This is a genomic window from Bradyrhizobium sp. C9 (genome assembly GCF_002532045.1).
In the GTDB taxonomy this organism is placed as follows: Bacteria; Pseudomonadota; Alphaproteobacteria; order Rhizobiales; family Xanthobacteraceae; genus Bradyrhizobium.
In genome coordinates, this window is record NZ_NWTG01000007.1 from 1 (window position 1) to 110,355 (window position 110,355).

120 protein-coding genes and 3 pseudogenes (1 of these 123 only partly in view) are annotated in these 110,355 nt (G+C 62.9%); 73 read left to right on the forward strand and 50 right to left on the reverse strand.

Annotated elements, in window-relative coordinates; translation table 11 throughout:
- From CO675_RS16745 to CO675_RS16770, 6 genes are all read left to right on the forward strand, one after another.
- A partial coding sequence (locus CO675_RS16745) for a hypothetical protein (RefSeq protein WP_143279026.1) occupies positions 1-198 on the forward strand: 198 nt, incomplete at its 5' end.
- Between the two features lie 59 nt (positions 199-257).
- Positions 258-836 (forward strand): adenylate kinase, encoded by a 579-nt coding sequence (locus CO675_RS16750; protein ID WP_097673018.1) that lies wholly within the window; start codon positions 258-260, stop codon positions 834-836.
- Between the two features lie 260 nt (positions 837-1,096).
- A complete protein-coding gene (locus CO675_RS16755; RefSeq protein ID WP_245452790.1) occupies positions 1,097-1,519 on the forward strand; it encodes a c-type cytochrome in 423 nt (140 codons plus the stop codon).
- A gap of 114 nt (positions 1,520-1,633) precedes the next feature.
- The gene (locus tag CO675_RS16760; RefSeq protein ID WP_245452791.1) at positions 1,634-2,200 is read left to right on the forward strand and encodes a hypothetical protein; all 567 of its coding nucleotides are present in this window, start codon (positions 1,634-1,636) and stop codon (positions 2,198-2,200) included.
- A gap of 78 nt (positions 2,201-2,278) precedes the next feature.
- A complete protein-coding gene (locus CO675_RS16765) occupies positions 2,279-2,977 on the forward strand; it encodes a S1C family serine protease (RefSeq protein ID WP_245452792.1) in 699 nt (232 codons plus the stop codon).
- A gap of 75 nt (positions 2,978-3,052) precedes the next feature.
- The gene (locus tag CO675_RS16770; protein WP_097673022.1) at positions 3,053-3,517 is read left to right on the forward strand and encodes a baeRF12 domain-containing protein; all 465 of its coding nucleotides are present in this window, start codon (positions 3,053-3,055) and stop codon (positions 3,515-3,517) included.
- A 34-nt stretch (positions 3,518-3,551) separates the two neighbouring features.
- Here the strand turns inward: CO675_RS16770 and CO675_RS16775 are convergent, their stop codons facing one another.
- Positions 3,552-4,178, reverse strand: coding sequence for a LysE family translocator (locus CO675_RS16775; protein WP_097673023.1), 627 nt, complete (start codon positions 4,176-4,178; stop codon positions 3,552-3,554).
- Between the two features lie 345 nt (positions 4,179-4,523).
- On the opposite strand from CO675_RS16775, the gene CO675_RS16780 reads away from it, so the two are divergent.
- The 3 genes from CO675_RS16780 to CO675_RS16795 all read left to right on the forward strand — a co-directional run bounded on the left by CO675_RS16780 (position 4,524) and on the right by CO675_RS16795 (position 7,771).
- Positions 4,524-4,985 carry a CBS domain-containing protein gene (locus tag CO675_RS16780; RefSeq protein WP_097673024.1) on the forward strand — a complete coding sequence of 154 codons (462 nt, stop codon included), beginning with the start codon at positions 4,524-4,526 and terminating at the stop codon, positions 4,983-4,985.
- Positions 4,986-5,366: 381 nt separating this feature from the next.
- Positions 5,367-6,386, forward strand: coding sequence for an LOG family protein (locus tag CO675_RS16790; RefSeq protein WP_097673026.1), 1,020 nt, complete (start codon positions 5,367-5,369; stop codon positions 6,384-6,386).
- Positions 6,383-7,771, forward strand: a complete 1,389-nt coding sequence (locus tag CO675_RS16795) for an MBL fold metallo-hydrolase (RefSeq protein WP_097673027.1) — start codon at positions 6,383-6,385, stop codon at positions 7,769-7,771. The genes CO675_RS16790 and CO675_RS16795 overlap by 4 nt, the downstream gene beginning before the upstream one ends.
- A gap of 36 nt (positions 7,772-7,807) precedes the next feature.
- On the opposite strand, the gene CO675_RS16800 is transcribed toward CO675_RS16795, so the two are convergent.
- From CO675_RS16800 to CO675_RS16805, 3 genes are all read right to left on the reverse strand, one after another.
- Positions 7,808-8,527: a CBS domain-containing protein gene (locus CO675_RS16800; protein WP_097673320.1), complete on the reverse strand. Its 720-nt coding sequence runs from the start codon at positions 8,525-8,527 to the stop codon at positions 7,808-7,810.
- A 229-nt stretch (positions 8,528-8,756) separates the two neighbouring features.
- Complete coding sequence (locus CO675_RS40970) at positions 8,757-8,900, reverse strand: hypothetical protein (RefSeq protein WP_198964629.1); 144 nt, start codon at positions 8,898-8,900, stop codon at positions 8,757-8,759.
- 155 nt (positions 8,901-9,055) lie between these two features.
- Positions 9,056-9,790 carry a CBS domain-containing protein gene (locus CO675_RS16805; RefSeq protein ID WP_097673028.1) on the reverse strand — a complete coding sequence of 245 codons (735 nt, stop codon included), beginning with the start codon at positions 9,788-9,790 and terminating at the stop codon, positions 9,056-9,058.
- 292 nt (positions 9,791-10,082) lie between these two features.
- Here CO675_RS16805 and CO675_RS16810 point away from each other — a divergent pair, with 292 nt between their 5' ends.
- The 3 genes from CO675_RS16810 (at position 10,083) to CO675_RS16820 (ending at position 12,095) form a co-directional block, all read left to right on the forward strand.
- A complete protein-coding gene (locus CO675_RS16810) occupies positions 10,083-10,454 on the forward strand; it encodes a carboxymuconolactone decarboxylase family protein (RefSeq protein ID WP_097673029.1) in 372 nt (123 codons plus the stop codon).
- A 484-nt stretch (positions 10,455-10,938) separates the two neighbouring features.
- The gene (locus CO675_RS16815; protein ID WP_097673030.1) at positions 10,939-11,760 is read left to right on the forward strand and encodes a universal stress protein; all 822 of its coding nucleotides are present in this window, start codon (positions 10,939-10,941) and stop codon (positions 11,758-11,760) included.
- Between the two features lie 122 nt (positions 11,761-11,882).
- A complete protein-coding gene (locus CO675_RS16820) occupies positions 11,883-12,095 on the forward strand; it encodes a YgaP family membrane protein (RefSeq protein ID WP_097673031.1) in 213 nt (70 codons plus the stop codon).
- A gap of 651 nt (positions 12,096-12,746) precedes the next feature.
- Here CO675_RS16820 and mgtA read toward each other — a convergent pair.
- The gene (gene mgtA / locus CO675_RS16830; RefSeq protein WP_097673033.1) at positions 12,747-15,353 is read right to left on the reverse strand and encodes a magnesium-translocating P-type ATPase; all 2,607 of its coding nucleotides are present in this window, start codon (positions 15,351-15,353) and stop codon (positions 12,747-12,749) included.
- 233 nt (positions 15,354-15,586) lie between these two features.
- Here mgtA and CO675_RS40975 point away from each other — a divergent pair, with 233 nt between their 5' ends.
- Positions 15,587-15,751 (forward strand): hypothetical protein, encoded by a 165-nt coding sequence (locus CO675_RS40975; protein ID WP_198964630.1) that lies wholly within the window; start codon positions 15,587-15,589, stop codon positions 15,749-15,751.
- Between the two features lie 268 nt (positions 15,752-16,019).
- A complete protein-coding gene (locus CO675_RS16835) occupies positions 16,020-16,232 on the forward strand; it encodes a DUF6894 family protein (protein WP_097673034.1) in 213 nt (70 codons plus the stop codon).
- A 65-nt stretch (positions 16,233-16,297) separates the two neighbouring features.
- Here the strand turns inward: CO675_RS16835 and CO675_RS16840 are convergent, their stop codons facing one another.
- The 6 genes from CO675_RS16840 to CO675_RS16860 all read right to left on the reverse strand — a co-directional run bounded on the left by CO675_RS16840 (position 16,298) and on the right by CO675_RS16860 (position 20,480).
- Positions 16,298-17,035: a CBS domain-containing protein gene (locus tag CO675_RS16840; RefSeq protein ID WP_097673035.1), complete on the reverse strand. Its 738-nt coding sequence runs from the start codon at positions 17,033-17,035 to the stop codon at positions 16,298-16,300.
- Between the two features lie 410 nt (positions 17,036-17,445).
- Positions 17,446-18,123 (reverse strand): helix-turn-helix domain-containing protein, encoded by a 678-nt coding sequence (locus CO675_RS16845; protein ID WP_198964631.1) that lies wholly within the window; start codon positions 18,121-18,123, stop codon positions 17,446-17,448.
- Between the two features lie 180 nt (positions 18,124-18,303).
- The gene (locus CO675_RS40575) at positions 18,304-18,468 is read right to left on the reverse strand and encodes a hypothetical protein (RefSeq protein ID WP_158231259.1); all 165 of its coding nucleotides are present in this window, start codon (positions 18,466-18,468) and stop codon (positions 18,304-18,306) included.
- Between the two features lie 18 nt (positions 18,469-18,486).
- Positions 18,487-19,209, reverse strand: a complete 723-nt coding sequence (locus CO675_RS16850; protein ID WP_097673036.1) for a CBS domain-containing protein — start codon at positions 19,207-19,209, stop codon at positions 18,487-18,489.
- 63 nt (positions 19,210-19,272) lie between these two features.
- Complete coding sequence (locus CO675_RS16855; RefSeq protein ID WP_502693387.1) at positions 19,273-19,629, reverse strand: c-type cytochrome; 357 nt, start codon at positions 19,627-19,629, stop codon at positions 19,273-19,275.
- A gap of 14 nt (positions 19,630-19,643) precedes the next feature.
- Positions 19,644-20,480, reverse strand: coding sequence for a universal stress protein (locus CO675_RS16860; protein ID WP_097673037.1), 837 nt, complete (start codon positions 20,478-20,480; stop codon positions 19,644-19,646).
- 162 nt (positions 20,481-20,642) lie between these two features.
- Here CO675_RS16860 and phbB point away from each other — a divergent pair, with 162 nt between their 5' ends.
- The 5 genes from phbB to CO675_RS40980 all read left to right on the forward strand — a co-directional run bounded on the left by phbB (position 20,643) and on the right by CO675_RS40980 (position 24,394).
- Complete coding sequence (gene phbB, locus CO675_RS16865) at positions 20,643-21,368, forward strand: acetoacetyl-CoA reductase (protein ID WP_097673038.1); 726 nt, start codon at positions 20,643-20,645, stop codon at positions 21,366-21,368.
- Positions 21,369-21,383: 15 nt separating this feature from the next.
- Complete coding sequence (locus CO675_RS16870; protein WP_245452793.1) at positions 21,384-21,863, forward strand: CBS domain-containing protein; 480 nt, start codon at positions 21,384-21,386, stop codon at positions 21,861-21,863.
- Positions 21,860-22,240, forward strand: a complete 381-nt coding sequence (locus CO675_RS16875) for a hypothetical protein (protein WP_097673039.1) — start codon at positions 21,860-21,862, stop codon at positions 22,238-22,240. The genes CO675_RS16870 and CO675_RS16875 overlap by 4 nt, the downstream gene beginning before the upstream one ends.
- A gap of 84 nt (positions 22,241-22,324) precedes the next feature.
- Complete coding sequence (locus CO675_RS16880) at positions 22,325-24,139, forward strand: PHA/PHB synthase family protein (protein ID WP_245452794.1); 1,815 nt, start codon at positions 22,325-22,327, stop codon at positions 24,137-24,139.
- 87 nt (positions 24,140-24,226) lie between these two features.
- The gene (locus tag CO675_RS40980) at positions 24,227-24,394 is read left to right on the forward strand and encodes a hypothetical protein (protein WP_198964632.1); all 168 of its coding nucleotides are present in this window, start codon (positions 24,227-24,229) and stop codon (positions 24,392-24,394) included.
- Positions 24,395-24,614: 220 nt separating this feature from the next.
- On the opposite strand, the gene CO675_RS16885 is transcribed toward CO675_RS40980, so the two are convergent.
- From CO675_RS16885 to CO675_RS16895, 3 genes are read right to left on the reverse strand one after another with little or no spacing between them, the layout of a single operon-like run.
- Complete coding sequence (locus tag CO675_RS16885) at positions 24,615-24,869, reverse strand: hypothetical protein (protein WP_097673041.1); 255 nt, start codon at positions 24,867-24,869, stop codon at positions 24,615-24,617.
- A 54-nt stretch (positions 24,870-24,923) separates the two neighbouring features.
- Positions 24,924-26,516, reverse strand: coding sequence for a bifunctional aminoglycoside phosphotransferase/ATP-binding protein (locus CO675_RS16890; protein ID WP_349644025.1), 1,593 nt, complete (start codon positions 26,514-26,516; stop codon positions 24,924-24,926).
- Entirely contained in the window at positions 26,516-27,499 is a 984-nt protein-coding gene (locus CO675_RS16895; RefSeq protein WP_097673043.1) for a zinc-dependent alcohol dehydrogenase family protein, read from the reverse strand. Before CO675_RS16895 ends, CO675_RS16890 begins: the two co-directional genes overlap by 1 nt.
- 131 nt (positions 27,500-27,630) lie before the next feature.
- On the opposite strand from CO675_RS16895, the gene CO675_RS16900 reads away from it, so the two are divergent.
- The 3 genes from CO675_RS16900 (at position 27,631) to CO675_RS16910 (ending at position 31,406) form a co-directional block, all read left to right on the forward strand.
- Positions 27,631-28,104 carry an Hsp20/alpha crystallin family protein gene (locus CO675_RS16900; RefSeq protein ID WP_097673324.1) on the forward strand — a complete coding sequence of 158 codons (474 nt, stop codon included), beginning with the start codon at positions 27,631-27,633 and terminating at the stop codon, positions 28,102-28,104.
- A gap of 72 nt (positions 28,105-28,176) precedes the next feature.
- Positions 28,177-28,653 (forward strand): CBS domain-containing protein, encoded by a 477-nt coding sequence (locus CO675_RS16905; RefSeq protein ID WP_097673044.1) that lies wholly within the window; start codon positions 28,177-28,179, stop codon positions 28,651-28,653.
- Positions 28,635-31,406 carry a bifunctional acetate--CoA ligase family protein/GNAT family N-acetyltransferase gene (locus tag CO675_RS16910; RefSeq protein WP_097673046.1) on the forward strand — a complete coding sequence of 924 codons (2,772 nt, stop codon included), beginning with the start codon at positions 28,635-28,637 and terminating at the stop codon, positions 31,404-31,406. The genes CO675_RS16905 and CO675_RS16910 overlap by 19 nt, the downstream gene beginning before the upstream one ends.
- Here the strand turns inward: CO675_RS16910 and CO675_RS16915 are convergent.
- Positions 31,376-31,786: a hypothetical protein gene (locus CO675_RS16915; RefSeq protein ID WP_097673047.1), complete on the reverse strand. Its 411-nt coding sequence runs from the start codon at positions 31,784-31,786 to the stop codon at positions 31,376-31,378. The two genes, CO675_RS16910 and CO675_RS16915, sit on opposite strands and share 31 nt — an antisense overlap.
- Before the next feature lie 182 nt (positions 31,787-31,968).
- Here CO675_RS16915 and CO675_RS16920 point away from each other — a divergent pair, with 182 nt between their 5' ends.
- The 3 genes from CO675_RS16920 to CO675_RS16930 are packed head-to-tail and all read left to right on the forward strand — an operon-like array spanning position 31,969 to position 34,944.
- Positions 31,969-33,081 carry an MlaE family ABC transporter permease gene (locus CO675_RS16920; RefSeq protein ID WP_502693388.1) on the forward strand — a complete coding sequence of 371 codons (1,113 nt, stop codon included), beginning with the start codon at positions 31,969-31,971 and terminating at the stop codon, positions 33,079-33,081.
- A 2-nt stretch (positions 33,082-33,083) separates the two neighbouring features.
- Positions 33,084-33,821 carry an ABC transporter ATP-binding protein gene (locus CO675_RS16925; protein WP_097673048.1) on the forward strand — a complete coding sequence of 246 codons (738 nt, stop codon included), beginning with the start codon at positions 33,084-33,086 and terminating at the stop codon, positions 33,819-33,821.
- A gap of 16 nt (positions 33,822-33,837) precedes the next feature.
- Positions 33,838-34,944: an ABC-type transport auxiliary lipoprotein family protein gene (locus CO675_RS16930; protein ID WP_097673049.1), complete on the forward strand. Its 1,107-nt coding sequence runs from the start codon at positions 33,838-33,840 to the stop codon at positions 34,942-34,944.
- Between the two features lie 76 nt (positions 34,945-35,020).
- On the opposite strand, the gene CO675_RS16935 is transcribed toward CO675_RS16930, so the two are convergent.
- The 4 genes from CO675_RS16935 to CO675_RS40580 all read right to left on the reverse strand — a co-directional run bounded on the left by CO675_RS16935 (position 35,021) and on the right by CO675_RS40580 (position 39,781).
- A complete protein-coding gene (locus tag CO675_RS16935; RefSeq protein ID WP_097673050.1) occupies positions 35,021-36,205 on the reverse strand; it encodes an acetate/propionate family kinase in 1,185 nt (394 codons plus the stop codon).
- A 28-nt stretch (positions 36,206-36,233) separates the two neighbouring features.
- Entirely contained in the window at positions 36,234-38,645 is a 2,412-nt protein-coding gene (locus tag CO675_RS16940; protein ID WP_097673326.1) for a phosphoketolase family protein, read from the reverse strand.
- Positions 38,646-39,105: 460 nt separating this feature from the next.
- Positions 39,106-39,363 (reverse strand): hypothetical protein, encoded by a 258-nt coding sequence (locus CO675_RS16945; RefSeq protein ID WP_097673051.1) that lies wholly within the window; start codon positions 39,361-39,363, stop codon positions 39,106-39,108.
- Between the two features lie 76 nt (positions 39,364-39,439).
- The gene (locus CO675_RS40580; protein ID WP_158231260.1) at positions 39,440-39,781 is read right to left on the reverse strand and encodes a hypothetical protein; all 342 of its coding nucleotides are present in this window, start codon (positions 39,779-39,781) and stop codon (positions 39,440-39,442) included.
- A 228-nt stretch (positions 39,782-40,009) separates the two neighbouring features.
- On the opposite strand from CO675_RS40580, the gene CO675_RS16955 reads away from it, so the two are divergent.
- Positions 40,010-42,004 carry a methyl-accepting chemotaxis protein gene (locus tag CO675_RS16955; protein ID WP_097673052.1) on the forward strand — a complete coding sequence of 665 codons (1,995 nt, stop codon included), beginning with the start codon at positions 40,010-40,012 and terminating at the stop codon, positions 42,002-42,004.
- Here CO675_RS16955 and CO675_RS16960 read toward each other — a convergent pair.
- The 4 genes from CO675_RS16960 to CO675_RS16980 form a co-directional block, all read right to left on the reverse strand.
- Positions 42,001-42,987 (reverse strand): helix-turn-helix domain-containing protein, encoded by a 987-nt coding sequence (locus tag CO675_RS16960; RefSeq protein ID WP_097673053.1) that lies wholly within the window; start codon positions 42,985-42,987, stop codon positions 42,001-42,003. The two genes, CO675_RS16955 and CO675_RS16960, sit on opposite strands and share 4 nt — an antisense overlap.
- Before the next feature lie 101 nt (positions 42,988-43,088).
- Positions 43,089-43,697, reverse strand: a complete 609-nt coding sequence (gene fixJ, locus CO675_RS16965) for a response regulator FixJ (RefSeq protein ID WP_198964633.1) — start codon at positions 43,695-43,697, stop codon at positions 43,089-43,091.
- 2 nt (positions 43,698-43,699) lie between these two features.
- On the reverse strand, positions 43,700-45,124 hold the full coding sequence (locus tag CO675_RS16970; RefSeq protein WP_097673054.1) for a PAS domain S-box protein: 1,425 nt from the start codon (positions 45,122-45,124) through the stop codon (positions 43,700-43,702).
- 323 nt (positions 45,125-45,447) lie between these two features.
- Complete coding sequence (locus CO675_RS16980) at positions 45,448-45,804, reverse strand: hypothetical protein (protein ID WP_097673328.1); 357 nt, start codon at positions 45,802-45,804, stop codon at positions 45,448-45,450.
- A 694-nt stretch (positions 45,805-46,498) separates the two neighbouring features.
- Here CO675_RS16980 and CO675_RS16990 point away from each other — a divergent pair.
- From CO675_RS16990 to ccoS, 12 genes are all read left to right on the forward strand, one after another.
- On the forward strand, positions 46,499-47,248 hold the full coding sequence (locus tag CO675_RS16990) for a CBS domain-containing protein (RefSeq protein ID WP_097673057.1): 750 nt from the start codon (positions 46,499-46,501) through the stop codon (positions 47,246-47,248).
- A complete protein-coding gene (locus CO675_RS39975; protein ID WP_143279027.1) occupies positions 47,245-47,454 on the forward strand; it encodes a hypothetical protein in 210 nt (69 codons plus the stop codon). The genes CO675_RS16990 and CO675_RS39975 overlap by 4 nt, the downstream gene beginning before the upstream one ends.
- A gap of 217 nt (positions 47,455-47,671) precedes the next feature.
- A complete protein-coding gene (locus CO675_RS16995) occupies positions 47,672-47,899 on the forward strand; it encodes a hypothetical protein (protein ID WP_097673058.1) in 228 nt (75 codons plus the stop codon).
- A gap of 108 nt (positions 47,900-48,007) precedes the next feature.
- On the forward strand, positions 48,008-48,505 hold the full coding sequence (locus CO675_RS40585) for a hypothetical protein (RefSeq protein WP_158231261.1): 498 nt from the start codon (positions 48,008-48,010) through the stop codon (positions 48,503-48,505).
- A gap of 26 nt (positions 48,506-48,531) precedes the next feature.
- Entirely contained in the window at positions 48,532-50,154 is a 1,623-nt protein-coding gene (gene ccoN, locus CO675_RS17005; protein ID WP_245452795.1) for a cytochrome-c oxidase, cbb3-type subunit I, read from the forward strand.
- An 8-nt stretch (positions 50,155-50,162) separates the two neighbouring features.
- Complete coding sequence (gene ccoO, locus CO675_RS17010) at positions 50,163-50,897, forward strand: cytochrome-c oxidase, cbb3-type subunit II (RefSeq protein WP_097673060.1); 735 nt, start codon at positions 50,163-50,165, stop codon at positions 50,895-50,897.
- A 10-nt stretch (positions 50,898-50,907) separates the two neighbouring features.
- Positions 50,908-51,072, forward strand: coding sequence for a cbb3-type cytochrome c oxidase subunit 3 (locus tag CO675_RS17015; RefSeq protein WP_097673061.1), 165 nt, complete (start codon positions 50,908-50,910; stop codon positions 51,070-51,072).
- 6 nt (positions 51,073-51,078) lie between these two features.
- Positions 51,079-51,951 (forward strand): cytochrome-c oxidase, cbb3-type subunit III, encoded by an 873-nt coding sequence (gene ccoP, locus CO675_RS17020; protein WP_097673062.1) that lies wholly within the window; start codon positions 51,079-51,081, stop codon positions 51,949-51,951.
- A gap of 95 nt (positions 51,952-52,046) precedes the next feature.
- Entirely contained in the window at positions 52,047-53,504 is a 1,458-nt protein-coding gene (gene ccoG, locus CO675_RS17025; RefSeq protein WP_097673063.1) for a cytochrome c oxidase accessory protein CcoG, read from the forward strand.
- A gap of 15 nt (positions 53,505-53,519) precedes the next feature.
- The gene (locus CO675_RS17030) at positions 53,520-54,020 is read left to right on the forward strand and encodes a FixH family protein (RefSeq protein ID WP_097673064.1); all 501 of its coding nucleotides are present in this window, start codon (positions 53,520-53,522) and stop codon (positions 54,018-54,020) included.
- A gap of 11 nt (positions 54,021-54,031) precedes the next feature.
- Entirely contained in the window at positions 54,032-56,218 is a 2,187-nt protein-coding gene (locus CO675_RS17035) for a heavy metal translocating P-type ATPase (protein WP_097673065.1), read from the forward strand.
- Complete coding sequence (gene ccoS, locus CO675_RS17040) at positions 56,218-56,385, forward strand: cbb3-type cytochrome oxidase assembly protein CcoS (protein ID WP_097673066.1); 168 nt, start codon at positions 56,218-56,220, stop codon at positions 56,383-56,385. Before CO675_RS17035 ends, ccoS begins: the two co-directional genes overlap by 1 nt.
- Here the strand turns inward: ccoS and CO675_RS17045 are convergent.
- Positions 56,367-56,552 (reverse strand): hypothetical protein, encoded by a 186-nt coding sequence (locus CO675_RS17045; RefSeq protein ID WP_097673067.1) that lies wholly within the window; start codon positions 56,550-56,552, stop codon positions 56,367-56,369. The genes ccoS and CO675_RS17045 overlap by 19 nt on opposite strands.
- Positions 56,553-57,659: 1,107 nt before the next feature.
- On the reverse strand, positions 57,660-57,944 hold the full coding sequence (locus CO675_RS17060; protein WP_097673070.1) for a hypothetical protein: 285 nt from the start codon (positions 57,942-57,944) through the stop codon (positions 57,660-57,662).
- Between the two features lie 185 nt (positions 57,945-58,129).
- Between CO675_RS17060 and CO675_RS17065 the strand changes: the two genes are divergently transcribed.
- Complete coding sequence (locus CO675_RS17065) at positions 58,130-58,609, forward strand: MarR family winged helix-turn-helix transcriptional regulator (protein WP_097673071.1); 480 nt, start codon at positions 58,130-58,132, stop codon at positions 58,607-58,609.
- A gap of 9 nt (positions 58,610-58,618) precedes the next feature.
- On the forward strand, positions 58,619-59,566 hold the full coding sequence (locus tag CO675_RS17070) for an AraC family transcriptional regulator (protein ID WP_097673072.1): 948 nt from the start codon (positions 58,619-58,621) through the stop codon (positions 59,564-59,566).
- Between the two features lie 126 nt (positions 59,567-59,692).
- Here the strand turns inward: CO675_RS17070 and CO675_RS17075 are convergent, their stop codons facing one another.
- Complete coding sequence (locus CO675_RS17075) at positions 59,693-60,418, reverse strand: helix-turn-helix domain-containing protein (protein WP_245452796.1); 726 nt, start codon at positions 60,416-60,418, stop codon at positions 59,693-59,695.
- 164 nt (positions 60,419-60,582) lie between these two features.
- On the opposite strand from CO675_RS17075, the gene CO675_RS17080 reads away from it, so the two are divergent.
- The 9 genes from CO675_RS17080 to CO675_RS17120 are packed head-to-tail and all read left to right on the forward strand — an operon-like array spanning position 60,583 to position 72,341.
- Positions 60,583-63,327, forward strand: a complete 2,745-nt coding sequence (locus tag CO675_RS17080) for a nitrate/nitrite transporter (RefSeq protein WP_097673073.1) — start codon at positions 60,583-60,585, stop codon at positions 63,325-63,327.
- An 11-nt stretch (positions 63,328-63,338) separates the two neighbouring features.
- A complete protein-coding gene (locus CO675_RS17085; RefSeq protein ID WP_097673074.1) occupies positions 63,339-67,091 on the forward strand; it encodes a nitrate reductase subunit alpha in 3,753 nt (1,250 codons plus the stop codon).
- Positions 67,088-68,608 (forward strand): nitrate reductase subunit beta, encoded by a 1,521-nt coding sequence (gene narH / locus CO675_RS17090; RefSeq protein ID WP_097673075.1) that lies wholly within the window; start codon positions 67,088-67,090, stop codon positions 68,606-68,608. Before CO675_RS17085 ends, narH begins: the two co-directional genes overlap by 4 nt.
- On the forward strand, positions 68,608-69,318 hold the full coding sequence (narJ, locus tag CO675_RS17095; protein ID WP_097673076.1) for a nitrate reductase molybdenum cofactor assembly chaperone: 711 nt from the start codon (positions 68,608-68,610) through the stop codon (positions 69,316-69,318). The genes narH and narJ overlap by 1 nt, the downstream gene beginning before the upstream one ends.
- A gap of 11 nt (positions 69,319-69,329) precedes the next feature.
- The gene (gene narI, locus CO675_RS17100; protein ID WP_502693389.1) at positions 69,330-70,055 is read left to right on the forward strand and encodes a respiratory nitrate reductase subunit gamma; all 726 of its coding nucleotides are present in this window, start codon (positions 69,330-69,332) and stop codon (positions 70,053-70,055) included.
- Positions 70,056-70,059: 4 nt separating this feature from the next.
- Positions 70,060-70,884, forward strand: coding sequence for a peptidylprolyl isomerase (locus tag CO675_RS17105; RefSeq protein WP_097673078.1), 825 nt, complete (start codon positions 70,060-70,062; stop codon positions 70,882-70,884).
- Between the two features lie 8 nt (positions 70,885-70,892).
- Positions 70,893-71,231: a hypothetical protein gene (locus CO675_RS17110; RefSeq protein WP_097673079.1), complete on the forward strand. Its 339-nt coding sequence runs from the start codon at positions 70,893-70,895 to the stop codon at positions 71,229-71,231.
- A complete protein-coding gene (mog, locus tag CO675_RS17115; RefSeq protein WP_097673080.1) occupies positions 71,228-71,797 on the forward strand; it encodes a molybdopterin adenylyltransferase in 570 nt (189 codons plus the stop codon). The genes CO675_RS17110 and mog overlap by 4 nt, the downstream gene beginning before the upstream one ends.
- The gene (locus CO675_RS17120) at positions 71,766-72,341 is read left to right on the forward strand and encodes a DUF2478 domain-containing protein (protein WP_097673081.1); all 576 of its coding nucleotides are present in this window, start codon (positions 71,766-71,768) and stop codon (positions 72,339-72,341) included. Before mog ends, CO675_RS17120 begins: the two co-directional genes overlap by 32 nt.
- Positions 72,342-72,393: 52 nt before the next feature.
- Here the strand turns inward: CO675_RS17120 and CO675_RS40985 are convergent, their stop codons facing one another.
- Positions 72,394-72,549, reverse strand: coding sequence for a hypothetical protein (locus CO675_RS40985; protein ID WP_097673082.1), 156 nt, complete (start codon positions 72,547-72,549; stop codon positions 72,394-72,396).
- A gap of 137 nt (positions 72,550-72,686) precedes the next feature.
- Between CO675_RS40985 and CO675_RS17130 the strand changes: the two genes are divergently transcribed.
- Both CO675_RS17130 and CO675_RS17135 read left to right on the forward strand, forming a co-directional pair.
- A complete protein-coding gene (locus tag CO675_RS17130) occupies positions 72,687-73,262 on the forward strand; it encodes a cytochrome c oxidase subunit 3 family protein (RefSeq protein WP_097673083.1) in 576 nt (191 codons plus the stop codon).
- Positions 73,263-73,322: 60 nt separating this feature from the next.
- Positions 73,323-74,897, forward strand: a pseudogene (locus CO675_RS17135) (nitric oxide reductase activation protein NorD); the annotation flags it as partial.
- A 581-nt stretch (positions 74,898-75,478) separates the two neighbouring features.
- On the opposite strand, the gene hemN reads toward CO675_RS17135, so the two are convergent.
- The 4 genes and pseudogenes from hemN to nirK all read right to left on the reverse strand — a co-directional run bounded on the left by hemN (position 75,479) and on the right by nirK (position 79,546).
- Positions 75,479-76,831, reverse strand: coding sequence for an oxygen-independent coproporphyrinogen III oxidase (hemN, locus tag CO675_RS17140; RefSeq protein ID WP_097673330.1), 1,353 nt, complete (start codon positions 76,829-76,831; stop codon positions 75,479-75,481).
- A gap of 122 nt (positions 76,832-76,953) precedes the next feature.
- Positions 76,954-77,385: pseudogene (ccmE, locus tag CO675_RS17145) on the reverse strand (cytochrome c maturation protein CcmE); the annotation flags it as partial.
- Positions 77,386-77,496: 111 nt separating this feature from the next.
- Positions 77,497-78,360 (reverse strand): SUMF1/EgtB/PvdO family nonheme iron enzyme, encoded by an 864-nt coding sequence (locus tag CO675_RS17150; RefSeq protein ID WP_097673086.1) that lies wholly within the window; start codon positions 78,358-78,360, stop codon positions 77,497-77,499.
- Between the two features lie 58 nt (positions 78,361-78,418).
- Positions 78,419-79,546 (reverse strand): copper-containing nitrite reductase, encoded by a 1,128-nt coding sequence (gene nirK / locus CO675_RS17155; protein ID WP_097673087.1) that lies wholly within the window; start codon positions 79,544-79,546, stop codon positions 78,419-78,421.
- A 220-nt stretch (positions 79,547-79,766) separates the two neighbouring features.
- Here nirK and CO675_RS42005 point away from each other — a divergent pair.
- Positions 79,767-79,841: pseudogene (locus CO675_RS42005) on the forward strand (DUF1858 domain-containing protein); the annotation flags it as partial.
- A 2-nt stretch (positions 79,842-79,843) separates the two neighbouring features.
- Here CO675_RS42005 and CO675_RS17165 read toward each other — a convergent pair.
- The gene (locus CO675_RS17165; protein WP_097673088.1) at positions 79,844-80,644 is read right to left on the reverse strand and encodes a Crp/Fnr family transcriptional regulator; all 801 of its coding nucleotides are present in this window, start codon (positions 80,642-80,644) and stop codon (positions 79,844-79,846) included.
- A 54-nt stretch (positions 80,645-80,698) separates the two neighbouring features.
- Between CO675_RS17165 and CO675_RS40590 the strand changes: the two genes are divergently transcribed.
- Complete coding sequence (locus CO675_RS40590) at positions 80,699-80,872, forward strand: hypothetical protein (protein ID WP_158231262.1); 174 nt, start codon at positions 80,699-80,701, stop codon at positions 80,870-80,872.
- 283 nt (positions 80,873-81,155) lie between these two features.
- On the opposite strand, the gene CO675_RS17175 is transcribed toward CO675_RS40590, so the two are convergent.
- Positions 81,156-81,371, reverse strand: a complete 216-nt coding sequence (locus tag CO675_RS17175; RefSeq protein WP_097673090.1) for a hypothetical protein — start codon at positions 81,369-81,371, stop codon at positions 81,156-81,158.
- 18 nt (positions 81,372-81,389) lie between these two features.
- Positions 81,390-81,572, reverse strand: a complete 183-nt coding sequence (locus tag CO675_RS17180; protein WP_097673091.1) for a hypothetical protein — start codon at positions 81,570-81,572, stop codon at positions 81,390-81,392.
- Between the two features lie 159 nt (positions 81,573-81,731).
- Here CO675_RS17180 and CO675_RS17185 point away from each other — a divergent pair, with 159 nt between their 5' ends.
- From CO675_RS17185 to CO675_RS17225, 9 genes are all read left to right on the forward strand, one after another.
- A complete protein-coding gene (locus CO675_RS17185) occupies positions 81,732-82,910 on the forward strand; it encodes an NnrS family protein (protein ID WP_097673092.1) in 1,179 nt (392 codons plus the stop codon).
- A 2-nt stretch (positions 82,911-82,912) separates the two neighbouring features.
- The gene (locus tag CO675_RS17190) at positions 82,913-84,250 is read left to right on the forward strand and encodes a hypothetical protein (RefSeq protein ID WP_097673093.1); all 1,338 of its coding nucleotides are present in this window, start codon (positions 82,913-82,915) and stop codon (positions 84,248-84,250) included.
- Between the two features lie 12 nt (positions 84,251-84,262).
- Positions 84,263-84,766 (forward strand): DUF2249 domain-containing protein, encoded by a 504-nt coding sequence (locus CO675_RS17195; protein WP_097673331.1) that lies wholly within the window; start codon positions 84,263-84,265, stop codon positions 84,764-84,766.
- Entirely contained in the window at positions 84,763-85,077 is a 315-nt protein-coding gene (locus tag CO675_RS17200; protein ID WP_097673094.1) for a metal-sulfur cluster assembly factor, read from the forward strand. The genes CO675_RS17195 and CO675_RS17200 overlap by 4 nt, the downstream gene beginning before the upstream one ends.
- 5 nt (positions 85,078-85,082) lie before the next feature.
- Positions 85,083-86,519, forward strand: coding sequence for a cytochrome c oxidase accessory protein CcoG (ccoG, locus tag CO675_RS17205; protein WP_097673095.1), 1,437 nt, complete (start codon positions 85,083-85,085; stop codon positions 86,517-86,519).
- Between the two features lie 134 nt (positions 86,520-86,653).
- On the forward strand, positions 86,654-88,483 hold the full coding sequence (locus CO675_RS17210; RefSeq protein WP_245452797.1) for an ABC transporter transmembrane domain-containing protein: 1,830 nt from the start codon (positions 86,654-86,656) through the stop codon (positions 88,481-88,483).
- A 618-nt stretch (positions 88,484-89,101) separates the two neighbouring features.
- Positions 89,102-89,422, forward strand: coding sequence for a hypothetical protein (locus tag CO675_RS17215; RefSeq protein WP_245452798.1), 321 nt, complete (start codon positions 89,102-89,104; stop codon positions 89,420-89,422).
- A gap of 227 nt (positions 89,423-89,649) precedes the next feature.
- Positions 89,650-89,976 (forward strand): hypothetical protein, encoded by a 327-nt coding sequence (locus CO675_RS17220; RefSeq protein ID WP_097673098.1) that lies wholly within the window; start codon positions 89,650-89,652, stop codon positions 89,974-89,976.
- 181 nt (positions 89,977-90,157) lie between these two features.
- The gene (locus tag CO675_RS17225) at positions 90,158-90,838 is read left to right on the forward strand and encodes an AAA family ATPase (protein ID WP_021081815.1); all 681 of its coding nucleotides are present in this window, start codon (positions 90,158-90,160) and stop codon (positions 90,836-90,838) included.
- Positions 90,839-91,261: 423 nt separating this feature from the next.
- Here the strand turns inward: CO675_RS17225 and CO675_RS17230 are convergent, their stop codons facing one another.
- Positions 91,262-91,558 (reverse strand): DUF4282 domain-containing protein, encoded by a 297-nt coding sequence (locus CO675_RS17230; RefSeq protein ID WP_050404422.1) that lies wholly within the window; start codon positions 91,556-91,558, stop codon positions 91,262-91,264.
- A 321-nt stretch (positions 91,559-91,879) separates the two neighbouring features.
- Here CO675_RS17230 and CO675_RS17235 point away from each other — a divergent pair, with 321 nt between their 5' ends.
- The 3 genes from CO675_RS17235 (at position 91,880) to CO675_RS40990 (ending at position 93,144) form a co-directional block, all read left to right on the forward strand.
- Positions 91,880-92,338, forward strand: coding sequence for a MaoC family dehydratase (locus tag CO675_RS17235; protein ID WP_097673099.1), 459 nt, complete (start codon positions 91,880-91,882; stop codon positions 92,336-92,338).
- Positions 92,339-92,346: 8 nt separating this feature from the next.
- Complete coding sequence (locus CO675_RS17240; RefSeq protein WP_097673100.1) at positions 92,347-92,829, forward strand: MaoC family dehydratase; 483 nt, start codon at positions 92,347-92,349, stop codon at positions 92,827-92,829.
- Positions 92,830-93,000: 171 nt separating this feature from the next.
- Positions 93,001-93,144, forward strand: coding sequence for a hypothetical protein (locus CO675_RS40990; RefSeq protein ID WP_016841369.1), 144 nt, complete (start codon positions 93,001-93,003; stop codon positions 93,142-93,144).
- A gap of 97 nt (positions 93,145-93,241) precedes the next feature.
- Here the strand turns inward: CO675_RS40990 and CO675_RS40995 are convergent, their stop codons facing one another.
- From CO675_RS40995 to CO675_RS17265, 6 genes are all read right to left on the reverse strand, one after another.
- Positions 93,242-93,382: a hypothetical protein gene (locus CO675_RS40995; RefSeq protein ID WP_198964634.1), complete on the reverse strand. Its 141-nt coding sequence runs from the start codon at positions 93,380-93,382 to the stop codon at positions 93,242-93,244.
- A 229-nt stretch (positions 93,383-93,611) separates the two neighbouring features.
- Positions 93,612-94,034, reverse strand: a complete 423-nt coding sequence (locus CO675_RS17245; protein ID WP_097673101.1) for a hypothetical protein — start codon at positions 94,032-94,034, stop codon at positions 93,612-93,614.
- Between the two features lie 154 nt (positions 94,035-94,188).
- Positions 94,189-95,154 carry a hypothetical protein gene (locus tag CO675_RS17250; RefSeq protein ID WP_198964635.1) on the reverse strand — a complete coding sequence of 322 codons (966 nt, stop codon included), beginning with the start codon at positions 95,152-95,154 and terminating at the stop codon, positions 94,189-94,191.
- Positions 95,155-95,398: 244 nt separating this feature from the next.
- Positions 95,399-95,833 (reverse strand): nuclear transport factor 2 family protein, encoded by a 435-nt coding sequence (locus CO675_RS17255; protein WP_198964636.1) that lies wholly within the window; start codon positions 95,831-95,833, stop codon positions 95,399-95,401.
- 198 nt (positions 95,834-96,031) lie between these two features.
- Positions 96,032-96,292, reverse strand: coding sequence for a hypothetical protein (locus CO675_RS17260; RefSeq protein WP_097673103.1), 261 nt, complete (start codon positions 96,290-96,292; stop codon positions 96,032-96,034).
- A 128-nt stretch (positions 96,293-96,420) separates the two neighbouring features.
- Positions 96,421-96,864 (reverse strand): nuclear transport factor 2 family protein, encoded by a 444-nt coding sequence (locus CO675_RS17265; protein WP_097673104.1) that lies wholly within the window; start codon positions 96,862-96,864, stop codon positions 96,421-96,423.
- 265 nt (positions 96,865-97,129) lie between these two features.
- Between CO675_RS17265 and CO675_RS17270 the strand changes: the two genes are divergently transcribed.
- A complete protein-coding gene (locus CO675_RS17270) occupies positions 97,130-97,504 on the forward strand; it encodes a DUF1236 domain-containing protein (RefSeq protein ID WP_143279031.1) in 375 nt (124 codons plus the stop codon).
- A gap of 118 nt (positions 97,505-97,622) precedes the next feature.
- Here the strand turns inward: CO675_RS17270 and CO675_RS17275 are convergent, their stop codons facing one another.
- The gene (locus CO675_RS17275; protein ID WP_143279032.1) at positions 97,623-98,417 is read right to left on the reverse strand and encodes a hypothetical protein; all 795 of its coding nucleotides are present in this window, start codon (positions 98,415-98,417) and stop codon (positions 97,623-97,625) included.
- A 181-nt stretch (positions 98,418-98,598) separates the two neighbouring features.
- Here CO675_RS17275 and CO675_RS17280 point away from each other — a divergent pair, with 181 nt between their 5' ends.
- The 5 genes from CO675_RS17280 to CO675_RS17300 all read left to right on the forward strand — a co-directional run bounded on the left by CO675_RS17280 (position 98,599) and on the right by CO675_RS17300 (position 100,640).
- Positions 98,599-98,838 carry a hypothetical protein gene (locus CO675_RS17280; RefSeq protein WP_097673107.1) on the forward strand — a complete coding sequence of 80 codons (240 nt, stop codon included), beginning with the start codon at positions 98,599-98,601 and terminating at the stop codon, positions 98,836-98,838.
- A gap of 71 nt (positions 98,839-98,909) precedes the next feature.
- Entirely contained in the window at positions 98,910-99,101 is a 192-nt protein-coding gene (locus CO675_RS17285) for a hypothetical protein (RefSeq protein ID WP_245452799.1), read from the forward strand.
- A gap of 311 nt (positions 99,102-99,412) precedes the next feature.
- Positions 99,413-99,799 (forward strand): hypothetical protein, encoded by a 387-nt coding sequence (locus CO675_RS17290; RefSeq protein WP_097673109.1) that lies wholly within the window; start codon positions 99,413-99,415, stop codon positions 99,797-99,799.
- Between the two features lie 37 nt (positions 99,800-99,836).
- Entirely contained in the window at positions 99,837-100,337 is a 501-nt protein-coding gene (locus CO675_RS17295) for a GNAT family N-acetyltransferase (protein ID WP_097673110.1), read from the forward strand.
- A gap of 108 nt (positions 100,338-100,445) precedes the next feature.
- A complete protein-coding gene (locus CO675_RS17300) occupies positions 100,446-100,640 on the forward strand; it encodes a hypothetical protein (protein ID WP_097673111.1) in 195 nt (64 codons plus the stop codon).
- A gap of 25 nt (positions 100,641-100,665) precedes the next feature.
- On the opposite strand, the gene CO675_RS17305 is transcribed toward CO675_RS17300, so the two are convergent.
- Positions 100,666-101,082 (reverse strand): pyridoxamine 5'-phosphate oxidase family protein, encoded by a 417-nt coding sequence (locus CO675_RS17305; RefSeq protein ID WP_097673112.1) that lies wholly within the window; start codon positions 101,080-101,082, stop codon positions 100,666-100,668.
- 3 nt (positions 101,083-101,085) lie between these two features.
- Entirely contained in the window at positions 101,086-103,998 is a 2,913-nt protein-coding gene (gene uvrB / locus CO675_RS17310) for an excinuclease ABC subunit UvrB (protein WP_097673113.1), read from the reverse strand.
- 167 nt (positions 103,999-104,165) lie between these two features.
- On the opposite strand from uvrB, the gene CO675_RS17315 reads away from it, so the two are divergent.
- Complete coding sequence (locus CO675_RS17315) at positions 104,166-105,500, forward strand: hypothetical protein (protein WP_143279033.1); 1,335 nt, start codon at positions 104,166-104,168, stop codon at positions 105,498-105,500.
- Positions 105,501-105,566: 66 nt separating this feature from the next.
- Here the strand turns inward: CO675_RS17315 and CO675_RS17320 are convergent, their stop codons facing one another.
- The 4 genes from CO675_RS17320 to CO675_RS17335 form a co-directional block, all read right to left on the reverse strand.
- Complete coding sequence (locus tag CO675_RS17320) at positions 105,567-105,773, reverse strand: hypothetical protein (RefSeq protein ID WP_502693390.1); 207 nt, start codon at positions 105,771-105,773, stop codon at positions 105,567-105,569.
- Positions 105,770-105,994 carry a hypothetical protein gene (locus CO675_RS17325; RefSeq protein WP_097673115.1) on the reverse strand — a complete coding sequence of 75 codons (225 nt, stop codon included), beginning with the start codon at positions 105,992-105,994 and terminating at the stop codon, positions 105,770-105,772. Before CO675_RS17325 ends, CO675_RS17320 begins: the two co-directional genes overlap by 4 nt.
- Positions 105,995-106,150: 156 nt before the next feature.
- Complete coding sequence (locus tag CO675_RS17330) at positions 106,151-107,374, reverse strand: NAD(P)-binding domain-containing protein (RefSeq protein ID WP_097673334.1); 1,224 nt, start codon at positions 107,372-107,374, stop codon at positions 106,151-106,153.
- Positions 107,367-108,269 carry a LysR substrate-binding domain-containing protein gene (locus CO675_RS17335; protein WP_097673116.1) on the reverse strand — a complete coding sequence of 301 codons (903 nt, stop codon included), beginning with the start codon at positions 108,267-108,269 and terminating at the stop codon, positions 107,367-107,369. Before CO675_RS17335 ends, CO675_RS17330 begins: the two co-directional genes overlap by 8 nt.
- A 115-nt stretch (positions 108,270-108,384) precedes the next feature.
- Between CO675_RS17335 and CO675_RS17340 the strand changes: the two genes are divergently transcribed.
- Positions 108,385-108,618, forward strand: coding sequence for a hypothetical protein (locus CO675_RS17340; RefSeq protein WP_097673117.1), 234 nt, complete (start codon positions 108,385-108,387; stop codon positions 108,616-108,618).
- A gap of 117 nt (positions 108,619-108,735) precedes the next feature.
- Here the strand turns inward: CO675_RS17340 and CO675_RS17345 are convergent, their stop codons facing one another.
- Positions 108,736-109,368, reverse strand: a complete 633-nt coding sequence (locus CO675_RS17345) for an SCO family protein (RefSeq protein WP_097673118.1) — start codon at positions 109,366-109,368, stop codon at positions 108,736-108,738.
- Positions 109,365-110,355, reverse strand: partial view of an MBL fold metallo-hydrolase gene (locus CO675_RS17350; protein WP_097673119.1) — the 3' portion only. 125 nt of this gene lie beyond the right edge of the window; the window shows 991 of its 1,116 coding nt (coding positions 126-1,116); its start codon lies off the right edge, out of view; the stop codon is at positions 109,365-109,367. Before CO675_RS17350 ends, CO675_RS17345 begins: the two co-directional genes overlap by 4 nt.

Below are 110,355 nucleotides of genomic sequence, written 5' to 3' on the forward strand. Positions count from 1 at the left end.
CCGATCGCCTCGCCGGACCTGATCCAGTTCGCGCCCGGCCTGCCGAAGACGCGCTCCGGCAAGATCATGCGCCGCATCCTGCGCAAGATCGCCGAGGACGAGCCGTCCAGCCTCGGCGACACCTCGACCCTGGCCGATCCCGCCGTGGTCGACGACCTCGTGCAGAACCGACAGAACAAGAAGGGCGCGCCGGCGTAAGAAATCGACCGTATCGCACCAGCGGCACGTCCAATGTTTGAACCTATGGAGACAATGCTGTGAGATTAGTTCTGTTGGGTGCCCCTGGATCCGGGAAAGGGACTCAGGCGGCCCGTCTTGCCAAGCGCCTGGACATTCCTCAACTGTCGACGGGCGATATGTTGCGAGCGGCCGTATCCGAAGGAACGCCAATCGGGACAAGGGTAAAGGCGACAATGGAGCGCGGCGAACTCGTTCCCGATGATCTTGTCGTGGCCATCGTGGCCGAGCGCATATCGCAGCCTGATGCGAAATCCGGGTTTATCCTGGACGGCTTTCCCCGGACCATTGCTCAGGCGGCAGCACTCGACGATATCTTGCGGGCGGCCGATTTTCGAATCGACCGCGTGCTGGAATTGGACGTCGACGAAGCCGCTCTGCTGAGCCGCATCCTCAACCGTGCGAACGAGGCAAGATCCAACGGTTTCGCACGCGCGGACGATACCGAAGCTGCGCTGAGAGTGCGCCTGGCCGAGTATCGCGGGCAAACCAGACCGCTCGCTGACTATTACCGTGAGCAAGGACTTCTGAAGAGCATCAATGGTCTGCAATCGATTGACAAGGTAGCAAGCTCGCTCTTGGAAGCGCTCGATGCTTGAGAGGGCGGGAGTTGGTCGTTAGCCGAGGTCCGAGCTCGAGCCCGACGCCTTCACGATGTCGAAGCCACCTTGCCGCGTGAGCGTTGGGATAGAGGTAGCGAGTCTATGTTTGTTTAGTCTGGCCCGAGCGGCACCGCGCCGCTAGACTGGGAGGGCGCGATGCATCGACTCGCGTCATACCGAGGGCAAACCAACACTGCTAAATGGGCTTATCCGAAAAACGGGGGCATGATATGATTAACCGTGGCCTGAAGTCTTTCATGATTGCCAGTCTGACCGCCGGTTTCACCGCGGCCGCCCACGCTGAAGATGCCGATGTTGGTAAGGCGGAGTTTCAAGCTTCGTGCGCAAGCTGTCATGGCGTAGATGGAAAGGGCAAAGGACCTGTTGCTGGGCAGCTGAAGGTGCCGCCCGCCGATTTGACGGCCTTGGCCAAGAACAACAACGGGGTCTTTCCTATAACCGCTGTTTATGAAGCCGTAGATGGGCGGAGAACAATTTCCGCGCACGGTACTCATGAAATGCCGATCTGGGGGGAACGATTCAATCCCGTCAAGAGCGTGCCTCACACGATTGATCCGACCTACGACGCGCTCGATCCGTCGCGGGACTTGCGGGAAGTCGTCGTGCGAACACGCATCCTCGCCATTATCGATTACCTGAACCGCATCCAGCAGAAGTAACGGCCCTCGATGGCGTTCGGGGCGGCCATGCCGCTGTCGCGCTCGGCCGCGGCGACGTGATCTGCCGCTATGAATGAGCGCAGCCTGTGTGCATGAAGGCGACCGGTCCCATCATTGATCCTCGTCAAGGCCGCTGCGAGCAAAGTCGCTAATGGTGATATGGAAAACGGAGGATCAACGATGACCGGCATAGTGCTCGACGCCCAGCAAATTCAGAACGCCCCAGCTCCCGTTCGCCTCTGGCTTGAGCAGCAGATATCGGCGGCTCTCGGTCCAAGGCCGGCACCCGGAGCGTCGTCGCCTCGCCTCGTTGCTTGCACGGAAGCGCAGGCAGCGAACCTTCTCAATCGAATTAGGCAGGCGCCATCTGCTGTCGAGGTGTTCTTCGGGCTCGCCCATCCCGAGATCTCCTTCGGCGAGCCGCCGGTCGTGACGTTCCGTCTCCTCGATCTTCAGCGTCGTGCCGGTTTGGGGAACGTCACCAAGCTGCTCGAATGCCTCGGCCTGATCAATCAGGCCTTCGCCGAGATGTGTGATGATCCTGCCGCGCGGTTCTGTGATTTTGATGCTGCAGGGCATTGCTCGATTCTGCCAACCACCCAGAGCAGTATCGCTGCATTGTGGAAGGCTATCATCGCGGCGGAGCGGCCTGGCGTGCTGCCGATCGCCGCAGCCGAATAGGCGGGCGGGCGCGAGATGAACCCGAGAAGACCCTGCCGCAGGCTGACGCGGAAGTGGTCCGACTGCCTGTCGTCATCCATGGCCATCATCGCGGGGCTGCTCCTGCTCTGGCCTGGACCGGCGCAAGCAGGGGAAATCCGGGATGTGGAAACACTTGCGCCTCTGGTCGGGAAGGTCATCCAAAGTGTCGTCGGCATAAAGGTCGGCACCGAGACTTCGGCAGCCCCCCGGTCAATGGAATCTGGTCCCGAGCTTCGGCCTCGCATCATGAAGGATGTGTATGGTGCGGGCGTCGTCATCAAGGCGGAGTCCGGATTGATCGTGACGAGCAATCATCTGGTCAGCGGCGCAACGACACTTGCGGTCCGATTGCCGGATGGGCGCCAGCTCGACGCCAGGTTCGTGGTGGCCGACGAGCGATACGACCTCGCGATGCTGAGGATTTCGGCCTCCGGCCTGACCGCAGCCCGCATCGGTCGATCGATCGACGCCGAACCCGGGGATTTCGTCCTTGCGATCGGCGGCTCCTCGGGGCTCACTCAAAGCATTAGTTTCGGCATCGTCAGCGCTCTGCATCGTTCGTTGCCTGGTACTCCCTGCCAGGATCTCATTCAGACCGACGCGTTGCTGGATCGCGGCAGTGCAGGCGGGCCGCTGTTCAATCTGCAGGGCGAAGTGATCGGCATTGTTGCCGCCACCACCGGCGAGACCGAATCCGAGCGCGCCTTTGCGATTCCCTCGGATGCCATCGATCGCCTCTTCGTCAGGATGAACTAGATGTTCAATGCGCTCGTGGATCGAAGCCGTTTGATCCGATCCTAGACAGGACCCGTTGAAGCGGAGGAGTTCCAGTTGACGGGAATTCCAAAGAACGCGCTCGTGCTTGTCGGAGACGGGCGCAAGGCGTTGATGCTCCGCAACGAAGGCGACGATCGGATTCCCGCCTTGAAGGCGGAGGTTGTCTTCGAAGATCAGAACCCGGCGACGCATCTGCAAGGCACGGGCCGCGCGGGACACTTCGTCAAGGGGATCGTTTCCGGTCAACGAGGAGAGGTCGAACCGACGGACTGGCACGAGCTCGAGGAGTATCGGTTCACAAGGCGGGTTGCGCGGGCTGCGGAGACCATGGTCCGGAGTGGAAGAGCGACTGTGCTTGTCATCGTCGCTCCACCGCGTACTCTGGCGCAGCTTCGAGCGACACTCGCTCCCGATGTCAGACGCTGTATCATTGCGGAGATTCCCAAGGATCTGACCAAGCACGCCGTCCGGGAAATTGAAGAACATATTGTGGAAGCGCTTGCGTCGTCTGCACGATAGGCCCTGCGCGGCCGACAGTGTTTCAAGAGCGGGTTCAAGAGTAAGTCCGTCTCGTCGTATAGAACAGCCAGATTGCGACAGCGGCCAGCAACACTGACATTATCCGCCTGATGAGCATTGTGTTTGCCCGCTTTTCGATGCTTGGCCGGATGGCGTTCGCTGAAATCACGACAGCCGTGTGAATTACAGTCGCTATCGTGACGTATACCGTCAGCAGAATCGCGGTTTGCGACAGCAGTGGACGTGCCTCATCGATGAAAGTCGGAAAAATCGATAGATAGAAAACACCGGCCTTGGGATTGAGTAGATTGGTGATCAAGCCCCTGAGGAAGAATTCGGTATTCTCCGCCGCTTCGATTGGCTTGGTGATCTCTTGCGGCGCATCGCGCCATCCTTGCCAGGCAAGCCAAAGCAGGTAGAGCGCGCCACCCCAACGAAGGGCTTCGTAAAGCGGGGTGGAGGCAGCCACGATAGCTGCAAGGCCGAGTGACGATGCGATTCCGACCCCTAACAGGCCGAGGGCGACACCGGCTGTTGCGGCAAGACCGGCCCTGCGACCAGCCGACGCGGCAAGCACCGCGAGATAGCCCATGTTAGGTCCCGGTGTCAGTTCGATGATCGTGACCGTGAGTGCGAAAGCAAATAAAGTGTTTTCGCTCATGGCTCGATCCGTTCGCTCCCAATGCGCGGTTACCCTAGATATCGGTCTAATGGCTTGATCTGGGTCAAGTATCCCTGGTATGCCGCCGCTCTCCCGATTGCGATTTGGCATGCATGCGGCGCGTTGCCGGTAGGGGCTGCAACAGCCGCGCTTCTGCGAGTAGCTTCCGACATGGCCACCTCACCCTCGACGGCGATTGCCATATGAGCTGACCGCTCGCCGACTGCGGTGAAAAACCAACGGCTGGAAAAACTGAACGGCTTTGTTGATCCAGGTCAGTCTGGCCCGCCGTTTCTTGACCGATGCTGACAGATCATCGCGTACACGAAGCTCCGGGAGTTTGCCATGTTGGCTTTAGATGTCATGCGCACTTCTTTCGCGACGATCAAACCGGGCGCGCCATTGCTTGATGCTGTCCGTACGCTGTTGGAAACTGGCCAGCGCGCCTTGCCTGTACTCGAAGGCTCGGGGGCGCTGGTCGGTGTAATCTCCGAAGGTGACTTCCTTCACCGTCGCGAACTCGGCGTGCATTGGCCAGAGGGATTCTGGCTCGAATGGCTGCTGAGCAGAGAGGAGGGGCGGCAGCTCCGCGAGCGGACTCGGGCCCTGAGCGTCGACGCCGTGATGAGCCACAAGCCCGTTTGCGTCGACGAATGCGCGACCGTGGACGAGATCGTCGCCGAAATGGACAAGCACCAGATATCGCAAGTCATGGTTCTCCGGGATGCGCGGGTCGTTGGCATCGTTGGCCGCGTGCAGCTGATCGTCGCTCTTGAGCGAATACTTGCGCGGTCCGAGGGCGACTGACGCGGAAGCCGCGGCGGGCAATTGTGGAGCGTCCGATTGATCCGAGCACGCCTCCAGTCGAGCGCAAGAACAGTGAGAAGCAGGTTCAATGCCGTGCCTTGCCATTTAAGAAAGCTATGGCTGAATTGACCTTGCTCAAGACGCCTGTGGATGCCGTCTCGGATACTGGGCAGCGCCCCTCGAATGCTGATGAGGCTTTGCCATGATTGACCGAGTGAAGTTGCCTGCCGTCGAACAGCCCGCGGAGTACGGGGCGGACGTTGGTTGCGAAAAGCCAGGCGACCGCCACTGGCTTCTGGATGCGTTGGAAGACGACGAGGTTCGTGAGGCCCTGAAGCATAGTGAGGCCAAGCCTCTCCAAGATGGACGGCAAGTCGGCGCATGACTGATGAGGATGGTCCGCGATCAACACGTCCCGGCTCGATCCCGAGGGCGGCACACCGTGTCGATAGGACCGTCGTACATCCATGCGAGCGGCTCGAGGGCCTCGAGGAGCACACTCGCACGCCTGGCGCTCTGCGCAGCATCCTGCAATCGTCAAGCTATCAAGAGGCGGATCAGGACGAAAAATTCCTGCAGAGCGAAGCCACCCGCGGCATTCGCCTTCAACTAGATTTTCTCAAGGCCGAAACCTTGCTCCGAGAGCATCAGATCGCTCATACGATCGTCGTCTTTGGCAGCACTCGCATTTGCGAAGCACAGGCGGCGCGCCGGGCCGTCGCCTCGATAGCTGATACGCTGGCATTGAATCCCGACGATGATGGCTTGCAGCGCCGTCTCAAGACGGCACGACGTATTGCGGCGAACAGCAAATACTACAGAATCGCACGCGAGTTTGGACAGATCGTCGGTGCCGCAAGCGAAAAGGCCGTCGGCGGCCGCCTCGTGATCATGACCGGCGGCGGCCCGGGCATCATGGAAGCAGCCAACCGGGGTGCGCACGACGTCGGGGCCCAATCGATCGGACTGAACATCACCCTTCCGAAGGAGCAGGACCCTAACCCGTATGTCACACCCGAGCTGTGCTTCAGGTTCCACTATTTTGCGATGCGTAAGTTGCATCTCCTGATGCGCGCGCGGGCGCTGGTGGCGTTCCCGGGTGGCTTTGGCACGATGGACGAGCTGTTCGAAGTGTTGTCGTTGGCGCAAACCCGAAAGATTGCGCCGGTGCCGGTCGTGCTGGTTGGCGAGTCGTATTGGCGTCGCGTGTTCGATCCGGACTTCCTTGTCGAGGAGGGGGTCATCGATCCGGAAGACAGGAACCTGTTTTGGTTTGCAGAGACCGCCGAGGAAGCCTGGCAGGGTATTCTGCGGTGGTACGAGGTGGCCGGTCAGCCGCTTCTTCCGGTTGGAGAAGTCGCCTCACGGGGCCAGTCGATCAGTCGAGAGGTCGGATCGTGAAGTTATCCTTTCATGGCGCCGATCGAGCGGTGACCGGGTCCTGTCACCTGGTCGAATGCCTGAACCGACGCATTCTGATCGACTGCGGTCTTTTTCAGGGAGGCCGCGACCTGGTGGAAGACAATATTGCTGCCTTCGGGTTCGATCCCGCGACCATCGACTATGTTCTCCTGACCCATGCCCACCTCGATCACTGCGGCAGGATTCCATTGCTCGCGAAGCGAGGGTTCAGGGGTGAAGTGATCACGACTGCGGCCAGTCGCGAGCTGGTTCGCCTCGTGCTGGTCGACGCCGCGCATCTCCAGGAAGAAGACGCGCAGCGGAGAGTCCGCCAATGGCGCAGACGGGGCGAGGAAGATACGCCGTCGCCGCTTTATACCGTCGTCGATGTGCTCGGTTGCTTCGACCGGTTTGGAAGGACGGCTGAATATGGACAACCGCTGCAACTCGCAGAGGGACTCCGCGCGACCTTCTACGATGCCGGCCATATCCTGGGCTCTGCGAGCATCCTGATCGAGGCTGCCGAGCACGGCCGCACGCGTTCGGTCCTGTTCTCGGGTGACCTTGGCAATGCCGGTCGCCCCCTGCTGCGACGCCCCAGTCCCCCCGCTCGCGCCGACATTGTCGTCATGGAATCGACGTATGGAGACAGGCGCCATCGGTCGCTGAAAGACTCCATCGAGGAACTTTACGGCGCGATCAGCAGCACGCTGGCACGTGGCGGTAACGTCATCATCCCGACTTTCGCACTCGAGCGCGCCCAGGAGATCCTCTATGTGCTGCGCCAGGGGGGGGAGCGCAGCAGGCTGCCGCCGGCGCTGCAAATCTTCCTGGATTCGCCGATGGCGATCTCGGCAACCGAGATATTCGAGCGGCATTCCGAATGTCTCAGCTCCGAGGCCGCTTCCATGTTTCGGGATGGGCGGGATCCGCTGCAACCGGCAAACCTGCATCTCGCCCGAGAGAGCGCCGATTCGGTCGCCATCAACAGGGTAACCGGCGGTGCCGTCATCATGGCCGGGTCCGGCATGTGCACGGGCGGCAGAATTCGCCATCATCTCCGGCACAATATCTGGCGCAAGGAATCGGCCGTCGTATTTGTCGGATACGCCGCCTCGGGAACGATTGCGCGGCAGATCATCGATGGGGCCAAGTCCGTGCGCCTGTTCGGCGAAGACATTGCGGTTCGCAGCACGATCTACACGATCAACGGATTTTCAGCTCATGCGGACCAGCAGGAGCTGCTCGCATGGCGAAGCGCGGTCGAGGGGTGCGAGGCAACGTTCCTGGTCCACGGCGAGGAGCCCGCAATGCAGGCGCTCGCTACGCTTTTGCCGGGCCAGCGGGTCGAGCTGCCGCGTCTGGGTGACGTGTTCGATCTCTAGGCAGTCCGCGAAAGCGGGCCAGACGATCCGGTCGCTTCAGCTCGCCGCCTTCATGTCCTCGGGTGACTCGACGTAGAAGCCGGTATAGGTATCCACGAAGCAGAGGTGATCGTGCACCTTCTTGACGCCGGTGGTGTTCTCCGCGGCCACGATGGTGGCTTCGCGCGCATGGTCGCTGGTGACGATGCCATGCAGATGGACAACGCCGTTGCGGACGGTCACCTCGAAGCCGATGGGGCGCCAGCTCACGGCGTCGATCTGCCGGAGGATGCGATCGCGGATATGGTCGTCGTCTACGGTCGGATCCGGGATCTCGTGCGCCAGACTGGCTACGGCCTGGAGCAGGTTTGACCGGGTCACGATGCCGACAAGGTCCTTGCCGCGCATCACGGGCAAGCGCTTGACGCCCCTTTTCTCCATCAAATGCACCAACTCCTCGAGCGGTGTCTGTTCTTCAACCGTGACCGGATCCAGTGCCATCACGTCCTCGATCTTGCGACCGCGCTCGTGGACGAAGTCCGCGGCCGCGTGGCCGGGTCCGACCAGGAACTGGAGAAGAGCCGAACGCTTGCGTCCGGTTCCGATTTCACCGCGGCGCATAAAGTCGCTCTCCGAGACGATCCCCATCAACTTGCCGTTGTCGACGACCGGAAGGCCGCTGATGTGGTTTCGAAGCATGATGTTGGCGGCATCCTCGATTGAGGTCCGAGGCGTAATGGTGACGACATTCCTGGTCATGATCTGATGGGCGCGCATGAATGCCTCCAATGAACCTGTCGGTTCAAAATAGGGGCGTTCAGGCTCCCCGTTTTGACTTGGCTCAACTTGCCGCAACGGTGTTCGCCACGGAACGAGAGCAGCGCTCCGATACAAGCCACGGCGGCTTCGACAACGCGATTGCGACCTCGGCCAATGTGGTCGTCTACTGGCGATGGGCGACGTCGGGATCCGCAATGTATTCGATGCATTCGTACATAATATCACCCTATCGAGGGTGAGCGCGGCGTAGTGCCTGCAGCGCCAATGCTCTCAGTCGCTTCGTCGCGCTGCGTTCCGACAGCTGGATGGCGATCGATAGCGATCCGAACAGGAAGATCATCAAGATCGCTTTTAAGGTTTCGCTGGTCATAGCAGAAACTCCGAAGGCGCGGTGGTCTGAAGTTGAGCACGATCGCAGCGGAGCGTTGTTGCTCCGGATCAACAAGGCGGCTTGCAATTCTGAGATTTTTTCGCGCCACCATCAGCGTTCCTGAAGCAAACGAGACGTTCCTCGACGAGCCGCATTCAGTGAGCCTGCTTCTCCTCGAGCTTCTGATCTTCAGGAGATTTCAGGTAGAAGCCCGAGAAGCTATCGCCCCAGCAGAGGTGGTCGTGCACCTCGAGAACCCCGGGAACGTTCTCGGCCGCGACGATCGCAGCCTTGCGAAATCTGCTTTCGGTGATCACGCCGCTCAAGTGGACGATGCCGTGCCGGACGATGACGCTCAGTCCCAATGGGCACCAGGCGTTCCGTTCGATCTCGTCCAGAATGTGCCGCCGGATCTGGTCGTCGTTTTCCGTCGGAGCGGGTACGTCGCGTGCAAGGCTCGCCACCGTTCGCAGCAAGTTGCTGCGGGTGATGATGCCGACAAGCTTGCCGCTGCGAACCACCGGCAGTCGCTTGACGTTGTTCTTCTCCATCAGTTCGACGACCGCTGTCAGGGGCGCATCCTCGGCTACGGTGACCGGCGCGCGTGTCATGATCTCTGAGACCTTGCGTCCATGCTCGAATACGTAGTCCTCGGCCCATTGTCCTGGTCCGAGGACGAAAGTCGTCAACCAGTTGCGCTTCCGTTCGGTGCCGATCTCGCTGCGATGAAGGAAATCCCCTTCGGTGATAATGCCGACGAGCGTGCCGTCGCGATCGAGCACGGGAAGCCCGCTGACACGGTGCTGAAGCATGATGTTTGCCGCATCGAGGATGGTGCTGTCCGGCGTTGTCGAAAGTACCCTACGGGCCATGATCTGGTGCGCGTACATTCGAATATCTCCGATCGCTCTGGAACGTGATGTTCAGATTAGTTTCTGATGGTTGGGATGTGTTGATCTGACGCAAGCGGAAAACTGCGCGCGGTTTGATCTGGCGCAATGTCACGCGTGATCGTTGCGATATAAAGTGTGGGTCCTTGCAGGCCGAACACGCACGTCCTTCAGAGAGGCCAGATCGTGTTGCCGGGCTGTGTTGGATGAAGGGCGGCGTTCGCCGATGCATCCCCGTCGGTAGGAGCCGCCCTTCCCCTGGACCGTTCCAATCTCGAAGACCGAGGGTCGCATGCAAAAGGACTATGCCGACGTCTGCAAGCACATCTCCAGCAATCTGGGCCAGCTGCGCAAGGGTATTCCGGAGACCATGCGAGCATTCTCGGCCATGGCGCAGGCGGCAACCAGAAATGGCGCGCTTGATGCACGAACAAAGGAATTGATCGCGCTCGCGCTCGGCGTTGCCGCTCACTGCGACGGCTGCATCGGCTTCCACGCCGAGGCCCTGGTCAAACTTGGGGTCGGCCGCAAGGAGCTCGAGGAGACGCTCGGATTGGCGATCTACATGGGCGGTGGACCATCCCTGATGTACGCCGCTGACGCGCTCGGGGCTTACGACCAGTTTCAGGAGCGCGCGGTGGTTGCCGAGCCGGCGATGGATTGATCCGATCGACGCCACGCGCCGCGAGGCGGTAGGCGAAACTACCGGAAGGGACCGGAGCTGTCGTGCTTCGATAACTGGGAGATTTGTGTGGCGTGCCCTGGATATGCCAAGCAGCGGTCGTCGCAGCAACACGGAACCGAAGTGCAGCCGCCACGTCAGGCGGCGAAGAGTACCGTTGAGGTCGCGCAGAAGAAGCCGCGTGCCGAAAAGCCTCAGGACGACGCTTCATATTGGGCGTCCCGCGCCGAGCGAACGAAGCGCCAGGCTGCACGACATCAGGACCAGGCGACTCGCGACCACTTCATGAAGATTGCGGCCGGATATGAGGCGCTCGCGTGCTCGGCACGCAGCGTCGGGCGGGGTCCAGATTAGGCCGGCGACCGACGAAGAGTTCAGGGATCAAGGCAATCTTGAGCTGGCTCAACGTTGGCAGCGCCGCCGTGCGCGATAGTAGGCGATCATTTCAGCTTGGTGGAGCAGGCACATGTATTTGGCCAATGTCATGGTTTACGTCGATCCTCAGCAGCAGGACGAGGGACAGGTTCGCGTCGCCGAAGGCATTGCGGACAAGTTTCATGCATCGATGATCGGCGTTTCAGCGTCCGCCATCGACCCGCCCTTTGTCGCCGAAGGGGTGATCATCGAGCAGACCACCGAGGATGATATCAGGCGGATGCGGGCCGATCTCGCGGCGAAGGGCGAGTGGTTCAGGAAGATTGCCGGGCGGGAGCGCCATAAGGTGGAATGGCGATGGGCGCTGGAATCACCGACTGCGTTCCTGGCGGAGCAGGCCAGGGTGGCAGATCTGGTTGTCTTCAAGCGCCGGAAAGTCGAGTCCGACAATTTCCATTACCTCGACTCGGCCGAGGCCATCCTGCGGATGGGACGTCCCACGCTGTCGGTGCCGGAAGGCGTGACCGGCTTGTCGGCCGACCGCATCGTCGTCGGCTGGAAGGACACCCGCGAGGCCCGCCTGGCGATTCGGGACGCGTTGCCCTTCCTGACCCGGGCTTCGAGGGTGACCGTTGCCGAAATCTGCACGTCTGACGAGCAGGACGCAGCCACCCGCCGCTTGCGAGATGTCGCAAGCTATCTCGAGCGGCACAGCGTCAATTGCCAGTTCGACGTTCGCGTCCACACGGCCGAGCCGGACGCAGAGTACCTTGTCAGGTTGGCAAGGAACGAAGGCGCAGACCTCATCGTCACCGGAGGCTATGGACATAGCCGGCTCGGAGAATGGATGTTCGGCGGCATGACGCGCGGCTTGCTGCGGCACGCCCCAATCTGCTTGCTGATGTCGCATTAGATCGGCTGCGTCCTCCGAGGCTGGCGCTGGTTGGTGATCTGCACTGCGTGATTTGATCACGATCAAGGGCCGTGAGCCGGAATACGTTCAAATGAAGCTGTATCAAAGGAGGCACATGGGCCATGACACGCAACGTCGGACTCATTGATCAGTACGCCCGTATCATCATCGGCTTGGCTCTGATCGCATATACCCTGAAGGACGGCTCGCTCGGAGCAGGATGGCTGGTCGCCGGGACCCTCGGATTTGTCCTGATTGCAACAGCATTCTTCTCGTACTGCCCGCTCTACACGTTGCTGGGAATCAACACTCGGCAGAAGTCGAGCTCGGTCTAGAGATCTGATAACCAATAATGAATGAAAACCTCACTCTTGCCGAGTTGCGGTCCCGACTCAATCGTCTCGGCGCGGGCGCTGTCTTGAGAATTTCCGATCGTGATTATGAGCGGCTATTTGGGATCAACGAGGTCGCTGCCGCCAAGGCCGCACAATTTGCCAGGAAGCATCATTGTGTGAGCGTTCCGGGAGAGGGCTCGGTGTACTTCCGAAAGTCTAACTGCGACGCGTATGGTTCAGCCGAGTTGGTGCCGGACGCGCCCCCGATGTCCCACTGAGCCCGAAATCCGTTCAACCGACCTTCAGTCGAGCGTGATGATAGTCAGAAGCAGCTGGAAGATCTGCCAGCCGGCGGCGACCAGCAGTGCTCCGACGATCAGCAGACGGCCGTACCATGAGACGGTCGGGCCGTTTCGACGCTGGTGGCGTCGGGCCAAATGATTGAATGTTGGGGCCGGCGTAGAGGCTGTAGCGGCCCGAGCATCGCGATCGCTCGTGTCGTCAAGTCTCTGTGCGCTCCGTTGCCGTGATCGATCCATTTGTGGTCGAAGCCATTTATCGTACCAGTGCAAGGATCGCATTCGGGGGAAGAATGGCCTTGATGCGGATCAACTCTGATCCGCGCTCCCGCCGATGGGTGGTGTCCGTGGGTCATCCATTCAGTGCGGCATCGCTGGCGGGATGCTGTCGCGCCATCGTAGCGCGGTTTGGCTGGGCGGCGGCTGGGAGCGCAAGATGCTTTCCAGCCTCGGCCATGGCGAGGTAGCTGATCGTTATCAAAGCAATCGCGCCGAGGAGCACAGGCGGCAGGTACGCGAAACCGAACAAGGAACCGAACGGTCCCAGCGCCAGGAAGATGCCTGAAGCAAGTGCGCCCAGCGAGCCCAACGCCAGGATGCGATGCGGGCGGCTGGCGCGCCACGGCGGCCGCCGCGAGCGGATCAGGAAGATCACGAGGATCTGCGTAGCGATCGATTCCAGGAACCAGCCGGTTTGGAACGCAGCCGCATCGGCATGGAATATCTTCAGGAGAATGGTGAAAGTCGCGACGTCGAACAGCGATGAAATCGAGCCCATGACGAACGTGAACCGCAGGATATCCGCCATATTCCATGATTGGGGTCTCTCGGCATCCTCCTCGTCGATTTCATCGAATGGAATACCGATCTCGGAGAGATCGTAAAGCAGGTTGTTGAGGAGGATCTGCAGCGGCAACAGCGGCAGGAACGGCAGCGCAATGGATGCCAGCGCCATCGATAGCATGTTGCCGAAATTCGAGCTGGTTCCCATGCGGACATATTTCAGGATGTTCGCGAACGTTCGTCGTCCCTCGATCACGCCCGCGCCCAGCACCGACAGGTCCGGCGCCAGCAGGATCATGTCCGCGGCGGCGCGTGCCACTTCGGTCGCGCCGGCGACGGAAATTCCGACATGGGCGGCGTGAATCGCCGGAGCGTCGTTGACGCCGTCGCCCATGAAGCCGACGACGTGACCGCGCTGGCGCAGAGCCCGGATGATCCGCCTCTTCTGCTCGGGATCGATCCTGGCGAACAGGTCGACATCCTCGATCTGCGCAGCGAGCGCCGGATCGCTCAAATCGGCGATCTCGGTGCCGGTCAGGATACGACCCGAGGGGAGGCCGACGGCATCCGCGACATGCGCGACCACCGCAGCGTGGTCTCCGGAGAGGACCTTGATGCCGACGCCTCGTGCCCGCAGCTCCCGGACCGAGGTGGCCGCATCGCGCTTGGGAGGGTCCGCGAAGGCGCAGAAGCCGACTACCGTAAGGACGGCTTCGTCCTCGGTCGCAACATCGACCTGATCCGGGGGCATGGTCCGGATAGCGACGGCGAGCAGTCGAAAGCCTTGCCGGGCATGGTCATCCTGCAGACGAACGAGCTGGGCGCGATGGTTGTCGTCCAGCGGTCGGGCCAAGCCATCGACCTCGACCGCGACCGCGCGGGCCATGATCGCTTCCGGCGCGCCCTTGACGATCAGAAATCGGTCGCGGCCTCGCGCCGCAAGGACCGAGAGGCAGCGCCGCTCGAAGTCAAACGGGATCTCGGCGAGCCGGGTCCAGGCGCTGCTTCCCGGCGGGCTGTCTGCGGCAAGTAACGCCTCATCCAGCGGGCTGTGGATGCCGGTCTGGAACGCGCTGTTCAATCGGGCCAGCTCGAGCACCCGATCGCTGGGGCGTCCCGCAGGGTCCAGATGCGCCGCGAGCGTGATCTTGGCTTCGGTCAGCGTACCTGTCTTGTCGACGCATAGCGTATCCATCGCACCGAGATCGTGGATCGCGGACAATCTCTTGACGATCACCTGCCGCTTCGCCATCCGCTGCGCCCCGCGCGCCAACGTCACCGTCATCACCATCGGCAAGAGCTCGGGTGTCAGGCCGACGGCCAGCGCGACGGCAAACAGGAATGATTCCATGGCCGGCCGATGCGCCACGAGGTGGGCGAGCAGCACGAACAGCGTCAAGAAAAGCGTCAGCTTGAGAATGAGCAGGCCAAGCTTCTGGACGCCCTGCTCGAGGGCGCTTGGGGGATCGTTGGCCAACAGCTCGGCGCTGATCATGCCGAAGCGCGTACGACGCCCGGTCTCGACGACAAGCATCATCCCGCTACCGCCGACGACGCTGGTGCCGGCGAACAGGGCATTGCTCGCTTCCGCGGGCAGACTCGTGGCGCACGGCTCCGTCGTCTTCGCGGCCGGAAACGGTTCACCCGTCATGAGGGCCTCGTTCAGCTGGAAATCGCGGGCCATAAGCGCGACCCCGTCGGCCGGCACGAGGTCGCCGGTTCGCAACTCCACGACGTCTCCGGGGACGAGTTCGCTGATCGGGAGCGCCACAATTGCCCCATCGCGAATGACATCGGCCTCGATGGCAACCGAGCGCCGCAAGGCATCGGCAGCGACTTCAGCGCGATGTTCCTGCAGGATGTCCAGCGTCAGTGACAGGCCCACGACTATCGTAATGATCACAAAGCTCGCGAGATCGCCGCTGAACCCCGACACGGCTGCCGCCACGATCAGGATGGCGATCAGCGGATTGACCAGACGATGTACGATCTTCTGCAGGATCGATCGCGTGCGCGACGGCTCTGCGAGGTTCGGGCCGATCAGGGCGAGCCGCTTTTCGGCTTCCTGTTGGCGCAGACCGCACCGTTCGGTGTCGAGACTGCGCAAGAGCGAATTGGTTGGCTCCCGCCAGAACGCTTCAACGGCTGGGCCATACGCAGACGGCTTGAGCGGCATAAGGATCTCGCGGTGCTGGAAGGTTTGGCAACGCAACCTAGTGCAGCCGGTTGGGTCCGGGATTGATGTGGCTCAAGCCGGCCCGGCCAAGACACGCATTGCCGGGCATCCATTGGCTAACGTTTGATTTGATAGGGGACACCGTAGTTCCACGGTGTACACAGTAACGTATGTTGTTATGCCTGCGTCGGTTTGACAAAATAGCTTCCTGGCTCCTATGCGGGGAATGAGCCATGGCTGATTTCGTTTTCAAGGCCAACATCGCCCACTACAAAGAACTGCTGGCCACTGAGACTGACGCGCGGAAGATCGAAATGCTTCATAAGCTGCTGGCTGAGGAAGAAGCCAAGCTGGCCGAGTGGCGCAAGCAAAACTCGAGATCAAAGGCCGCGGAGTAAGGCCCGTGTCACGATGATAGGCAGGGCAACGGGCAGCCTATTGGGCCGGACCGCTTCCGCTTGCATCGGGACAGATTGCGTTGCGAGGTGCGACAGAAAATCGCAAACCGGGTTGATGGAGATCAAGTCCGACACGCCGGTAATCCGCTTTGCTCGGGTGGCGCAGATTCCCCAACTGCGCACAGCCAGTCCCACTGAAGCTGCCGGCAGGCGTAAGCTGGGCAGCTTCTTTGGGCGGGGTGTTTTGGTCGGAGTCCTTTAGATATTGATGAGAACCTACTACTTCGACACGAAGGACGGTGTCCCGGTCCGTGATCGGATCGGACTTGAATTCGCGAGCGCTGCCGCCGCGATCACGCATAGCAAGCAAATGGCGAGCAGGATTCGCAGCGAGAATCCCTCTGGCGACGTCGATCGTCACGTGGTGGTCATCGACGAGTCGGGCGAGGAAATTCACCGGGAGGCGATCTATCCTGCCTGAAAACCGAGCTGGCGCCTGACGACGCCCAAGCGCCATCGGCCCGATCATCGGGGCCTCTCGCCAGCCTACAAGGGCCGATCGTCTTCTGTCGAAGGCTCTTCCTCCAACGAGACAAAGTCGCCCCCGCCATAGTCCTCCTCCGGCGGCGGGTAGGCGATTTTCACCAACTGGTCGTCGACCCGCTTCACGCCCGCAACGTTCTCCACCGCAACGGTCGTGGCCTTGCGCGCATTGTCGTTCCGGATGTTACCGCGCAAGCTGACGACCCCGTCGCGCACACTCACGTTCAGTGCAGCGGGCCCCCAGGGCGCATGCGCCAGTGCTGCAATGACAGATGCGCAAATCTGATCGTCGTTGCCGGAGGGGGAGGATAGGTCGAGGCGAAGGTTCGCGATGGCAGTCATGAAATCCGTGCGTGTGACCATCCCGACCAGCTTCTTGTCGCGTATGACCGGAAACCGCGTCACGCCGTGCGACTCCATGAGTTGAACGACCTGTTCGAGCGGGGTGTCCTCCTCGATCGTGATGGGGTTGGGCGACATGATCTGATTGACCGTGCGGCCGTGTTGACGGGCGAAGTCGAGTGCGACCTGGCTCGTGCCCGCGAGCATCGCAAGCCAGCGGCCGCGACGCTTCTCCGTTCCAACTTCGACGCGGCGGATGAAATCTCCGTCCGACAGGATCCCGACGAGCGCTCCATCCCGATCGACGACAGGAAGGCCGCTGATGTGATGGGACAGCATCGTCTTGATGGCATCGATCACCGATGCATCGGCATCGATTGTGATGACGTTCCGTGACATGATCTCCCGTACGAGCACGGCGTAGATCCTCCGACATGAGCTGACAAACCTCAGCTAACTCCTGGAAAGAGCAACGTGCGTTGATCCTTATCAACCGGACAATCGTGCAATTGCGCTGATATGCCCGGCATTGGGCAGGCAGCCGAGTTGGGCAAGCCGCCGACAGCTGGTAAAGATCCATGCTTTTTGAATGTTCGACCGGCCACCTGAACGGCGTGACCCCGGTACATCGACCTGCAAGACGGTACATGCAGGTAGATCGAGGCCGGTCGCCGGAACCGACCTGAACCATGTCCGGTAATCAGCCTCGCCGAATGCGGAGCCGTGGGATAGTTGTGTAGCGCGGCAGCCTGTTCTGCCCATGGGTGATCGCCAGGCGGCCGGTCATCGGACCTTGGCGCGCCCTTCGCTCACGCCGCCATGATCCGGTTCGACATCGCGCGGTTGCGCAGTTCCACCCGGCGCGAGGTCGGAAGCGAGATCACGCCGTTCTGCTCGAGCTGGGTAAAGGTGCGTGACACCGTTTCGATCGTCAGGCCGAGATAGTCGGCGATATCCTGGCGCGACATCGGAAGCTCGATGGCGGCATTCTTGACGGCGCGGCGCGCCATGTCGTGAAGGAAGCCGACGACACGATCTTCGGCGCTGCAGATCAGGAGCATCAGATGCTCCTGGAAACGGCGCAGCTCCTGGGCCGTAGCATCCCACAGCTGGCGTGCCAGATCCTTTTCGTGGCTGGCACGGACCATGAGCGCGGCGCGCTTGACGACGATGACCCGGGCCTCGGAGATGGCCTCAGCCGAAGAGATATGGGTCTCGCCGGCCTCGAAGCCGAAGATATCGCCGGGCAGATAAAATGCGCCGATCTGGCGACGTCCGTCTTCCAGAATCTTGTAGGTTCGGACGGCGCCGGAAACGACCTGGTAGAGGTATTCCGCGGCCTCATCCTCGCCGTAAATCTCGCTGTTGCGTGCGAACCGCATCGGCGTCCCAATCATGCCGAAGGGCCCCTCAACGCGCGCCTGTCGGCTGAGGATGCTGGTCGGATGACGGCTGCTCTCGAGAGAAATGGCGTTCTGGGTCTGCATGGCGACGCTCCATGGATGGAAAGATCGATGGAGGCAGATTGATCGCATCTCCTGGATCGGGAAATTTGGATATTTCCCCTAAGTAGAAGCCACTTACGTGTTTATACGTAGGTGCTGGACAAAGTAGCCGCGCGTCGAGACACCGGTCGCGCGGCGCGGCGCGTCGCTCGAGAGAAGAGGCTAGCGGCCGTTCTTGTCGGGATAGGCAGCGCGCGTGCTGGCTCGATTCCCGTCCTCTTCCCGAAGCCAGCGCGTCGTGCTGCGATCGGTCACGGCGAGCACGAGCGCAAAGAGCGAGAAGATGAGACAGACGGCCGTCACGACAAGCAGTGTGCTCATTGCCATGTTGGGCTCCTCGATTGATCAGCCGGCCGCCTTGATGTCTTCCGGCGACTCCACGTAATACCCGGAATATCCGTCGACGAAGCAGAGGTGATCATGGACTTCCTTGACGCCCGAGGTGTTCTCGGCGAGCACGATCGCGGCCTGACGCGCGCGGTCATCGAAGATCAGGCCGTGCAGATGCACGATGCCGTTGCGCACCCAGACCTGGAAGCCGGCGGGACGCCAGCCGGTGGCGTTGATTTCGCGCAGGATGCGTTCACGGATATGGCCGTCATCGGCGGTCGGATCGGGAACTTCGCGCGCCAGCGATGCGACGGCCTGCAGGATGTCCGCCCGGGTGACGATTCCGACCATGGTCTTGCCATTTACGACCGGTACCCGCTTCACGCCATGCTTGTGCATCAGATGCACGATCTCCTCGAGCGGCGTCTGCTCCTCGACGGTGATCGGGTTCGCCGTCATGACGTCTTCGACCTTGCGGCCGCGCTCATGGACGAAATCGGTCGCGGCACGACCGACGCCGGTGAACAGCTCCAGCCATGCTGAGCGCTTGTGTCCTGTGCCGATCTCGCTGCGTTCCAGGAAATCTCCCTCGGACACCATGCCCCTGAGCGTGCCGTCTTCGTCCATCACCGGCAGACCGCTGAGATGGCATCGCAGCATGATGTTGGCCGCATCCAGGATCTTCGTGTGCGGGCTGACGGCGATGATGTGCTTGGTCATGATCTGATGCGCGCGCATGTTTGGACCTCCGTGTTGAGAAACGAACAATAAAGTTTCGCGTGCCCCGCACGTTGACTTGGCTCAACGGCCTGCCGGGCCGCGCTCCAGAGATTTCAAGAACAGCATGAAGTCGCCCACCTGGTCCGGCTCGAAGCTGAACTGCGGCATGGTCGGATGGCCGGTGACGATCCCTTCCGCCAGTGCTTCCTGCAGCATCTCGACTGGATAGCGTTCGTGCAATGTCCGGAACGGTGGTGCTATCTTCAGCGGGCTCGGGCTGACCCGGTCGATCGAATGGCAGCGGGCGCAGTAAAACTGCGCAAGGCGTCTGCCTTGCGCCTCGTCGGCAGCGGCCGGAGTCAGCGCGGCACAGATCGTGCCGATGATGACGAGGCCGCGAGCGGCGTGACGCTGAAATGTCCTGGCAGGATGTTTCACGAGACGGCTCGCGCTTAGTGAGACATCAGGACGGGGACGGTCATCGCACGCAGCATGTCGCGCGTCACGCCGCCGAGCAGGGTTTCCTGCAGGCGGGAGTGGCCGTATCCGCCCATCACCAGAAGGTCGAGGCTCTCATCCGCCGCGATCGACAGCAGGATCGACTGAACTTCCGACTTTGACGCAGGCAACGACGTGATCTTGGCCGGAAGACCCTCCCTTGCAAGATAGCGCACCAGATGATCGGTGGAGGCTTCTGAGGGGATCGGATCGGTCCCATCGATGGTGATGATGACGAGAGCGTCAGCTGCGCGCAGCAGCGGCATTGCGTCGTGGAGGGCGCGGGCAGCAAGCCGGCTGCCGTCCCAGCAGATCCCGATTCGCTTCGCCGAGAATGCGCCATGGAAGGTGTAGGGCATGAACAAGACGGGACCGCCGGCCTGGAACAATAGCTCCCGTGGAATCACGTTGTCGTAGCTGTTGTACTCGCCCTGCGGCTGCACCACCAAGGTCAGGTCATGCAGTCGCGCGCTGGCGCAGATCATCTCGCGCGCATCGATGGGGAGCGCCCCCACGGCGCGGGTCGCGTAGGATATCCCTGCATTCCGCGCCTCGATATCGAAGACGCGGAGCGCAGCCTCGGCGCGTTCCAGGGCCTGTGCATGTTCAGCCTCGAACAGCGAGGCCACCGCCACGCTCCCTTCGACGACGAGCGGTACGCTGGCAGTCTCGTAGCCGATCGCCATTGCGTCGAGATGCGCGCCCGTGCCGAGCGCGAGCGAGACCGATCCGTCGACTGCGGGACGTGGCGACAGCTCCGTCGGAATGTGGACGAGGATGTTCTTGAACATGGCCGTTCTCCAAAGGGGTGGAAAAGCATGTGCCATCAGAGCACGGGTCGAGGCTGGCCAATTTGATCTGCCTCATGCGCGTTCGCGGATTTTGATTGAGCGAGATCAATCATCGAGCCTGCAAACTCGCGCAAATGTTGAGCGCAGCTTGGAGGAGTCGGCATGGCGCGCGTCGCATTGGTTACCGGGGGGAGCAGGGGAATTGGCGCTGCGATTTCGCGCGCCCTCGCCGCTGGCGGATGCCGGGTTGCTGCCTGCTATGCCGGAAATGCGGGCGCCGCACGGTCGTTTCAGGATCAGACCGGAATTCCCGTATTCCAGTGGGATGTCGCGAACTTCCAGGCCTGCGCAGCCGGTGTTGGCCAGGTGGAGGCGGCGCTGGGCCCAATCGACATCCTGGTCAACAACGCCGGTATCGTGCGCGACGCCACACTGCACCGAATGACCAAGCCGCAATGGGACGCGGTGATTCGAACAGATCTCGATTCGCTGTTCAACATGTGCCGGCCTCTCATCGAGGGCATGCGGGCGCGCAAGTTCGGGCGGATCATCAACATCTCGTCGATCAATGGTCAGAAGGGCCAGATCGGCCAGACGAACTATGCCGCGGCCAAGGCCGCCGAGCTTGGCTTCACCCGCGCGCTCGCGCTCGAAAGCGCGCGGTTCGGGATCACGGTCAATGCAATCTGCCCGGGTTACATCAATACCGAGATGCTGGCCGCGGTGCCGGCCGATGTCATGCAGAACGCCATTCTGCCGCAGATCCCGGTCGGGCGGCTGGGACATCCGGAAGAAATTGCCCGTGCCGTTGCGTTTCTTGCCGCCGATGAAGCAGGGTTCATCACCGGGTCGACGCTGTCGATCAATGGCGGTCAACACATGTGCTGAATGGGAGAGATGACAATGCTCGCAACCGATGTGATGCGCAGTTCATTCGCGTCGATAAAGCCGACCACCACAGTGCTCAGTGCCGTCGAGCTGCTGCTTGAAACCGATCAGCGCGGCCTGCCGGTGATCGACGACGCCGGTGACCTCGTCGGCATGGTGTCGGAGGGCGATTTCCTCCACCGCGACGAGCTTGGTATCAGCCCGCCGTCAGGAAACTGGCTGGAGTCCCTGCTTGGCATTGCGGAGAATACGCCTGAACGCGAGCGCATGCGCACCCTGCAGGTCGGCTCGCTCATGAGTGGCTCGCCGATCACCGTCGATGTCGAGGCCTCGATCGAGGACGTCGTCACGCAGATGGATATCTACAACGTCGCCCAGATTCCGGTGCTCGGCGCCGGAACGGTCGTCGGTATCGTCAGCCGCAGGGAACTGCTTGCGGCATTGGCGCGCCGATTGAGAGAAGCAGAGAAGGCAAGCACCGGAGTTACTTCATGAGCGAGATGACCCTGCAATCACATGCACACGCCGTCGTTTGGATCGATCACCTTGTCGCGAAGGTTTTCGGCATTGGGTTGACGGGCGTCAGCGCGACGGCCGTCCACGCGCACCTGGCGTCGCAGCATCTGCATCACAAGGCGAATACGATCGGCGATGGTCGCGTCCAGGCCGATGCGACATTTCTTGCCAGGGTGAGCGAGGCCGTAAGTGGTTGCAGCGATTTGCTCGTCATCGGTCCGGGTATCGAGAAGTCCGAGCTGACGCAGTATCTCAAGACGGAGCGGCCCGACCTCAATTTGCATGTCGAGCCGAGCGATCATCCCACCGATGCCGAGATCGTGGCACTGGGTCGGAAGCAATTCCGCCTCGGCTGAGCGGCAAAGGCCCGCGTCTCAGCGGCTGCCAGACCGAAAGATAGTTGCGTCCGAGCCCATCCGGCTCGAGCAAGGAGACGAGCGATGACAGTCCAAGCAGTTCTCGACCAGCCGACAACTCCTGCCAATGACGATGTGACGGGTGCCGGAACGCCCGCCTTAGTACGGCCCGAAGTCGAGGCATTGACGGGGGCCCAATCGCTTGACCAACTCGTTCATGCGGCGATGGCGCGATGGACCGGGGGGCTCTCACCGGCCGGCCTCGCACTCGCTTTCGCCGATTGGCAACTCCACCTTGCGGCCTCACCCGGAAAACGGCTTCAACTGGCGCTGAATGCGCTAGCTGACGGCGCGCGCTTCGCGCGCATGGTGTCGACGCCGCATGCGGCCTGGCAGCCCTGGTTCATGGTCAAGCCTCAACCGGGTGACAACCGATTTGCCGGCCAGGACTGGACATTGCCGGCCTTCAACGTCATGGCGCAGGCATTCCTGCTGAGTGAGCAATGGTGGCATTCGGCGACCAGCGGCCTGCGCGGCGTCTCAAAAGCAAATGCGGCGGTCGTGGATTTCGCCGTCCGGCAATGCCTCGATGTTGTTGCGCCGTCCAACTTTCCGTTCAGCAACCCCGAGGTCCTGCGCGAGGCCATGGACTCGGGTGGCGGCAACTTCGTGTCGGGCTGGCATAACTGGTTGGAAGACTGCAGGGCCCTGTTGAGCGCCAAGCCGTCCGGACCGGACCAATTTGTGGTCGGCAAGGACGTTGCCGCGACCAAGGGCAAGGTTGTCTACCGGAATGAGCTGATCGAGCTCATCCAATACGCGCCGGCAACCGCCGACGTTTGCCCCGAGCCGGTGCTGATCGTGCCGGCCTGGATCATGAAGTATTACATCCTCGATCTCTCGCCGCAGAATTCGCTCGTACGGTTCCTGGTCGAGCGCGGCTTCACCGTGTTCATGATCTCGTGGCGAAATCCAGAGCCGGCCGATCGCGAACTTGGTCTCGATCACTATCGCGAGCTTGGGATCGACGCCGCGATCGACGTGATCAATCAGCTTGTTCCCGAACGTCCGATCCATGCGGCTGGCTACTGCCTCGGTGGAACGCTACTCGCAATCGCAGCAGCTCGGCTGCAGAAGGAGCGGCCCGGCTGCCTGCGCTCGGTAACGCTCTTGGCAGCCCAGGTCGATTTCACCGACGCCGGCGAACTGACGCTCTTCATCAATGAAAGCCAGGTCGCGTTCCTCGAGGATATGATGCGGCAGCGCGGCGTGCTCGAGACGGCGCAGATGGCCGGTGCGTTCCAGCTGCTGCGGTCGAACGACTTGATCTGGTCGCGCCTGGTCCGCGACTATCTCATGGGCGAGCGCGCCGCGCCGAGTGACCTGATGTCATGGAACGCGGACGCGACCCGCATGCCCTACCGGATGCATTCGGACTATCTGCGCAAGCTGTTTCTCAACAACGACCTTGCCGAGGGCCGCTATTTGGTGGACGGACAGCCGGTGGCGCTTTCCGATCTTCGTGTCCCCATGTTTGCGGTCGGCACTGTCCGCGATCACGTCGCGCCCTGGCGGTCGGTTCACAAGATTCACCTGTTGGCCGATGCTGATATCGCCTTCGTGCTGGCGAGCGGCGGTCACAACGCCGGCATCGTTGCTCCGCCGTCGGAGGAGGGGCACAGCTATCAGCTGTTGGAGAAGAAGGCGGATCAACCCTATGTCGGCCCCGACGAGTGGCTGCGGAAGGCGGCCCATCGCGACGGATCCTGGTGGCTGGAGTGGGTTCGTTTCCTCACGGCGCATTCGGGTGCGTGGGTGCCGGCGCAATCGGTGCTTCACGCGCCCGAGGGTGTATCGTCGCTTGGTGATGCGCCGGGACAGTACGTCCTCCAGCATTGAACGTCGCACCGGCTTGATCTGTCGCAAATCCCCTCCGCCGCGAGCCGTTACGATGAAAGGGTCGCACCAGGTTGCAGCGAGGAAGCCATGAGTCTGATCCTCCGCGTTTTCTTCATACTTGCGGGATCCATCACCGCGCTGTTCGTCGCGCGCGATTCTCTGAACTTTGACGTCATGCAAATGTTCGTGGCCATCCTGCTCGTGATCGGGCTCCTGTTGGCCGGCAGTCTCTGGAGCCTGTGGCGGCAAACGTGACAGCTCGAACTCGGTCGATGGCCGTGGGATTGGGGCGTCCGTTATGGTTCGCCGGTATCGGCGCCATTCGCCCAAAATATTGCTTTTGCACTTCACGTAGGCGCTGGCATCGGCGATGCAGCAGGGCTCGAAACGACTGAGCGCGCCGAGGGCCGGCTGTTCAGGCCGGCCCTCGGAAAGCAGATGGCGTATTTCGTCGACGCGTCCGGAATGGAACCGTCTATCGTCCTTCGAACCCGGAAGAGCCCTTGGTGATGTTCATGAACATCAGGGCTATTGCAGATGCGGCAGCAACAAATGCCGCGGTCCATCTGACGGTGGAGACGGCAAAGGCGGCGTCAAGCCGCCAGCTTGTGGGTACCGGCTCCGTCGAGGCAAGCGGTACCACATCCGGAAAGTACCAATTGCAGAGTAGAGCGAGCACGACCGCGAGGATCGCACTACCGAAAAAGACGAAGGTTAATCGCCGTTTCATGGAACTCCTCCTGTCAATGGGAGAATGTTGCCAGACCTGACGGCATCGACCAATTCAGGAGTTTCCCTTAGGCGATGTACCGCTCGCCCGTTCCGTTGGGGACGCGAGCGGGCCGGAAATACTGCGTTCAAGCGTGGTGGAGGGCGTGCCGGAAGCGTCTACAATATCCCAATCGATCATTCCGGTTTCAATGTTGTCTTGGATCAGGACTACATCGGACGTCGCGTCCGACGCGTCGTTCCGCCGCGATGCCACGCGGTGCAGCCGTGTGGCGCGCCCGGCGGTCAGGAAAATGCCGCGAAAGTCAACTTTTGCGTCGCGAGCAACGGCTTCAGCGCCACCACGCTCCGCCGGCTTCAGGAAGACCGCATCGAGTATTACCGAAATGCCCTGGCCCAATGTGTGCGCGGCATGCTCGAGCATGGTCTGGTAGACGCGGTTCGATGCTTCGGGAGTATAGGTCTCCGGCGATAATATGGCGTGCTCGGCAACGTGATGGAGCTGCTTGCGAATGACATCCGATCGCAGGACCAGCGCGCCCGGGGGCGGCGCGATCAGATGCGCCATGTCGCGCGCCAGCACGCTCTTGCCGGTCCCGGACTTCCCGCCAACTGCAATCAGGCGGGGCGGCTCTGGCTCAATGAGGCGGCGTGCAAGCTCGAAATAGCGCTTCGCTTGGGCGTCGATTGCTTGATCGAGCCGGTGCTGCCGTGCCTTGGTGAAGAGCACGTTGGCCCGGATCGCTGCGCGCATTGATAGGAAAAGTGGCAGCAAACACAAAGCACCCGATTGCGAATCCCAGGCGGTCTGCATGTAGCTATTGAACAGCCTGTTGGCCACGATCTCTCGTCGGAAGTACAGCAGGTCCATCAGTGGAAATGCGAGGTCGTAGAGGACGTCGGTCGTCGCGATATTGGGGTCAAACTCGATCGCATCGAACAGAACGGGCTCGCCGTCGAGCAGGACGATGTTGCCGAGATGTGCATCGCCGTGACAGTAACGGACCTGCCCTGCGGCGGCGCGGCGGTGCAACAGTTCGAGGTTGCGCGCGAGGGCCTGATGGCTCAGTTCGTGCAACCCATCAATCTCTTCCCGGGAGAGAGCTGGTGCGGCGCAAAACTGCTCCGTATTGCGATCGATGATGACAGGCAGCGAGGCAAGCCATGGGGATCCTTCGCGTCCGATTGCGGTCCGATGAGATTCGAGCAGGATGGCGGCCAGTCTCTCGCCGAGTTGCGGCTGGATTGCATCTTGCTCGGCGAGATGATCGAGCGTCTTGTTTTCATCGAAGCGAGCCATTTCGACGGCCCATTCGACAACCGGTCCAGTCCCCTCGACCGCAAGCCCATCGCGCCCACGCGTGATCGGAACCACCCTGCGATAGATGGAAGGGGCGTGGCGCTTGTTGATGGCAATTTCATCCTCGCAAGCGCGCCGCCGCTTCTCCAATGTCGAGAAGTCGAGATAGGGTAGCTTGACCGCTCGCTTGATCTTCAGGACGCGCGAAGGTTCGAGAAAGACGATCGAACAATGGGTGTCGATCCGCTTTACCGCCGCGTTCGGTTGGCCAGACCCGGCCAGGAATGACAATACAGCGGCTTGGCCGGTCTCGCCTGTGGCCGCCTCTGGTGATGATGCCGGCGTCATCATGGCTTCAAGACGGCTGCGCCGACGAGCTTGCCGTCCCGCAGGCGCGCGAGTGCTTCATTCGCCTGGTCCAACGGAAAGACGGTGACGTGTGTCCGGATTCCAGCCTTTGTCGCCGTCTCGAGAAAGTCGACGCCATCTTGTCGCGTGAGGTTGGCAACGGAGACGATCTGCCGTTCACCCCAAAGGATGTCGTAGGGAAAGCTCGGGATATCCGACATGTGAATGCCGGCACAGACCACCCGTCCACCCTTTCGGAGCGTGCGCAGCGCAAGCGGGACAAGCGGCCCGGTGGGGGCATAGATGATCGCGGCATCAAGCTCGGCCGGCGGCCGATCTTCTGAAGCTCCTGCCCAGCATGCGCCGAGCGATAATGCCAAGTGCTGGGCCTCGGTGTCGCCCGCGCGGGTGAACGCGTACACATTCCGCCCTTGCCAGCGCGCCACTTGCGCCACGATATGTCCCGCCGCGCCAAAACCGTAGATGCCGAGTTTGCGGCCGTCGCCAGCCATCACCAGGGAGCGCCAGCCGATCAGGCCGGCGCAGAGCAGCGGTGCCAGCTCCGCATCCTCGCCGTCTTCGCCGAGCGGAAAGCAGTAACCGGCGTCTGCCACCAGGTGCGTGGCAAAGCCGCCGTCCCGCGTATAGCCGGTGAATAGGGGGGCGTCGCAGAGGTTTTCCTTGCCTTCCCGACAGTAGGGACAATGCCCGCAGGTCGATCCGAGCCAGGGGACGCCGACGCGTGTGCCGAGATGCAAACCGTCCACGCTTTCACCGATCGCATCGATACGGCCAACCACCTCATGGCCGGGAACGATCGGATAGGCGATATCGGGCAGTTCTCCGTCGACGACATGCAGGTCGGTGCGGCAAACGCCACAGGCGTTGATCTTGACGCGCACCTCACCCGGGCCGGGAATCGGATCGGGCCGCTCGGTATATTGCAGCCGCGCGCCGCGCGCGGGAAGGATCATGGCGTGCATGACGGCACTCGCTTGGGTCTGTGCCTTTCCTTTGATCACACGACATTGGTCCGGTTTTGATCCTGGTCAACGGCCGGGGGCTGTTCCTGACTAGCTTTGCTTCGCAAGCAACACTCAAGCAGGAGGCACTGATGGCTAACGACGTGATCCCCGTAGGAACCGAGCGCGCCCTGGCGCGGCGGGAGAGCAATCCTTTCACGTTTCTGCAGCAGGAGATCGACCGGCTGTTCGACGGATTCAGCCGCAATTTCCCGACGTTCGCCGCGCCGCAGGCGATGATGCCGCGCATGGACGTCAGCGAGACCGACAAGACCGTCGAGATTTCCGCCGAGCTGCCCGGCCTCGAGACCAAGGATGTTCAGCTCAACCTTGCCGACAACACGCTCACGATCCGCGGCGAGAAGAAGAGCGAGCGCGAGGAGAAGGACAAGGACTATCACCTGATCGAGCGCAGCTTCGGCGCGTTCTCGCGGTCCGTTGCACTGCCCGAGGGGGTCAAGGCGGAAGACGTCAGCGCCGAGATCGCCAAGGGCGTGCTCAAGGTCACCGTCAAGAAGCCGGCTCCCAAGCAGAGCAGGCAGATCGACATCAAGACGGCGGCGTAGCCGTCTTACCGGGCGCGTCGCCCCGTTAGGTAGCGACGCGCCCTCGAAACAGCCGTCCAAAGGGGATCAACCATGTACGAGTTTCTTCAGGAAACCGTTGCGAGCAACATGACGAGATCGGTACGAAGCGTCGCTCCCGAACTGACCGTCGGCGACTTGTACCGGTTGTTCGCGAAAGACGACTATGACGCCTATCCTGTGGTCCGCGACGATGTCGTGGTCGGGTTCGTCACGAAGCTGGACGCCCTGAAGGTGTTCGCCTGTCCGGTAGATCACATGCTGCCACGTTACGACGATCGCATGGGAACGACGGTCGACGAGATCATGTCGTCCGACGTGATCGCGGTCGAGTCGGATACAAATCTGCAGCGCGTTCTGCAGCTGATGGTTGCGCATCGGCTCAAGAGCCTGCCCGTGATCGACAAGTATCACCACCTGGTCGGGATCATTGCTCGCGAGGATGTCATGCGGGCTCTGGCGCGCTGCACGAAGCGGCAGGCGCCTCCGCTCGTTCCCTGCGAGACTGCCCGATGTCTACGTTTGGCTTAGATCGGGTTCTTTCACCTCGATCGGTCGCGCTCGTCGGTGGCAGCTCGCGTCCGTCTTCGCTCGGCCTGGCGGTGCTGATGAGTCTCAAGGCGTGCGGCTTTGCCGGCCGCATCGCCGTGGTCAACCCGAACTACACTGCAATCGACGGCGAGACTACGTCCCCGAGTATCAAGTCACTTCCATTCGTTCCGGACCTCGTTGCGATCACGGCGCCTGCGGTCGCGATTCCCGGAATCATCTCGGACGCTGCCGCGGTGGGTGTTGCCGGTGCGGTGATCCTGTCTGCCGGCCTCGGGCACGGTGCCGGCTCGCTAGCCGAGACGGTCGCGCAGACCGCGCGCCGGCACGGCATCCGCCTGATCGGGCCGAACTGCCTCGGCGTCATGGTTCCGCACGCCAAGCTGAATGCGAGCTTTGCCGCGCATCAGCCCGCGGAAGGGCGTCTGGCTCTGATCTCGCAGTCCGGGGCCGTGGCTGCCGCGATGATCGAGTGGGCGGCAGAGCGGCGGCTCGGCTTCTCCGGCATCGTGTCGATCGGAGACCAGCTCGACGTCGATGTCGCTGATATGCTCGACTATTTCGCGCAGGACGATCACACCAACGCGATCCTGCTTTACATCGAGGCCGTCAAGGATGCGCGCAAGTTCATGTCGGCCGCCCGTGCCGCGGCGCGGCTCAAACCGCTGATTGTCGTGAAAGCAGGCCGGATGGCGCAGGGCGCCAAGGCCGCAGCCACCCATACCGGCGCGCTGGCCGGTTCGGACGCAGTCTATGACGCGGCGTTCCGCCGGGCCGGCATGCTGCGCGTGTACGACCTTCGGGAATTGTTCGACTGCGCCGAATTGCTCGGCCGCGGCTTCGTTCCGCGCGGCAACCGGTTGTCGATCCTGACCAATGGCGGTGGGCTCGGCATCCTCGCGATCGACCGGCTCGTTGAGCTCGGGGGCGTTCCGGCGAGCTTGTCGGCGGAGACGATTGCGGCGCTCGATCGGGTCCTGCCAGAAGGCTGGTCTCGCGCCAACCCCGTCGATATCTCCGGCGACGCCGATGCTGCCCGCTACGTGTCTGCGCTCGACGCATTGCTCGAGGACACTAACAGCGACGCCGTGCTGGTCATGAACGTGGAAACGGCGGTCGCGCCGACCGAAGGAATCGCCGAAGCGGTGGCACAATGTGTTCGTGACCGTCGGACCAGGAAGAGTGACGTTGCCGCGCTGGTGCTCGCATCGTGGGATGGTGCCGACGAGCGCACCGCGGCTACCTTCGAAGCTGCCCGCGTCCCGCATTTTCCCACCGAAGATGACGCGGTGCGCGCTTTCATGTACTTGGTGAGATATCGCGAGGCCTCCATCGCACTGGCCGCAACTCCGCCCAGTATCGCCGCGACGCTTGCTCCGGAGACGGCGGTGGCGCGGCGCGTGATCGCGAAGGCGCTGTCCGAGGGGCGGGGATGGCTCGACCCGGCCGAGGTCGTCGCCCTGTTTGAGGCTTACGATATTCCGATTGTTCCGACCGTTGTGGCCCGTGATGCCGACGAAGCCGCGGACAAGGCCGCGCCTTTTCTTGCACCAGGGCTTGCCGTAGCGGTGAAGCTGTTCTCCCGCGACATCAGGCACAAGTCGGACATCGGCGGTGTCATTCTCGGCTTGCGGACTCGCGAAAGCGTCGCACAGGCGGCCAGGACGGTGCTCGCGCGCGCCCGGGCAGCGCGGCCGGATGCCGTCCTGCAAGGCGTGACGATCCAGCCGATGATCGAGCGGCGCGCGGCACGCGAATTGCTCCTCGGCATTGCCGACGATCCGACCTTCGGTCCCGTGATCGTGTTTGGCCGCGGCGGAACCGCCGTCGAAGTAATCAACGACAAGGCGCTGGCGCTGCCGCCGCTCGACATGAACCTGGCGCGCGACCTCGTCGGGCGTACCCGGGTCTCGCGGCTGCTTGCGGCCTACCGCGATGTGTCCGCCGTGCCGGCCGAAGCGGTGCCGCTTACCCTCGTCAAGCTGGCGCAGATGGCGGCCGATATTCCGGAGGTCGCCGAGCTCGACATCAATCCGCTGCTCGCGGACGAGACCGGTGTGCTGGCGCTCGACGCGCGCGTGGCGATCCGCAAGCCCGCGCGGCTGTTTGCCGGTCAGACGCGGCTCGCGGTGCGGCCCTACCCATCGCAATGGGAAGGAGAGCTTGCCCTGAAGGACGGCTCGCGCGTCGTGGTCCGGCCGCTTCGGCCGGAAGATGAGCCGATGGTCGAGAGCTTCTTCAGGAGAGTGACAGCCGAGGATCTCAGGCTTCGCTTTTTCCAGGCAATGAAGAATTTTTCGCACGCGTTCATTGCGCGGCTGACCCAGCTCGACTACGCGCGTGCGATGGCCTTTGCGGCGCTGGATCCGAGCACCGGCGCCATGGTGGGCGCAGTCCAGCTCCATTCGGACTCGCTCTACGAGAATGCCGAATACGCTATCCTGCTGCAGTCCGACCTCAAGGGTAAAGGGCTTGGATGGGCGTTGATGCAGCTCCTGATCCATTATGCGAGGTCAGAAGGACTGAAGCGGCTGTCCGGCGAGGTGCTGGCCGAGAACACCACCATGTTGTGCATGTGCCATGAGATCGGGTTCACCGCGGCCACAGAGCCGACCGACCACAGGATCGTCAATGTTGTCCTCGACCTCTCCCTTCCGGTGGTAGATGCCTTGGGCGCCGACATCCTGATCCGGCGCAGTCGTGATCAAAGCGGCGTGACGGCAACGACACGATAGGGATGCATGCCGTCCGCCTCGCGGACGGAGACATACTCGCCGAGCCGGAAGCGCTCATTACCGAAATGATAGCCGGCTTCATCGGCTGTCGAACCAGTCACGTCGTAGTGGAAGCGCCAGTTGCCGCCCTGACCATGAACGAGGTGACCGAGCTGATTGTCTTCCGCGGGGCGCTGACGAACGACGCGGCAAGCCTCGCGGTGGGCTTTCCAGGCTTCGACATCGATCCGCGACGCCGTGTCGAGCGGGGCGACGATGATATAGCCGATCGCGGACGCACCCTCGGGGTGATCATGCTCGCGCGCGCGTTCGAGCCGAACCTGCCTGAACGAGTGCGGCAACGCAGTGTTTCGCAGAGGCGTGAAGGCGGCGCGATTCATCGAAAATCTCCCTGAACATGCCCGAGGCTGTCGGGCAACCTGTTCAATTCTAGTGGCTCGGCTCGCTAAGCCGTTGATTTGGGTCAAGCGCATGTCTGGGGGGCGCGGTGAGGCTGGTTGCGCTGGGTCAAACACAGCCGTCTCCAGCAGCCTAAGGTGAACTGCAAATTGGAGTCCGAATCTTGCTCAACGCCCCGGCCCTGACAGCGAATACGGAAGATCCGCGCGTGCTGACCGCACGTGGAGCCTGGAACGTTGCCAACGTCGAAGCGCTGGAGCGGCTGTGTGCGAACGCCACGCGTGCCGATATCGGCTCGATCGATGTACGTCGCGTCACCGCGCTCGATACCGTCGGGGCTTGGCTTCTTGAAAGGCTGGCCCGTGGCGGTGCGACCAGGGCAGCACTCACCGGTGCCGACGGTCCATATGGCGACCTGCTCGAAGAGGTACGAGGACTGAACCGTTCCGGCCCCGCCGAACGCAGATCGGTCAACCCCGTGCGGCAGAAGCTTGATCAGCTCGGCCGCAGCAGCCGGCGGCTGGCGTCGGATTCGGCGGCATTCCTGCATATGCTCGGCGCCTTCAGCGCAGCGCTGCTCGGCATTCTCAGGCATCCGCGATCGTTCCGACTGACGTCGACCGTCTATCAGCTCGGTCGGGTGGGCTGGCAAGCGGTGCCGATCATGGCGCTGATCACGTTCCTGATCGGCGCCATCATTGCTCAGCAGGGCATCTTCCATTTCCGCCGCTTCGGCGCGGAATCGTATGTCGTCGACATGGTTGGCATCCTCGTGCTGCGCGAGATCGGCGTGCTGATCGTGGCCATCATGGTGGCCGGACGCTCTGGCAGCGCCTATACCGCCGAGATCGGCGCGATGAAGATGCGCGAGGAGATCGACGCGCTCAGCACCATGGGGCTCGATCCTGTCGCAGTCCTGATCCTGCCGCGAATCCTGGCACTGGTGGTGGCGTTACCGATCCTCGCCTTTCTCGGCTCGCTCGCGGCGCTCTATGGCGGCGGGCTCATCGCCTGGCTCTATGGCGGCATGAGTCCGGCGATCTTCATCGCACGCCTGCACGACGCGGTTTCTATCACTCATTTCGAGGTCGGCATCACCAAAGCGCCATTCATGGCACTCGTGATCGGGCTGGTCGCGGCGGTGGAAGGATTGAGCGTCAAGGGCAGCGCGGAGTCGCTGGGACAGCAGACGACAGCCTCGGTCGTAAAATCGATCTTCCTGGTGATCGTGCTCGACGGGTTGTTCGCGGTCTTCTTCGCTTCGATCGGGATGTGACCATGGCCGACACGCCAGCGATCCATATCCGCGACCTCGTGGTCGGCTTCGGCAAGAAGATCATCCTCGATCATCTCGATCTCGACGTGAACGACGGCGAAATTCTCGGCCTCGTGGGCGCGTCCGGCGGCGGAAAGTCGGTGCTGATGCGGACATTGGTCGGCCTGCTTCCGAAGCGGAGCGGGCAGATCGATTTCGCGGGCGACAGCGATGACGAACGCCGCTGGGGCGTCCTGTTTCAGCAGGGAGCGCTGTTCTCGGCCTTGACCGCTCGCCAGAATATCCAGTTTCCGCTGCGCGAGCGCGCGCGGCTGTCGCCAGGGCTGCTGGACGAAATTGCGGACGCGAAGCTCGAGATGGTCGGCCTTACGCGCGAAGACGGGGACAAGTATCCGTCCGAGCTCTCGGGCGGCATGACCAAGCGGGTTGCGCTCGCGCGGGCACTGGCGCTCGACCCCTCGCTGTTGTTTCTCGATGAGCCGACGTCCGGTCTCGATCCCATCGCTGCGGGCGAATTCGATACCTTGATCCGGACGCTGCATCGGACGCTGCGTTTCACCGTGTTCATGGTGACGCACGACCTGAATAGCCTGCAAGCCATCTGCGATCGCGTCGCCGCGCTCGCCGACGGCAGGATCGCGGCCATCGGGCGGCTGTCATCGGTGCTCAAGTCCGATCATCCCTGGGTCCAGGCGTATTTTCACGGAGCCCGGGCGCAGAAGCTGGGCCTCGGCAACTAGGCAGAGAGAGACGCAAATGGAAATCCGCGCGCCTTACATTGTCGTTGGTGCATTCGTATTGTCGGCAATCGTCGCTGTGTTCGGCTTCGTCTACTGGCTGAACAATTTCGGTGGAATCGGAAAGCGGGAGACATATCAGCTCGTCTTTACCGATCCCGTGCCGGGTCTACTCGTCGGGGCAGGCGTTCTCTTCAATGGTATCCGCGTCGGCGAGGTCACAGCCCTTGAACTGGCTCCGGAACGCCCGCGCGAGGTTCGCGCCAGGATCGCAGTCGCCGAGCGGACGCCGGTGCATACCGACACGCGTGTCGGTCTCGACTTCCAAGGATTGACCGGTGTTCCGGTGATTGCGCTGGAAGGCGGAGATGACCCCCAGGCATCGCCGGCACGCGAACCGTTGGTTGCCGAAAAGGGCGCCGGGCGGAGCATGACGCAGGCCGCCCGCGATGCGCTACGCCGGGTCGATGCCGTCCTGTCCGAGAACGCCGCGCCGCTGCATAGCACGATCGACAATCTCAGCACGTTCGCCGACGGTCTCGCGCGCAACACGCCGAAGCTCGATGGAATCGTGGCCGGACTTGAGCGCATGACCGGAGGTGCGCCCGCGCCGCGCAAGGTGGTGTACGACCTTCACGCGGTGGACGGCTTCGGCGCGCAACGCCATGCGAAGCTGCCTGTGCAGCTGGTGATGGCGGAGCCGACCGCGATCGCACGCCTACAGACCCAGCGCTTCTTGTTCTCGCCGGATGAAGAAACTCAGGGATTCGAAGGTGCGCAGTGGAGCGACAGTCTCCCGGTGCTGGTGCAGGCGCGGTTGCTGCAGAGCTTCGAGAATTATGACGTCGAGCATGCGCCACTCCGCGCCGACAGCGGCGTAGAAGGTGCGCCGCGTCTGCTGATCGACCTGCGCCGGTTCGAAATTGTGCAGGGACCTCAACCGCGCGCGACGATCTCCTTGTCCGCGAAAATCGTGGACCGAAATGGTCAAGTAAAGGCTGCAAAGCTTCTCGAGAGTTCGGAAGGAATTGGCTCACTCACACCGTCCGAGGCGGCAGCTGCATTCGATAAGGCTTTTGGCACCCTCGCAAGGGAGCTCGTGATGTGGATTGCGGCGACAGACTGACCGTTGCAGCGCCTCGCAATGACCGTCCCGGATACGATTTGCTCGGCGGCTGCCGCCGAGCCAAGGGCGTCGCGGCCTAACGATCGGTGACGAGCAGGCTGCGGCAGTGCCGCGCAATACTGACTTCCTCATTGGTCGGAATGACCAATATGTCGACCGGGCTGCCCTCCGCGGCGATACGTTGCGCGCCCTGAGCATTTGCGGCTGCATCGATGCTGACCCCGAGCCAGGAGAGGCGATCGCAGATGCGCCGCCGGATTTCCGGGGCGTGCTCGCCGATGCCGCCGGTAAACACCAGGCCATCGAGGCCGGCGAGGGTATTTGCCATCACGGCGACTTCTGCGGCGACACGAAATGTGAAGAGATCGACGGCTTCGCGAGCCGCAGGATCATGGCTAGCCAGCAGGGCGCGCATGTCGGCTGACACGCCTGAGACGCCGAGCAGACCCGAACGTTCGTACAGCAGGTGCAGCACGTCATCGACCGACATTTTCTCTTGCTGCATGAGATAAAGCAGCACGCCGGGGTCGATCGTTCCACAGCGTGTCCCCATCACGAGACCGTCGAGTGGGGTCAATCCCATCGTGGTGTCGACGCTGTTGCCGTTCTGCAAGGCACAGAGGCTTGCGCCATTGCCGAGATGCGCCACGACGACGCGCTTGTCGGCCCATTGCGGCGCGATCGCGGTGAGCTGGCTCGCGACGTATTCGAAGGAGAGGCCGTGGAAACCGTAGCGGCGGATGCCGCGCTCCTCGAATTTTCGAGGGATGGCAAAGCGGTTGGCCGGCGGCGCCAGGCAGTGATGGAAGGCCGTATCGAAGCAGGCGATCTGCGTCAGCTCCGGCTGCAGCGACAGCACGGCCCGGACCGGCGCCAGACAGCGCGGCTGATGCAGCGGCGCAAGCGGCGTCAACGCCTCCAGCGCGGCGAGAGTCTGCCCTGTGACGACGACCGGGCGATAGAACGCGCGCCCGCCATGGACGATGCGATGGCCGACGGCGGCGAGCTTGCCGCCGTCGAGATAGTCTTCAATCCAGGCAAAGATGTCGCTGAACAGACCGTTGTCCTCCGACGTGCCGCTCGCGCGACGCTTCTCGAACAGCTGCTTGCCCGAGGCGTCGCTCACGACGATGCGCGGGACCTTCTCCTGCTCGTCGAGCAAGCCTCTGCATTGCAGCTTTGGCTCGGCCGGCGCGATGTCGAACAGGCCAAATTTGATGCTGGATGAGCCGGCGTTGAGCACCAGGACGCTGTCAGACATAGACGGTCTCTCTCGCGTGCTCGCTGCCTCAGTCAACGGATTTGTGACCTGTCGCGCCGTAGGGCCAGACCCAGTCCTGGATCTGCGGCATGTCCTCGCCATGCTCGCGCACGTAGCGCGTATGCTCGATCAGGGCGTCACGCAATTGCTGCTTGACGTGCGCGGCCGCGATGTCGAGCCCCGGCACACGCTCGATTGCTTCGATGGCGAGATGGAAGCGATCGAGGCCGTTCAACACCACCATGTCGAATGGCGTCGTGGTGGTGCCTTCCTCCGCAAAGCCCCGCACGTGCATTCCGTCGTGATTGGTGCGGCTGTAGGTCAGGCGATGGATCAGATAGGGATAGCCGTGATAAGCGAAGACGACAGGCTTGTCGCGGGTGAACAGACCGTCGAAGTCGCGGTCGGACAGGCCGTGCGGATGCTGCTCCGTCGGCTGCAGCGTCATCAGATCGACCACGTTGACGACGCGGATCTTCAACTGCGGCAGCGCCTTGCGGAGCAGATCGACGGCGGCGAGCGCCTCCAGCGTCGGGACGTCGCCGGCGCAGGCCATCACCACGTCTGGCTCGGCCCCGACTGCTTCGGTGCCGGCCCATTTCCAGATGCCGATGCCTGCTTCGCAATGGGTGATCGCATCGCGCATCGAGAGCCATTGCGGCGCGGGTTGCTTCCCGGCGACGATCACATTGATGCGGTCGTAGGTGCGCAGGCAGTGATCCGCGACCCAGAGTAAAGTGTTCGCATCAGGCGGGAAGTAGACGCGGACGATGTCGGCCTTCTTGTTGGTAACGAGATCGACAAAGCCGGGATCCTGATGACTGAAGCCATTGTGGTCCTGACGCCAGACATGCGAGGTAAGGAGATAGTTCAGCGACGCGATCGGCCGCCGCCAAGGTAGCGCCCGCGCGACCTTCAGCCATTTGGCATGCTGGTTGAACATCGAATCCACGATGTGGATGAAGGCCTCATAGCAGGAGAAGAAGCCGTGGCGGCCGGTAAGCAGGTAACCCTCGAGCCAGCCTTGGCAGAGATGCTCGCTCAGGACCTCCATCACGCGGCCGTCATGAGCGAGATGCACGTCATAGGGCTCGATGCCCTCCATCCAAACCCGGTCGGTGGCCTCGAACACCGCGTCGAGCCGGTTGGATGCGGTTTCGTCCGGCCCCATGATGCGGAAATTGCGGGCCTCCGCATTTAGCTCCACGACCTCGCGCAAGAACTTGCCGAGTTCTCGCGTGGCTTCGGCGACGGCGTCGCCCGGAGCGGAGACCTCGACCGCATGCGCACGGAAATCCGGCAGCTTCAATTCCCGCTTCAGGAGACCCCCATTGGCGTGCGGGTTCGACCCCATCCGACGATCGCCTGCGGGCGCAAAGGCCTGCAATTCAGGTACGAGCCGGCCGTTCGAATCGAACAGCTTTTCGGGCTCGTACGTGCTCATCCAACGTTCGAGCAGTTTCAGATGCGCGGGGTTGCCGCGCGGGTTGGCGATCGGCACCTGATGTGCACGCCAGAAGCCTTCGACCTTCAGCCCGTCGACTTCCTTCGGTCCGGTCCAGCCCTTCGGACTGCGCAGCACGATCATCGGCCATCGAGGTCGCTTGAAGCCACCGGTCTGTTGGCGCGCGGCTTGCTGGATCGAGCGGATGCCGGCGAGCGCGGTATCGAGCGTGTCGGCCATCTGCCGATGCATAGCACGCGGATCGTCGCCTTCTACGAATAGTGGCTCGTAGCCGTAACCGATGAAGAGGCTGCGGACTTCCTCGTCATCCATCCGCCCAAGCACGGTGGGATTGGCAATCTTGTAGCCATTGAGGTGCAGGATCGGCAGCACTGCGCCGTCGTGCACCGGGTTCAAGAACTTGTTGGAATGCCAGGACGCCGCGAGCGGGCCGGTTTCCGCCTCGCCGTCGCCCGCGACGCAAACGGCAATCAAATCGGGGTTGTCGAACACTGCGCCATATGCATGAACCAGTGCATAGCCGAGCTCACCACCTTCGTGGATCGAGCCGGGCGTCTCCGGCGCCGCGTGGCTCGGAATACCGCCGGGGAAGGAGAACTGGCGGAACAGCTTGCGCAAGCCATCCGCGTCGCGCGTCACCTCCGGGTAAACTTCCGTGTATGTGCCTTCGAGATAGGTGTTCGCGACCATGCCGGGACCGCCATGGCCGGGACCGCAGATGTAGATGACGTTGAGGTCGGAGGCGCGGATCGCGCGATTGAGGTGGGCATAGATGAAATTGAGCCCCGGCGTGGTGCCCCAATGTCCAAGCAGGCGCGGTTTGATGTGCTCGGGCTTCAGCGGCTCTTTCAGGAGGGGATTCGCCAGCAGATAGATCTGTCCAACGGAGAGATAATTGGCGGCTCGCCAATAGCGATCGAGCAGCTCAAGATCATCCGTGCGTGCTTGCTCGTTTGGAGTGGTCGCAGATTGCATGTCGCTCTCCCGGAGTTCGAAGATGACCTCGGACGCCGCTATCGGTTCCACGTTAGAGGGCGAATATGACGGGAATGGCTTGAGCCAGCTCAAACATGCACGCCAATTCGGACCAGATCGTCAACGTCCCACTGACGTGCATCACCATGAGACGTTCAAGGAACGGAAAGCTCGATGTCGCAAGCGGAACCGAACGCCCACGAGGTCAGTTTCGCTCGCGCTCCAGGAGTTCCGGCGATGCGTCGCTTCGTAAGCATGCCTGCGTTGGCGTGGCGCCACGCGGTCGAGGACAACATCCGTCACCTGCCTGCGCGGGACAAAAGATGCCCGGCAAAAGCGAGCCGGGCATTAAATATCTAGACAGCCTCCCGGGAGTAGGGGGGCTGGTCCTGGTAACTTTATGTAAGCATGCAGCGGCCCGCGGCGAATTGAGCCGGCGCAAGGAATCGCAGATCGGTCCTCACCGCAAACGGGTGGCGGATGGCTCTTGCTCCAGGTCGTTTGGCACCATTCCATATGTCCTCAGCACGGTGGTTCTCGTCTCCGGATAGCCGGTACAGACGACAGCTGCGGCACCAGCGTGGCCGAATGTCTTCCATAAGTGCTTGGCATGCTCTATTGCCGCTGCGGGGCTGCCGCACTTGGCCTGCTGGCCCGGAACGAGCCCGCCATCGGTCCGGTCGTACGGCAGGGCAATGAAATGCGTGATCCCGTCCATTGAGGCCCCTTTCTCGTTCGGTCGACGTCACTCAGCAAAGCATTGTGCGATGACAGCTATCTTGATCTGCCTCAGCTCATTTCGTTTGATCCGGATCAAGGCGGAATAGGCGCATCTCGTTGCTGTTGAGGGTTCGAAAGGGAGCTTGCTTGCCATTGAGCTCCCTCCTCTCGAAGATGGGCTGGTCAGCGTCATGGGAAAGCTCGTGTATTTTCCGCAATCGCGTCGGTCGAAGCACGAAGAGGTGGCGTCGGGAGCGGACATTCGCCATTCGTTCCGTCAAATGTTGTTGATGCTCGAACTGCAACTGCTCCAGATCAGCGGCTTGGTCGCTGTGTGTCCGGCCGGAGCGGCCAGGACGAAGCTGCAGCAGCAGCACGACCGGCTGCTCGGTCGCGTTGCGGTCGCGCGACAGCACGCGCGAGCGCTCATCGGCGATTGATGCCGGCTCACATCGAGGGCGATCGATCGCCCTGTTCGTCGCCAAGCGAAAAATGAGCCCTGCTGCAGAATTCCGATAGGGGATTTTACGTGAGTTAAATCTCGCGGCTCAATAGTCCGCACTGGCTCAGGTGAGCCCATATTGACTTGCGCGTGCCCAGGTCAGATCGGGTAACCGTTTGCGGTAAATCAGTTGGTGAAAGCGATGAATTTCAGGATCTCTCTGGCACAGCGCATCTACGCAATTGTCGGGCTGAGCTTTTGCGGGCTCGCCGGCCTGGCCGCTATCCAGACAAGCAATTTGGCGGGCGCTCTGCGCGGGCAGCGGCAGAGTGAGCTAAAGCACCTTACTCAGTTGGCTCTGAGCATTGCACAGGAAGAGCATGACGCCGTCGCAGGCCGCGGGGTAGATGGAGACGTTGCCCGTCGCAACGCTGCGGCCAGGATCGGCGCACTAAGGTTCGGGAACGGGGATTACTTCTGGATCAACGATCTCGGCCCCACGATGATCAAGCATCCGATCAAGCCGGAACTCGATGGGAAAGACTTGGGTGACATCAAGGATCCGACCGGCAAGCGGCTCTTTGTCGAGTTTGCCGAGATCGTGAAGCGGAAGGGCGAAGGGTTCGTCGACTATCAGTGGCCGAAGCCGGGGTTGGATGCACCTCAGCCGAAGCTATCATTTGTCGCGGGCTTTCAGCCGTGGAATTGGGTCATTGGCACAGGAGTGTATGTCGACGATCTTCAGGCTCAGGTTTGGGAACGGGCACAAAGCATCATCACGATTGCTGCAGCGATCGTACTGTCCGTGGGGCTGGTAACACTGCTGCTTGCCCGACGGATATCCAAGGCTCTCGTCACTATGACGGGCGCCCTCAACCGGTTAAGCGGCGGTGATTTCGACATGAAGCTCCCGGGGCTCGAGCGGCCCGATGAGCTGGGCGACATGGCGCGTTCAATCGAACAGTTCAGGATTCGGGCTGCTGAAAAGGTGCGTGACGAGGCGAGGCAGGACGAAGAGAGGCGCCGCGCGACCGAGGAAGTCCGGGCATCAGCGTTGCAGCAGATGGCCGCAAATGTCGAGAACGCCACAAAAGTCGCTGTCGGCGAGGTTGCCTCCGGTACGGATCGGATGGCAAGGAACGCTTCCATGATGAGGGACACGGCACATACGCTGGAGAGAAACAGCAGCAGTGTCGCTGCGGCCGCCGAAGAGGCACTTGCAAACGCCCAGACCGTCGCAAGGGCATCCTCGCAGCTGGCCGCGTCGATATCGCAGATCGCCGATCAGGTGGGGACGTCGCGTTCCTTGACGCTGGAGGCCGTGACAGCATCGACGGAAGCCCAGGCCACAATCGCCAAGCTGTCGGAAGCCGCGTCAAAGGTGGGAACTGTGACGAGCCTGATCAGCGAAATTGCCGGCCAGACCAACCTTCTGGCATTGAACGCCACAATCGAAGCAGCGCGAGCCGGAACGGCTGGTCGCGGTTTCGCGGTTGTAGCGGCAGAAGTGAAGTCGCTGGCCGAGCAGACGGCGAAAGCAACAAATGAGATCGCGCAGCAAATCACCGAGATCCAGGAGGCGACGCATGCCTCGGTTGCATCCATCACGACCATTGGTGAGGTCATCCGCAGCGTCGAATCGGTGTCGGCCGCAATCTCAGCCGCGGTCGACGAACAAAACGTCGTCACGGCTGATATCTCGCGGACGGTCGAAGAGACGTCGCACGCGGCTCGCGAGGTGGCATCCCAAATTGCCTCAGTGTCGGCCGAAGCGGTCGAAACCGGCCGACGCGCCTCGGAAATGCACGACGGATCGACGGCTATTGCGGAGAATGTCGCCGAACTGCGCACGACGCTCATTCGTGTCATCCGCACGTCGACAACCGATGTTGATCGCCGGCTGTCTTCGCGCGTGGCCTTTCGGCGGTCTGGAGCATTGTTATGGCGCAGCGAGACGAAGCGTATCGAGGTCCGTGACGTGTCGCTCGGCGCGGTCTTGGTCGAGTGCAGCTTGCCGGACGTAGCGATGGGCGAGTCAGTCGAGCTGACGATCGAGGGGCTTTCATTCCGGCTTGGCGGTGTTGTCGGGCGTATGGGCCGCGGCTCGGTGTTGATCAATCTGAATCTGACGGCAGAGAGCGAGCAAAAACTGTCTGAGATACTCTCAACCGAACGCGCGCGGGCCGCTGCGGCTTAGGGATGGCTTCTCGGGGGCGATTTTACTCGCAAGGTTGCCGGCTTGCCTTGCGCCTCGGCGAGCGTCCTGGACGGCACTTGTCCAAAGGTAGATCGATACATCCTTGAGAACTCGCCCATGTGCCAAAAGCCGTGGGCCAGTGCGCTCGCCTTGACTGTGAGGCCGGGGTAGCCCATGCGCATATGCTGTCGAACAAGCCAAAGCTGACGTAGCCGTCGGTATTGATGAACGCCGGTGCCACAGATCGATTGTGCCGCGGCATGAAGCGTGCGAACCGAGATCCCGAGTTCGTTCGCTAGCTCGTCGCATGTCTTGTTGGAGGCGGGGTTCGAAAAGATTGCATCGTCTATGCGATCGATGATTCGCTTGTAACGTTCCGCAATATTGGCTTTGCCTCCTTCAAATGCCCCGCGACGAAGCACTTCATCGAGCGTGGTGCATAATGTTCCTTGTATTGCCAACAACTGGCGACTGTCGACCGGCTTCGACTGGTGGGCCGCGAACCTCAACGTCGATTGTATAAGGGTCTGAAGGTATGCCAACGAATCTTGTGGCAATCCAAGCAACAGGTAGCCGGCGCTCAACTCTGTCCATTTCGGAGCAAGAAGTTCCGGCCGCATGGAAAGAATGGCAACCAGCCGCGGCTCCGGTTCGAACACCGTACAGTTTGCGCTCTTGTTGATAACGATGATCGAATGACGGACTGCTTGTCCATTGAGACGCGCGGACGCGATTCGGTCCATCGGGACAACGAAGACGAGCCGCCCGGACAACTCGTAGCCGTTGATGATCCGTGGGAACGTTCGCACGAGAGAGAGCGTAGCCGAGGGCAAAGACAGACTGGCCCGCAGGACCGAAAACGGCTTTGCCGTGAGCGGAATGCTCGAAGCCTGCACATAACGCTCACTTTCGCGAAAATGATCGATGTCGGCATAGGCCTGCAGGTCGAGCGCGGGCGATGCAGAGAGGCTGTCGAAGAGCATTTGCTGTAACTCGATTGGGCAATCCGCGGACTATTGTACCGGCGGCGCCCAATTGAAAATTACGTACAATTACTTATGCCTCGGGAAGCGGTGCCCCTCGGCTAGAGCCCGGCAGCGATCGCGATCCGCATCAGCTCCGACATGCTGCGGACATTGGTCTTGGCCATCAGGTTCGCCCTGTAGACCTCGACCGTGCGCGGGCTGATGCCAAGGTCGTGGGCGATCACCTTGTTGATCTTGCCTGCCACGAGGCCCCGCAGAACGTCACGCTCGCGCGGCGAGAGGTCCACCAGGCGAGCTTCGGCTTCGCGCTTGACCGTATCGTCGGCCGGCGCCGCCGACTGTGTTTGCAAGGCTTCGCCGATTGCACGCAACAGTGCCTCGTCCTCGAACGGCTTTTCGATGAAGTCAACAGCTCCGGCCTTCATCGCCTCGACCGCGAGCGAGACGTCTCCGTGGCCAGTCATCAGAATGACCGGACATGCTACCGCGTCGGCCTTCAGTTTGCGGACCAGTTCGAGGCCGCTCATGCCGGGCATGCGAATATCAGATACGATGCAGTCGACCGTTTTGCTCTTGAACTGATCGAGAAAATCGCTCGCCGTCTCGTGCGTCGTTACGGCAAACCCGTTGACGTCGAGGAGGAAGGCCAGTGAATCCCGCATCGCTGGATCATCGTCGATCACGAGAATTGTGCGCCGCGTCATCATGCTTATTCTCCGTCCTCCGCGAAGGGAAGGATGAACTGAAAAACTGTGCCGCCTCCGGTGTTTGGCATCACGTCGATCCGTCCGCCATGGGATTCGATGATGGTCCGGCAGATCGAGAGGCCGACGCCCATGCCATGCTCCTTGGTCGTGATGAAGGGCTGAAATAGACGGTCGGCGATGTCAGGGCTGATGCCCGGACCGGTATCGGCAATGGTGAACGTCGCAACACCGTTAATCCTGGCGACGCCGACGGTCAATTCGCGGCGCGGACCGGAGGCCATCGCCTCGATTGCATTGCGAACCAGGTTGAGCACGACCTGCTGAATCTGGATCTTGTCGACGATGATCGAGGGCATGTCCCGGTCGCTGCGGATCGCCACCCGGACGCCCTGCTCCTTGGCGCCGAGCAGCGCCAATGCGACAGCTTCTTCAAGCAGGGTGGCCGGGCTCTCCAGGGAATGTTGGGTCTCGCCCTTGGCGACGAATTCGCGCAGACGCTTGATGATGTCGCCAGCTCGTAGCGCTTGCTGCGCGGCCCGCTCGAGCGCGTCCCGAATGCGGGTGGCGTCCGGTGTCTCCGACGCCAGCAGTGCTCTCGCACCACGCATGTAGTTCGTGATGGCTGATAGCGGCTGGTTGATCTCATGCGCGATTGAGGACGCCATCTCGCCCATGGCGGTCAATCGCGACACGTGAACCAGCTCGGACTGCAGCTCCTGAAGCCGCCGTTCCTGCGCACGACGCTCGGTGAGATCGCGGATAAAGCCGGTGAAAAAGCGCTCTCCGCGTACCTTGGCCTCGCCGACGGCCAGCTCCATCGGAAAGGTCGAGCCGTCGCTTCGTTCTCCGACAACGATGCGGCCAATGCCGATGATGCGACGCTCGCCGGTCGTAAGGTAGCGCTCGAGATACCGGTCGTGCTCGCCGCGATACGGCTGCGGCATCAGGCTCGAAACGTTCTTACCGACGACCTGGTCCGCCTTCCAGCCAAACAGGCGCTCGGCTGCCGCGCTGAAGGAACGAATAACGCCGTGGTCGTCGATGACGATCATCGCGTCAGGGACCGTGTCGAGGATCGACTGCAGATGGGCTTGGCGATTTCGCGCCTGATCGCTTTCGTTCAGCAGCCGGTCGCCCATAAAGCCAAGGATCGGGCCGAGGACGGCAAAACAGGCGATATCGATCAGATTCGCTGGCTCGGTGACCAGACTTTTGCCAAGAAATTTGGCGCTGATTACGAGGCAGAGCAGCGTGGTGAGGATCGCCGGACCACGACCGCCTGCGAACGCGGCAAACAGGACGGCCGGGACGAACATGATCGTGAAGGTTCGGTCTTCGAAATAGTTATCAAGCCCTGCACGAACCGCGAACACGAGCGCGGCCGCTGCCGCGGCAGTGCCATAGCGGTACCAGATGCGGTCGGTCATATTCCCCCAGGCAAGATCCTCAGCCTGATCGATCCTACAACGTTCCGACGCTTCGTGCCACCGGCCGCTCTATCCAGGGCAGTTGTGAACTGGCCTATTTGACCCAGGCACGCCAATGTGTGGGTTGCACAAGGATGCGTTCGGCAGTCTCCGTCTTCACCCAGCCGCCCAGGATGCGTCGGCAAGGAAAGACGAGCTTGTGAATGGCGTTGCCCTCGATCACAGCGAGTTCAAGGTCTCGACCGAAGGGGGCCGTCGCGACCCCCTCCCATGTCGCGCTGACGCCCGCTTCTGGGCGCTCTGGAGCGTCGCGGGTTGGCACGTCAGGCCGCCTCCTGAATAGCCTCGTCGACGTCGCTGGTCTTTCGTGCAAACAGGTTCAGCTCGATCGTGCCCAGCGAACGCGCGGTCTCGATCGCGTACGTCGCGTCGTTCGCGCTACGCGCGGTAGCACCCTTGGCCCAGTCCTGCAGAGCCGTGATCTTCTCGGCCACCGAGGCGGTAGAGTTGAACCTGCGGAAAAGCTCCCAGGCCTCGTTCGATTCGATCTGGATCTGCTCGAACCAGTGCTGGTTTGCCTCGATCAGTTTCTCCGAGAATTCCGACTGCACCGCCATCGCCCGCTTCGCGTAGCTCTGGATGGCGTCGGAGACGGGACGGGCTTCGCTATGGTCTGTCATGTCCAACATCCTTCGTTGTAGGGAGCATTGCTTCTCATGCGGGCGGTCCCTGCGCGTTGACGCGTGTCAACTCGATAGCTTCTGGTCCGCGTGATTCTTGCAATCAGGCTAGCTGCTCTTGGGATTGACGACGGCACCGGTTCGCAGATTGATGAAGTGGACGCCGTCGCAGGCAGCGCAGGAGATCGAGTGCAGTTCGTCAGCCAGGGGCTCGGATGCGTCGGCAGGTAGCAGGCCTTGAACTCGATCGCCAGTATTGGGACACGAGAAGATGATGGGGCGCCAAGCCCTTATGTCTGCCATTTGTACGATCCTGACGGATCACCATCCTAAACGGTGGCGCGGCGCTCCGTTTTGATGCAGGTCAAAATTCCGGTCGGGTGGTCGGATCGGGCAGGCGGCGGCCTAGAACGGTCGGCGCCGACGGAGTTGGCGGGTGTTCGACTTGGCGGGTTGCCTGAGCGGCCGGCTTGGCGGCAAGCGCATCCTGGCGAACGTTACGATGACAATCGTCAGCACTCCCATCGAGGCAAGCAGGTTCTGCAACATGATTCTGATCTCCTGACAGGCGTCAGCATCGTCGACCGTCGGTCGCGTCGCCTTGATTTCCGTCAAGCGCAGGCGTTGAGGAAGATCAAAGCAAACGAGCCGGTTGCGTGTGACCTTGGTGGCAGGCGATGGAAGGAGAGCGGCAATGCGCGCACATCAGATTATGGCGAGACACGTCATCACCGTTGGAACCGAGACATCCATTCTCGATGCCGCGAAGCTGATGATGGACCACCATATCAGCGGCCTGCCGGTGGTCGATGCGGCCGGAAGACTGGTCGGAATCCTGTCGGAGAGCGATTTTCTGCGGCGAAGCGAGATCGGTACGCAACGCCGGCGTGGCCGTTGGTTTCAGTTCCTTCTCGGCTCCGGCTATGCAGCCGCGGACTTCGTCCACGAGCGCGGGCGGAAGGTGGGAGAGATCATGTCGTGCGATCCCGTCACCGTGACGGAAGACACGCCTCTGCCTGATCTGGTCGATCTCATGGAGAAGAAGGGCGTCAAGCGGCTGCCGGTGATGAATGACGGCCGCCTCGTCGGCCTCGTGACACGCGCGGACCTGCTGCGGGCTGTAGCGTCCATCGCACACCAGGTTCCGGATCCCACGGCGGATGACGAGCACATCCACGATCGCATCGTGCGGGCACTCGACGGTGCAAACTGGTGCCCGCTCGGACTGCAAGTCTCGGTGCGCGACGGCGTGGTGCATCTCCGTGGGGTCATCATGGATGAGCGGGCGAGGCAGGCGGCAATTGTCGCCGCGGAGAATGCCGCCGGCGTCAGGGAAGTGCACGATCATCTGTGCTACGTCGACACTTATTCCGGCTTCTATATCCAGTCCGAGGAGGATGAGCGAGCAGCTGCCGCCAAAGCGGCGAGCGAGACGACAGGATGATCGTTCGCCCTGCAATCATACTGATCCCGTTGATCGCGACCGCGGTGGTCAGCGCCGATGTCGTGGGATTCGCCGGAACGCTGCTTGCGATCTGTGCGATCGTGGGCTTCGCGATCGTCGCCGCCGGATGGACCGTTAAGGGAAAGGCGACGTCCATACCGGCAGTCCGGCCGTCGTCCGCAGACTGGAAATCTCGCCACAAATAGTACCTCGTCCGGTCGGGGTGTCGTTCCTGATCACGTGAGCCGCACGTCGCGAGATGCGCGCCGCCCGCGCTGTCGAGATCGTTCAAGCTCTGCTCGTCTTCGATTCTCTCCCAGCAAGGCATCCGCAACACAGAGCACGCCGTTGCGACAGATCAATACGGGCGCCCCGCATTGATGGCAACGTCAGCAACAAGCAATTAGCCCATGCGAGGGTGCCATGCCATCATTTGACGTTCGCTTCATCAAAACGGTTTGCGACGATACCGGCCATGAACATCGCGCCTGCCAGGCAGCGTTCAAGGTCGATGCTGCCTCGCTTTCTGCGGCCGCACAGTTGGCCGAAGCCGACTTTTGCCGACAGAAGGGTGTTCGCGATTGGACGATCTTTGCCGACTCCATGGAGCTTCGAACGCCGCCGGCATTGGCATCAGCCTGGGGCGGCTAACAACCATAAGCGGCGGCCGCGGTCGCGCGACATCGCGCGTTTGACCAAGGTCAAATCGGAGATCGGGTCCCTCCGCTAGAGGTGGAGAACCAGAACGGGGCTTGAGAAATGACCGACCGATCAGCTGGCAATAGCTCGCCGCAATTTGAGAATCTTCTAGCCCGCTTGCGAGCATTTCTTGCTCGGCGACACGAATTCGATCTCATGACGCCTCGAGAGGTCGACGAGATCGCTCACGAGCTCAACCTCTCGACATCGGACCTTCGTGCGCTTGCCCGCGAGCAAGGCTCGCCTGAGTTACTCAGAAAGCGTCTCGAGCATGCCGGTTTGTCCGAGCAGATGCTCGCTTCTTCCCATTGCGATGTGCTGCGTGATCTGCAGCGGGTGTGCGGTCTATGCTGCGAGAAGGCACGCTGCGCCGAGGATCTGGCGCGGGAGCGGCGGGCCAGTCCGGCAAAATACTGTCCGAATGAAATGACCCTGTCTGCGCTGGGCCGCGGGGCCGGCGGCACGCGGCATGGCGCCGGAATTGACGCCGATCAAGCGGTTGGCAGCCAAACTGTGATTTCCCTGACGCCGTCGCACCCAAAGAAAGCCTCCACATGACAGGTCCATCTTCCGTTTCAAAGTCAATGACGATGGGCGAAGCCGGCCTGGCGTCGGCACTCGCATTTTTTGCCTTCGTTAGCTTTCTCGGCGCTGCGATGGGCCATGACGCGGCGTTCAGTTTTCACGCGTCGCTTGCTTGCGCCGCCAGCCTGATCTCCGTGATCATGATCGGCAATCGCTACCTTGACCGTCCGGCCGAGCTGCCTCCGGCGGAGATCGGCGGCCGCCCCAATTACAATCTCGGCCCGATCAAGTTCGCTTCCGCCATGGCGATGTTCTGGGGCATCGCGGGTTTCGCCGTGGGTCTGATCATCGCCTCGCAACTGGCGTGGCCGGCGCTCAATTTCGATCTGCCCTGGACGACATTCGGCCGCCTGCGGCCGCTGCATACGTCGGCCGTGATCTTCGCGTTCGGAGGCAACGTCCTGATCGCAACGTCGTTCTATGTCGTGCAAAAGACCTGCCGGACGCGCCTTGCAGGCGACCTGTCGCCCTGGTTCGTCGTGGTCGGCTACAACTTCTTCATCCTGATCGCCGGCACGGGCTATCTGCTCGGCGTGACTCAGTCGAAGGAATACGCCGAGCCGGAATGGTACGCCGACCTCTGGCTGACGATCGTCTGGGTGACGTATCTGCTCGTGTTCCTGATGACGCTGGTGAAGCGCAAGGAGCCGCATATCTTCGTCGCCAACTGGTTCTACCTGGCGTTCATCATCACGATCGCGGTGCTCCATCTCGGCAACAACCCCGCGCTGCCGGTCTCCTTCCTCGGCTCGAAGTCCTATATCGCCTGGGGCGGTGTGCAGGATGCCATGTTCCAGTGGTGGTACGGCCACAACGCGGTCGGCTTCTTCCTGACCGCCGGCTTCCTGGCGATCATGTACTACTTCATTCCGAAGCGGGCGGAGCGTCCGGTTTATTCCTACCGGCTGTCGATCATCCATTTCTGGGCGCTGATCTTCCTCTACATCTGGGCCGGGCCGCATCATCTGCACTACACGGCGCTGCCGGACTGGGCCCAGACGCTCGGCATGACGTTCTCGATCATGCTCTGGATGCCGTCCTGGGGCGGCATGATCAACGGCCTGATGACGCTGTCGGGAGCTTGGGACAAGCTGCGGACCGATCCCGTGCTGCGCATGATGGTGGTGTCGGTCGCTTTCTACGGCATGTCGACCTTTGAAGGCCCGATGATGTCGATCAAGGTTGTCAACTCGCTGAGCCACTACACCGACTGGACCATCGGCCATGTGCATTCCGGTGCGTTGGGCTGGGTCGGCTTCGTCTCGTTCGGCGCGCTGTATTGCCTCGTCCCGTGGCTCTGGAATCGCCAGCTCTACAGCCTGAAGCTCGTCAACTGGCACTTCTGGATCGCGACGATCGGCATCGTGCTCTACATTTCGGCGATGTGGGTGTCGGGAATCCTGCAGGGCCTGATGTGGCGTGCCTACACCTCGCTCGGCTTCCTCGAATACTCCTTCATCGAGTCCGTCGAGGCCATGCATCCCTTCTACATCATCCGCGCGGCCGGTGGCGCGCTGTTCCTGGTCGGCGCCCTGATCATGGCCTTCAATCTCTGGATGACGGTCAATGCCGGCCAAGCCAGCGAAACCGAGGGCGCCGGTGCTCTCCAGCCTGCCGAATAGGTCACGATATGTCTCTCTGGAATCGACACAAGATCTTTGAGAAGAACTCGATCATCCTGATCGTCGGCATTCTCGCCGTCATTGCCATCGGCGGACTGGTCGAGATCACGCCGCTGTTCTACCTGAAGAGCACGATCGAGGCGGTCGACGGCGTGCGGCCCTATACGCCGCTGGAGCTCGCCGGCCGCAACATCTATGTCCGCGAGGGCTGCTATCTCTGCCATTCGCAGATGATCCGGCCGCTGCGCGACGAGGTCGAGCGCTACGGCCACTATTCGCTGGCCGCCGAGAGCATGTACGACCACCCGTTCCAGTGGGGTTCCAAGCGCACCGGACCGGACCTAGCGCGCGTCGGCGGCAAGTACTCAGACGACTGGCACGTCACGCACCTGATCAATCCACGCTCGATCGTCCCGCAATCGGTGATGCCCGGGTACCCGGCTCTCGCCAGGACGGAGCTCGATCCGTCCGACGCCGCGGCTCATCTGCGGACCAACCGCGCGATCGGCGTGCCCTATACCGACGAGCAGATCGCCAACGCGGCCGCCGATCTGAAAGCACAGGTCGACCCCGACAGCCCCGGCTCCGATGCGTTCCAGAAGCGCTATCCGAAGGCGGTGGTCCGCAACTTCGACGGCAAGGCCGGTAATCCGACCGAGCTCGACGCGCTGATCGCCTACCTGCAGATGCTCGGCACGCTCGTCGACTTCAAGCTCTACAACGAAAAAGCCAATCTGCGCTGAGGGCACGAGCATGAAAGCGATCATTCAAGTCGAGAACTTTGCGTCGAGCCTGGTCGGCACTCTCTGGACGCCCATCTTCGTTGGAATCTTCATCGCCATCGTCGCCTACGCGCTGTGGCCCCGCAACAAATCTCTCTTCGACGCCGCAGCCCGGATGCCGCTGCGGGAGGACTGACCGATCATGAGCGAGCACAATGAGATCGACCGCGTTTCCGGCCGCAGCACGACCGGTCATGAGTGGGACGGCATCAAGGAGCTGAACACGCCGCTGCCGCGGTGGTGGGTCCTGACATTCTATGCAACGATCATCTGGGCGATCGGTTATTGGATCGTCTACCCGGCCTGGCCGCTGGTCTCCGGCTACACCACCGGTCTGTTCCAGTATTCCACCCGCGCCAGTGTCGCGACCGACCTTGCCGATCTCGAGAAGCTGCGCGGCGAGAAGATGGCGGTGCTCGGCAACGCGTCGCTGGCCGACATCGAGAAGGATCCGGCCCTGCTGGCGCTGGCACGTGCCCGCGGCAAGACCGTATTCGCCGACAATTGCGCGCCCTGCCACGGCAGCGGCGGCGCGGGTGCAAAGGGCTATCCGAACTTGAACGACGACGACTGGCTGTGGGGCGGTTCGCTTGACCAGATCATGCAGACCATCCAGTTCGGTGCACGTTCCGGACACGCAAAGACTCACGAAGGGCAGATGCTGGCATTCGGCCGCGACGGCGTGCTCAAGAAGGACGAGATCGTGACCGTCGCCAACTATGTGCGCTCGCTTTCCGGCCTTTCCACCGCGCCGAAGTTCGACCTAGCGGCCGGAAAGAAGATATTTACCGAGAATTGCACCAGCTGCCACGGCGACAACGCCAAGGGCAATCCGGAGCTCGGCGCGCCGAACCTGACCGACCAGATCTGGCTCTATGGCTCCGATGAGGAGACGTTGGTCGAGACCATCACCAATGGCCGCGCCGGTGTCATGCCGGCCTGGGTCGGCCGCCTCGACCCGGTCACCGTCAAGGCGTTGGCGGTCTATGTGCACTCACTCGGTGGCGGCAAGTAGCCGCCACCGCGAGGGGGCCGGGATGATTGACCGAGGTCAAACCCGGACACGGTGCAGGGATGTAGGTTTCAACCAGAGCCTCACTCGAGCAACCCATGAACAAGCCCGTGTCGCCTGATGAACTCATAACCGACGAAGACGGCCCGCTCTACGCGCCCCGCAAGAAGGTATATCCGCAGAGCGTCTCGGGCCGGTTCCGCTCGATCAAATGGCGGCTGATGGCCGTCTGCCTCGGCGTCTATTATCTGCTGCCGTTTGTGCGCTGGCACCGGGGCCTCGGCGCGCCCGACCAGGCGGTCCTGATCGATTTTCCAAACCGACGCTTCTACTTCTTCTTCATCGAGTTGTGGCCGCAGGAGGTCTACTACTTCACTGGCCTTTTGGTGCTGGCGGCGTTCGCCTTGTTCCTGATGAATGCGCTCGGCGGCCGGATCTGGTGCGGTTATCTCTGCCCGCAGACGGTCTGGACCGATCTGTTCTATGCGGTCGAACGACTGGTCGAAGGTGATCGCCGCGCGCAGATGAAGGCCGACGCTGGCCCAATGACCGTAAAGCGGGCCGGTCGCCGTGCGTTGAAGCACGCGATCTGGCTGATGATCGCCTGGTGGACCGGTGGCGCCTGGGTGCTCTACTTCGCCGATGCGCCGACCTTGGTGCGCGACCTGGCGACCCTTCAGGCCCCAGTGATCGCCTATGTCTGGATCGCGATGCTGACCGCGTCGACCTATTTGCTGGCCGGCTACATGCGCGAGCAGGTCTGCGTCTATATGTGCCCGTGGCCGCGGATCCAGGCGGCGCTGACCGACGAATGGGCGCTCAACGTCACCTACAAATACGATCGCGGCGAGCCGCGTTGCTCGGTCAAGAAGGCGTTCGACATTCGCTCGCTCGGCGAGAAGGCCGGCGATTGCATCGATTGCAACCAGTGCGTTGCCGTGTGCCCGACCGGGATCGACATCCGCGATGGCGCGCAACTCGGCTGCATCCAATGCGGCCTGTGCATCGATGCCTGTGACGCCGTAATGACCAAGGTCGGTCGCAAGACGGGTCTGATCGGATACGACAACGATATCAACGTTCAGCGGCGCGTTGCCGGCAAGCAGGAGATTTTCAAGCCTGTTCGAGCCCGTACCGTCGTCTACGCCAGCCTGATCACCGTGGTTTGTGCGGTCATGCTGTACGCGTTGATGTCGCGGACCCTGCTCGACGTCAACGTGCTGCACGATCGCAACCCGATCGCGGTAAGTCTCAGCGATGGCGCGATCCGCAATGGATACACGCTCCGCTTCCTCAACAAGCGCGGCTTCGATCGCGTGATCGCGATCGATGTCGATGGGCCGGCCGGGGCGAAACTGCATGTCATCGGTGCGGACTCCGTGACGCCAGACCGGCCGATGATCGTCCTTGGCCGCGACACCACCACCGAGCTTCGCGTGCTGGTGACGGCGGCGTTCGATGAAAAGGCGGAAAAGTCGGTGCCGGTCACGTTCCGCGTCACTGATATCGGCCTCGGAGAGGTCGCCTCCGCGACCGACCACTTCGTCCTTCCGTAACGATGGAATCCAGCCATGGCAGCCTCAAGTTCAGTCGCACGACCCATCACCGGGCGCTTCGTCCTGGTCACGACAATCGCGTTCTTCGCTGTCGTGATCAGCGTGAACATGGTCATGATGCGCCTTGCCATCACGACACTTCCGGGCACTGAGGTCGACAGCGCCTATAGCGCCGGCCTCGCCTATCAGCGCGAGATCGACGCGGCAAGACAGCAGAACGAGCGCGACTGGCAGGTTCATGCGCATATCGATCGGCAGTCTGATGGGACCGCCGCAGTAGCACTCGAGGTGCGCGATCACGCCGGCGCACCCCTGACCGGATTGAGTTTCCTCGCTCGGCTCGAACGACCAATCGATCGTCGCGCCGATCGGGAGATCGGGATCGGCGAGGCGGGCGTTGGTACTTATCGTGGCCGAGCCGAGGGCGTCGCCGCGGGGCAGTGGGACCTGGTGATCGAGGGCGACGCGGATGGCCGCCGCATGTTCCTGTCGAAGAACCGAATCCTGCTGAACTGAGGGGAAATCCCATGCAGGCGGCTATCGATTTCTCTCACTATCTGAAGAGCGCGGGCACCGGGCTCGTCCATCTCGATCTCGCAGTCGAGGGCATCAATTGCGCGGGCTGCATGGCCAAGATCGAACGCAATCTGTCAACCATCCCAGACGTCACCTCGGCTCGCGTAAACCTGACCGACAGTCGCCTGGCGCTGGAGTGGAAGGCGGGTGCTCTTGACCCGGCGCTGTTCGTAAGCCGACTCGCGGAACTCGGCTACAAGGCCTATCCGTTCGAGCGGAATGATGCCGAAACGCTGGAAGCGCAGCGAGCGCAAGGCCTGCTGCGCCGGCTGGGCGTCGCCGCCTTTGCGGCGATGAACGTGATGATGCTGTCGGTCCCCGTATGGTCAGGCAACGTGTCCGACATGCTGCCGGAGCAGCGCGATTTCTTCCACTGGCTGTCGGCGCTGATCGTGTTGCCGGCCGCAGCCTATTCGGCGCAGCCTTTCTTCTCGTCGGCGTTGTCAGCCCTGCGAGCGCGCGGCGTCAACATGGACGTTCCGATCAGTATCGGCATCGTGCTCGCGCTGGCAACCTCGGTGATCGAGACGGTAAATCACGCCGAACATGCCTATTTCGATGCCGCGATCATGCTGATCGCGTTCCTGCTCGCCGGTCGGTACCTCGACCAGAACATGCGGCGGCGCACCCGCGCTTTTGCGGGCAACCTCGCGGCGCTGAAGGCGGAGACCGCGACGAAGTTTATTAACCCAACCGAGATCAGAACGGTCCCGGCAGCCGCGATCCGGCCCGGCGACGTCGTGCTGCTGCGGCCCGGCGAACGCTGCGCGGTCGATGGCAACGTGATCGAGGGCCGCTCGGATGTCGATCAGAGCCTGATCACGGGCGAAACCTTGCCCGCGATGGCGACACCTGGCAGCGCTATATTCGCGGGCACACTGATCCGTTCCGGAACATTGCGCGTCCGTGTATCGGCCGCCTCGGGTGGTACGCTGCTGGATGAGATATCTCAGCTGCTCGATCGCGCGCTCCAGGCGCGCTCGCGCTATCTTCGATTGGCGGAGCGTGCATCAAGGCTCTATGCCCCGGTGGTGCACGCGACCGCGTTGATCACGATGCTGGGCTGGCTGGCATATGGCGCGAGTTTTCATGATTCGATCGTGACAGCGATTGCAGTCCTGATCATCACCTGTCCCTGCGCATTGGGGCTTGCCATTCCTGCCGTGCAGACCGTTGCATCCGGTGCGCTGTTCGGCTCTGGCGTGCTGCTCAACGCCGGCGACGCGATCGAGCGTATCGCCGAGATCGACCGGGTGATCTTCGACAAGACGGGCACGTTGACGCTACCCGAGCTTGATGTCGCCAATCTCGCGGACATCCCGGACGATGTCGTGAAGCTGGCAGGCCGTTTGGCACTCTCGAGCCGTCATCCGGTCGCTGCCGCGGTCGCGCGCAAGGCGGGTGCGGCCGCACCCCTGCCGGACATCCAGGAAGAACCAGGCCAAGGCGTCCACGGTTTTTACGAAGGTCGTCCGATCCGGCTGGGCCGACCGTCATTCTGCGGCGCGGATGACCTCGCCAACGAGCTTCTGTGTCGCGATCCCGAGGCGTCCGTCGTCGCATTCAGGTCTGGCGAGTGCAGATATGCCTTCGCGGTTCGGCAACGGCTGCGGCCGGACGCGGCTGAGGTGGTGGCAGGGTTGGCGCGCATGGGCATCGCCGTCGAGATCGTGTCTGGGGATCGCGAACCTGCGGTCCGGCTGGCAGCCGAGGTGCTCGGCGTGCGTGAATGGCGCGCCGAGGTGTCTCCGGTCGACAAGATCGACCGGATCGACGAACTGGTGCGCCAGGGCTGCAAGGTACTGATGGTCGGCGACGGCCTGAACGATGCGCCGGCGCTGGCTGCCGCGCACGCCTCAATGTCGCCCGTTACGGCGACCCACCTGAGCCAGACGGTTGCCGATGCGGTCTTTCTCGGCGAGCGTCTCGTGCCAGTGCTGACGGCGGTCAAGGTATCTCGCAAGGCGCTTCGATTGATGCGCCAAAATCTCTGGCTCGCCGTGATCTACAACCTACTGGCCGTGCCGATCGCGATCGCCGGCCTTGTCACGCCGCTGATCGCCGCGGCGGCGATGTCGGGCTCCTCGGTGATCGTGATGTTGAACGCGCTGAGAGCGCGAGCGAGGGAGATGGTCTGATGGAAATTCTGGTCTTTCTGGTGCCTCTGGCTCTCGCACTTGGCTTTGTCGGTCTGCTCGGCTTCCTCTGGTCACTCAAAAGCGGCCAGTACGACGATCTCGACGGGGCAGCCTGGCGCGCCATCGCCGACGACGAGCCCGCGAACGGTCAAGGCCGATCCAAATAATGAAAATAGACCAATGAAACACCCGCGGCGATGGTCATTGCCGTTGAGGCGAGCGCCAGCACCAATGTCCAGTCCGGCCGCCGCCATTGCGGCACCCGAGACCGCAGGAGCAGGACCGAGACCAGCCGGTTGACAGCACCAAACCGCGCCATCGTCAGCAGCAGCACATTGGCAGCACGTCAGGCTGCCAATAGCGCCAGTGTGTCGCCGACACTGTGACGGGTCGCATCGTGGTGGCATCGAACCATCCGTCGGCGTGCCGAATGCAGGGGAAGCCGAGCGGATGTCGATCGTCGTCGATCACCGCGAGCTCGATCACGCGGTCAGACGGCGCCGACCCAATGTCGCGCCACCCTAACAGAGTCAGCCGTCGAATTATCGAGGTCAAAAGCCGACGCATATCGTAAGTTACTCCGCTGAAGCATTTAGCGTGACACGCTCATTCGCTTGAACGGTTGATGTAGCGCAATCGCAGAGCTGGAAACTGACACTCGCGATGAAATGATTGGGGCGTTGACCGAGTGCCTCGATCGCGAAGGCGTTGCAGCGGCTCACCTGGTCCAGGGTATGCCCCGCAATATCGCCGATCTCGGAGGCCGCCGAGCCTTGAGCTAGGTCAATGCGTCCCCATCGATCCGCTATAGATTGAAGTTCCGGTCCGACTGGTTCCCGTTCTATCGCTGGAAGTTGTTGCCTCAAATACCGGGGCCCGTCAGGCACGTCGAGGTGGTAATGATACGGTTAGCTGATGCCGAAGCAATACTCGACGAAGTTGAGCGCGATGCCGCCGAGTTGCTATCCGAGGAGCTTCGGAAACTAGTGCAGCAGTACGTAGAGGAGCAACGCGTGGCCCTCAAAGTGCTTCGCAAGCTCTATCGTCAATAGGAGTTAGCCCGACAAAGCGGAGGTACACCACGGCCTCGCGATCGACGCGATTGCAATTTGTCGCGCAGACCAGCAAGTCTCGTTTGGCCGTTCGCGCCAGCTTCGACGAACTCTCGGTTTGACGCCCTGGAGCGATACGTATGGTCGCAGCATGCATGGCAGCCCGGCAGGAAGTTTCCTGCCGGGCTGCGTCATCGGCGTTCCCGAGGGCAGATCGGGCCGCTCAATGACCGGTGATCGCAGTTGCCTTCGTTGGCGGTGCGTTGGACGCTCGACGCCCGTTGGAATGTCGAGCTTTCTTTTAGACGCCCAATGATCGTCAGCACCACGGCTGCGATCGGCTGAGCAAGAGGGGCGACGCCCTCCGAGCCGAACCGGGCGACCAGCGCTCAGATATCGCCGAGTCGGCACCAGGCGAGGTCGATCAACGTCCCGATCCGCGTAGATTGGGCTTGTAGTTGTTTGCGGTTCTCCGGATTTTCGATCTTTCCGATCACGATGGACGTTCGCGCATGAGTGATCTGAAGAGCGAAAACCGCCTCTTGTAGCGCCTCGCGCGCTTTCTGCCGGTGAGCACTCCAAAGCTCAGACGGATCGATCGGCGCTGCCCGGCATGCCAGCGATAGCGCGGCGCGGTGACGCTTACGTCGATCGAGGTTCGCGATGTCCGGCATGGTGCTTCTCCCTTGGCGTGTGCTCGGTGTTGATATCCTTTCGAGGGGATATTGAGGGCACCGTCTTAATTGCTTGATCAATCCGATTATCGGAATCCGGCAAATCGTGGGAATTTTGTGATTAACCCTTTGAAAACGGCACATGCCGATAAATTATCGGTATATACATATAACGCAGGTGCTCGATGAAGCAGGTTGTGTCGCCAATGCTCGAGGAGTTGGCCGTGGTGGGCAGTTGCTGCGCCGCATTCAATGTTCGGAAGGCAAGCCGGGTGATTACGCGGCTGTATGCCGAGGCCTTTGCGCCCGTTGGCGTGGAGCCGACGCAATTCATGCTGCTCGCCGCCTGCGCGCGGCAAAGGAGCGTGGCCGTGGGAGCTCTTGCGGAAAGGATGGCGATGGACCCGAGCGCGCTCGCTCGCAATATTGCGGTTCTCAAGCGCCGTGGGCTGGTGAAGGTCGCATTTGGAGTGGACCGGCGGGTGCGGAATATCTCGATATCCGCCCGAGGCAAACAAATCCTGTCCCGCGCGCTGCCCCGCTGGCGGGCGATGCAGGCGAAGCTGGCCGTACAGCTTGGCGAAGACAATTTTCAGGCGACCGTCGATCTGATGAAAAAGATGACGCAGGCCGGCGAGGCGCTGCTCATCGATTCAAACCCATAAGAGGTCACGATGCCCGTCCGTTGGCTCGATCCGTCGCCGGTGCTGCGTATCGAGCGTTTCAACAGTTTCGACGAATTTCGACCCAACGATGTTATCGGCGGAATGAGAAGCACGCCGCTGGATTCCACGCCCATCTCGGTCTCGCGGAGCATTCTGGCGCTTCCCGACTGCCTTCTCGTACTGCAGCGATCATTCGCCAGGCGGATGGAGGGAGATCTCGGAGCAAATCGTGGGGTTGGGGCCGTTGTTCCCTTGGCTTTCCACGCGACGATGAACGGGAACTCGGTCGGCGATTCTACGATCGGGGTCATCCGCGGCCGGGCGCCCGTCGATGTCGTTGAACGGCATGCAAATACCTACCTCATGCTGCGCTTCGGCTCCGACATGCGCAATCGCGGATGGGCCGACTTCGAGAGCGGAATCGAGCTGTTCAGGCTGACACCGGCGAAGATGCTGGCGATACGATCGGCGATTCTGGACATGTTTTGCCTGGCGTCCAGCTGCAGGGAGATCAGGGAGTTCGAACTGTTGAGCGGGCAGCTGCAGGAAACGCTTGTAGCCGGGCTCGACAGCGCCCTGGTCGAGGACAGCGTCAAGCGGGCACTGCCCGGCTCGTTCGACCGGCATCGGAAGCTGGTCGAACGCCTGGATGAACTGGTGGCCGCGGTCGGCGAGGCCGATCTCTACAGCGCCGGCCTCGCGCAGACCCTAGGCGTTTCCGTTCGTACGCTTCAGACCGCCATACAGCACGTCTGCGGCGTTAGCCTGCATCAACATTTGCGATCGAAACGCATGTGGTCGGTCCGCAAGCTCCTCGTCAAAGGAGGCCCGCTTCTCACCGTGACCGCGGCAGCGCGGGCCAACGGCTTCTGGCACATGAGCGACTTCGCGAGATGTTACGGCCGTGCATATGGCGAGATGCCCTCGGAAACCCTGGCACGGGCGCGAGGGCTCTAGTCCGGCGAGAGCGTCATGCGTTCTTTTAATCCTTAACCTCTCCGCCGTCAGTCGGATTGCGCTCGCTGCCGGTTCGATCATGCAGCCCAACAGCCGCAGCGCAACCCCTTGGGCCTGAATACACACTCAGGAGTTTGGGTCGTCGATGAACCTTTGTGGACGCGCAAAAGCCTCCAGCAGGTCTCTCCGGTCTATGATGATTTCCCGGCCACGGATGCGCACGCCATGCTCGGTCAGATGCGCTAGATTGCGTGAAAGGTTCTCGCGGGTCGTCCCGATGTGGGATGCCAGGGTGGCGCGGTCGAATGGCAGGACGAGATGCTTGCCTGATGCGGCGCTTTGCGCCTCTGACAGGATCCAGTTGGCCAGACGTTCGACGCTCGATCGAGCCACATAGCCTTTCAATTTCTTCACTGCGCCGCGATAGGCCGATGCAAGCTCGCTTGTGACGGTCTGGGCAAATGCGATCTCCCGCCCCAGGATCGTCCGCACGCCTTGTGCCGGGATCAGCAGAATGCGGGATTCTTTCAACGTTCTTGCCGAGTTCAGGTAGCGCTGGTCGCCCACGACGGCCGCAAGGATGAAGGTCGAGACTGGCGCGAGCAGGGAAATTCCCCACTCGACTCCGTCTTGTTCGGTAAAGATTTCTACCAGACCATCGATCAGGACGTGCAGGAAGTCGGGAGGATCGCCCTCGTGAATGAGGTGCACACCGACCGGAAACTGCTGCAGCAGCGCGCCTTGCAGCAGGTTATCGAGACTCTGCTCGGTCATCCGCGCGAACAGAGGCAAGGACTTCACCTGATCGAAATCATCAGAGCGCAATTGGTCGATCTCCGTGACGTGTGACAAATATCAAATCATGATGCCACAAATAGCAATTTGAAGGACGTGTTTTTGCAAATTCAGGGTGCCTTTCTCACACCATCGACGAGATCATTGATCTGGAACAACCACGGACGCGCTGATCTTTGCGCATGAGTACCTCCAATGCCGGTGGGTGATTGGAGACATCAATGGGCGCAACTGGTTCAAGCTCTTCGCATAGCGGTCGAGCGCTCTGGCTTTCGACAATTTCCTTCACGATCTGCTTTGCGGTCTGGACGATATTCTCGATCATCGGCATCCGGATCAAGCAGGAGCTCGGTCTGAACGACACCGAGTTCGGGCTGCTGGTAGGCACCCCGATCCTCAGCGGCTCGCTGATCCGCCTCGTGCTTGGTATCTGGACTGACCAGTATGGCGGGCGGCGCGTCTACACGGTTGTGATGCTCGCTGCTGCGGCCGCTACCTACCTGCTGACGTGGGCGCACACCTATCCTGAATTCCTGGTCGCCGCGCTTTTCGTCGGTGTCGCAGGAGGGTCCTTTGCGGTCGGCGTCGCCTACGTGTCCCGCTTTTTCCCGACCGCCAGGCAGGGCACGGCGCTCGGCATTTTCGGTGCAGGCAACGTCGGCGCAGCGGTCACGAAATTCCTCGCTCCGTTCGTTCTGGTTGCCTATGGCTGGCAGACGACCGCGCAGGTCTGGGCGGCCGTGATCGGCGTGATGGGTATCTTGTTCTGGCTCCTTTCCGAGGAAGACCCCGTGGTGCGCGAACGGCGTGCCAGAAACGAGAAGCCGAAGAGCGCCTGGCTCGAGCTCGAGCCGCTGAAGAACATCCAGGTGTGGCGCTTCTCGCTCTATTACTTCTTCGTGTTCGGGGCCTTCGTCGCGCTCTCGCTGTGGCTGCCGCAATATCTGATCAAGGTCTACGGCGTCGACATCAAGACTGCCGGCATGATGGCAGCAATGTTCTCGTTCCCCGCCAGCGTGTTCCGCGCTTACGGCGGACATCTCTCCGATCGCTATGGCGCGCGGCGTGTCATGTACTGGACATTCCTGGTCGGTGCTGCCGCGACTTTCATCCTGTCTTATCCGCCGACCGACTATTTGGTGAGGACGGTCAACGGTGCGGTCGGCTTCCATCTCGAGATGGGACTGATGCCGTTCGTGGTGACCGTGTTCGTGCTCGGCTTCTTCATGGCGCTCGGAAAGGCTGCGGTCTACAAGCACATCCCGGTCTACTATCCGCAGAATGTCGGCGCGGTGGGCGGTCTGGTCGGCATGATCGGCGGTCTCGGCGGCTTCGTGCTGCCCATCGCCTTCGGCGCGCTCGCCGATCTGACCGGACTCTGGACCAGTTGCTTCATGCTGTTGTTCCTGTTGGTCACGACCGCGCTGGTATGGATGCACGTCTCCATCAGGCAGATGGAGCGCGGCGTGGTCGGCGAAGCACTCAAGAAGCTTCCCGAACTGCCGGAGATGCAGGAGATTCACCGACCACAGCATGTCGGCGCTCTGTCCGGCGCCGTCCTCACCGACTGGCGGCCGGAGGATGCCGCGTTCTGGGCGGGCGGCGGCCGTGCCATCGCGCGGCGCAATCTCTGGCTCTCGATCCCCGCGCTGCTGCTGTCTTTCGCGGTCTGGCAGGTATGGTCGGTGGTGGTGGCCAAGCTGCCTTCGGTCGGATTCAGCTTCACAACTGACCAGCTGTTCTGGCTTGCGGCGCTGCCCGGCATATCGGGCGCGGTGCTGCGGATCTTCTACTCCTTCATGGTGCCGATCTTCGGCGGCCGGCTGTGGACCACGCTCGCCACCTGGTCGCTGCTGCTGCCCGCTGTCGGTATCGGCTATGCCGTGCAGAATCCGGCAACGCCGTATCCGGTCTTCCTGGGGCTCGCGCTGTTGTGCGGTTTCGGCGGCGGCAATTTTGCCTCCTCGATGGCCAACATCTCGTTCTTCTTTCCACGCGCGGAGAAGGGAAACGCGCTCGCGCTCAATGCGGGCCTCGGCAATCTCGGCGTCAGCGTCGTGCAGTTCGTCGTGCCGATCGTGATCACCGTGGGCGTGTTCGGTTGGTTCGGCGGCGATCCGACCGCGGTCAAGAGCGGGAGCACCGAAGTGCCGCTCTGGCTGCAGAACGCCGGCTTCGTCTGGGTGCCGTTCATCGTCGCCAGCGCCTTTGCAGCCTGGTTTGGCATGAACGACATTGCCTCCGCCAAAGCTTCGTTTGCCGACCAGGCGGTGATCTTCCAGCGTAGGCACAACTGGATCATGTGCTGGCTCTACACCGGCACCTTCGGTTCGTTCATCGGCTATTCGGCCGGCTTCCCCCTGTTGACGAAGACCCAATTTCCCGCTGTCGATGCGCTGCAATTCGCCTTCCTGGGCCCGCTGGTCGGTGCGCTCTCGCGCTCGGCCACGGGGTGGATGGCCGACAAATGGGGCGGCGGCCGCGTGACCGTCGGTGTGTTCGCGCTGATGATGATCGGCGTGCTCGGAGTGCTCTATTTCCTCGGCATCAAGGATCAACCCGGCGCGTTCTGGGGCTTCTTCGCGATGTTCCTGCTGTTGTTCTTCGCGACCGGCGTCGGCAACGCGTCGACCTTCCAGATGATCCCCAACATCATGCGGCGGGAGATGGACCGGCTGATGCCGACCGCGGATCCCGCGACCCGGCTGCGCCAGGCCGAGAAGGAATCGGCCGCCATCACCGGCTTCACCTCGGCGATCGCCGCGTTCGGTGCGTTCTTCATTCCGAAGTCGTTCGGTACCTCGATCGATCTCACTGGAGGCGTTCAGGCAGCGTTGTGGGGATTCTTCATCTTCTATGTGACCTGCATCGTCATCACCTGGGCTGTCTATACCCGCAAGGGTGGCCTGCTTCATGACATCGAACGGCGCGCTCGGATTTCGCCCGCCACCCAGCCCGCGGAATAAGGAGACGAGGGATGAGCCATTTCCTGGACAGGCTGACATTCTTCACGCGCGCCAAGCCGGATTTTGCCAACGGTCACGGCGTGACGACAACCGAGGACCGTTCCTGGGAGGACGGCTACCGGAAGCGCTGGCAGCACGACAAGATCGTGCGGTCGACGCATGGCGTAAACTGCACCGGCTCCTGCTCGTGGAAGGTCTACGTCAAGGGCGGCATCGTGACCTGGGAAACCCAGCAGACCGACTATCCGCGCACGCGCCCGGACCTTCCCAACCATGAACCCCGCGGCTGCGCGCGCGGCGCCAGCTACAGCTGGTACCTCTATTCCGGCAATCGCGTGAAATATCCGCTGGTGCGCTCGCGGCTGCTGAAATTGTGGCGCGAGGCGCGCGCAGTGATGACACCGGTCGCGGCCTGGAAATCGATCGTCGAAGATCCGACGAAGCGGGCGGCTTATGTGCAGAAGCGCGGCCTTGGCGGCTTCGTCCGCGCCAGCTGGATCGAGGTCAACGAGATCGTCGCCGCCGCAAACGCCTACACCGCGAAGACCTATGGTCCAGACCGCGTGTTCGGCTTCTCGCCGATTCCGGCAATGTCGATGGTGAGCTACGCGGCAGGCGCACGCTACCTGTCGCTGCTCGGCGGCGTCTGCATGTCGTTCTACGATTGGTATTGCGATCTGCCGCCGGCCTCGCCGCAGACCTGGGGCGAGCAGACCGACGTGCCCGAAAGCGCGGATTGGTACAATTCCGGTTTCCTGATCCTGTGGGGATCGAACGTCCCGCAGACCCGCACGCCGGATGCGCATTTCTATACCGAGGTCCGCTACAAGGGCGCCAAGAGCGTCGTGATCTGTCCGGACTATTCGGAAGCTTCGAAATTCGCCGATCTCTGGGTGTCGCCCAAGCAAGGCACCGACGCCGCGCTGGCGATGGCCATGGGGCACGTGATCCTCAAGGAATTTCACGTTGATCGGCAGGCCAGATATTTCAACGACTACGCGCGCCAGTATACGGATATGCCATTTCTGGTGCGGCTGGTGAAATCCGAGGGACGGCTCGTACCTGAGCGGTTCGTGCGCGCCTCGGATTTCGCCACTTCGCTCGATGAAGCCAACAATCCCGAGTGGAAGACGGTGGCCTATGACGAGGCGACTGGCGAGATTGTGGTCCCGAACGGATCGGTCGGATTCCGCTGGGGCGAGCAGGGCAAATGGAATCTGGAGGAGCGGGACTCAAGGAGCCGCGGCACGAAGCTCCGGTTATCGCTCACCGATATCAGGGATGAACTGGCCGATGTTGCGTTTCCCTATTTCGGCAATCGCGAGCACGACCATTTCAAGGGAACCGACCATCCGGACGTCTTGACGCGCAAGATCCCCGCCAAGCGGATCCAATTCAAGGACGGCGAGGCGCTGGTGGCGTCCGTCTATGATCTGTTCGTCGCTAACTACGGCGTCGATCGCGGCTTCGGCGGCGAGCATCTCGGCAACAGCTACGACGACGTCCAGCCTTATACGCCGGCCTGGGCGGAGAGGATCACCGGCGTGCCGCGCGATCAGATCATCGCGGTGGCGCGCGAGTTCGCCGCCAATGCCGAGAAGACCGGCGGCCGCTCCATGGTCATCCTCGGCGCCGGGTTGAACCACTGGTATCACATGGACATGAACTACCGCGGCATCATCAACATGCTGGTGATGTGCGGCTGCATCGGACAGTCTGGCGGGGGCTGGTCGCATTACGTCGGTCAGGAGAAACTGCGGCCGCAGTCCGGCTGGACGCCGCTTGCCTTCGGTCTCGACTGGGGCCGTCCGCCGCGGCAGATGAATTCGACCTCGGCGTTCTATGCCCATACCGATCAGTGGCGCTACGAGACGCTCGATGTGAAGGAAATTCTGTCACCGACGGCGCCGCAAGGTCCGTGGGGCGGCGCGCTGATCGACTACAACGTTCGCGCCGAGCGGATGGGTTGGCTGCCTTCCGCGCCGCAACTCGAGACCAACCCATTGGAAGTCTCGAAGCTTGCGGCCGCCGCCGGGCTGGAGCCGAAGGATTACGTCGCTAAATCCCTCCAGTCTGGCGAACTGAAGCTGTCGTGCGAAGATCCCGATGGTCCGAAGAACTGGCCACGCAACATGTTCGTCTGGCGCTCGAACCTGCTAGGGGCGTCCGGCAAGGGGCACGAATACTTCCTGAAACATCTGCTGGGCACCAAGCACGGCGTGCTGGGTAAGGATCTCGGCGAGGACGGCAGGAAGAAGCCTCTTGAGGTCAGATGGCACGAAGACGCCCCGGAGGGAAAGCTCGATCTGCTGGTCACGCTGGACTTCCGCATGTCCACGACCTGCATGTACTCGGACATCGTGCTGCCGACCGCGACCTGGTACGAGAAGAACGATCTCAATACCTCCGACATGCATCCCTTCATTCACCCGCTGTCGGCGGCGATCGATCCGGTGTGGGAATCGCGCAGCGACTGGGACATCTACAAGGGCATCGCGGAAGCCTTCTCGAAGGTCGCACCCGAGGTGTTGGGCGTCGAGAAGGACGTCGTCCTTACTCCGATCATGCACGACAGTCCCGGCGAGATCGCCCAACCGTTCGACGTCAAGGACTGGAAGACGGGAGCAATCGATCCGATCCCCGGCAAGACCATGCCGGCGGTGACCGTGGTCGAGCGGGACTACCCGAACCTCTACAAGCGTTTCACGTCGCTCGGGCCGCTGATGAACAAGCTCGGCAATGGCGGTAAGGGCATGAGCTGGAACACCGATCACGAGGTCGAGCTGCTCAAGAAGCTCAATGGCATCGTAACCGAGGAAGGCGCGTCCAAAGGCCTTGCTCGCATCGAGAGTGCGATCGACGCCTGCGAAGTCATCCTGAGCCTTGCTCCGGAAACCAACGGCGAGGTCGCAGTCAAGGCGTGGTCATCCCTCGGAAACTTCACCGGGCGAGATCACACCCATCTGGCCGTCCCCAAGGAAGACGAGAAGATCAGGTACCGCGACGTGGTTGCGCAGCCGCGCAAGATCATCTCCTCGCCGATCTGGTCAGGCCTGGAATCCGACAAGGTCTGTTACAACGCCGGCTACACCAACGTTCACGAGTTGATCCCGTGGCGCACGCTGACCGGTCGCCAGCAGCTGTATCAGGACCATCTGTGGATGCGCGCCTTCGGCGAGGGCTTCTGCGTCTATCGGCCGCCGATCGACACCAAGACGGTCAAGCCGGTGATCGACCGCAGGCCGAACGGCAACGACTCCGTGGTCTTGAACTTCATCACGCCGCACCAGAAATGGGGCATTCATTCCACCTATACCGACAACCTCCTGATGCTGACGCTGTCGCGCGGCGGTCCGATCGTGTGGATCAGCGAACTCGACGCCAAGGCGGCGGGCATCGTCGATAACGACTGGATAGAGGCCTACAACACCAACGGTGCGCTGGTCGCACGCGCGGTGGTCTCGCAACGTGTCCGGCAAGGCATGTGCATGATGTATCATGCACAGGAGAAGATCGTGAATGTGCCGGGCTCCGAGCAGACCGGCCAGCGCGGCGGCATCCATAACTCCGTTACCCGTACCGTGCTCAAGCCGACCCACATGATCGGCGGCTACGTACAGCAAGCCTACGGCTTCAATTACTACGGCACGGTCGGCGCCAATCGCGACGAATTCGTCATCGTTCGCAAGATGTCGAAAGTCGACTGGCTTGACACACCCGCCGCAGATCAACCCGGCACGTCCCAGCTGGAGGCCGCACAATGAAGATCCGCGCCCAGATCGCAATGGTGCTGAACCTCGACAAGTGCATCGGGTGTCACACCTGCAGCGTCACCTGCAAGAACGTGTGGACCAGCCGCGAAGGCATGGAATATGCGTGGTTCAACAACGTCGAGACCAAGCCCGGTATCGGCTATCCCAAGGATTGGGAGAACCAGGCTCGCTGGAAGGGCGGCTGGAAGCGCAACCGCAACGGCTCGATCCAGCCGCGTATCGGCGGCAAGTGGCGGGTGCTGGCGAACATCTTCGCCAATCCTGATTTGCCCGAGATCGACGATTACTACGAGCCGTTCACCTTCGACTACCAGCATCTGCAGCAGGCGCCGGAAATGAAGGCGATGCCGACAGCTCGCCCACGCTCGCTGGTCTCCGGCGAGCGGCTGGAGAAGATCCAGTGGGGCCCGAACTGGGAAGAAATCCTCGGTGGCGAGTTCGAAAAGCGTTCACAGGATTACAATTTCGAGGGTGTTCAGAAGGACATCTACGGCCAGTTCGAAAACACGTTCATGGTGTACCTGCCGCGGTTGTGCGAGCACTGCCTCAATCCGGCGTGCGTCGCGGCTTGTCCATCGGGTGCCATCTACAAGCGCGAAGAGGACGGCATCGTCCTGATCGACCAGGACAAGTGCCGTGGCTGGCGCATGTGCGTCTCGGGCTGCCCCTACAAGAAGATCTACTACAATTGGTCGTCGGGAAAATCGGAGAAGTGCATCTTCTGCTATCCGCGCATCGAAGCCGGCCAGCCGACGGTGTGTTCGGAGACCTGCGTCGGCCGTATCCGTTATCTCGGCGTCGTGCTGTATGACGCCGACCGTATCGCGGAAGCGGCGAGCAAGCCTGACGAACGTGATCTCTATCAGGCCCAGCTCGACATCTTCCTCAATCCGAACGATCCGAAGGTGATCGCCGAGGCCGAGCGGCAGGGAATTCCGCATGCATGGCTCGAGGCGGCGAAGACCTCGCCGATCTGGAAGATGGCGATGGAGTGGAAGGTCGCATTCCCGCTGCATCCGGAGTACCGCACCTTGCCGATGGTCTGGTACGTACCACCGTTGTCGCCGATCACCTCAGCCGCCTCCGCCGGCAAGATCGGTCTTGACGGCGGCATGCCGGACGTCAAGTCGCTGCGGATTCCGATGCGCTACCTGGCCAATCTGCTGACTGCGGGCGATGAAGCGCCGGTGACGCTGGCGCTCGAACGCATGATGGCGATGCGCGCCTATATGCGGGCCAAGACGCTCGACGGCGTCGTCGATGAAGCCATCGCCCGCCGGGTTGGTCTGAAGCCGGCCCAAATCGACGAGATGTACCAGATCATGGCGATCGCCAACTACGAGGATCGTTTCGTGATCCCGACCGCGCATCGCGAAGTCGGCGCCGACGCCTTCGACATCCGCGGCTCCTGCGGCTTTACCTTCGGCAACGGCTGCTCCGGCGGCGAGACCGAGACCAACCTGTTCGGTTCGCCCCGCAAGGCAAAGAATCCGATGGAGATCGCGTGATGAAGACGTTCAAGGTCCTCTCGGCCCTTCTGAGCTATCCGACCGAGGCGTTGATCGAAGCCGCTCCGGAGTTTGCGGCGGTGCTCGATGCCGAGAGACTGGTGCCGGCGGCGTGCCGCGGCACGGTCGATGTGCTGATCGAGGAAATCGCCATCGGCGATCTCTATGACCTGCAGGAGCGTTACGGCCTGCTGTTCGATCGCAGCAAGACGCTTGCGCTGCATCTGTTCGAGCATGTCCACGGCGAGAGCCGCGATCGCGGTCAGGCCATGGTCGATCTCAAAGCCATGTACGAAAATGCGGGGCTGGCGATCGCGGCGAATGAACTGCCGGATTACGTGCCGCTGTTCCTCGAATTCCTGGCGACGCAACCATTTGCGGAGGCGCGTGAGCTTCTCGGGCAGACTGCGCATATTTTCGCGGCGCTCGCCGAACGGCTCGGGCGGCGCGAGTCGAGCTACAAGGGCGTTTTCGACGCGCTGGTCAAGATCGCTGCCGAAGCGCCGCGCCGCGATATCGTCGACGAACTTCTGAAGGCGCCCGAGACCGACCCGATGGATCTGGTGGCGCTCGACGCGGCCTGGGAAGAGGAAGAAGTCCGGTTCGGCCCCGGCGCCCAGGGGCAGAGCGCCTGCGGCCACGAAACCCTGATCGCAAGGCTTCGGCACGCCCGCCGCGCCGTCGGGCCGGCGCCGTCACACCCGCAATAGAGGGCCAGATCATGCAGACGCTCAATGCCATCGTCTTCGGCTGGTATCCGTACCTCTGCCTCACCGTTTTTCTGTTCGGCAGCCTCGTCCGCTTCGACCGCGAGCAATATACCTGGCGCAGTGGATCCAGCCAGTTGCTGCGGCGACGGCAGCTCGTCTGGGGCTCGAACCTGTTCCACGTCGGAATTCTCTTCATCTTCTTCGGCCACCTCGTGGGACTGCTGACCCCGATCTGGGTATTCGACATGCTCGGCGTCTCGCATGGCTTCAAGCAGATGCTGGCGATTGTCGCGGGCGGCACCGCCGGATTGATGTGCCTGGTCGGGATTTCGCTGTTGACACACCGGAGACTGTTCGATCCGCGCATTCGTGCCAACTCCTCCTTCGGCGACACTGCAATCCTCCTGATCCTGTTCGCCCAGCTGCTTCTCGGCCTTGCGACCATTCCCGTATCGCTCGGGCATCTGGATGGCCATGAGATGGTGAAGTTCATGGGGTGGGCGCAGGGCATCCTGACGCTGCAGCCGGGCATCGCCGCCAACATTCTGGACGTGCACCCGATCTTCAAGGCGCACCTCGTGTTGGGTATGACGATCTTCCTCATCTTCCCATTTACGCGGCTGGTCCATATCTGGAGCGCGCCGGTCTGGTATCTCGGCCGCCGCGGCTATCAGGTCGTGCGCCGCCGCGACGGCGCCTCGCGCGCCGCCGACCGTCCTATGCAGCCAGCGGAGTAGAGCCATGGATTGCTCGCTCGCCGACAGCCTCCCCAAGCCGAAGACCGTCAGCGTCAACGGCACTGTCATTCCGCGCGAGGCAATCGCGCGCGAGGTGCAGAATCATCCGGCAGAAAAACCGATCCTGGCCTGGCAGGCAGCGGCACGGGCCTTGGTCGTGCGGGAATTGTTGCTGCAGGAGTCACGGCGCCTCGAAGTCTCCGCGGAGCCGCTGCGGGACGCCGAAGGTCGGAGCGAAACCTCCGAAGAGGCGGCAATGCGCGCGCTGATCGAACGGGAGGTCGTCACACCCGAGCCGGACGATGCCTCATGCCTGCGCTTCTATGAACAGAACCAGCGTCGTTTCAGGACCGGCGATCTCTACGAGGCCGCTCATATCCTGATCGCTGCTCGGCCGAATGATGCTGCCGCGCGAAATGGAGCCCGCGAGACTGCGGAGAAGATATTGTCGTCCGTGCGAGAAGACCTCGCCCTGTTTGATCAGTTGGCGCGCAGCCGTTCCGATTGCCGAACCTCCGCCGAGAACGGAGGCCGCCTTGGCCAGGTGACGCGTGGCCAGACGATCGAGGAATTCGAGGTGGCGCTGGCTCGCATGCGCGAGGGCGAGCTCGCCGTCGTCGAAACCCGCTATGGCTTCCACATCGTTCGGCTCGATCGGCACGCGCCGGGGCAGGTCCTGCCGTTTGAACTCGCCCGCGACCGCATCGCCGACTACCTCGCAACAAGCGTGCAGCACCGTTCACTCGCCCAATATGTCGCCGTGCTGGCCGGCCGTGCAGAGATCACCGGAATTGCACTCGCAGGCGCCAGCTCGCCGCTTCTGCAATAGGGAACGCCATGCAGCTCGGGCAAATCATCAGGAATCTCAGCGAAGAGGCTGCCGCGGCGGATGCGCTGCTCAGCTGTGGTGATCTCACTTTGGTGGCGCGCATCGGTTCCGCGGCCGATCGCTTTGACGAGACGGTTGGAGAATACGCCGCAGGCGCGGTGCGGCGTTTTGCCAACCTAGCGTTGAGCGAGGACTGGCTTGCGTTGATGAATGCGGTCGAACGCGCCGATGATCCGGGCTTCCGCTGCCTGACGCACATGCTGCACTGGTCGCTGAAGCGGGACGAAGCCCAGGACGTCGTACCGCACGAAGGATGCTCATGTGGTGGCAGCGGGGGTTGCACATGATCGGCCAACGTGAAATCGGCGGCACGGGCGGCTCCCGCAGCCTTGCGCGGATCGGCATTCTCGTGGTGTCCGACCGCGCCAGCCGGGGCGAATACAAGGACCAGGGTGGGGAGGCAATCAACAGCTTCCTGGCCACAACCATCCGTTCCAACTGGATCGCGATCGTCAAGATCATCCCGGATGGCATTGAAAGCGTTGCCGGCGCACTGATCGAAATGTCGGATCGGGAGACCTGCGACCTGATTTTGACGACCGGTGGGACAGGTCCAGCGCCGCGCGATTTGACACCGGAGGCCACACGCAGCGTGATCACGCGCGAGCTGGCCGGCTTCGGCGAACTGATGCGCCGGGTCAGCTTGGAGCAGGTTCCGACCGCCATCCTCTCGCGGCAGACCGCTGGGACACGGGGCCAGTGTCTGATTGTCAATCTGCCCGGGCGGCCATCGTCGATCGACATCTGCCTCGGCGCCGTCTTCCCGGCCATCCCCTATTGCCTTGATCTGATAGGCGCACGTCCCATTGAGGTGAATCAAGATGTCTGCCACGCTTTCCGCCCGGAGGCCTGAAGTCGTCCCGCCGCGTACGCCATCGCTGGCGGCGATCGTTTATCCGCAGAACGAATACCCTGCGGCGGCCTTTGAGGCGCTGGTCGCATCGTGTCGTCGCGGCAGATTGTTGCTTGCCGGCGTCTTGCAGCGCCTGGTTGACGCGGCGTCGGAGCGACGATGTGATGTCCTCCTGGAGGATTTAAGCACCGGCCATCGCACGTCGATCTATGAGGATCGCGGTGCTGGCGCGTCGGGCTGCCGGCTCGACGAGTCGGCGCTTGCAGAGGTCGCTGCGCGGATCGAAGGCGGCTTGGCCGATGCACCGGATGTGCTGGTGCTCAACAAATTCGGCAAGGCCGAATGCGGCGGTGGCGGACTGCTCGACCTCATCGCCAAGGCGATGGAGTACAATATCACCGTCGTGATCGGCGTTCCCCAGAACAATTTGCCCGCGTGGCGCGGTTTTGCCGGTGATTTCGGAACGGAGCTGTCTGCCGATATCAGCGAGATCGAAAGATGGGTGGAGGGCCTGCGCGGGCTTGCGGTCCCACGTAGTGGATAGGATGTCGTCGACGTCGAAGCTGCGAGCGTTCATGGCGGAGGCCCCATTCGAGTCATTGGGTCGTGAACAGGACGGTGGCGATCCCGACCGACAGAAGGATCGCCGAGACCGTCGCGACGGTCGAAAGCACGCCCATTGCCCGCAGCATGCCGGCGAAAACGACGATGATGGGCGTTGCCGTGAGAAGGCCTAGCTGCGCTTCGCTCATGAAACTCCGGATCCCGCAGACGATAGGTGACGGTCCGAACCTAGTCCGGCGACCAGCATCCGTCTTTGTCGGGGGACAAAGATCGGACGCTGGATCCCGGTTACGGGTTGACGAACGTAAACTGCTGAAGGACGTCGATGTCGGCGCGGGAGTTCGAACCGCGGGAAGGCGGATGGGGAGTCTTCGCCGAGTTGCTGGGCGACCCGATGATGTGGGTGCTGATCTTCAGCGAGCTCGCGGTCTTCGGTCTCCTCCTCGGAGCCTTTTCGGTCGCTCGCGCGGTGGACCCCTCGGGATTCGCTGACGGGCAGAAGCTGCTCGATCCGGACCTCGCCGGCTTGAACACGCTGGTGTTGGTGACGAGCGGTTGGGCTGCCGCACGCGGCGTCTTGGCCGCGCGCGAAGGGAAGCGGGCCAGCTGCCAGCGCTGGCTGTCGCTGGGGATCGCTCTAGGCGCGGCGTTTGTCGCCATCAAGCTATCCGAGTATTCCCGCGAGGTCGCTGCCGGTGCCGGGCTGGAGACCAGCACGTTCTTCACGCTGTACTTCCTCCTGACTGGATTCCACCTGCTGCATGTCGTGCTCGGGATGACAATCTTGGCCATAGTTCTACGGAGCGCAGACGCTCATGCGGTCGAGACCGGGACGTCGTTCTGGCACATGGTCGACCTCGTCTGGGTCCTGATCTTTCCGATCGTCTACCTGGTGCGCTGACATGGCCCGACATCCTCTCGAGACGACGTTGTTGGTCCTGATCGGCCTGGCGGTCGCGACGCTGCTTGCCTCGCTGTTCAGCCGGTCGCACCGATCGAAGCCGTCGATCCGTTGCAGCGGGATCTCTTGACGCTGCGTCGGGTATGCGAGACGTCCGCCCTTGTCACTGCCCGGTTCCCAGGACTTGCCGAGACATACCGACGACTCGCCGGAGCGATGGTGATCGCCCGTCCGCAGCGCCCATTGCCGCGCGTCGAGCGGGATGTGGAGACCATCGTCATGGCGCTGCTCGGAGCCGGCGAGACTCCGAAAGGTAAACTCCTGACCGCTGTCGTCGGCACCGGCGAGCCGCCCGAGAAGGCGCCGCCCGGATATCGCCCGATGCTGCCTTGCCCGCTGTGGGGCGATTGCTGGATCCGGGAAGCGGTCGCGCCCCAAGCAGACCATGACGAGCAGCCGTCCGGCGCGGCAGAGGAAGCCGGTCCCGACACCCGCAAACGTTTCGCGATCCGGGAGCAGGAGGACAGCAGAGCTCAACGCGATCCCTTCATCCTGAACCGCTTCGAGAAGATCCTGGCGATGGCGGAGATGGTCAACGTCGACCGCCCTTCCGACGACAGCGATGAGGATGACGCCCGCAAGGCAGCCGACGACCTCGACGAACTCGCGATCTCGCGACGCAAGGGCAAGCCCGCACGCAAGCTGAGGCTCGATCTCGATCTGCCGCCGGAAGCCGTCGATGCCGCGCGGCTCGAGGCGGGGCGGCTCTATCCGGAATGGAACTATCGTACCGGCAGCTACATGCCGGATTACTGCCGCGTTCTGACCTCGGAGGTGAGCGAAAACGGAGAAGATTGGCAGCCGGACGACGCCATGTTGCGGCGGATCCGGCAGGTGCGCCGTCAGTTCGAAACGCTGCGGCCCCGTCATGAACTGGTGAGGGCGCAGCCCGATGGGCACGACCTCGATCTCGACGCGCTGGTCCGCGCGCGATGCGACCTCCGTGCGGGCAGCGGCTCGCTAGAGCGCGTCCATCTGGCGATGCGCCCGCAGGGTCACGACCTGGCCGCCACGCTGCTGGTCGACGTATCGCTCTCGACCGACGCCTGGGTGGACGGACATCGCGTACTGGACGTCGAGAAAGAGGCACTGCTGGTGCTGGCTAACGGCCTCGCGGCGTGCGGTGATCGCCACAGCATTCTGACGTTCACCTCACGCCGCCGTTCGTGGGTCCGGCTCGAGACCGTCAAGGCCTTCGGCGAGCCGATGACAACGCAGGTCGAGAAGCGAATCGGGGCACTCAAGCCGGGATACTACACCCGCATCGGTGCTGCGGTCCGACATGCCGCCTCGGAGCTCGCCGCCCAGCCGCATCGCAAGAAGCTGCTGATCGTACTCACCGATGGCAAGCCCAACGATGTGGATCATTACGAAGGCCGGTTCGCCGTCGAAGACACCCGCAAGGCGATCCAGGAAGCCCGGCGGCTGGGAACGGCCGTATTCGGCGTCACCATCGATGCCGCCGCGCAGAGCTACTTTCCGACGCTGTTCGGGCGCGGCGGTTACGCCATCGTCGGCAACATCAGGCGGCTGCCGGCAGCACTGCCTGCGATCTATCGCCAACTCACACAGTAGGCGACTGGCAAAAAGAAGCCCGGCAACTCGGCCGGGCTCTGAGTATCGAGACAACGCCAATGGGAGAAATGGGTCGCTCGTCTTGAACGGAGCAATTCAAGCATGCCGCGGCCCGATCGTATTTGAGCCAGCGCAAACTAAACCTACAAACCTTGCCCACCCGGAGCGCGCTCCCGGGAGTTTTCATCGTGCGGATCGTCTTCGAGCGGGTCGGCGCGATCATCGACCGATGGACGCATCTGCATTGCGAAATCGGCCGCAACGAACGAAGTCTTCCAGGCAAGCCGTTGCCGGCGACGCCTGGCCCGAAGGCGAATCGCGGAACTGGAGAGCATCCTTGGTCCTCGTGCTTCGGTCATGAGAACCCGTCACCGCTTTGCTATGGTTGACGTGGCGCAAGGAGTGATGGCCGTGGTAATATGGATGAACAGGCCAGACGATGAGCATTCGCGAAGATATGCAGGTGCTGCGCCTGTTGAGGGCGTTCTTGTCTTGAGGAACGGGCCGCCAGAACGGCCGGACGAACATCGCTAGCCGGTTCGATCGGCAGAAACGGCAGCGTCCTTTGCAGATTGCGCTTCTCAGACGGCGCGGCTGTGGATCGCCGTCGACCGGGCAAGATGAGCGTCGAATGCGGAAGCCAAGCTCCGGACCAGAAATTCGGCGCCAGCGCTTACCGAGATCAGATCGTCGCTCATGGTCACCGCTCCGTCCGCGACGAGGCTTTCGAGTCGCGAGCGATCAACGATGGCCGCATCCGGATCGCGGCCGTGCGACCTGGCGATCTCCGAGAGATCGACGGCCATGTCGCACATGACCCGCTCGATGATGTCGCCGCGGAAGCGGTCGTCTCCGGTGAACGCGTAGCCCTTGACGGTCGCGAGCTGCTCCTCCGCGATGCGCGCCAGGTAGTCGCGTGTCGCGACCGCGTTCTGAACGAAGCCCTGCGGCATCCGACCGATGGCGCTTGCGCCCAGGCCGACAAGCGTTTCGGCGGTATCGTTGGTGTAGCCCTGGAAGTTCCGCCGCAATCGGCCCTCCCGCTTCGCAACAGTGAGCTCGTCCGAGGGGAGCGCGAAGTGATCGAAGCCGATGCGTACGTAGCCCGCATCGACGAGCGCCTCGACGATCGCTTCGGACTGCCGATGTCGTTCGATGCTGTCGGGCAAGGCGCTTTCGTCGATCTTGCGCTGGTGCTTCTTGAACGAGGGGACATGCGCATAGCCGAACACGGAGAACCGATCCGGCCGGAGCTCGACGCACCTCGCGACGGTGTCGAGGCAGGAACTCACCGTCTGAAGCGGCAGCCCGTACAGCAGATCGAAGTTGAGTTTGTCGATGCCGTTTCTCCGCAGGCCCTCGACGCTCCGGGCAGTCTGGTCGAAGCTCTGCAAGCGGTTGATGGCGCGCTGGACCGCGGGGTCGAAGCTCTGCACGCCCAGGCTGGCGCGGTTGACCCCACTGAAGCCCAGAGCCTCAGTCATCGGCTCGGTCAACGTGCGCGGGTCGATCTCGACGGCGATCTCGGCTTTGGGCAGCACGAAGTAGGAATAGCGCAGCGCGCCGACCAGATCGGCGAAGGTCTCGGGGGTCATGATCGTCGGCGTGCCACCTCCGAAGTGGATGTGCGAGATCGGCTGCCGATGGCCGATGCTCTCCGCAACCAGATGCGCCTCGGTGCGCAGGCCCGAGGCGTAGATGGCGATCGGATCGTCCTTCTTCGTGACCGAGGTGTGGCAGCCGCAGTACCAGCACATGGATCGGCAGAACGGCACGTGCAGGTAGATAGAGGCCGGCCGTCGTGGAGAGATCGACTTCAGCCATCCGCGATATTCGGCTTCGCCGATCGACGGATTGAAGTGCGGGGCCGTTGGATAGCTGGTGTAGCGGGGGAGCCTGTCCTGACCGTACCGTCTTGCGAGATCCGAGCGCATCGTCTGCCTTTCCATTGTACGAGGATATTGCCGGATGCGGCGTTCCCGAAAGTTGCGTCAGGTCAATTTCGGAGCAGCTGGCAGGGGCGCCGGACAGGTCAAGGCCGTGTCTCTCAAGGCGTGTCGTTCTTCCAATGACCCTGCTTCTTCAGAGCGTCGGCCACCTCCCTGGGCATGTAGTTTTCGTCGTGCTTTGCCAGGACAGTGTCGGCGCGAAACACGCCAGCCCCGTCCAGAGCGCCTTCGGCGACGACGCCTTGGCCTTCCCTGAACAGATCGGGGAGGGGGCCTCTGAAGCTCACCGGGATGCTGCCTCCTCCATCAGCGATACTGAACGTGGCGGCCAGACCGTCTCCGCGCGTCAGCGAGCCCGGCTGGACCAGCCCGCCGAGGCGGAAGCGCTTGCCCGCTACGATGTGCCTCTCCGCCGCCATCGTGGGTGTCGTGAAGAACACGATGGAGTCGCGGAGCGCGTTGAGGACGAGTCCCGTCGCGACGGCGAGCACCGCGAGCGAACTTCCGATCATCACCATCCGTCGTTGTCTGCGTTTCATGTCTTGCCGCGATCGGTTTTGCGCCGTGCGCTCGAAGGCTCTTGCGACAGCCCTTCTAGGGGCTGAGCCGCGGCGGGACCTTGCGCCAGCTCAAGATGGGGTCCGAATTGTCTACGCCCGCCGCAGCAGCTTCACGGCTTTGCGGAAAGCGTCGGCGACGGCAGCTCCGGGACGCTCGACGATCAGACGGAAGCCCAGATTCGTCGGCGGAACCCCGGCCGCGCAACCGCCCGACTTCGGATCGCGGATGAAATCGGTCATGTAGGCGCGATGGGCCCCTTCCACGACGCGTACTCCGCAATTGGTGTTCGTCACCTGCTCGCGGTTCCCATCCAACGAGGCGCGGATGAAGCAAGTATCCGTCCACTCCCAGATGTTGCCGGCCAGGTCGTCGAGGCCCTTGCTATTGGTCCCGAATGTGCCGCCGGGCTGCGGAGCGGTCTCGGCCGGTCTCGAACGGTTCGATTCGGTTTCGTAGCGGGCGATCCATGCCTGGGCGGGGTCGGCGGGATCGACGAGCGGCAGGGCTTCGTCGCGCGCCTTTTCGGCCGCGGCGAACGTCCACTCCTCGTCGGTTGGCAGCCGATGCGTGACGCCCGTCTTCAGAGAGATCCAAGCTGCGTAAGTTGAAGCGTCGTGCCAGCTGACGCCGACGATCGGAACGTCTCGTCGTCCGGACTGAGATCCGACGCGCGGACAGGCGCCTTCTTCGACGCATCGGTCATATTCCGCGACCGTGACCTGCCGCTTCATGACGAGCAGCTCCGTCGGCGAGCCGAGCCCGCGCAGCGGCCCCTCCACCGGCTTGCCGCTTCGCGAGAAGTCGCCGGCGGCGCGGTAGCTGAAGGAGGCTGGCGCCAGGCGGCTGATCCCCTCCGGATCGACCTGGGGCGGAGGCGCAAGAACGGTCGCGAGCACGGGCGCGGCCAGCGCGCCGACGAGCATCGCGATCTTGATCTTCATCAGCATCAGCATCACGGGTCTCCTTAAGAAGAACGGCCCGCGGCGAACCGCGGGCCGCGCTCGACGCCACCTACCGGGTGACGGCCACCGGATCGGCGGTGCCGACCTTGTCGGGGGGGACGGGGCTGGGAGGGGTGACCTGCTTCATCAGGTCATCGTTCCACTTTCCTTCGACCTTGAAGTGTGCGGCGGCACCCAGTTCGACCGCCTCGATCAGGTTATGGTTCACGTAGGCGTAGATTCCAGGCTCGCGGAAAGTGTAGAGGGCGGCACCGGCCGAACCGCCCCGGACGAACCAGGTCTCGAGGTCCTTCTCCGGCGGATTGTTGAATTTGCCGGTCTCCCAGACGTAGTCGCCGTGGCCCCCGATCAGGTGCGGACGGGTGTCGCGATTGGCCTGCGAGTGCACGATCAGCACGGTCTCGCCGACCTTCGCGGTCATGGCGTTCTTGCCGGTAAGCGAGCCGACGCTGCCGTTGAAAACGACATGCGTCGGAATCAGCTTGCGCATGACCTCGGTCGTGTCTGCATAGGATTCACCGACCGTCTCATAGGTCTTGTATTTGCCGTTCTCGTCCTTCGGCACGTAGAGATCGTTCTCGCCGATGTAGTAGATCTTGTCGTAGTGCAGCGACTTGCCCGCGCCGTCCTTCAGACCGTCGCGCGGTAGCACCATGACGGTGCCGTGCATGCCCGACACGACGTGCCAGGGGATCATGCCTTCGGGCGCGCAGTGGTAGACGAACACGCCAGGACGCGTCGCCTTCCAGCGCAGCTTCACTTGCTCGCCCGGATTGACCTTCGTCAACGCGCCGCCGCCGAGGCCTCCCGTCGCCGAATGCAGGTCGATGTTGTGCGGCATGGAATTGGTCTCGGGATTGACCAGCGTGAGCTCCATGTAGTCGCCTTCGTGCAGCACCATCATCGGGCCCGGCATCGAGCCGTCGTAGGTCATCGCCCAGAACTTGGTCCCTGCAGAATCGATCACGACCTCCTTCTCGCGGATCGTCAGCTTGAACTCGATGATCTTGGGGCCTGACTTGGTCGCCTGCTCGTGAGGATGCACGGCGGGCGGCGCCACCAGCGTCACCTTCTCGCGCGGAAGCTTCAGCTCGTCCGCAGTCTCCGCGACGACCGGTGCCGTCATCATCAACGCCGCGATCGCGGCGCCCATCAGTGCAGTCCTTCGCGTGAGCATGATCGCTCTCCATCGGTTGATCTCTGCAATTCGATAGGTGGATGCTGAACCATGCGGACCCGAAGCTCTTTGTGCTGGAACAACGTTCGCGATGGATCTACGAAACGGTTGTTCGACGGAGAATTTGCGCAGGAGCAAAGAGAGCTCGAGCGCGACCGGTTACAGTGGCTGCATGGCAAAGAATGCAATCCCAAGCACCGAGATGTCCGTCGACGACGTGATGCACCGTTGGCCGCTCTCGATCCGCGTTTTCCTGGATTTTGGGATGCGATGCGTCGGCTGTCCGATTGCATCATTTCACTCGATCGCCGAGGCGTGTGCCGAGCACTCCGTTGATGCCGAAGTCTTTCTGCCAAGGATACTGGACGCGGCTGCCTGGGGTCCGCGCCGGCGTACCTGGATGGCTTCGTCGCCTTCGGCGAGACCGTGCAGCCGGTGCGCGTCGCGCAGCACGATGCGCTGCCTGCCGCCCTCGACCAGCCCCTCGCTTTCCCAGGCGCTGAGGATCCGACTGACGGTGTGCAACGTCGTTCCGGTCATCTCGGCGATGTCTTGTCGGCTGATCGGAAAGTCGATCTCGACGCCGGCATCGACCTTTTTTCCGGCCTGCTTAGCCAGGCGCAGCAGCGCATGCGCCACCCGCTGCTCGACCTGCTCGTTCGAGATCTCGATCACGCGTGCCTGGGTGTCCTGAAGGCGGCTGCCGACCGTCTGTAGCGCGCTCGCGGCAAGCGTCGGATACTTGACGATCAGGCGCCGCCACGACGACGACGGCCACGCCAACGCGATGCTGTCGACGGCGGCGACAGACGTCGCCGGATAGTGCGTCATGTTCATGGCTTGCGCCACGCCGAAGAGTTCGCCGGCGGAGACGTAGCGTACCACGGTCTGCTGACCTTGCGGTGTCGTCTTCTCGACGCGAAGGTGGCCGTGCAGCAGTAGAAAGAAGCGGTCGGCTTGAGTGCCTTGGTCGAAGACCGCGCTACCTTTGATGTAACGGACCGAACGTGCCTCGCGCAGCAACTCGTCCTGCTCGGGGGGAGACAACCCCGCGAACATGGACAGATTAGCGACCAGCGATCGGTCGACTGCGGCCATAGGAAACCCCTCAGATAAGGCCGGGAGACTACCCGCCTGGGAGCAAGCCTCGACATGCTCGCCTGCTTCTTACCCCGGCAAACCGTCCAGAAACTTGCGCTGGCGCAATCTCCGGGACCTCGAAGCGGCCTCGATCAAGCCAGGGCCGTGCCCCAGGTCGGCAAGGCGAAGCAGGTGTTCGCGACGCTGTTCGACAAGCTCGAAGCGAGCAGGACCGCGGCCAAGTGATCGCTGCGGCTATCGCAGCCATTCGCCCCAGTGCGTCGGATGGACGAGGCCTGCCTCGTCCGTCCATGCGTTGTACCAGACGCCGGAACGGGCGCCGACCCGGGAAGCGAAGGGGTGTTCGATCCCGGCCGTGTGTATGTTGCCGAGTTCGCGTTCGCAATCCTCAGGGGTCAGCGCGATCGGAAGCCATCCGGCGCGCGAGCAAGAGGCGCACATCGAGCCATGTTCGTCTCGAAGAAACGGAGGCCGCATTGATCTGACGCAAGAGTGTCATCGATCGAGCTTACGGCCGCATGAACATGAAATCGGTGTCCGGATCGCAGTTGTCGGCGACGAAGTGCAGTTCGGACTGCACATCGGCGACACCTCTGGTGGCCAGATACTGGGACACGACCAAACCGAGTAACGCGCGGCATAGACCTTCACGCTCGACGCCCGTGGCATCGGCTTGCTTGAGGGCGGCATCGAAGTGATGCCTGGCGATATCCGAAGCGGACAATTCTGTCTCCTTGCTGAGCTATCGATTCTCCGCCTCCGCCGAGCAGCAGGTGCAGCAGTTCGGCTTGGCGCCGGTCAAGATCGTTGCGGGAACTTCATCGTCGACGTGGCGGAGGAGGTCCGTGACGACGGTCTCGACGAGCCTCCGCTCGATGCCGCTGTCGTTCCGGCCCTTGCCGCGTAGTCTTTCGAAAATCCGCATCTCGCCCTCCGTTTGACGGTCCGAAAATAGCCCGAGTGCCGATCCGATCTTTGTCGTGGATCAAACGGATCGGCGAATGAGGAGCTAGTTTGCGCCCCGACAAAGAGAGGCCGACGGCACGCATCTAATCTGGCGTCTATTCGATCGGGAACGGCGACCATGACGACGATGCAGAAGTTGAGGAACTACCGAGGACCGGCGCTCCTGTCGCATGGCTTCCGACCGTTCTTCCTGTTCGCCGCCGTCTATGCCGGCGCGGCGATTCCGTTGTGGCTTGCGATCTTTGCCGGCCATGTTTCGCTGCCGACAGCGTTCGCGCCGCGGGACTGGCACGTCCACGAGATGCTGTTCGGCTACGTGGGCGCCGTCGTTGCTGGCTTTCTCTTGACCGCGATCCCCAATTGGACGGGACGGCTGCCGATCCAGGGAGTGCCGCTCGCGCTGCTGTTCGGATCCTGGGTCGCCGGACGGGCCGCGACGTCGTTCTCCGATATGATCGGCTGGCGAGCCGCGCTCGCGATCGACGCCGCTTTTCTGGTTCTTCTCGCGGCTGCGGCTGCGCGGGAAATCGTCATCGGGCGCAAGTGGAACAACCTGAAGGTCGTCGCGATCGTCTCCTTGCTTGCCGTCGCGAACATCGTCTTCCATATCGAAGCTCATATCACCGGCCTTGCAGAGTATTCGACGCGCGCCGGTGTGGCCCTGGTCGTCACGCTGGTCTGCGTTATCGGCGGCCGGATCGTGCCGAGCTTCACGCGCAACTGGCTCGCGCGCCGCGCGCCCGGACGACTACCAGTTCCATTCAATCGGTTCGACGCGATCGCGATGGTCGCCGGCGTCTGCGCCATGGCCGCATGGGTGATGTTCCCGACGGGTCGGTCGACGGCCGGCGCTCTTGCAGCCGCCGGTCTATTGCATTTTGCTCGTCTGGTGCGTTGGGCCGGAGACCGGACCTTCTCCGATCGCCTCGTCTTGATCCTGCATGTTGCTTACGCCTTCGTGCCTGTTGGTTTCTTTCTTTCTGGGCTTTCCGCGGTCGATTTCGTCGCCCCCGGTGCGGGCCTGCATGCCTGGACCGGAGGCGCGATTGGCTCGATGACGATCGCGGTAATGACGCGCGCATCGCTCGGACATACGGGACAGGCGCTCAAGGCTTCAGGGCTCGTTCAAGCCGTCTACGCCGCCATCGTGATCGCCGCCGTCGCACGTGTCTGCGCCGCGATCGAGCCGAGCCACTCCGTTCCCCTTCTGATGGTGTCCGGCATCGCATGGACGTTTGCCTTTCTCGGTTTCGTGGTCGCCTACGCGCCGCTTCTCTGCTGCGCACGGAAGTTCTGATCATGATCGGCACGAACATATCCCGATGGACGATGACCTATTTCGCGGCGGCGCTCGCGTGGCTGTTCGTCGCGCTTGGTCTGCTGGTCGCTGGCGTCGGCTATCCCGCTGGCGACATCGCGTCGCCCGACACTCTCGTTCTCGTTCACGTGATCTGCGTCGGATGGTTGAGCCTTGCGATGTGCGGAGCGTTGTTCCAATTCGTGCCTGTCCTGGTTGCCAAGCCGCTGTTTTCCGACAAATGGGCCTTGCCGGCGCTTGCCTTGTTGACGGTGGGGCTTCTATCGCTGCTCGGAGGATTTCTTTGCCTGGGCGGCCGCCTCCCGCCAGCGCTCTGGTTGCTGCCACTCGGTGCCATAGTGCTCGTCGCAGGCTTCGGTTTGGTTGTCCTCGATCTCGGTTTGACGGCTTGGCTGCGTCCAACCGGGCCGGCTCGCTTCGTCCTTGTGGGACTGGCTTCACTGTGTGCCACCATAGCGTTCGGTGCGATTTTCGCGTTCGCGCTCGCCGGGTGGGCGGGGTCGGTGGGAGGAGTGGTTCTCGCAAGCGGCATCCCGCTGCACGCCGTCGCCGGTCTCGGCGGCTGGCTTACCTTGACCGCCATGGGCGTCAGCTACCGTCTTCTGGCAATGTTCATGCTGGCGCCCGACGTCGACGACCGGCAAAGCGGCGTCACGCTCGCCGTGGGGGCGCTGGCCGTTGCCTTCGCCGTGGCGGGCGGAGCGCTTGCGGTCGGGCTCGCCGCCGGTCTGCAGATCGTGCTGTCGATCGCTGCGGTCCTTGGCATCGCATCGGCTGCCCTTTACGGGCGAGACGTCGCCGGCATCTTCAGCAACCGCAAGCGTCGCCATCTCGAGCTCAACATGCGGATGGCGACGCTGTCGTTCGCGAGCCTTGCAGGCGTGGCACTGCTCGGAATCGCGCTCGTCGCGTTCGACGCCTTTCTCGCCAATGTGGGCGCGTTCGCTTTCCTCGCGATCTTCGGCTGGCTGTCGGGTCTGGTCCTCGCGAAACTCTACAAGATCGTCGCGTTCCTGACCTGGCTGGAGACCTATGGCCCCGTGATGGGGCGCGCTCCGACCCCGCGCGTCCAGGATCTCGTTGCCGAGGACCGGGCGACGAAATGGTTCGTTATCTACTATGCGGCCGTTTGGGCCGGTACGGCGGCTCTGCTGGGCGGCGAACCGGCGGCGTTGCGCGTGGCCGCAGCAGCAATGACCGTCTGCGTGGCCGGCATCGTCCACGAAATCGTTCGGATCCGTCGGCTTGCCGACGTCGCTAGACCGCTGCGGCTACCCGTCGGCGTGGTCGCCCCGCACCTTCTGTTCGCAAGAAAATGAGAGATGAATATCATGATCCAGTACATCGACGTCGACGTCCGTCCGATCCTGCGCGCCGGAGGCGAGCCGTTCTCGGTGATCATGTCGGCGCTGGAGAACCTCGCACCGCGGCAGGGATTGCGCCTTTACGCGACGTTCAAGCCGATTCCTCTGTTCGCGGTGATGCAGAAGAAAGGTTTCGCGCACACCGAACAGGCTCTCGAAGGCGGCGAGTGGGAAGTCCTCTTCACTCCCGCCGAGACGCAGCCCGATGAGCCCGCGGCGGCGGCATCGAACTTCGACAACTGGCCAGACCCCGCCGTCACGCTGGACAACCGAGATCTCGACCCTCCGGAGCCGATGGTCCGGATCCTCGCGGAAGCGGACAAACTCGGGCCCGGCGAGACATTGTCGGCACTGCTGCGCCGGGAGCCGGTGTTCCTGTTTCCGCAACTCGAAAAGCGTGGTTTCCGCTGGCTCGGAGGCTTCACTTCGGACGGCACCGCCTACGAACTGACCGTCCGGGCCCCCTCATGACCAGTGAACTCGTCGACCGCGTGCGCGATGCGCTGCGGGTCGTGATCGATCCGGAACTCGGCGAGAACATCGTCGATCTCGGGTTTGTCTACGACGTCACCGCCGAGGCAGGGGCGGTCCGGATCACGATGACGGCGACGACCCCAGGATGCCCGGCGACCGGTTTCCTGAGGGAAGGGGCACAGGCTGCCGCGTCCGCCGTCTCAGGGGTCGTCTCTGCCGAAGTGACGATGACTTTCGAGCCGGCATGGGATCCATCTCACATCGAACCCGCCGTCCGGGCCTCTCTCGGCTTCGCCGCAGTGAACTGACCGCCATGGCCCTTACCATCGAGATCGATCACGCCAAGACCCGCGCCAAGACCCGTGCCAAGGCCGCAGTCGCCGCCGGTCAGCCGGTCGCGCCCCAGTCCGTCAGGGGTACGATCCGCCGGATCAAGTGGGGCGTCCTGCTCCTGACGTTGTCGATCTACTACGTCACGCCGTTCATCCGTTGGGACCGCGGGCCCAACGCACCGGACCAGGCTGTCCTGCTCGATTTCGCCAATGGCCGCCTTTACGCCTTCTTCGTCGAGATCTGGCCGCAGGACCTCTATCTCGTCACCGGCCTGTTGGTGCTCGCGGCCACCATCCTGATCCTGACCAATGCGCTTGCGGGCCGCCTGTGGTGCGGCTTCGCCTGTCCGCAGACGGTCTGGACCGACCTGTTCCTGCTGGTCGAGCGGCTGATCGAAGGTGATCGCCGCCTGCGCCTGAAGAATAGAGGTGCGCCCGTGACTCCGAAGCGGGCGGCTCAGATCGTCGCGAAGCACGCGGCCTGGCTGCTGATCTCCTTCGCGACCGGTGGTACGCTGATCTTCTACTTCACCGATGCGCCGGGCCTGCTGCGGGGCTTTGCTTCCGGAGAGGTGTCCACGAACGCGTTGACCTGGATCGTCGTCTTCGCCGGCACGACCTACGGCCTGGCCGGCTTCGCGCGCGACCAGGTCTGCACCTTCATGTGTCCGTGGCCCCGGCTGCAGGGCGCGATCTGGGATCCGGAGGCGTACACTGTCAATTATCGCGACTACCGCGGTGAACTGCGGATGTCCGCGAAGAAGGCCGCGGCAGTCCGGCTCGAGGGCAAGCCCGCCGGCGACTGCGTCGATTGCGGCCAGTGCGTCGCCGTCTGTCCGATCGGTATCGACATCCGCGAGGGACCGAACTTCGCATGCATCAACTGCGGGCTCTGCGTCGATGCCTGCGACGGGGTCATGTCCAAACTCGGCCGTGCCCGTGGTCTAATTGACTACGAAAGCTGGAGCAACATCGAGCGAGGCCGTCGGAAGGAGGCGCCGGTCAACCGTCTGGTGCGGCCGAAGACGATCGGCCTGACGGTCGCAAGCCTCGCGCTTGCCGGCATCATCACGGTTGCGTTCGCGACCAAGACCACGGCGATCCTTTCGGTCCAGCACGACCGGGATCCCGTGGCGGTCAAGCTCTCGGACGGCTCGCTGCGTAACGCCTACACGGTGAAGCTTCTGAACAAGTCGTCGGCTCCCCACGCCTACGCGCTGTCCGTCAGCGGCGTCGACGCCAAACTTGCCATCGTGGGCGTCCAGACAGGTTCGTCCGTTGTGATCGGCCCCGAGACTTCCGAAGCGTTGCGGGTCACTTTGACAGGGGCGGCGGACGGTCAGGGCGACGTCGTATTCACAGCCCGGGACGAGACCGATGCCGTCCTTTCGGCAAAGGACAGATTCGTCGATCGATGACCGCGCCTCTCGGCCGATCCGATGAGCGCCGAGTTCGACTACTTCGGAGACCGTAGAAACCCGGATTAGGGCTTTACCGGATTTGCAAGCCCCGTCGTAACGGACCTAAGTCGGTCACCACTTGGAGCATGCGCATGACGACTGTCGAACACTTCGAACCGTACGCCGCCTCCTCCCGGTCAGGTGGGTTCGCGAAGAAGCGTGATGCGATCTCGACGAAGCGCAGCGGCCTGCGTCCTCTGGTTTCGCTGTTTCCCTACGTGGCCCGCTATCGCGGACGCGCGATGCTCGCATTCCTGTCGCTCACGGTCGCAGCGGTCACAACGCTCGCTATCCCGGTGGCGGCACGCCGGATGGTCGATTTCGGCTTCGATCCGGACGGCCTTTCGGCGATCGACGGCTACTTCGCGGCCATGATCGCGGTCGTGGCCGTGCTGGCCTGCGCCAGCGCCTGCCGATACTATTTCGTGGCGACTTTGGGTGAGCGCGTGGTGGCTGACGTCCGGCGGGATGTCTTCGGTCATTTGCTTCGACTGTCGCCTTCTTTCTTCGATCAATCGCGCAGCGGCGATCTCACCTCGCGGCTGACGGCAGACACCACGCAGATCAAGGCGGCGGTCGGCGCATCCGCTTCCGTGGCTTTGCGCAACCTGATCATGCTGCTCGGGGCAATCGTCATGATGATGGTCACAAGCCCGAAGCTTTCCGCAATGGTCCTGCTCGTCATCCCTGCCGTCGTGATCCCCCTGATCGCTTGCGGTCGATGGGTCCGGCGGCTGTCCCGCAACGCTCAGGATACGCTCGCTGATGCAACCGCTTACGCTTCGGAGCTGATCGGCGCGATCAGAACGGTACAGGCCTACAACGGCGCGGCGATCGCGACCGATCGCTTCGGCCGCGAGGTGGACGAAGCCTACGAGGCGTCTCGCGTTTCGACCCGGGCGAGGGCCGTTCTGACCCAGATCGTGATCTTCATCGTGTTTAGCAGTGTTGTGGTCATTCTCTGGGCCGGCTCTCGCGACGTGGCGATGGGAGCGATGAGCGCCGGACGTCTCGGTCAATTCATACTCTACGCGGTCCTGGCTGCGACGAGCCTCGGCCAGCTCAGCGAAGTCTGGGGCGAGGTGTCCGCGGCTTCGGGTGCAGCGGAGCGCCTGTTCGAGATACTTCGCCTCAAGCCCGAGATCGCAGCCCCGAACCGGCCGTTGGACCTGCCGCTGGCCTGTCAGGGAAGCGTGGCGTTCGAAGGCGTCAGCTTCGCCTATCCGGGAAGGCCGGACGTCCGGGTGCTTGACGACGTCGCATTCTCCGTGCGCTCCGGTGAGAAAATCGCCATCGTCGGGTCGTCCGGGGCCGGCAAGAGTACGCTGTTTCACCTTCTCCTGCGGTTCTACGATCCGAGTTCGGGATTGGTCTCGCTCGACGGAGCTGCCGTCCACGAGGCCGACCCCGAAGAAATCCGCTCGCGTATCGCCCTGGTTCCGCAGGATCCGGTCATCTTCGCCGCCTCCGCCCGCGACAACATCCGCTTCGGGCGCCCCTCCGCGACGGATGCTGAGGTAGAGCGCGCCGCCGACCTGGCCTCAGCTTCCGGGTTTCTGGCCATGCTGCCGGAAGGACTTGATACGCGACTAGGCGAACGTGGCGTCATGCTGTCCGGTGGGCAGCGCCAGCGTATCGCCATCGCGCGCGCGATCCTGCGCGATGCCCCCCTTCTGCTCCTCGACGAGGCCACCTCGGCGCTCGATTCCGAGAGCGAGGCCGCGGTCCAGGCCGCGCTCCAGGGGCTCATGAAGGGACGGACCACTCTCGTTATCGCGCACCGTCTTGCTACCGTCCTGTCCTGCGACCGCATTCTGGTGATGGATCGCGGCAGGATCGTCGAACAGGGCACCCATGAGGAGTTGTCTTCGGCCGGCGGTCTTTACGCCCGCCTCGCGCGGTTGCAGTTCGGAACGAGCTGAGCCGACGCTTCGGATGTCGGAGGCCATGAACATCGAAGATGAAGAGCGGGCGCTATATCGAAGCGCGCGCTCGTTCGACCCGAGCGCGTTGTCGTCGTCGTGTTGCGATCTCGATTTTCTAACTACATTGGGCGAACGTCTTCGCGAACTTCGCGCGGCTCGCGGCATGTCGCGCCGCGAGGTCGCCGGCGCCTCGGGAGTGTCTTGCTGAGCATGGACGTGTCGCCGTCAGCCAAGCCTTTGCTTGCCGTACCGGAGATATTGATCCGCGATTGCCCGGAGGGTGTCCGCCGCCTGCAGGCGCGCCCTGGCGGGGAACGGCAGGCTTATTATTTGATAATACTGCAATTTTCGTAGGAAGGACGGAAATCGCGTAAGCCCGGCGGAGCCCTGACCTGTGCCTGTGGAACAGGAGGTCGGTCGTTCGAGCCCACCCAACTCTACCATCCGCACGATCATCCAACGCGACGTCGCAAGGTCAGAACAGCGCCGGATCGCCTATCGTTTTCTTTGATCGCCGTTGGCGTGTCATCACGCCCGCTTGCGCTTCTCCGTTGCTTCACCCACACTCACCGAAACGACGCCTTAACGACACCTTAGTGCCACCTTGGGGGACGCATGGGGACCGCCGGTTCAAGGAGTTTTTCGTTTGCGTTGATATCAGCGATCGCCCTTGCAGCTGTGCTGCTGCCGGGACGAGGTGAGGCCTACACGCCCGATCAGCAGCAGGCCTGTACGCCGGATGCGTTCCGGCTGTGTGGTCCCGAGATTCCCGATGTCGATCGCATCACGGCCTGCATGATCAGGAACAGGGCTCAGCTGTCGCCGGCCTGCCGCGTGTTCTTCCGTGCGGATCCCGAGCCGCGTGAGGCGAGCGAGCGGCGGCCTGCCAAGCGGAAGGTCTCCAAGTCGCACAAGCCGAAGAAGTCCACCCACTGACGTTCGCCCGCCGATCTGGTTCCCATCGTGCGCACGTCAGCGTCTCCCGTTTGGCGCGCTGTCCTGATGCGAGCCGGCGTCCGCTTCGCGCGAAAGCGTCGTGGGTCATGCACGGCAATTTCAAGACCGTCATGCGCGACAGACTGACGCCTTGTGACGCTGTCACGCAGCATCATCTCTGGTGTTGGTGTTGTTTGCCAAATCCGTTTCGCGACGGAACGGATGGAGTGAGGCGCGTGAGCGAATACGACAAGCAAGAGATCGATAGGCACTTCGCCTGGTTCGAAGCCAAGCTTCCGGAAAAGCCGGCGCGCTTCGTCGCGTGGCTGCGCAAGCCGTCGTCGCGCTATGTGCGGATTCCGCTCGCGATCCTGCTGATCATCGGCGGCATCTTCAGCTTCCTGCCGGTGCTCGGGCTCTGGATGCTGCCGCTCGGACTCCTTTTGTTCGCGCAGGATGTCCCGTTCCTGCAGAAACCGACCGCGCAATTGCTCGGCTGGGTCGAGCGCAAGTGGATCGCGCGCCAGCGGGCCAAGACTGCCGAAAAGCGCTAGGCGTGAGTCTTATCAAACGCTTAGCGCTTCCATTTGCGGTTGCGTCATAAGTTGAGTGTGACTCAAAAAGCAGAATGCACCGGTAATCTTGGCCACTTTGCGGATTGCAAGAAGTTTCTTCTTTCGCGAATCAGCATGCTGATTCATTTTCGCCTCCTGGGGTCAATCTGGAGGCCAACGTATGAACGTGATTGTTTTCGCTTCGCGTAAGGGGGGCTCGGGAAAAAGTACCCTGGCTGCTCACCTCGCCGCGCAAGTGCACAAGGCAACGAAGCCGTGTCTGCTGATCGATGCCGATCCGCAGGGCTCGCTGACGCTCTGGCATAAATTGCGCGGCACCAACGAGCCGGCGATCAAGACGGCGGTGAACTCGGTCAGCGGGATCATTGCCCAAGCCAAGCGCGACGGCATCGAATGGGTCTTCATCGACACGCCGCCGAATCTGTCGGCCGTGGTCGACGACTCCATCAAGAACGCGACGATGGTGATTATTCCGGCGCGGCCCGGCGTGTTCGACGTCAACGCGGTGCAGGAAACGATTCAGACCTGCCGTTCGATGCGCAAGCCATATGCCGTCGTGATCAACGGTGCGCCTGCGCAGCGTGACGGCGCCGAAAGCCGCATCGTCGCGATCGCCCGCGAGGCGCTGGCGAAATTCCGCGCACCGGTGTGGAGCGGCCAGATCACCAACCGCGCCGACCTTCTGATGGCGCTCGGCCAGGGTGAAGGCGCCCGCGAATATTATGCTGAAGGCCGCGCTGCTGCCGAGATCAACCGGCTGTGGGCCGCGATCGAACGCTCGATCAAGGCGATCCGTGGCACGGCGTCGGCGTCCGGCGCGATGCACAAGCAGGCGGCGTAACAACGCCGCTTTGGTTCGAACTGGAAAGAAACGCGCGGCACTCGCGCGTTTTTTACGTGCTGAAGCGACGAGGCAATCGCAGATTGCCTCGCTGACTTTGGCGATGACGCGATGGCTGGCGCTACGCCACCATCAGCAGATAGAAAGCGATCACTGGCGCCAGGGTCAGGATCACCGACCAGATGCCGACAGCCCATAGAATATCCTCGGTCGTAAAGCCCGGCTCGGCACCCGGCCTCACGGCAAAAAAACCACTCCTGGAATTCACGACGCCCCCGCGTTGATCTTAAGCGCAATGCGGAGACTGATACGCGAGCGGTTTTAAGATCCCGCCCGGAATTTCGCTGGCATTTTCGCGCGGGTGCTACTTCGGATTAACCACAGCGGGGGCGGCGGGCCGCGTCCGGCGGGAGGCCGAAAGCCTCAATGCATGCTTCCGTCGCGATCGCGGATTGCGCCGAGATGCTCGTTGATCCGGAATACGATCAGTATGAACTCGGCGGCGATGCGCGAGAACACGATGCCGACGAAGACGCTGGCGATCGAGGCGAGCAGCTGGATGAAGCCGACGAACGGGCTGATCGCCATCGCGGTGAGGCTCCACAGGATGCCGGAGATCCCGAACAGCACGATGACCGCGATCACCAGCCAGTAGAACGTCTTGATGATCGTGGGCGTGATGAAACGGTCCCACTGAAACAGATCCTGGAAATCGAACATCATGGTTCTCCCGGCCAGCCGAAATATGATTCGCGTCGCGTGCATCCTACTGCGTCACCCCCGGCGTGATCACTTCGTCGCGGCAGCCCGTGCAGCAGGCGTCCGTCAGAACGAGGCGTCTCGTCGGGCCAATGGTTCGGGGCGGCGCCAAAGCGCCGCCGCACCCAAGGGGATCGATACCGCAGAAGCCCAATCAGTCTCGCCAAAGCCAGGCCCGGGACCGGGCGCCGGCAGTCCAGGGGCGAGCTATGCGAGTGGGCTGGTTGTGATTGCTGCAAATAACGGCCACAATCGGGCTTCCCTCCACCATATCCTCACCCAATGACCACGCTGACCTTCGAAGACTTCAAGCCCGGCCGTTTCGGCACGTTCGGCCCGCGCCATGTTTCGCGCGAGGAAATCCTGGCCTTTGCCGCCGAATTCGACCCGCAGCCAATGCATCTCGACGAGGAGGCGGCGAAGAAATCCATGCTCCGCGGCCTGTCGGGCTCGGGCTGGCACCTCGGCTCGCTGATGATGCGGATGCTGTTCGACGGCTTCATCGGCCGCACCGCCTCGCTGGGCGCGCCCGGGGTCAACGAGATGCGCTGGGTGGCGCCGCTGCGTCCGGGCGACGATTTGACGCTGGATGTCGACGTCATTGAGGCGCGCGTCTCGAAGAGCCGGCCCGAGACCGGCATCGTCACCTTCAAGAGCACGATCCGCAACGCGCGCGGCGAGATGCTGTGCGAGATGGAGGCGCCGATCATGATCAGCCGCCGTGACGTTTTGAGCGCATAGGAGACATCATGCGCTTTTTTGAAGATATGGAGATCGGCGCCCAGCGCGCGTTCGGCTCATTTACCTTTACCGCCGAGGACATCAAGCGGTTTGCCGCGCAGTTCGATCCGCAGCGCTTCCATCTCGACGAGGAGGAGGGGCGCAAGTCGCTGTTCGGCGGGCTCGCCGCATCGGGCTGGCATGTCGCCAGCGTCTGCATGAAGCTGCTCGTCGCCGACGGCAAGCGGCTCGCCGCGGAAGCCGCCGCGCGCGGCGAAACGGTCGCGGTCTGGGGACCCTCGCCGGGCTTCCGCGAGCTGCGCTGGATCCGCCCGGTGCTGGCCGGCGACACCATCAGCTTCACCAACCAGGTCGAGACCAAGCGCACGTCCGAGAAGCGGCCGGAATGGGGCATCATTCAAGCCCGCAATACCGGCGTCAATCAGCGCAATGAGGTGGTATTCTCGTTCCTCGCGACCGCCTTCGTGCCGCGCCGGAATCCGGGTTCCTGATGTTGCTCCCGCGCCTCTGATGTTGCACGGACGCCATGGTCGGCAGCTACTTCTGCTGCCGACGTAGTTGTGCGTTGCGTGGAACCGATTTTTTGCTAACGCATTTTGAACCTTTGTCCCTGCCTATGGTTTGCGGGCACGGACATCTGGGCAAGCACTACTGGGGATACCATGGCAGATCGTAGCGCGCTGAAACTCGTCGGAATCATCTTCGCGACGGTCACGGTTGTCGTGATGCTGGCTACCGGAATGGTCGTGAAGGGCTTTGCCGACGGCAATTATTCCTTCGAGACCACCGCGAGCATCGATCGCTGATCGACCGTCTGTGACGTCGGCGCGCGAGGGAGCGCGCATTCGCGCTTTTCAATGTGACCCGTCGGCAGGCTGCGTCACACTTCTCCCGATCCAGACATTAACGATTCCAGATCAGCACCATCACGACGGTCGCGGCTGCCAGGATGCCGAGGAACCGGATCATGATCGTGCCGATGCCCTGCTGCGGCTGGCGCAGCGGTATGGGATCGGCGGCGCTATCCGGCCGGACGCTCTGCATGAATGCTCTCCAAATGGATGCCCGGCTCGGGCGCGGTCCGGACGCGAATTCCGGATTGGGCGCGGGCTCGGCACCCCAAGTTCAAAATCGGCTTCTGCAAGAATTGACGCCGCGCAGTTTACACCGCGCTGAATAACGAATCGTTCAGCGCCCAATCGGTCCGGGCAAAACGAAGCCGCCGCCCCCCGTTCGGGAGGCGGCGGCCATCAGCCCTGAAAACTGATCGGGATCAGCTGTTGCGCAGGCCGTCGGCGGCGCGCTTCCACTGCGAGACGTTGTCGGCGATCATCCGCGTCGACTTCATCGCCGCCTGGCTGAGCTGGGCATAGCCGGAGATCTCGCGCTGGACGCGCTGGCCCTCGGCATGCAGCAGGTCGCGCAGGCTCTCGAGCTCGCCGATCAGCTTCTCGATCTCGGCGAGCGAGGTGCCGGCGACGCGCTGGATCAGCGAGTTGACGTTGCTGACGGTGGCATCGGTATTGGTGTCGGTCGGCGCGGTCTCAGGGCTCGCCACCGGCCGGCGCAGATAGGCGATGTCGTTGCGCACGAAGTCGCGGATACCGGCTTCGACTTCCGAGACCGCAGCAAGGTTGGAATCGACCTCGGAAGTCGTTTCGACTTCGGCTTCCTCGGTACGGTTGGTGGCGTTCATCGGCTTTCCCCTGGTTCGCAATAGCGAAGCGCGGCTTGTCCCCCGCACGACGAATTGATGAAGTTACGGACCTATCAGTGCCGCCGAATTTGACCGCATCTGGGCCAAGTTGGGGCAATGCCTGATCATTAGCGCGACAGGGCTAACAGATCGTTCACCATGAGTGCTTGTAGCCGGCGCCGATGCTCTTGTTGATCGTGCCCTGGGCGGTCTCGCCGACCGAGCCGGAGACGGTGACGCCGTCGAACAGCTTCTGCTCGGCGCCGACCCGGCGCAGCCACCTGTCCTCGGCGGTCGACAGCGTCTGGCCGGCGGTGATGCTGGTGCCGGTGTCGGTCACGGACAGGCGTGCCGACTGATCGGTGTCGTAGCTGCGCGACGGATGGCCGTCGACGCCGGGCACCGGGACCACACCCTGCTGGATCAAATTGTAGCCGCTCTGCAAGGTCAGCGAATACTGCTCCGACAGCGGCACCGATTTGCTGAGCGAGGTGCCGATCTTGCTCTGGTCGGCGCCCGGATCGACCCGCGCCTCGACCGAGGTCTTGTCCCAGATCGAAGCCACGCCGCCCGCCGAGATCGACGCCCAGGCCGAGCCGCCGGATTGCGGCAGGCTGCCGCCATTGGCGAGCCGCTCCGACAATTGCTCCGACGTCGTCATCGTGCCCTGCTTGGCGACCGTCATGTCGGCGCCGATGCGGGTGTCGAGGAACGGCGAGATCGACTGCTTGACCGACACCGCCGACGAGCCGTTGGCGTTGTTGTTGGTCGACCACGACGGATCGTTGCCGGCGACGCTGCCGCGTTTGGCCGCGCTCTTCGGTGCCAACGTGGGCAGGCTGGTGGAGTCGGTGTCGAGCTGGCTCCAGTCGAGCTTGCTCTGGTCGATGTCCTTCAGGATGTCGGCGTCATTGGCGTCGGGGGTCGGCGGCGCCTCGTCGGCCGCAGCGTCGGCGTCATCGGCGGGGGTGCCGTTTGCTGCGTCCTTCGCGATTTCCGGGGCGGCGGGCGCGACCGGCCATGGTGAGGTCTGCGCCGTGGCCGAAAGTGCTATCGCTACGCTGAAGCCGGCCGCCAGCACCGGCAGCCTTGTCCAGCCAAATCGTGATGTAGAAGTCATTCCCAGCCCGCAAATTCCAGCGCCGCAACATGCGGTTTTCTTGGCGCAAAATTGTGGCAGCGGCGCTGTGAAGGCAACTGATCAAGGCGTGATCGTCATGTCCGGGACGAACGCTTGGCGCGTTGCGCATCGCGCCGCCCGGGGCGCGGCCGCTCGGGGCTGGCAAAACAGGCCGCAGTTGCCGGGGCGCCTTGGCGCCAAGGCGCGGCCCCGGACATGACGAAGGCGTGAAATCGTGGGCCCGTCAGACCGCGATGCGCGGCAGATGGATCGGGTACCCGACGGTCTGCTCGACCAGATCGAAACTGTCGACCAGCACGCGGAAGCTCGTGAGCTTGCCGGACTTGAATTGCGCGAAATGCGCGATCCTGACCGAGATCGGCTTGTTGGAATCCAATGCCGTCAGCGAATAGCGCAGCATCGAGGCCGCGGAATCCGCGCCCAGCATGATGGATTCCCGATCGAAGCGGTGGATCCTCAGGTTCTCGCCGATCTGCCTGATCACCTCGAGCACGGCGGCCTTGCCGCGGCGCGAGCCGAAGAAGGAAAACAGGTCGATCGGCCCGTAGATGGCCCATTCGACCTCGTCATCGAGCAGCGGCTCGATGTCTGCAAGCTGGCGTTCGTTGATCGCGCGATGCAATGCGCGCGAAAAACGCCAGAGGCTGTGCTCTGTCATTTTGGTCTCGTCCTGAAACTGGATTGTCAAAGCAAACGAATGGCAGGCGGTCAGCGCCGACGCCCTGCCAGGTTGCTGCACGTCACTATTACGGCCTCAAATAGTGCGGAACGGCCAAAACGCAAATGACTTTTTTGCAATGCACAATTGCGTCGGTCCTGACCGGAATGTGACCGCCCGCCCGCTTGTCACCGCAATTCAGCGGTCGCGCTGTCGCAGCGGCTGCCGCTCGATCACGATCTCGGCGTCGCGGATCGCCACCACCGCAAACAGCAGCGCGCCGCCGATGCCACCGATCGCGGCGCCGAGCGGCATGAAGGTGAAAAACACCAGCGTTCCGCTGTCGAGACCTGAGGTTTTGGCCAGTCCGATCCAGGTGAGCCCGGCTCCGATGCCGAGAGCGGCGCCGCCAAGGGCGCCCAGTGCAAGGCCAAGCACAGCGAGCAATGCGACTTTCATGGTGATTTCAGCCCCGACCGCAACAAGCCCAGTGATAGGTCAGCGCCGGGGCTTTTGAGGTTCAACGCTGGCGGGGACGAATTTGTGGGGCGGGGGCGCCCGCATGCATTGCCCAGGTTTCCGGGGAGCTAGTCCGTGCTTTGCCCGGTCAGCGCCGCCGCGACATCACGCTCCAGCACCTGCTGGACGAGGTCGAACGTGTCGATGATCTCGCGGATCTCGGTGATCTTGCCGTCGCGCAGCGTATAGAACACCGCGACGTCGAACTGCACGACGCGGGCGTTGTTGCGCTTGCGGAAGAACACCCGCAGCTGGGCCGCGACCTTGTCGCCCTCGGCCACCACCACCGGCGCCTCGTAGCGCATGTCGGAATAGCGCTCGTGGATCGTGGTCCACATCTGGCGCAGCGCGGCCTTGCCGCGGTGCTGGCCCATATGCGGAAGAATGTCGATCGGGGCGTTGGCCAGAAACGCAACGTCGTCGCTGCAGCGATCCAGCGCGCCCTCGATGCCGCCGGCATAATAGACGTCGAGGAAGTTCAAGATGCGTTGCCGGTTCAAATCCTCGCCCATGTTCGACTCCGCCGGTTCAGTCCGACTCGCCTTTGACTGGCCCTGGCCCGCATTGTGAACCGAAGCGATCCACTCTCAAACATATGTTTTGACGCACGAGACGCGATTAGGTTCGGCAACCGGAACGTGCAGCCCGGGCGGGCTGCCAAAATATCGAAAACAACCCCATGCAAAGTACGGCAGGTTGCCGCGAATTAATGAAACCTCCTTGCGCGCCTCTCGATTGGTCCAGTACGGGCGACGCATCCGCGATCAGGAGAACTTCATGAAAAACACCATACCCCTTGCGGTTGCCGCGCTGCTGGCCTTGTCCGGCGTGAGTGCCGCAGCCGCCCGGGACATGTCGGGCCATGCCGGCAACAAGATGTCCGCCGCCAGCGACACGCTCCAGCTCACTGACGCCCAGCAGAAATCGATCTGGAATGACGTCAGCCGTCACGCCTCGAGCCAGACCGCGCCGACCGGCTTCAACGCTGCACTCGGCGCCGCCGTGCCATCGGATGTGAGCACCTATCCATTGCCGCGCCAGGCCCGCCGCGACGTGCCGGCGGTGCGGCCTTATCGCTATGCCATGATGCAGGACAAGCTGCTGATCGTGAATCCGTCGGATCACAAGATCGCCGACATCGTCTCCAAATAGCCGATCAACAGCGCAGGCCGCGCGACGGTGAGCCGGCGGCTGGCGCCGGCCATAGGCCTTGAGCTCCTCCGGGGCCGGCCGGCGCGATCGTGCCGGCTCGCTGTCGCGGTGCGCTTGATCATTCCGCTGGCGCGGCCTTGCCGGTCACGAGATCGATCGTGAACCGCTTCGTCTTCTCGGAGCCCGGCGGCACGAAGGCCTCGCCGGGCAGCAGGTCGTGATACAGCTCCTTCGGCTTGGGAAAGCCTTCGCCGCAGGCGGTGCGGATGGTCGCATCGTCGGCATAGTCGACGTCGACCGCGACGGTGTTGCGCCGCGGGCCCGCGGCAAGGTTGGAGAGGCCGAAGTATTTCGCCCCCTCGTTGCACATCACGACATTGGAGCCGTAGGCGCTGACCGCATCCTCGGCCCTGAGCAGGAAGTCGGGCGCGATCTCGATCCGCTTGCCGGGCTTTTTGGAAAATTCCATCCGCGCCACCGCGCTCTCGAGAATGCCCTGGCCCATGTGGCCGACCGTGCAGACCAGCACATCCTGCTGCTCGTCCTTCGGCACGACGATGCAATCATGGCCCTGCGCGCCGGGCAGGAAGCGGATGAAGCGATTGGCCTTGCCGTCCTGCTCGAACAGCGCGACGCCGCCGAAATCGGTCGCGTGCGGCTCGCATTCGCTTTCATAGTTGACGACGAGCAGCGGATTGCCGGCGGTGAGGAAGCGACCGGCGTAATGCTCATCGGTCAGCTTGACGTCGCAGGCGCGGCCTCCAGCGCCCGGATAGGATTTTGCCCGCGTGCAGCTCGATCCCTTGATGTTGGTGCTGGCACAGAATGTCTCGAGCAATGCGCGGTCACCGTCCCGTGCGCGCGCCGGGCTGGCGACGAACGGCACGCCAATCGCCGGAGCGAGAAGGGCCAAGACGAATGCCGAGAGGAGGGCAATATGTGATGTCTGCATGATCTTCAAATCGCTGTCCGCAATGCGGCGGCATTTAGAGCATGATCGTGACGGGCGCGCAGCGAATTTCTACGGCGACGTGGCGGGAACCGGCAACGCCGCTTGGCCGTTAATGCCTTGAGAATTCCATTGGAGCCGTATCATGAAATCGATTCTTCTCGCTTGCGCCATTGCCGTCAGTGCGATTGCCGCCACCTCGCCCGCCGACGCCAAGGGCTGCATCAAGGGCGCGGTCGTCGGTGGCGTCGCCGGTCACTATGCCGGCCATCACGGCGTGCTCGGCGCCGCCGCCGGATGCCTCTACGGCCGCCATCACGCCAAGGAGCAGGAACGCCAGCGCCAACAGCAACAGGCGCAGCCCGCGCAGCAGGACAAGCTGTAAAGGCGAGTTGTGAGGTGTCCGGAACGCCGCCCGCACGGGCGGCGTTGTCTCCTTGCGTAACGGAGACCATGATGACGAAGCCGCTGAACAAGACCATCCAGCCCGTTCCCGAAGACAACCGGAGCCACAAGGGCCCCGGCAGCGCCCCCGGCGTTCCCCTCGACACCACCAAGGGCCACCGCGACGACGAGAAGCACAACATCCGCGAGCAGGCCGCACACGGCAATCTGATCCAGAACACCAGCAACAAGCGGTCGGGGTAGGGTACGAGATCGGGTCAGGGCAGGGCGCGGCGTCGCCGCATATTCCGCCGTCGTCCCGGCGAAGGCCGGGACCCATAACCACAGGGTCGTGTTGTTGAAGGGGGCTGGAGCCCCAGCGTCGCACAACAATAGGCAGTCGGGGTAATGGGTCCCGGCCTTCGCCGGGACGACGTGGGTGAGATCCCGCTTCACACATCGACAGACCTCTAGGCCGCGCCTCCGCTTCGCGCGTGACCCGCATCACGTCATGCATCGTCCCGCCCGGCTAGCGTGGCGGCATCGGATCACCCGATGGAGAAGGGATCGCCGCCATGAACGCCATCGCTGCACCGAAATCGCCTGCGCAGAACCGGCTCGAAGGCTTTGCGCTCACCGCCATCCTGCAGGGGCTGCCGACCTTCGCCGCCGCCGTGCTGATGCTGAAGATGGTCGGCGCGCCGGAAATCGTCGGCGAGCGCTACGGCGCCGCGATCTACGTCGTACTGGCGTCGCTGGTCTACGCCGCGCTCACGCCGTGGCTTGCCGCCAAATTCCCGCAACGCTTCGTGCACATCCACGCGCCGACGTTCTTCGATGCGAGCCTCACCTTCCCCGACAAGATCGCGCAATGGCGCAGCCAGCCGGGCGTCTCGCTGCAGCTGATGACCACGACCATCATGATGTCGCTGCTGGCGGTCGCGGTCGTCAGCGTGGGCTGAGCTTGCGCTTCGCCGCCGATCGGCCTTATCTGCGCGCATGCAGATCAGGGACGAACGCGACGAAGACGCCGCCGCGATCAGCCGCATCACGACGGCGGCATTCGCCGGCGCGCCATACAGCAGCGGCACCGAAGCCCGCATCGTCGAGGCGTTGCGCCAGGCCGGCGCGCTGACGCTTTCGCTGGTGGCGACGTCCGACGACGGAGAGATCGTCGGCCATGTCGCGTTCTCGCCGGTGGAGATCGATCGCACGCCCAGCCGCTGGTACGGCCTCGGCCCGGTCTCGGTCTCGCCCGACCTGCAACGCCAGGGCATCGGTGGTGCATTGATCCGCGAGGGACTGGCGCGCCTCGCGGCCCTGAATGCCGACGGCTGCGTGCTGCTCGGCGATCCCGCCTATTACAGCCGCTTCGGCTACGTCAGCGATCCCGCGCTGACCTACGGCGGCGAGCCGAGCCCGCATTTTCAGCGGCTGGTGCTGACGGGCGAGCCGCCGAAGGGGGATGTCAATTACCATCCGGCGTTCGATGTCGCGTGATCTGATGCCGTTGCGCCGGCCTCCGTTTCCATGACAAGCCCCGTCGTGATAACAACCCGTATCGGCAGTAGCCCGTGGCTTCAGCGAGAGCCATCGTCCGGGGCATGGATGTCATTCGCGGACTTACACCTTCTGAAGCTGTTCTGGGGCAAGATCTTCGCGGCGATCTTTCTTGGGCTCGTGCTGCTGTTCGCGAAGAACGCGATCTGGGCGCGCGGCATCAAGTACAACTGGTTTGCCGTCGCAGCGTCGTTTCTGGCGATCGGCTTCGCGATCTATGTCGTGTTCTTCGTTCAGCCGTAGCGCTCGCCGGCCATGCGATAGCGCTTCAACCGAACTGCATCTCCTGAACCCACGCCGGCGCCGCGCCAAAATCGCTAAATCTCACCCAGTTCGGCCTCACGCGGACATAGCCGATGTTCGGCCACGCCTCGCGATCCGGTCCGTCGGGCCATGCCGCGAAATAGACCTGCTTGCAGGCGGCGAGCTCCGCGCCGGTCGGGAAGTCGGCGATGCCCTCGAGTTGCGCGGTCTGCTCGGCGTCCCAGCCGACCACAAGTGCCGCGCGGGGATCGGCGCAGAGGTTCTGGTATTTGCGCGAGGTGGTCAGCGTATCGAAGATGATTTCGAGATCATCGCTGACCGCGATGCCGACGACCGCGGCCTGCGGCGCGCCGTCGTGGACCGTGCTGATCACCGCGAGCCGATGCATCCGCAGGAAGGCGAGAAGCTCGGCACGCGTCATGCTCTACCTTTTCTTCCACCCGCCGCGCTTGCCCGGCGCGCCTCCGCTAGACCGCGGGCTCGGCCCGAACTCCGGACCCGACTGCCGCGAGTCGGTCGGCTGGATGATGCGGCTGGTCGTGCCGAACGGCTTTGCCGGCAGGGCGCCGCCAGGGCGGAAGGGCAGCGATTCCGGGCCGTGCATCTCGTCGAGGTCGGGCTTGTGCACCCGCGAGCCGGACTTACCGCCGCGGCTCGCCTTGATCGAGGTCTGCGCGGTCTTGTTCTTCAGCGCGGTGACCGGCAGGTTGGCGGCATCGCCGTACTTCCTGGTGCCGGCATAGGCGCCGGCCTGCTTCTGCACGTTGCGCTGCTTCGCGGTGGGATCGTCGACCACGGCCATCTCGGTAGCACGCAGCCGCTTGACCTCGTCGCGCAGCCGCGCGGCTTCCTCGAAGTTCAGATCGGCCGCGGCCTCGCGCATCCGTGTTTCGAGATCGCTCAGCACGGCCTCGAAATTGTGTCCGATGCTGATGACATCGTCGGCCATGCCGCCGTCGCCGATCTCGACCAGCACGTGGTCGCGCTCGTAGACCGAGTTGAGGATGTCGCCGATCGACTTCTTCACGCTCTCCGGCGTGATGCCGTTGGCCTCGTTGTACTCGACCTGCTTCTCGCGGCGGCGGTTGGTCTCGGCGATGGCGCGCTCCATCGAGCCGGTCATCTGATCGGCATAGAGGATCACCTTGCCGTCGACGTTGCGCGCGGCGCGGCCGATGGTCTGGATCAACGAGGTCTCGCTGCGCAGAAAACCTTCCTTGTCGGCGTCGAGGATCGCGACCAGCGCGCATTCGGGAATGTCGAGACCCTCGCGCAGCAAATTGATGCCGACCAGCGCGTCGAACGCGCCGAGGCGAAGATCCCTGATGATCTCGATGCGCTCGATGGTGTCGATATCCGAGTGCATGTAGCGGACCCGGATGCCCTGCTCATGCAGATATTCGGTCAGGTCCTCGGCCATGCGCTTGGTCAGCACCGTGATCAGCGAGCGATAGCCGGCCGCTGCGGTGGCGCGGACCTCGCCGACGAGATCGTCGACCTGGGTGCGGGCGGGGCGAATATTGACGGGCGGATCAATCAGGCCGGTCGGGCGGATCACCTGCTCGACGAACACGCCGCCGGCCTCGTTGATCTCCCAGCCGCTCGGCGTCGCCGACACCGCGACCGTCTGCGGCCGCATCATGTCCCATTCCTCGAAGCGGAGCGGGCGGTTGTCCATGCAGGAGGGCAGGCGGAAGCCGTATTCGGCGAGGGTTGCCTTGCGGCGGAAGTCGCCGCGGAACATGGCGCCGATCTGCGGCACGGTGACGTGGCTTTCGTCGGCGAAGATCAGCGCGTTGTCGGGCACATATTCGAACAGCGTCGGCGGCGGCTCGCCGGGGCGGCGGCCGGTCAGATAGCGCGAATAGTTCTCGATGCCGGCGCAGCTGCCGGTCGCTTCCATCATCTCGAGGTCGAAGGTGGTGCGCTGCTCCAGCCGCTGCGCTTCCAGCAGGCGACCCTGGTCGTTGAGCTGGTCGAGCCGCATCTTCAATTCTGATTTGATCGACTTGATCGCCTGCACCAAGGTCGGACGCGGCGTCACATAGTGCGAATTGGCGTACATCTTGATGAATTCGAGCTCGTCCTGCTTGTGGCCGGTGAGCGGGTCGAACTCCTCGATGGTCTCGATGGTGTCGCCGAACAGGTTCACGCGCCAGGCGCGGTCCTCATAGTGCGCCGGGAAGATATCGATCACATCGCCGCGGACCCGGAAGGTGCCGCGGGTGAAATCGGCCTGGGTGCGCTTGTATTGCAGCGCGACCAGGTCGGCGATCAGCTGCCGCTGGTCGATCCGCTCGCCCTTCTTGAGCGCAAAGGTCATCGCGGTATAGGTCTCGACCGAACCGATACCGTAGATGCAGGACACCGAAGCCACGATGATGACGTCGTCGCGCTCGAGCAGCGCGCGCGTCGCCGAATGGCGCATACGGTCGATCTGCTCGTTGATCGAGGAATCCTTCTCGATATAGGTGTCGGTGCGCGGAACGTAGGCTTCCGGCTGGTAGTAATCGTAATAGCTGACGAAATACTCGACCGCGTTGTCGGGGAAGAAGCTCTTGAACTCGCCATAGAGCTGCGCGGCCAGCGTTTTGTTCGGCGCCAGGATCAGCGCCGGGCGCTGCGTCGCCTCGATCACCTTGGCCATCGTGTAGGTCTTGCCCGAGCCGGTGACGCCGAGCAGCACCTGGGTGCGGTCGCTGCGCCCAACGCCTTCGACCAGTTCCGCGATCGCGGTCGGCTGGTCGCCCCGGGGCTCGTAGGACGACTTGATCTCGAACCGTACGCCGCCTTCGGATTTCTCCGGGCGCGGCGGCCGGTGCGGGGTCCACACCCGCATCGAGCCGTCATCCTTGCGGAATTCCGGGCGGCCGTCGCGGATCAGGTTCTCCAGCGCGTCGGCGGTGGCCTTGACCCCGAGCGCCTCCATCTTGCTGCGCGGCGGACGGGCGAGCGCTTCGTCGTCGTCCTCGGCGGTCGGCAGGCCGAGCTGCCGCGCCAGTTCCGGATCGAGCGTCGGAATGGTCGCCGAGGTGCCGTAATTGGCCTGCGGGGCCTCCTCGAGGCCGGACGCGTCGCGCCTGGCGACGTCCTCGCTGGTCCCGCGCGTCGACGCCCGCGCGCGATGCGCGGCGGCCTCGCCACCGGCGCGGCGGTCCCAGGAATTGTCCGGCGGCGGCCGCAAGCCGGTGCCCGAACCCATGCCGGCATCGCCGCGGTTGATCGCGGGATTGAGCAGCTCAGCCAGCGCCGGTCCGATCGGTTGGACCTCGGGCCGGTGTGCCTTGGATTTGGGGGATTTGCCGGGCTTTTTCGGAGTGTTCGGTGTCTTCGCCATGGCCGGAATATGGGACGAGTCCCGCGGCGAGAAAAGGGCAATCGACGGCTGGATCGGCGCACAGGCGAGGCTGCTGACAGCAGGGTGTCAGCAGCCTTGTTAGCAGCCGGCAGGGACGAGCCGCGCCTGAAACGCAGCGGCGGGAGCGCGGGCGAGGGAACCGAAGGTTGTGGAAAATCCAGAGGTGGTTGCGGCATTCCTGCACAACCCTCTCGCGAATCAAGCCGCCGCATGACGTGATCCGCGCGCTGGTTGATTTTTTTCATGACGCTATTCCGGGGGCCAAGATGTTTTTGAAGGCCGCAAGCCGCCTTGTCGCGGCTGCCGTCGCAATAACGATGCTGATCGGCTGCGCTGAAATTGATCGCAGGGGCGGGACCGTCGCAGAAATGGAGGACTACGTCCTCTTCACAGCCCACACCAAGAGTCACCGCCTGTTCCGGTCATATCTGCTGATTGGCGTCCTGCTGGCGGCGGCCAGGCAAGGCGGTCACAACGAGGCTGACGCGGCGGCGATCGAAGGCAATTTGAAATCCGCGCTCGCCGTGGCGTTCGAGGCCTATGATTGCCTCTATCAGGACGCTGCCGGCGCTCCTTCTGGCTGGATCAAGATCGCGACCCAGGTCAACAACGCCAACAGCCCGATCGGCACGTTTGAAGCGGTCAATTTTGTCCCTCCCGCCATCTGCCAGTTCTTTGATGAGAAGATGGCGCGGCTTGACTACGCGCTGTACCGCCTGGCGCTGAGTTCGCTCTTCAACGAGAAAACCAGTGTGCAACTCGCATCCATCCGCGACAAGCTGGTTGGTGAAGTGCCGGTCCTGTCCGCATCGGCGAAGGCAGCCATCTTCGGGGCGAGGGCGGTCAATCAAGCGACCACGATCGTCGACGATCTCCTCAACCTCAGCTTTTCAAGTCTCGGACCGGTGCTTACGCTGCTGCCGCTCTATCGCGATTCCCTTGAAATGAACATGTGGGTCATCGTCGACACGCTGACGCGATCTTGCGTGGATCCCAATCCGTTGCCGAAGGACACCGTCCTGCTCGAGGATGGAACGCCCGCACCAAGCTTCGCTCTGGACTGTCAAACCAAGGCTTACGCGTCCTACATCCTGAATTACGGTAACGGTGACCTGCGCACCTGGCGCAGCTTCGTGTTTCACATGAACTACGTCGGAATGGGGATCGAGGCCTATGCACCGCACTTTGTGCTGGTTTCGCGCTTGATCTGGCGGTCTTGCAGCAATCTTCTCAAGCAGTCGGATTGTACCGACGTGTTGACCAAGGCTGTCGCGCAGGCCGCTGGAGAAGCGATGCTCGTGAAGGTGAATGAGGGAAATCGCGTCTACAGCGCATCGGTGCGAATTCCGTCGCAGGTTGCACGACGGGCACCTGCGGCGCCGACCGAGACGTCCGGAGCTCCAAAGGTGATCGCTGCTCCGCCGCGCGAGCCGGAATCGACTGGCTCAGTCGGTCAGCCGAATGCCGCACCTGCTCGCTAATATCACGGTCGGACGGCTGGCGTGGGCCAGATCGCTCGGCAAAGCGATGCGCAGCAATTCGGCCTCTCAGGCGCGCGGCAGGTCGACGATGTCGAGATGGATCCCGCCGCAGCCGTCGCAGCGCATGGTCCAGTATTCGGCGGCGCGGCCGGGAATGACGCGCAGCAGCGAGAGTTGGGCGGCGCATTCCGGGCAGCTGGTTCTGACCTGCGCCGGCCAGACCGGATCCGGCTCGCATTGCGGGACGATTGCGACCACGACGTTGCCGGTCACGCCGACGGCATTGTCATGCCATACCGTTGTGGGAACCGGTCGATAGTCCGCTTCGCGTCGTCGATCGCCGCATCCGGATCGGACCACGCAAAGCCGATGTCGAGCATCGGAAACGGCATGCCATCGATGACGACCGGCCTTTGATCGACCCGTTGAATCCTGGCGTGCCATTGCCCCTTCCCCACCTCGAAAGATTTGATCTCAAAACCGCTGTAAATCATCGCGACCTCGGGATGCCCCTTCTCATAGGAAGCACGGGCGCAAGGCGCCCTATGTGAACCAGATCACAAGTCGCGCGGTTTATTTCCGACGGGCAAAGGAGTTCCAGCTTTTTGTTTTGGCATGGCTTCTTCAGGCAAACCGCACCAACGCGCTAATCAGGCGCGGCGGGCCGCGATGTGATCGGCGAGCACGGCCGCGTCGTCGCCGACCCCCGACAGGAACGAGGATTTCATCTTCGACAGCCATTGCAGGCCGAGAAAATACAGGCCCGGCACCTCGGAGACGCCGTGGCGGTGTCGTGGTGCTCCATTGCCGTCCAACACCGGTATCTCGATCCAGTTCAGATCGAGGCCGTAGCCGGTGGCCCAGATCACGCCGCTGATCCGCTCCGTGCCGAGGTCGATGGTGCGTAGCGGCGCGGTGAGGCACGCCGGATCGGGCAGGCCGACGCGCGCCAAGGGATCGCCGGGATGATCGAGGCCGCGCGCCGCGACGAAGTCATCGACGATCCCGAGGAACGTCGCGTAGTAGGCATCGCCATTGGCGATGTTGGTGGCGAGATCGGGCGCGATCTCGAGCACGCCGTCGCGCGCCGCCGTCACGCGGCCGAGCAGCGTCACGCCATCGGCGGCGAAGCGGCGGAAATCGATGGTGTGACCGCCATGGGCGCCGGAGATCACCGGCAGCAGCCGCGACGGGCCGCGCTGCTCGACCGGCGTCTCGTCGACGCCCATCTCGGCCAGCCACCAGAACAGGTCGCGGCCGCGATAGCGGCGCGGCAGGCGGTTGTGACGTCCGACCGAGAGGAAGACATGGCGGCCGGCGCGCACCAGCTCGTCGGTGATCTGCGCGCCCGAGGCGCCGGCGCCGATCACCAGCACCGCGCCATCAGGCAATTGCGCGGGATTCTTGTAATCGCTGGCATGGACCTGAAACAGGCCGGGATGATCGCGCAGCACATCGGGCCGCAGCGGCCGCTGATACGGGCCGGTGGCGACGACGACGTTGCGTGCGGCGATGCGGGCGCCGGCGATCTCGGCAAGGAAGCCGCCGGCGTCGCGGCGCAGTTTTGTCACATCGACACCGCAGCGGATCGGCGGCGCGACGAAGGCGGCGTAATCCTCGATGAAGGCGATGATGGATGCGGTGTCCGAAAAGCCGTCGGGATCGCTGTGCGGATACGCAAACTCCGGCAGCCGCACCGACCAGTTGGGAAACTGGAACATCAATCCGTCCCAGCGCTCGCTGCGCCAGCGCTCGGCGATCCGCCGCCGCTCCAGCACCAGATGGGCGATGCCGCGCTGCTTCAGCCGATGGCTCATGGTGAGCCCGGCCTGGCCGCCGCCGATCACCAGCGTGTCGATGGTCTCCTCACGCATTGCGCGCTCCCTTGCGGCGCGCGGCCGGTTCCGCGGCGGCACGGATGATCCAGCGCCGGAATGCGGCGAAATCGCGCTGCTCGGCGTGGAAGCCGCGATAGACCAGATACCAGCGCATGCCCTTCGGCACGCTGAGCGCAAACGGCGCCACCAGCCGGCCGGCGGCGAGATCGTCATCGATATAGGGCCGGATGCCCATCGCGATCCCGAGCCCGTCGCTGGCTGCCTGCAGCGCCTGGCCGTAGAACTGGAATTCCGGCCCACGCGCCGTCACGCGGGGCACGCCCGCAGCCTTCAGCCAGGACGGCCAGTCGTCGGGCGAATGCGCGACGCGGATCAGGCTCGGTCCCTTGAGGTCGGCAGGACGCTTCAGGGTGTTGGCGAGCCGCGCGGTGCACACCGGCATCAGGTCGGCGGCGAACAGCGGCTCGGCGACGAGGCCGGGCCACTCGCCGTCGCCGAGCTGGATGCCGCAGCTCCAGTCGTCGGCGAACGGCACCGCCATGCCGCCGGTGGTGATCCGCACCTCGATGTCGGGCTCCGCTTTGCGGAACTCGGCGAGGTGCGGGATCATCCATTTCAACGCAAACGTCGGGCCGACGCCGACGGTCAGCACGCGTGCGCTTGCGGACGCCGTCACCTGTGCGGTGAGGCTCGCCAGCGCGTCGAAGATCGGCGTCAGCCCGCCTTGATAGGCGCGGCCGGCCGGTGTGGTGACGAGCCGGTTGGCCTTGCGCTCGAACAGCGCGACGCCGAGCCGCTCTTCCAGGAGATGCACCATCCGGCTGATCGCTGCGGCCGAGACGTTGAGCTCGCTGCCCGCCGCCGCGAAGCTGCCGGTCCGCGCCGCGGCCTCGAATGCCTTGATGCCGTTGAGAAAGAGCAGCCGCCGCATGAACCCTCAGGAAAACTGATGCAAGGGCAAGATAACTCAGTTTGCCGGCAGAGGCCAAGCAGCGCAGAAATACCGGAGACGATTTTGAATCCCTGCTGACCCCGGCGAGGACCAAATGACTGAAAACACCGACGCCCTGGTGCTCGATCTCGTGGAATGGGTTGCGCGCGAGCCGCGGCCCTATGCCGAGGTGCTCGAGGTCTGGCGCACCTCTTGCCCGCGGCTGACGATCTGGGAAGACGCGGTCGACCGCGGCTATGTCGCGCGCCGTCCCTCGGTCGAGGGCATGCGGGTGATGGTGACCGAAACCGGCGAGACTTTTTTGCGCGCGCATGGGCGGATGCATTGATGGTCTATCCGCAAACGCAATCCCGGTGGGGATTCTCTCCGCGAAGCGACCCGCGGCGGCACCCCAACCCCGACCCTCCCCCGCAAGCGGGAGAGGGAGCGCAATCCCGCTGCGGCCCTAGCGCGCGGGCTCGGCGAGCCGCGGCCGGATGATCTCGACCAAGCGGTCGGCCGACGTGCCCGGCGGAAAGAAGCCGAGATAATTGCCGTCGCGGTCCATCAGGTAGATGTAGGCGGTGTGATCGACGGTGTAGTCGCCGTCCTTGAGCGGCACGCGGGCGTAGTAAACCTTGTAGGCATCGGCGACCTTGCGGATCGCATCATCGCTGCCGGTCAGCCCGATCAGCCGCGGGTGAAACAGCGGCACGTACTCCGCGAGATGCGCAGCGGTGTCGCGCGCGGGATCGACCGTGATGAAGATCGGCTGCACCTGATCGCCGTCGGGGCCGAGCTTGTCGAGCGCCAGCCCAATTGCCTGCAGATCGGTCGGGCAGACGTCGGGGCAATAGGTGAAGCCGAAATAGACCAGCATCAGCTTGCCGCGGAACTCCGTGTCGGTGCGCGCATGGCCGGCCTGATCGGTCAGCGCGAACGGACCGCCGACCGGCTCCCTGTTCCACATCAGGATGTCCATGATCTCGGCGGCCGAACGCGTCGATTGCTGTGGCGCATCGCCGGCCAGCGCGGACGCCAGCGCCAGCCACAGGCCGGCGCCGGCGCATGCAACAATACGCAAGATCGGTCGGGTCATATGCCGAAGGAGAGGCGGCTGCCGGTTGTCGTGACCAGCACCTTGTCGCCCATCTGCGCGGTCGCCTCCTGCACGAAGTTGAGCCCGGAGCAATGCATCGGGACCACCACGTCAGGGTCGAGCTTCTTGATCTCGGCGACCACCTCGGTGAGGTAGTCCTTCGGCGCCGGTCCGAGATGGAAGCCGCCGACGATCGCATGCACCTTCTGGATGCCTGAGACCTCCTGCGCCTGCTTGACCGAATTGACGATGCCGACATGGCCGCAGGACGAGATCACGACGAGGCCGAAGTCCCGCACGTTGAAGCAGGTCGCGTGTTCGTGGATGTGCTCGTCGGGCACGATCTTGCCTTCCATCTCGGCCGGCAGATAGTGGCCGGCGTTGCAGCCGAGCCCGTCCTTCATGCTGAACTCGACCCAGGTGTTGGGCAGCACGCGCTCGATGCTGCGGCGGTTGATCTTGCCGGTCGTGAAGGCGTGGCCGGCGATCACGGTCGGGGTCTCGCACAGCACGGTGGTGATGCGTTGCGACGCGAGCTGGCGCCGGTCCAGCGTGCCGAAATCGGTGAACTGGCCTTTGGTTGGCGTTGCGCTGACCCGGTGGCAGAAATTGTCCTCGCCGCCGGCATAGAGCTTGACGTCAGCCGGCAGCTTGTCGCGGAATTTGTCGAGGAAGCCGTTGAGGCCGCCGAAATGGTCGTAGTGCCCGTGGCTCACGATCAGCGCGTCGATCTTCGCCGGGTCGACGCCGACCAGCGCCATGTTGTTGAGCAGCACTTCGGGCGTGTAGCCATAGTCGAGCATCAGCGTGCGCTGGCTGCCCTTGGCCTCCGACTCCAGCCACAGCGACAGGCCCCATTCATTGTGCAGCGACTTCTGGTAGTCGGCGGTGCGCGGCGGCGGTGCGATCGTAACGCCGCCGGACTGCTTCGGCTTGAAGAACAGGTCGTAGCTGGAATCGACCAGCACGCGGATCGAGAGCTTGTCG

Coding starts and splice junctions, on each gene's coding strand:
- CO675_RS16755 (WP_245452790.1), top strand. CDS start 1,097: ATGATTGCCAGTCTGACCGCCGGTTTCACCGCGGCCGCCCACGCTGAA.
- CO675_RS16765 (WP_245452792.1), top strand. CDS start 2,279: ATGGCCATCATCGCGGGGCTGCTCCTGCTCTGGCCTGGACCGGCGCAA.
- CO675_RS16775 (WP_097673023.1), bottom strand. CDS start 4,178: ATGAGCGAAAACACTTTATTTGCTTTCGCACTCACGGTCACGATCATC.
- CO675_RS16780 (WP_097673024.1), top strand. CDS start 4,524: ATGTTGGCTTTAGATGTCATGCGCACTTCTTTCGCGACGATCAAACCG.
- CO675_RS16790 (WP_097673026.1), top strand. CDS start 5,367: ATGACTGATGAGGATGGTCCGCGATCAACACGTCCCGGCTCGATCCCG.
- CO675_RS16800 (WP_097673320.1), bottom strand. CDS start 8,527: ATGCGCGCCCATCAGATCATGACCAGGAATGTCGTCACCATTACGCCT.
- CO675_RS40970 (WP_198964629.1), bottom strand. CDS start 8,900: ATGACCAGCGAAACCTTAAAAGCGATCTTGATGATCTTCCTGTTCGGA.
- CO675_RS16805 (WP_097673028.1), bottom strand. CDS start 9,790: ATGTACGCGCACCAGATCATGGCCCGTAGGGTACTTTCGACAACGCCG.
- CO675_RS16810 (WP_097673029.1), top strand. CDS start 10,083: ATGCAAAAGGACTATGCCGACGTCTGCAAGCACATCTCCAGCAATCTG.
- CO675_RS16815 (WP_097673030.1), top strand. CDS start 10,939: ATGTATTTGGCCAATGTCATGGTTTACGTCGATCCTCAGCAGCAGGAC.
- CO675_RS16820 (WP_097673031.1), top strand. CDS start 11,883: ATGACACGCAACGTCGGACTCATTGATCAGTACGCCCGTATCATCATC.
- mgtA (WP_097673033.1), bottom strand. CDS start 15,353: ATGCCGCTCAAGCCGTCTGCGTATGGCCCAGCCGTTGAAGCGTTCTGG.
- CO675_RS40975 (WP_198964630.1), top strand. CDS start 15,587: ATGGCTGATTTCGTTTTCAAGGCCAACATCGCCCACTACAAAGAACTG.
- CO675_RS16835 (WP_097673034.1), top strand. CDS start 16,020: ATGAGAACCTACTACTTCGACACGAAGGACGGTGTCCCGGTCCGTGAT.
- CO675_RS16840 (WP_097673035.1), bottom strand. CDS start 17,035: ATGTCACGGAACGTCATCACAATCGATGCCGATGCATCGGTGATCGAT.
- CO675_RS16845 (WP_198964631.1), bottom strand. CDS start 18,123: ATGCAGACCCAGAACGCCATTTCTCTCGAGAGCAGCCGTCATCCGACC.
- CO675_RS40575 (WP_158231259.1), bottom strand. CDS start 18,468: ATGGCAATGAGCACACTGCTTGTCGTGACGGCCGTCTGTCTCATCTTC.
- CO675_RS16850 (WP_097673036.1), bottom strand. CDS start 19,209: ATGCGCGCGCATCAGATCATGACCAAGCACATCATCGCCGTCAGCCCG.
- CO675_RS16860 (WP_097673037.1), bottom strand. CDS start 20,480: ATGTTCAAGAACATCCTCGTCCACATTCCGACGGAGCTGTCGCCACGT.
- phbB (WP_097673038.1), top strand. CDS start 20,643: ATGGCGCGCGTCGCATTGGTTACCGGGGGGAGCAGGGGAATTGGCGCT.
- CO675_RS16870 (WP_245452793.1), top strand. CDS start 21,384: ATGCTCGCAACCGATGTGATGCGCAGTTCATTCGCGTCGATAAAGCCG.
- CO675_RS16875 (WP_097673039.1), top strand. CDS start 21,860: ATGAGCGAGATGACCCTGCAATCACATGCACACGCCGTCGTTTGGATC.
- CO675_RS16880 (WP_245452794.1), top strand. CDS start 22,325: ATGACAGTCCAAGCAGTTCTCGACCAGCCGACAACTCCTGCCAATGAC.
- CO675_RS40980 (WP_198964632.1), top strand. CDS start 24,227: ATGAGTCTGATCCTCCGCGTTTTCTTCATACTTGCGGGATCCATCACC.
- CO675_RS16885 (WP_097673041.1), bottom strand. CDS start 24,869: ATGAAACGGCGATTAACCTTCGTCTTTTTCGGTAGTGCGATCCTCGCG.
- CO675_RS16890 (WP_349644025.1), bottom strand. CDS start 26,516: ATGACGCCGGCATCATCACCAGAGGCGGCCACAGGCGAGACCGGCCAA.
- CO675_RS16895 (WP_097673043.1), bottom strand. CDS start 27,499: ATGCACGCCATGATCCTTCCCGCGCGCGGCGCGCGGCTGCAATATACC.
- CO675_RS16900 (WP_097673324.1), top strand. CDS start 27,631: ATGGCTAACGACGTGATCCCCGTAGGAACCGAGCGCGCCCTGGCGCGG.
- CO675_RS16905 (WP_097673044.1), top strand. CDS start 28,177: ATGTACGAGTTTCTTCAGGAAACCGTTGCGAGCAACATGACGAGATCG.
- CO675_RS16910 (WP_097673046.1), top strand. CDS start 28,635: ATGTCTACGTTTGGCTTAGATCGGGTTCTTTCACCTCGATCGGTCGCG.
- CO675_RS16915 (WP_097673047.1), bottom strand. CDS start 31,786: ATGAATCGCGCCGCCTTCACGCCTCTGCGAAACACTGCGTTGCCGCAC.
- CO675_RS16925 (WP_097673048.1), top strand. CDS start 33,084: ATGGCCGACACGCCAGCGATCCATATCCGCGACCTCGTGGTCGGCTTC.
- CO675_RS16930 (WP_097673049.1), top strand. CDS start 33,838: ATGGAAATCCGCGCGCCTTACATTGTCGTTGGTGCATTCGTATTGTCG.
- CO675_RS16935 (WP_097673050.1), bottom strand. CDS start 36,205: ATGTCTGACAGCGTCCTGGTGCTCAACGCCGGCTCATCCAGCATCAAA.
- CO675_RS16940 (WP_097673326.1), bottom strand. CDS start 38,645: ATGCAATCTGCGACCACTCCAAACGAGCAAGCACGCACGGATGATCTT.
- CO675_RS16945 (WP_097673051.1), bottom strand. CDS start 39,363: ATGGACGGGATCACGCATTTCATTGCCCTGCCGTACGACCGGACCGAT.
- CO675_RS16955 (WP_097673052.1), top strand. CDS start 40,010: ATGAATTTCAGGATCTCTCTGGCACAGCGCATCTACGCAATTGTCGGG.
- CO675_RS16960 (WP_097673053.1), bottom strand. CDS start 42,987: ATGCTCTTCGACAGCCTCTCTGCATCGCCCGCGCTCGACCTGCAGGCC.
- fixJ (WP_198964633.1), bottom strand. CDS start 43,697: ATGATGACGCGGCGCACAATTCTCGTGATCGACGATGATCCAGCGATG.
- CO675_RS16970 (WP_097673054.1), bottom strand. CDS start 45,124: ATGACCGACCGCATCTGGTACCGCTATGGCACTGCCGCGGCAGCGGCC.
- CO675_RS16980 (WP_097673328.1), bottom strand. CDS start 45,804: ATGACAGACCATAGCGAAGCCCGTCCCGTCTCCGACGCCATCCAGAGC.
- CO675_RS16990 (WP_097673057.1), top strand. CDS start 46,499: ATGCGCGCACATCAGATTATGGCGAGACACGTCATCACCGTTGGAACC.
- CO675_RS39975 (WP_143279027.1), top strand. CDS start 47,245: ATGATCGTTCGCCCTGCAATCATACTGATCCCGTTGATCGCGACCGCG.
- CO675_RS16995 (WP_097673058.1), top strand. CDS start 47,672: ATGCCATCATTTGACGTTCGCTTCATCAAAACGGTTTGCGACGATACC.
- CO675_RS40585 (WP_158231261.1), top strand. CDS start 48,008: ATGACCGACCGATCAGCTGGCAATAGCTCGCCGCAATTTGAGAATCTT.
- ccoN (WP_245452795.1), top strand. CDS start 48,532: ATGACGATGGGCGAAGCCGGCCTGGCGTCGGCACTCGCATTTTTTGCC.
- ccoO (WP_097673060.1), top strand. CDS start 50,163: ATGTCTCTCTGGAATCGACACAAGATCTTTGAGAAGAACTCGATCATC.
- CO675_RS17015 (WP_097673061.1), top strand. CDS start 50,908: ATGAAAGCGATCATTCAAGTCGAGAACTTTGCGTCGAGCCTGGTCGGC.
- ccoP (WP_097673062.1), top strand. CDS start 51,079: ATGAGCGAGCACAATGAGATCGACCGCGTTTCCGGCCGCAGCACGACC.
- ccoG (WP_097673063.1), top strand. CDS start 52,047: ATGAACAAGCCCGTGTCGCCTGATGAACTCATAACCGACGAAGACGGC.
- CO675_RS17030 (WP_097673064.1), top strand. CDS start 53,520: ATGGCAGCCTCAAGTTCAGTCGCACGACCCATCACCGGGCGCTTCGTC.
- CO675_RS17035 (WP_097673065.1), top strand. CDS start 54,032: ATGCAGGCGGCTATCGATTTCTCTCACTATCTGAAGAGCGCGGGCACC.
- ccoS (WP_097673066.1), top strand. CDS start 56,218: ATGGAAATTCTGGTCTTTCTGGTGCCTCTGGCTCTCGCACTTGGCTTT.
- CO675_RS17060 (WP_097673070.1), bottom strand. CDS start 57,944: ATGCCGGACATCGCGAACCTCGATCGACGTAAGCGTCACCGCGCCGCG.
- CO675_RS17065 (WP_097673071.1), top strand. CDS start 58,130: ATGAAGCAGGTTGTGTCGCCAATGCTCGAGGAGTTGGCCGTGGTGGGC.
- CO675_RS17070 (WP_097673072.1), top strand. CDS start 58,619: ATGCCCGTCCGTTGGCTCGATCCGTCGCCGGTGCTGCGTATCGAGCGT.
- CO675_RS17080 (WP_097673073.1), top strand. CDS start 60,583: ATGGGCGCAACTGGTTCAAGCTCTTCGCATAGCGGTCGAGCGCTCTGG.
- CO675_RS17085 (WP_097673074.1), top strand. CDS start 63,339: ATGAGCCATTTCCTGGACAGGCTGACATTCTTCACGCGCGCCAAGCCG.
- narH (WP_097673075.1), top strand. CDS start 67,088: ATGAAGATCCGCGCCCAGATCGCAATGGTGCTGAACCTCGACAAGTGC.
- narJ (WP_097673076.1), top strand. CDS start 68,608: ATGAAGACGTTCAAGGTCCTCTCGGCCCTTCTGAGCTATCCGACCGAG.
- narI (WP_502693389.1), top strand. CDS start 69,330: ATGCAGACGCTCAATGCCATCGTCTTCGGCTGGTATCCGTACCTCTGC.
- CO675_RS17105 (WP_097673078.1), top strand. CDS start 70,060: ATGGATTGCTCGCTCGCCGACAGCCTCCCCAAGCCGAAGACCGTCAGC.
- CO675_RS17110 (WP_097673079.1), top strand. CDS start 70,893: ATGCAGCTCGGGCAAATCATCAGGAATCTCAGCGAAGAGGCTGCCGCG.
- mog (WP_097673080.1), top strand. CDS start 71,228: ATGATCGGCCAACGTGAAATCGGCGGCACGGGCGGCTCCCGCAGCCTT.
- CO675_RS17120 (WP_097673081.1), top strand. CDS start 71,766: ATGTCTGCCACGCTTTCCGCCCGGAGGCCTGAAGTCGTCCCGCCGCGT.
- CO675_RS40985 (WP_097673082.1), bottom strand. CDS start 72,549: ATGAGCGAAGCGCAGCTAGGCCTTCTCACGGCAACGCCCATCATCGTC.
- CO675_RS17130 (WP_097673083.1), top strand. CDS start 72,687: ATGTCGGCGCGGGAGTTCGAACCGCGGGAAGGCGGATGGGGAGTCTTC.
- hemN (WP_097673330.1), bottom strand. CDS start 76,831: ATGCGCTCGGATCTCGCAAGACGGTACGGTCAGGACAGGCTCCCCCGC.
- CO675_RS17150 (WP_097673086.1), bottom strand. CDS start 78,360: ATGCTGATGCTGATGAAGATCAAGATCGCGATGCTCGTCGGCGCGCTG.
- nirK (WP_097673087.1), bottom strand. CDS start 79,546: ATGCTCACGCGAAGGACTGCACTGATGGGCGCCGCGATCGCGGCGTTG.
- CO675_RS17165 (WP_097673088.1), bottom strand. CDS start 80,644: ATGGCCGCAGTCGACCGATCGCTGGTCGCTAATCTGTCCATGTTCGCG.
- CO675_RS40590 (WP_158231262.1), top strand. CDS start 80,699: ATGCTCGCCTGCTTCTTACCCCGGCAAACCGTCCAGAAACTTGCGCTG.
- CO675_RS17180 (WP_097673091.1), bottom strand. CDS start 81,572: ATGCGGATTTTCGAAAGACTACGCGGCAAGGGCCGGAACGACAGCGGC.
- CO675_RS17185 (WP_097673092.1), top strand. CDS start 81,732: ATGACGACGATGCAGAAGTTGAGGAACTACCGAGGACCGGCGCTCCTG.
- CO675_RS17190 (WP_097673093.1), top strand. CDS start 82,913: ATGATCGGCACGAACATATCCCGATGGACGATGACCTATTTCGCGGCG.
- CO675_RS17195 (WP_097673331.1), top strand. CDS start 84,263: ATGATCCAGTACATCGACGTCGACGTCCGTCCGATCCTGCGCGCCGGA.
- CO675_RS17200 (WP_097673094.1), top strand. CDS start 84,763: ATGACCAGTGAACTCGTCGACCGCGTGCGCGATGCGCTGCGGGTCGTG.
- ccoG (WP_097673095.1), top strand. CDS start 85,083: ATGGCCCTTACCATCGAGATCGATCACGCCAAGACCCGCGCCAAGACC.
- CO675_RS17210 (WP_245452797.1), top strand. CDS start 86,654: ATGACGACTGTCGAACACTTCGAACCGTACGCCGCCTCCTCCCGGTCA.
- CO675_RS17215 (WP_245452798.1), top strand. CDS start 89,102: ATGGGGACCGCCGGTTCAAGGAGTTTTTCGTTTGCGTTGATATCAGCG.
- CO675_RS17225 (WP_021081815.1), top strand. CDS start 90,158: ATGAACGTGATTGTTTTCGCTTCGCGTAAGGGGGGCTCGGGAAAAAGT.
- CO675_RS17230 (WP_050404422.1), bottom strand. CDS start 91,558: ATGTTCGATTTCCAGGATCTGTTTCAGTGGGACCGTTTCATCACGCCC.
- CO675_RS17235 (WP_097673099.1), top strand. CDS start 91,880: ATGACCACGCTGACCTTCGAAGACTTCAAGCCCGGCCGTTTCGGCACG.
- CO675_RS17240 (WP_097673100.1), top strand. CDS start 92,347: ATGCGCTTTTTTGAAGATATGGAGATCGGCGCCCAGCGCGCGTTCGGC.
- CO675_RS40990 (WP_016841369.1), top strand. CDS start 93,001: ATGGCAGATCGTAGCGCGCTGAAACTCGTCGGAATCATCTTCGCGACG.
- CO675_RS40995 (WP_198964634.1), bottom strand. CDS start 93,382: ATGCAGAGCGTCCGGCCGGATAGCGCCGCCGATCCCATACCGCTGCGC.
- CO675_RS17245 (WP_097673101.1), bottom strand. CDS start 94,034: ATGAACGCCACCAACCGTACCGAGGAAGCCGAAGTCGAAACGACTTCC.
- CO675_RS17250 (WP_198964635.1), bottom strand. CDS start 95,154: ATGACTTCTACATCACGATTTGGCTGGACAAGGCTGCCGGTGCTGGCG.
- CO675_RS17255 (WP_198964636.1), bottom strand. CDS start 95,833: ATGACAGAGCACAGCCTCTGGCGTTTTTCGCGCGCATTGCATCGCGCG.
- CO675_RS17260 (WP_097673103.1), bottom strand. CDS start 96,292: ATGAAAGTCGCATTGCTCGCTGTGCTTGGCCTTGCACTGGGCGCCCTT.
- CO675_RS17265 (WP_097673104.1), bottom strand. CDS start 96,864: ATGGGCGAGGATTTGAACCGGCAACGCATCTTGAACTTCCTCGACGTC.
- CO675_RS17270 (WP_143279031.1), top strand. CDS start 97,130: ATGAAAAACACCATACCCCTTGCGGTTGCCGCGCTGCTGGCCTTGTCC.
- CO675_RS17280 (WP_097673107.1), top strand. CDS start 98,599: ATGAAATCGATTCTTCTCGCTTGCGCCATTGCCGTCAGTGCGATTGCC.
- CO675_RS17285 (WP_245452799.1), top strand. CDS start 98,910: ATGACGAAGCCGCTGAACAAGACCATCCAGCCCGTTCCCGAAGACAAC.
- CO675_RS17290 (WP_097673109.1), top strand. CDS start 99,413: ATGAACGCCATCGCTGCACCGAAATCGCCTGCGCAGAACCGGCTCGAA.
- CO675_RS17295 (WP_097673110.1), top strand. CDS start 99,837: ATGCAGATCAGGGACGAACGCGACGAAGACGCCGCCGCGATCAGCCGC.
- CO675_RS17300 (WP_097673111.1), top strand. CDS start 100,446: ATGTCATTCGCGGACTTACACCTTCTGAAGCTGTTCTGGGGCAAGATC.
- CO675_RS17305 (WP_097673112.1), bottom strand. CDS start 101,082: ATGACGCGTGCCGAGCTTCTCGCCTTCCTGCGGATGCATCGGCTCGCG.
- uvrB (WP_097673113.1), bottom strand. CDS start 103,998: ATGGCGAAGACACCGAACACTCCGAAAAAGCCCGGCAAATCCCCCAAA.
- CO675_RS17325 (WP_097673115.1), bottom strand. CDS start 105,994: ATGATTTACAGCGGTTTTGAGATCAAATCTTTCGAGGTGGGGAAGGGG.
- CO675_RS17330 (WP_097673334.1), bottom strand. CDS start 107,374: ATGCGTGAGGAGACCATCGACACGCTGGTGATCGGCGGCGGCCAGGCC.
- CO675_RS17335 (WP_097673116.1), bottom strand. CDS start 108,269: ATGCGGCGGCTGCTCTTTCTCAACGGCATCAAGGCATTCGAGGCCGCG.
- CO675_RS17340 (WP_097673117.1), top strand. CDS start 108,385: ATGACTGAAAACACCGACGCCCTGGTGCTCGATCTCGTGGAATGGGTT.
- CO675_RS17345 (WP_097673118.1), bottom strand. CDS start 109,368: ATGACCCGACCGATCTTGCGTATTGTTGCATGCGCCGGCGCCGGCCTG.